This window comes from Ferrovibrio sp., assembly GCF_029255545.1.
In the GTDB taxonomy this organism is placed as follows: Bacteria; Pseudomonadota; Alphaproteobacteria; order Ferrovibrionales; family Ferrovibrionaceae; genus Ferrovibrio.
In genome coordinates this window covers 1-111,869 of the sequence record NZ_JANLJJ010000094.1, presented here as the reverse complement: position 1 = coordinate 111,869, position 111,869 = coordinate 1, and the positions used below count along the sequence as shown (strand labels likewise).

General features: G+C 60.3%; 115 protein-coding genes, 1 tRNA gene and 1 pseudogene (1 of these 117 running past the window's edge). 78 read left to right on the top strand and 39 right to left on the bottom strand.

The features are described from left to right. From Q1J79_RS18830 to Q1J79_RS18805, 6 genes are all read left to right on the top strand, one after another. A protein-coding gene (locus tag Q1J79_RS18830) for a sugar ABC transporter substrate-binding protein (RefSeq protein ID WP_300303489.1) crosses the window boundary here: on the top strand, positions 1-431 show its end. The gene continues 706 nt to the left of window position 1, outside the view; the window shows 431 of its 1,137 coding nt (coding positions 707-1,137); its start codon lies off the left edge, out of view; its stop codon occupies positions 429-431. A gap of 113 nt (positions 432-544) precedes the next feature. Continuing rightward, a complete protein-coding gene (locus Q1J79_RS18825; protein WP_300303486.1) occupies positions 545-2,068 on the top strand; it encodes a sugar ABC transporter ATP-binding protein in 1,524 nt (507 codons plus the stop codon). Beyond that, a complete protein-coding gene (locus Q1J79_RS18820; protein WP_300303483.1) occupies positions 2,068-3,114 on the top strand; it encodes an ABC transporter permease in 1,047 nt (348 codons plus the stop codon). Before Q1J79_RS18825 ends, Q1J79_RS18820 begins: the two co-directional genes overlap by 1 nt. Before the next feature lie 4 nt (positions 3,115-3,118). Further along, the gene (locus tag Q1J79_RS18815) at positions 3,119-4,069 is read left to right on the top strand and encodes an ABC transporter permease (RefSeq protein ID WP_300303480.1); all 951 of its coding nucleotides are present in this window, start codon (positions 3,119-3,121) and stop codon (positions 4,067-4,069) included. A gap of 27 nt (positions 4,070-4,096) precedes the next feature. After that, the gene (locus tag Q1J79_RS18810) at positions 4,097-5,005 is read left to right on the top strand and encodes an SMP-30/gluconolactonase/LRE family protein (RefSeq protein ID WP_300303477.1); all 909 of its coding nucleotides are present in this window, start codon (positions 4,097-4,099) and stop codon (positions 5,003-5,005) included. Positions 5,006-5,631: 626 nt separating this feature from the next. After that, positions 5,632-6,342, top strand: coding sequence for a GntR family transcriptional regulator (locus tag Q1J79_RS18805; protein ID WP_300303474.1), 711 nt, complete (start codon positions 5,632-5,634; stop codon positions 6,340-6,342). On the opposite strand, the gene Q1J79_RS18800 is transcribed toward Q1J79_RS18805, so the two are convergent. Next, positions 6,332-7,045, bottom strand: coding sequence for an aspartate/glutamate racemase family protein (locus Q1J79_RS18800; RefSeq protein WP_300303471.1), 714 nt, complete (start codon positions 7,043-7,045; stop codon positions 6,332-6,334). The genes Q1J79_RS18805 and Q1J79_RS18800 overlap by 11 nt on opposite strands. Continuing rightward, positions 7,042-8,415, bottom strand: a complete 1,374-nt coding sequence (locus Q1J79_RS18795) for an amidase (protein WP_300303468.1) — start codon at positions 8,413-8,415, stop codon at positions 7,042-7,044. Before Q1J79_RS18795 ends, Q1J79_RS18800 begins: the two co-directional genes overlap by 4 nt. Positions 8,416-8,625: 210 nt before the next feature. Between Q1J79_RS18795 and Q1J79_RS18790 the strand changes: the two genes are divergently transcribed. From Q1J79_RS18790 to Q1J79_RS18775, 4 genes are all read left to right on the top strand, one after another. Next, positions 8,626-9,747, top strand: coding sequence for an ABC transporter ATP-binding protein (locus tag Q1J79_RS18790; RefSeq protein WP_300303465.1), 1,122 nt, complete (start codon positions 8,626-8,628; stop codon positions 9,745-9,747). Between the two features lie 26 nt (positions 9,748-9,773). Then, positions 9,774-10,820 carry an ABC transporter substrate-binding protein gene (locus Q1J79_RS18785; RefSeq protein WP_300303462.1) on the top strand — a complete coding sequence of 349 codons (1,047 nt, stop codon included), beginning with the start codon at positions 9,774-9,776 and terminating at the stop codon, positions 10,818-10,820. Between the two features lie 68 nt (positions 10,821-10,888). Next, complete coding sequence (locus tag Q1J79_RS18780) at positions 10,889-11,689, top strand: ABC transporter permease (protein ID WP_300303459.1); 801 nt, start codon at positions 10,889-10,891, stop codon at positions 11,687-11,689. A gap of 10 nt (positions 11,690-11,699) precedes the next feature. Beyond that, on the top strand, positions 11,700-12,515 hold the full coding sequence (locus Q1J79_RS18775) for an ABC transporter permease (protein WP_300303456.1): 816 nt from the start codon (positions 11,700-11,702) through the stop codon (positions 12,513-12,515). Between the two features lie 3 nt (positions 12,516-12,518). On the opposite strand, the gene Q1J79_RS18770 is transcribed toward Q1J79_RS18775, so the two are convergent. Further along, complete coding sequence (locus Q1J79_RS18770; RefSeq protein WP_300303453.1) at positions 12,519-12,875, bottom strand: hydroxyisourate hydrolase; 357 nt, start codon at positions 12,873-12,875, stop codon at positions 12,519-12,521. Positions 12,876-12,909: 34 nt separating this feature from the next. Between Q1J79_RS18770 and Q1J79_RS18765 the strand changes: the two genes are divergently transcribed. From Q1J79_RS18765 to hydA, 4 genes are read left to right on the top strand one after another with little or no spacing between them, the layout of a single operon-like run. Beyond that, positions 12,910-14,070: an MFS transporter gene (locus Q1J79_RS18765; protein ID WP_300303450.1), complete on the top strand. Its 1,161-nt coding sequence runs from the start codon at positions 12,910-12,912 to the stop codon at positions 14,068-14,070. After that, positions 14,067-15,440, top strand: a complete 1,374-nt coding sequence (locus tag Q1J79_RS18760; RefSeq protein ID WP_300303447.1) for an amidase — start codon at positions 14,067-14,069, stop codon at positions 15,438-15,440. The genes Q1J79_RS18765 and Q1J79_RS18760 overlap by 4 nt, the downstream gene beginning before the upstream one ends. Next, entirely contained in the window at positions 15,437-16,198 is a 762-nt protein-coding gene (locus Q1J79_RS18755; protein WP_300303444.1) for an aspartate/glutamate racemase family protein, read from the top strand. The genes Q1J79_RS18760 and Q1J79_RS18755 overlap by 4 nt, the downstream gene beginning before the upstream one ends. Further along, on the top strand, positions 16,195-17,604 hold the full coding sequence (gene hydA / locus Q1J79_RS18750) for a dihydropyrimidinase (protein ID WP_300303441.1): 1,410 nt from the start codon (positions 16,195-16,197) through the stop codon (positions 17,602-17,604). The genes Q1J79_RS18755 and hydA overlap by 4 nt, the downstream gene beginning before the upstream one ends. A 257-nt stretch (positions 17,605-17,861) precedes the next feature. On the opposite strand, the gene Q1J79_RS18745 is transcribed toward hydA, so the two are convergent. Beyond that, positions 17,862-18,077, bottom strand: a complete 216-nt coding sequence (locus tag Q1J79_RS18745) for a SlyX family protein (RefSeq protein ID WP_300303438.1) — start codon at positions 18,075-18,077, stop codon at positions 17,862-17,864. A 51-nt stretch (positions 18,078-18,128) separates the two neighbouring features. After that, on the bottom strand, positions 18,129-19,145 hold the full coding sequence (locus tag Q1J79_RS18740) for an LLM class flavin-dependent oxidoreductase (RefSeq protein WP_300303435.1): 1,017 nt from the start codon (positions 19,143-19,145) through the stop codon (positions 18,129-18,131). A 1,170-nt stretch (positions 19,146-20,315) separates the two neighbouring features. Here Q1J79_RS18740 and Q1J79_RS18735 point away from each other — a divergent pair. Then, positions 20,316-21,047, top strand: a complete 732-nt coding sequence (locus Q1J79_RS18735) for an HAD domain-containing protein (RefSeq protein ID WP_300303432.1) — start codon at positions 20,316-20,318, stop codon at positions 21,045-21,047. A 382-nt stretch (positions 21,048-21,429) separates the two neighbouring features. Here Q1J79_RS18735 and Q1J79_RS21135 read toward each other — a convergent pair whose 3' ends face one another. The 3 genes from Q1J79_RS21135 to Q1J79_RS18725 form a co-directional block, all read right to left on the bottom strand. Next, positions 21,430-21,717 (bottom strand): helix-turn-helix domain-containing protein, encoded by a 288-nt coding sequence (locus tag Q1J79_RS21135; RefSeq protein ID WP_367183023.1) that lies wholly within the window; start codon positions 21,715-21,717, stop codon positions 21,430-21,432. Positions 21,718-22,194: 477 nt separating this feature from the next. Next, on the bottom strand, positions 22,195-23,049 hold the full coding sequence (locus tag Q1J79_RS18730) for an ImmA/IrrE family metallo-endopeptidase (RefSeq protein WP_300303429.1): 855 nt from the start codon (positions 23,047-23,049) through the stop codon (positions 22,195-22,197). Between the two features lie 58 nt (positions 23,050-23,107). Further along, complete coding sequence (locus Q1J79_RS18725) at positions 23,108-23,428, bottom strand: helix-turn-helix transcriptional regulator (protein WP_300303426.1); 321 nt, start codon at positions 23,426-23,428, stop codon at positions 23,108-23,110. A 457-nt stretch (positions 23,429-23,885) separates the two neighbouring features. Between Q1J79_RS18725 and Q1J79_RS18720 the strand changes: the two genes are divergently transcribed. From Q1J79_RS18720 to Q1J79_RS21130, 3 genes are read left to right on the top strand one after another with little or no spacing between them, the layout of a single operon-like run. Further along, positions 23,886-24,170: a multiubiquitin domain-containing protein gene (locus Q1J79_RS18720; RefSeq protein ID WP_300303423.1), complete on the top strand. Its 285-nt coding sequence runs from the start codon at positions 23,886-23,888 to the stop codon at positions 24,168-24,170. After that, a complete protein-coding gene (locus Q1J79_RS18715; RefSeq protein WP_300303420.1) occupies positions 24,145-25,329 on the top strand; it encodes a ThiF family adenylyltransferase in 1,185 nt (394 codons plus the stop codon). Before Q1J79_RS18720 ends, Q1J79_RS18715 begins: the two co-directional genes overlap by 26 nt. 19 nt (positions 25,330-25,348) lie before the next feature. Further along, a complete protein-coding gene (locus Q1J79_RS21130) occupies positions 25,349-25,702 on the top strand; it encodes a DUF6527 family protein (RefSeq protein WP_367183026.1) in 354 nt (117 codons plus the stop codon). A gap of 575 nt (positions 25,703-26,277) precedes the next feature. Here the strand turns inward: Q1J79_RS21130 and dctP are convergent. Next, complete coding sequence (gene dctP, locus Q1J79_RS18710; protein WP_300303417.1) at positions 26,278-27,324, bottom strand: TRAP transporter substrate-binding protein DctP; 1,047 nt, start codon at positions 27,322-27,324, stop codon at positions 26,278-26,280. Positions 27,325-27,443: 119 nt separating this feature from the next. Between dctP and Q1J79_RS18705 the strand changes: the two genes are divergently transcribed. The 15 genes and pseudogenes from Q1J79_RS18705 to Q1J79_RS18635 all read left to right on the top strand — a co-directional run bounded on the left by Q1J79_RS18705 (position 27,444) and on the right by Q1J79_RS18635 (position 43,973). Continuing rightward, positions 27,444-28,268, top strand: coding sequence for an IclR family transcriptional regulator (locus tag Q1J79_RS18705; RefSeq protein WP_300303414.1), 825 nt, complete (start codon positions 27,444-27,446; stop codon positions 28,266-28,268). A gap of 138 nt (positions 28,269-28,406) precedes the next feature. Next, positions 28,407-29,573 (top strand): acyl-CoA dehydrogenase family protein, encoded by a 1,167-nt coding sequence (locus Q1J79_RS18700; protein ID WP_300303411.1) that lies wholly within the window; start codon positions 28,407-28,409, stop codon positions 29,571-29,573. Between the two features lie 28 nt (positions 29,574-29,601). Continuing rightward, positions 29,602-30,615: pseudogene (locus Q1J79_RS18695) on the top strand (NAD(P)H-dependent flavin oxidoreductase); the annotation flags it as partial. Beyond that, positions 30,612-31,484, top strand: a complete 873-nt coding sequence (locus Q1J79_RS18690) for a CoA ester lyase (RefSeq protein WP_300303408.1) — start codon at positions 30,612-30,614, stop codon at positions 31,482-31,484. The pseudogene Q1J79_RS18695 and the gene Q1J79_RS18690, both read left to right, overlap by 4 nt. Positions 31,485-31,488: 4 nt before the next feature. Further along, positions 31,489-32,760: an acetyl-CoA hydrolase/transferase C-terminal domain-containing protein gene (locus Q1J79_RS18685; protein ID WP_300303405.1), complete on the top strand. Its 1,272-nt coding sequence runs from the start codon at positions 31,489-31,491 to the stop codon at positions 32,758-32,760. Then, complete coding sequence (locus Q1J79_RS18680; protein WP_300303402.1) at positions 32,757-33,995, top strand: CoA transferase; 1,239 nt, start codon at positions 32,757-32,759, stop codon at positions 33,993-33,995. The genes Q1J79_RS18685 and Q1J79_RS18680 overlap by 4 nt, the downstream gene beginning before the upstream one ends. After that, a complete protein-coding gene (locus Q1J79_RS18675; RefSeq protein WP_300303399.1) occupies positions 33,992-34,756 on the top strand; it encodes an enoyl-CoA hydratase-related protein in 765 nt (254 codons plus the stop codon). Before Q1J79_RS18680 ends, Q1J79_RS18675 begins: the two co-directional genes overlap by 4 nt. 28 nt (positions 34,757-34,784) lie before the next feature. Next, positions 34,785-35,330, top strand: coding sequence for a TRAP transporter small permease subunit (locus Q1J79_RS18670; RefSeq protein WP_300303396.1), 546 nt, complete (start codon positions 34,785-34,787; stop codon positions 35,328-35,330). Beyond that, positions 35,327-36,616 carry a TRAP transporter large permease subunit gene (locus Q1J79_RS18665; protein WP_300303393.1) on the top strand — a complete coding sequence of 430 codons (1,290 nt, stop codon included), beginning with the start codon at positions 35,327-35,329 and terminating at the stop codon, positions 36,614-36,616. The genes Q1J79_RS18670 and Q1J79_RS18665 overlap by 4 nt, the downstream gene beginning before the upstream one ends. A gap of 7 nt (positions 36,617-36,623) precedes the next feature. Then, complete coding sequence (locus Q1J79_RS18660; protein ID WP_300303390.1) at positions 36,624-37,910, top strand: MFS transporter; 1,287 nt, start codon at positions 36,624-36,626, stop codon at positions 37,908-37,910. Next, complete coding sequence (locus Q1J79_RS18655; protein WP_300303387.1) at positions 37,910-38,626, top strand: NUDIX domain-containing protein; 717 nt, start codon at positions 37,910-37,912, stop codon at positions 38,624-38,626. Before Q1J79_RS18660 ends, Q1J79_RS18655 begins: the two co-directional genes overlap by 1 nt. 123 nt (positions 38,627-38,749) lie before the next feature. Then, positions 38,750-39,712: a trypsin-like serine protease gene (locus tag Q1J79_RS18650; RefSeq protein ID WP_300303384.1), complete on the top strand. Its 963-nt coding sequence runs from the start codon at positions 38,750-38,752 to the stop codon at positions 39,710-39,712. A gap of 385 nt (positions 39,713-40,097) precedes the next feature. Then, positions 40,098-41,651, top strand: a complete 1,554-nt coding sequence (locus Q1J79_RS18645) for an OmpA family protein (RefSeq protein ID WP_300303380.1) — start codon at positions 40,098-40,100, stop codon at positions 41,649-41,651. 11 nt (positions 41,652-41,662) lie between these two features. Next, positions 41,663-43,129: a hypothetical protein gene (locus Q1J79_RS18640; protein WP_300303377.1), complete on the top strand. Its 1,467-nt coding sequence runs from the start codon at positions 41,663-41,665 to the stop codon at positions 43,127-43,129. Positions 43,130-43,139: 10 nt separating this feature from the next. Beyond that, a complete protein-coding gene (locus tag Q1J79_RS18635; protein ID WP_300303374.1) occupies positions 43,140-43,973 on the top strand; it encodes a hypothetical protein in 834 nt (277 codons plus the stop codon). Between the two features lie 354 nt (positions 43,974-44,327). On the opposite strand, the gene Q1J79_RS18630 is transcribed toward Q1J79_RS18635, so the two are convergent. The 4 genes from Q1J79_RS18630 to Q1J79_RS18615 all read right to left on the bottom strand — a co-directional run bounded on the left by Q1J79_RS18630 (position 44,328) and on the right by Q1J79_RS18615 (position 47,969). Further along, positions 44,328-44,675 carry a transcriptional regulator gene (locus Q1J79_RS18630; protein WP_300303372.1) on the bottom strand — a complete coding sequence of 116 codons (348 nt, stop codon included), beginning with the start codon at positions 44,673-44,675 and terminating at the stop codon, positions 44,328-44,330. Positions 44,676-44,698: 23 nt separating this feature from the next. Continuing rightward, on the bottom strand, positions 44,699-45,034 hold the full coding sequence (locus tag Q1J79_RS18625; protein WP_300303370.1) for a type II toxin-antitoxin system RelE/ParE family toxin: 336 nt from the start codon (positions 45,032-45,034) through the stop codon (positions 44,699-44,701). Positions 45,035-45,744: 710 nt separating this feature from the next. Next, entirely contained in the window at positions 45,745-45,960 is a 216-nt protein-coding gene (locus Q1J79_RS18620; protein ID WP_300303367.1) for a hypothetical protein, read from the bottom strand. 284 nt (positions 45,961-46,244) lie between these two features. After that, complete coding sequence (locus Q1J79_RS18615; protein ID WP_300303364.1) at positions 46,245-47,969, bottom strand: PAS domain-containing sensor histidine kinase; 1,725 nt, start codon at positions 47,967-47,969, stop codon at positions 46,245-46,247. Between the two features lie 441 nt (positions 47,970-48,410). On the opposite strand from Q1J79_RS18615, the gene Q1J79_RS21125 reads away from it, so the two are divergent. The 4 genes from Q1J79_RS21125 to Q1J79_RS18600 all read left to right on the top strand — a co-directional run bounded on the left by Q1J79_RS21125 (position 48,411) and on the right by Q1J79_RS18600 (position 50,837). Next, on the top strand, positions 48,411-48,557 hold the full coding sequence (locus Q1J79_RS21125; RefSeq protein WP_367183025.1) for an integrase core domain-containing protein: 147 nt from the start codon (positions 48,411-48,413) through the stop codon (positions 48,555-48,557). Positions 48,558-48,801: 244 nt separating this feature from the next. Continuing rightward, positions 48,802-49,392 (top strand): TetR/AcrR family transcriptional regulator, encoded by a 591-nt coding sequence (locus Q1J79_RS18610; protein ID WP_300303361.1) that lies wholly within the window; start codon positions 48,802-48,804, stop codon positions 49,390-49,392. A gap of 210 nt (positions 49,393-49,602) precedes the next feature. Continuing rightward, positions 49,603-49,911, top strand: coding sequence for a nitroreductase family protein (locus Q1J79_RS18605; RefSeq protein WP_300303358.1), 309 nt, complete (start codon positions 49,603-49,605; stop codon positions 49,909-49,911). After that, on the top strand, positions 49,908-50,837 hold the full coding sequence (locus tag Q1J79_RS18600; protein ID WP_300303355.1) for an EamA family transporter: 930 nt from the start codon (positions 49,908-49,910) through the stop codon (positions 50,835-50,837). The genes Q1J79_RS18605 and Q1J79_RS18600 overlap by 4 nt, the downstream gene beginning before the upstream one ends. A 415-nt stretch (positions 50,838-51,252) precedes the next feature. On the opposite strand, the gene Q1J79_RS18595 is transcribed toward Q1J79_RS18600, so the two are convergent. Beyond that, positions 51,253-51,657 carry an SgcJ/EcaC family oxidoreductase gene (locus Q1J79_RS18595; RefSeq protein WP_300303352.1) on the bottom strand — a complete coding sequence of 135 codons (405 nt, stop codon included), beginning with the start codon at positions 51,655-51,657 and terminating at the stop codon, positions 51,253-51,255. A 194-nt stretch (positions 51,658-51,851) separates the two neighbouring features. Next, a complete protein-coding gene (locus tag Q1J79_RS18590; RefSeq protein ID WP_300303349.1) occupies positions 51,852-52,157 on the bottom strand; it encodes a hypothetical protein in 306 nt (101 codons plus the stop codon). A gap of 635 nt (positions 52,158-52,792) precedes the next feature. On the opposite strand from Q1J79_RS18590, the gene Q1J79_RS18585 reads away from it, so the two are divergent. Continuing rightward, complete coding sequence (locus Q1J79_RS18585; protein ID WP_300303346.1) at positions 52,793-53,173, top strand: hypothetical protein; 381 nt, start codon at positions 52,793-52,795, stop codon at positions 53,171-53,173. Positions 53,174-53,542: 369 nt separating this feature from the next. Here Q1J79_RS18585 and Q1J79_RS18580 read toward each other — a convergent pair whose 3' ends face one another. After that, positions 53,543-54,331 carry an IS5 family transposase gene (locus Q1J79_RS18580; RefSeq protein WP_300303343.1) on the bottom strand — a complete coding sequence of 263 codons (789 nt, stop codon included), beginning with the start codon at positions 54,329-54,331 and terminating at the stop codon, positions 53,543-53,545. A 470-nt stretch (positions 54,332-54,801) separates the two neighbouring features. On the opposite strand from Q1J79_RS18580, the gene Q1J79_RS18575 reads away from it, so the two are divergent. Both Q1J79_RS18575 and Q1J79_RS18570 read left to right on the top strand, forming a co-directional pair. Then, complete coding sequence (locus Q1J79_RS18575; protein WP_300303340.1) at positions 54,802-55,209, top strand: hypothetical protein; 408 nt, start codon at positions 54,802-54,804, stop codon at positions 55,207-55,209. Between the two features lie 92 nt (positions 55,210-55,301). Beyond that, positions 55,302-55,466 carry a hypothetical protein gene (locus Q1J79_RS18570; RefSeq protein ID WP_300303337.1) on the top strand — a complete coding sequence of 55 codons (165 nt, stop codon included), beginning with the start codon at positions 55,302-55,304 and terminating at the stop codon, positions 55,464-55,466. A gap of 231 nt (positions 55,467-55,697) precedes the next feature. On the opposite strand, the gene Q1J79_RS18565 is transcribed toward Q1J79_RS18570, so the two are convergent. Next, a complete protein-coding gene (locus tag Q1J79_RS18565; protein ID WP_300303334.1) occupies positions 55,698-56,633 on the bottom strand; it encodes a LysR family transcriptional regulator in 936 nt (311 codons plus the stop codon). 110 nt (positions 56,634-56,743) lie between these two features. Here Q1J79_RS18565 and Q1J79_RS18560 point away from each other — a divergent pair, with 110 nt between their 5' ends. Together Q1J79_RS18560 and Q1J79_RS18555 are read left to right on the top strand one after the other, a co-directional pair. Then, positions 56,744-57,697, top strand: a complete 954-nt coding sequence (locus Q1J79_RS18560) for a cupin domain-containing protein (protein ID WP_300303331.1) — start codon at positions 56,744-56,746, stop codon at positions 57,695-57,697. Further along, positions 57,694-58,506 carry an alpha/beta fold hydrolase gene (locus Q1J79_RS18555; protein WP_300303328.1) on the top strand — a complete coding sequence of 271 codons (813 nt, stop codon included), beginning with the start codon at positions 57,694-57,696 and terminating at the stop codon, positions 58,504-58,506. Before Q1J79_RS18560 ends, Q1J79_RS18555 begins: the two co-directional genes overlap by 4 nt. A 5-nt stretch (positions 58,507-58,511) precedes the next feature. On the opposite strand, the gene Q1J79_RS18550 is transcribed toward Q1J79_RS18555, so the two are convergent. Further along, on the bottom strand, positions 58,512-59,291 hold the full coding sequence (locus Q1J79_RS18550) for an SDR family oxidoreductase (protein ID WP_300303325.1): 780 nt from the start codon (positions 59,289-59,291) through the stop codon (positions 58,512-58,514). 29 nt (positions 59,292-59,320) lie between these two features. Continuing rightward, entirely contained in the window at positions 59,321-60,787 is a 1,467-nt protein-coding gene (locus tag Q1J79_RS18545) for an aldehyde dehydrogenase (RefSeq protein WP_300303323.1), read from the bottom strand. 193 nt (positions 60,788-60,980) lie between these two features. Here Q1J79_RS18545 and Q1J79_RS18540 point away from each other — a divergent pair, with 193 nt between their 5' ends. From Q1J79_RS18540 to Q1J79_RS18465, 16 genes are all read left to right on the top strand, one after another. After that, complete coding sequence (locus Q1J79_RS18540; RefSeq protein WP_300303321.1) at positions 60,981-61,307, top strand: hypothetical protein; 327 nt, start codon at positions 60,981-60,983, stop codon at positions 61,305-61,307. Further along, a complete protein-coding gene (locus Q1J79_RS18535; protein WP_300303319.1) occupies positions 61,304-61,537 on the top strand; it encodes a recombinase-like helix-turn-helix domain-containing protein in 234 nt (77 codons plus the stop codon). Before Q1J79_RS18540 ends, Q1J79_RS18535 begins: the two co-directional genes overlap by 4 nt. A 39-nt stretch (positions 61,538-61,576) precedes the next feature. After that, positions 61,577-62,623 carry an aromatic ring-hydroxylating dioxygenase subunit alpha gene (locus tag Q1J79_RS18530; RefSeq protein ID WP_300303316.1) on the top strand — a complete coding sequence of 349 codons (1,047 nt, stop codon included), beginning with the start codon at positions 61,577-61,579 and terminating at the stop codon, positions 62,621-62,623. Between the two features lie 6 nt (positions 62,624-62,629). Further along, positions 62,630-63,040 (top strand): RidA family protein, encoded by a 411-nt coding sequence (locus Q1J79_RS18525; protein ID WP_300303312.1) that lies wholly within the window; start codon positions 62,630-62,632, stop codon positions 63,038-63,040. Positions 63,041-63,064: 24 nt separating this feature from the next. Next, positions 63,065-64,039 (top strand): PDR/VanB family oxidoreductase, encoded by a 975-nt coding sequence (locus Q1J79_RS18520; protein WP_300303309.1) that lies wholly within the window; start codon positions 63,065-63,067, stop codon positions 64,037-64,039. Between the two features lie 7 nt (positions 64,040-64,046). Continuing rightward, positions 64,047-65,006: a VOC family protein gene (locus tag Q1J79_RS18515; RefSeq protein WP_300303306.1), complete on the top strand. Its 960-nt coding sequence runs from the start codon at positions 64,047-64,049 to the stop codon at positions 65,004-65,006. Continuing rightward, positions 65,006-65,791, top strand: a complete 786-nt coding sequence (locus tag Q1J79_RS18510; RefSeq protein ID WP_300303303.1) for an ABC transporter ATP-binding protein — start codon at positions 65,006-65,008, stop codon at positions 65,789-65,791. Before Q1J79_RS18515 ends, Q1J79_RS18510 begins: the two co-directional genes overlap by 1 nt. A gap of 36 nt (positions 65,792-65,827) precedes the next feature. Continuing rightward, positions 65,828-66,802, top strand: a complete 975-nt coding sequence (locus Q1J79_RS18505) for an ABC transporter substrate-binding protein (protein ID WP_300303300.1) — start codon at positions 65,828-65,830, stop codon at positions 66,800-66,802. Between the two features lie 32 nt (positions 66,803-66,834). Further along, a complete protein-coding gene (locus Q1J79_RS18500) occupies positions 66,835-67,629 on the top strand; it encodes an ABC transporter permease (protein ID WP_300303297.1) in 795 nt (264 codons plus the stop codon). Beyond that, positions 67,626-68,384, top strand: a complete 759-nt coding sequence (locus Q1J79_RS18495) for an SDR family oxidoreductase (RefSeq protein WP_300303294.1) — start codon at positions 67,626-67,628, stop codon at positions 68,382-68,384. Before Q1J79_RS18500 ends, Q1J79_RS18495 begins: the two co-directional genes overlap by 4 nt. A gap of 20 nt (positions 68,385-68,404) precedes the next feature. Further along, positions 68,405-69,274 carry an IclR family transcriptional regulator gene (locus Q1J79_RS18490; RefSeq protein ID WP_300303291.1) on the top strand — a complete coding sequence of 290 codons (870 nt, stop codon included), beginning with the start codon at positions 68,405-68,407 and terminating at the stop codon, positions 69,272-69,274. Then, on the top strand, positions 69,267-70,913 hold the full coding sequence (locus Q1J79_RS18485) for a thiamine pyrophosphate-binding protein (protein ID WP_300303288.1): 1,647 nt from the start codon (positions 69,267-69,269) through the stop codon (positions 70,911-70,913). The genes Q1J79_RS18490 and Q1J79_RS18485 overlap by 8 nt, the downstream gene beginning before the upstream one ends. Then, positions 70,910-71,707 carry an aspartate dehydrogenase gene (locus Q1J79_RS18480; RefSeq protein WP_300303285.1) on the top strand — a complete coding sequence of 266 codons (798 nt, stop codon included), beginning with the start codon at positions 70,910-70,912 and terminating at the stop codon, positions 71,705-71,707. Before Q1J79_RS18485 ends, Q1J79_RS18480 begins: the two co-directional genes overlap by 4 nt. 594 nt (positions 71,708-72,301) lie before the next feature. Then, the gene (locus Q1J79_RS18475) at positions 72,302-72,511 is read left to right on the top strand and encodes a hypothetical protein (protein ID WP_300303283.1); all 210 of its coding nucleotides are present in this window, start codon (positions 72,302-72,304) and stop codon (positions 72,509-72,511) included. A gap of 133 nt (positions 72,512-72,644) precedes the next feature. After that, entirely contained in the window at positions 72,645-72,839 is a 195-nt protein-coding gene (locus tag Q1J79_RS18470) for a hypothetical protein (RefSeq protein ID WP_300303281.1), read from the top strand. A gap of 74 nt (positions 72,840-72,913) precedes the next feature. Beyond that, complete coding sequence (locus Q1J79_RS18465; protein WP_300303279.1) at positions 72,914-73,357, top strand: hypothetical protein; 444 nt, start codon at positions 72,914-72,916, stop codon at positions 73,355-73,357. 55 nt (positions 73,358-73,412) lie between these two features. Here the strand turns inward: Q1J79_RS18465 and Q1J79_RS18460 are convergent, their stop codons facing one another. The 9 genes from Q1J79_RS18460 to Q1J79_RS18420 all read right to left on the bottom strand — a co-directional run bounded on the left by Q1J79_RS18460 (position 73,413) and on the right by Q1J79_RS18420 (position 84,789). Then, positions 73,413-74,576: an NAD(P)/FAD-dependent oxidoreductase gene (locus Q1J79_RS18460; RefSeq protein ID WP_300303277.1), complete on the bottom strand. Its 1,164-nt coding sequence runs from the start codon at positions 74,574-74,576 to the stop codon at positions 73,413-73,415. A gap of 17 nt (positions 74,577-74,593) precedes the next feature. After that, complete coding sequence (locus Q1J79_RS18455; protein WP_300303275.1) at positions 74,594-75,433, bottom strand: phytanoyl-CoA dioxygenase family protein; 840 nt, start codon at positions 75,431-75,433, stop codon at positions 74,594-74,596. A 239-nt stretch (positions 75,434-75,672) separates the two neighbouring features. Further along, positions 75,673-76,110, bottom strand: coding sequence for a RidA family protein (locus Q1J79_RS18450; protein WP_300303273.1), 438 nt, complete (start codon positions 76,108-76,110; stop codon positions 75,673-75,675). A 49-nt stretch (positions 76,111-76,159) separates the two neighbouring features. Next, a complete protein-coding gene (locus Q1J79_RS18445) occupies positions 76,160-76,918 on the bottom strand; it encodes an SDR family NAD(P)-dependent oxidoreductase (protein WP_300303271.1) in 759 nt (252 codons plus the stop codon). A 7-nt stretch (positions 76,919-76,925) separates the two neighbouring features. Then, a complete protein-coding gene (locus Q1J79_RS18440) occupies positions 76,926-79,238 on the bottom strand; it encodes a bifunctional salicylyl-CoA 5-hydroxylase/oxidoreductase (RefSeq protein ID WP_300303269.1) in 2,313 nt (770 codons plus the stop codon). Beyond that, positions 79,235-80,398: an NAD(P)/FAD-dependent oxidoreductase gene (locus Q1J79_RS18435; RefSeq protein ID WP_300303267.1), complete on the bottom strand. Its 1,164-nt coding sequence runs from the start codon at positions 80,396-80,398 to the stop codon at positions 79,235-79,237. Before Q1J79_RS18435 ends, Q1J79_RS18440 begins: the two co-directional genes overlap by 4 nt. Positions 80,399-80,441: 43 nt before the next feature. Further along, positions 80,442-81,989 (bottom strand): indolepyruvate oxidoreductase subunit beta family protein, encoded by a 1,548-nt coding sequence (locus Q1J79_RS18430; RefSeq protein WP_300303265.1) that lies wholly within the window; start codon positions 81,987-81,989, stop codon positions 80,442-80,444. A 14-nt stretch (positions 81,990-82,003) separates the two neighbouring features. After that, positions 82,004-84,154, bottom strand: coding sequence for an indolepyruvate ferredoxin oxidoreductase subunit alpha (locus tag Q1J79_RS18425; protein WP_300303263.1), 2,151 nt, complete (start codon positions 84,152-84,154; stop codon positions 82,004-82,006). 26 nt (positions 84,155-84,180) lie between these two features. Beyond that, positions 84,181-84,789, bottom strand: coding sequence for a MarR family winged helix-turn-helix transcriptional regulator (locus tag Q1J79_RS18420; protein ID WP_300303261.1), 609 nt, complete (start codon positions 84,787-84,789; stop codon positions 84,181-84,183). A gap of 340 nt (positions 84,790-85,129) precedes the next feature. Here Q1J79_RS18420 and Q1J79_RS18415 point away from each other — a divergent pair, with 340 nt between their 5' ends. The 8 genes from Q1J79_RS18415 (at position 85,130) to Q1J79_RS18380 (ending at position 93,831) form a co-directional block, all read left to right on the top strand. Next, positions 85,130-86,134 (top strand): hypothetical protein, encoded by a 1,005-nt coding sequence (locus tag Q1J79_RS18415; RefSeq protein ID WP_300303259.1) that lies wholly within the window; start codon positions 85,130-85,132, stop codon positions 86,132-86,134. Between the two features lie 39 nt (positions 86,135-86,173). After that, positions 86,174-87,322, top strand: coding sequence for an NAD(P)/FAD-dependent oxidoreductase (locus tag Q1J79_RS18410; RefSeq protein WP_300303257.1), 1,149 nt, complete (start codon positions 86,174-86,176; stop codon positions 87,320-87,322). Next, positions 87,309-88,178 (top strand): alpha/beta hydrolase, encoded by an 870-nt coding sequence (locus Q1J79_RS18405; RefSeq protein ID WP_300303255.1) that lies wholly within the window; start codon positions 87,309-87,311, stop codon positions 88,176-88,178. Before Q1J79_RS18410 ends, Q1J79_RS18405 begins: the two co-directional genes overlap by 14 nt. Positions 88,179-88,419: 241 nt before the next feature. After that, positions 88,420-90,015: an ABC transporter substrate-binding protein gene (locus Q1J79_RS18400; protein ID WP_300303253.1), complete on the top strand. Its 1,596-nt coding sequence runs from the start codon at positions 88,420-88,422 to the stop codon at positions 90,013-90,015. 11 nt (positions 90,016-90,026) lie between these two features. Further along, the gene (locus Q1J79_RS18395) at positions 90,027-90,968 is read left to right on the top strand and encodes an ABC transporter permease (RefSeq protein WP_300303251.1); all 942 of its coding nucleotides are present in this window, start codon (positions 90,027-90,029) and stop codon (positions 90,966-90,968) included. 87 nt (positions 90,969-91,055) lie between these two features. After that, complete coding sequence (locus Q1J79_RS18390; protein WP_300303249.1) at positions 91,056-91,844, top strand: ABC transporter permease; 789 nt, start codon at positions 91,056-91,058, stop codon at positions 91,842-91,844. Positions 91,845-91,849: 5 nt separating this feature from the next. After that, positions 91,850-92,848, top strand: a complete 999-nt coding sequence (locus tag Q1J79_RS18385) for an ABC transporter ATP-binding protein (RefSeq protein ID WP_300303247.1) — start codon at positions 91,850-91,852, stop codon at positions 92,846-92,848. Next, positions 92,845-93,831, top strand: coding sequence for an ABC transporter ATP-binding protein (locus Q1J79_RS18380; RefSeq protein WP_300303246.1), 987 nt, complete (start codon positions 92,845-92,847; stop codon positions 93,829-93,831). Before Q1J79_RS18385 ends, Q1J79_RS18380 begins: the two co-directional genes overlap by 4 nt. A gap of 3 nt (positions 93,832-93,834) precedes the next feature. On the opposite strand, the gene Q1J79_RS18375 is transcribed toward Q1J79_RS18380, so the two are convergent. Then, the gene (locus Q1J79_RS18375; protein WP_300303244.1) at positions 93,835-94,635 is read right to left on the bottom strand and encodes a TetR/AcrR family transcriptional regulator; all 801 of its coding nucleotides are present in this window, start codon (positions 94,633-94,635) and stop codon (positions 93,835-93,837) included. Between the two features lie 4 nt (positions 94,636-94,639). On the opposite strand from Q1J79_RS18375, the gene Q1J79_RS18370 reads away from it, so the two are divergent. Together Q1J79_RS18370 and Q1J79_RS18365 are read left to right on the top strand one after the other, a co-directional pair. Further along, the gene (locus Q1J79_RS18370; protein ID WP_300303242.1) at positions 94,640-95,395 is read left to right on the top strand and encodes a hypothetical protein; all 756 of its coding nucleotides are present in this window, start codon (positions 94,640-94,642) and stop codon (positions 95,393-95,395) included. Positions 95,396-95,407: 12 nt separating this feature from the next. Continuing rightward, positions 95,408-96,208, top strand: a complete 801-nt coding sequence (locus Q1J79_RS18365; protein ID WP_300303240.1) for a hypothetical protein — start codon at positions 95,408-95,410, stop codon at positions 96,206-96,208. 803 nt (positions 96,209-97,011) lie between these two features. Here the strand turns inward: Q1J79_RS18365 and Q1J79_RS18360 are convergent. Then, a complete protein-coding gene (locus tag Q1J79_RS18360) occupies positions 97,012-97,404 on the bottom strand; it encodes a hypothetical protein (protein WP_300303238.1) in 393 nt (130 codons plus the stop codon). 367 nt (positions 97,405-97,771) lie between these two features. On the opposite strand from Q1J79_RS18360, the gene mobF reads away from it, so the two are divergent. Beyond that, entirely contained in the window at positions 97,772-99,577 is a 1,806-nt protein-coding gene (mobF, locus tag Q1J79_RS18355) for a MobF family relaxase (protein ID WP_300303236.1), read from the top strand. Here the strand turns inward: mobF and Q1J79_RS18350 are convergent. The 5 genes from Q1J79_RS18350 to Q1J79_RS18330 form a co-directional block, all read right to left on the bottom strand. Further along, positions 99,561-100,694, bottom strand: a complete 1,134-nt coding sequence (locus Q1J79_RS18350; protein ID WP_300303234.1) for a site-specific integrase — start codon at positions 100,692-100,694, stop codon at positions 99,561-99,563. The genes mobF and Q1J79_RS18350 overlap by 17 nt on opposite strands. Before the next feature lie 76 nt (positions 100,695-100,770). Continuing rightward, positions 100,771-100,844, bottom strand: a tRNA-Gly gene (locus Q1J79_RS18345). 118 nt (positions 100,845-100,962) lie between these two features. After that, positions 100,963-101,277 carry a hypothetical protein gene (locus Q1J79_RS18340; RefSeq protein ID WP_300303232.1) on the bottom strand — a complete coding sequence of 105 codons (315 nt, stop codon included), beginning with the start codon at positions 101,275-101,277 and terminating at the stop codon, positions 100,963-100,965. 93 nt (positions 101,278-101,370) lie between these two features. Beyond that, positions 101,371-102,354: a haloalkane dehalogenase gene (locus tag Q1J79_RS18335; RefSeq protein ID WP_300303230.1), complete on the bottom strand. Its 984-nt coding sequence runs from the start codon at positions 102,352-102,354 to the stop codon at positions 101,371-101,373. A gap of 84 nt (positions 102,355-102,438) precedes the next feature. Beyond that, complete coding sequence (locus Q1J79_RS18330; RefSeq protein WP_300303228.1) at positions 102,439-102,726, bottom strand: DUF1330 domain-containing protein; 288 nt, start codon at positions 102,724-102,726, stop codon at positions 102,439-102,441. A 106-nt stretch (positions 102,727-102,832) separates the two neighbouring features. Between Q1J79_RS18330 and Q1J79_RS18325 the strand changes: the two genes are divergently transcribed. The 6 genes from Q1J79_RS18325 (at position 102,833) to Q1J79_RS18300 (ending at position 106,205) form a co-directional block, all read left to right on the top strand. After that, positions 102,833-103,444 (top strand): TetR/AcrR family transcriptional regulator, encoded by a 612-nt coding sequence (locus Q1J79_RS18325; RefSeq protein ID WP_300303227.1) that lies wholly within the window; start codon positions 102,833-102,835, stop codon positions 103,442-103,444. After that, a complete protein-coding gene (locus Q1J79_RS18320) occupies positions 103,431-104,096 on the top strand; it encodes a DNA-3-methyladenine glycosylase I (RefSeq protein WP_300303225.1) in 666 nt (221 codons plus the stop codon). The genes Q1J79_RS18325 and Q1J79_RS18320 overlap by 14 nt, the downstream gene beginning before the upstream one ends. 269 nt (positions 104,097-104,365) lie before the next feature. After that, positions 104,366-104,692, top strand: a complete 327-nt coding sequence (locus Q1J79_RS18315) for a TfoX/Sxy family protein (protein ID WP_300303223.1) — start codon at positions 104,366-104,368, stop codon at positions 104,690-104,692. Between the two features lie 114 nt (positions 104,693-104,806). Beyond that, on the top strand, positions 104,807-105,178 hold the full coding sequence (locus Q1J79_RS18310) for a helix-turn-helix transcriptional regulator (protein WP_300303221.1): 372 nt from the start codon (positions 104,807-104,809) through the stop codon (positions 105,176-105,178). Then, entirely contained in the window at positions 105,171-105,665 is a 495-nt protein-coding gene (locus Q1J79_RS18305) for an SRPBCC domain-containing protein (protein ID WP_300303219.1), read from the top strand. The genes Q1J79_RS18310 and Q1J79_RS18305 overlap by 8 nt, the downstream gene beginning before the upstream one ends. Before the next feature lie 114 nt (positions 105,666-105,779). After that, on the top strand, positions 105,780-106,205 hold the full coding sequence (locus Q1J79_RS18300; protein WP_300303217.1) for a hypothetical protein: 426 nt from the start codon (positions 105,780-105,782) through the stop codon (positions 106,203-106,205). A 66-nt stretch (positions 106,206-106,271) separates the two neighbouring features. Here Q1J79_RS18300 and Q1J79_RS18295 read toward each other — a convergent pair whose 3' ends face one another. From Q1J79_RS18295 to Q1J79_RS18285, 3 genes are all read right to left on the bottom strand, one after another. Next, positions 106,272-106,802, bottom strand: a complete 531-nt coding sequence (locus tag Q1J79_RS18295) for a hypothetical protein (protein ID WP_300303215.1) — start codon at positions 106,800-106,802, stop codon at positions 106,272-106,274. A gap of 171 nt (positions 106,803-106,973) precedes the next feature. Beyond that, complete coding sequence (locus tag Q1J79_RS18290; protein ID WP_300303213.1) at positions 106,974-108,020, bottom strand: GlxA family transcriptional regulator; 1,047 nt, start codon at positions 108,018-108,020, stop codon at positions 106,974-106,976. A 92-nt stretch (positions 108,021-108,112) separates the two neighbouring features. Then, complete coding sequence (locus Q1J79_RS18285; RefSeq protein ID WP_300303211.1) at positions 108,113-108,856, bottom strand: helix-turn-helix transcriptional regulator; 744 nt, start codon at positions 108,854-108,856, stop codon at positions 108,113-108,115. A 132-nt stretch (positions 108,857-108,988) separates the two neighbouring features. On the opposite strand from Q1J79_RS18285, the gene Q1J79_RS18280 reads away from it, so the two are divergent. After that, positions 108,989-109,252 carry a DUF1127 domain-containing protein gene (locus tag Q1J79_RS18280; protein WP_300303209.1) on the top strand — a complete coding sequence of 88 codons (264 nt, stop codon included), beginning with the start codon at positions 108,989-108,991 and terminating at the stop codon, positions 109,250-109,252. A gap of 20 nt (positions 109,253-109,272) precedes the next feature. On the opposite strand, the gene Q1J79_RS18275 is transcribed toward Q1J79_RS18280, so the two are convergent. Next, positions 109,273-109,761, bottom strand: coding sequence for a PaaI family thioesterase (locus Q1J79_RS18275; RefSeq protein ID WP_300303207.1), 489 nt, complete (start codon positions 109,759-109,761; stop codon positions 109,273-109,275). A 150-nt stretch (positions 109,762-109,911) separates the two neighbouring features. On the opposite strand from Q1J79_RS18275, the gene Q1J79_RS18270 reads away from it, so the two are divergent. Together Q1J79_RS18270 and Q1J79_RS18265 are read left to right on the top strand one after the other, a co-directional pair. Next, positions 109,912-110,406 carry a MarR family winged helix-turn-helix transcriptional regulator gene (locus Q1J79_RS18270; protein ID WP_300303205.1) on the top strand — a complete coding sequence of 165 codons (495 nt, stop codon included), beginning with the start codon at positions 109,912-109,914 and terminating at the stop codon, positions 110,404-110,406. A gap of 200 nt (positions 110,407-110,606) precedes the next feature. Next, positions 110,607-111,869 (top strand): acetate--CoA ligase (locus Q1J79_RS18265; protein WP_300303203.1); only part of this gene is annotated, 1,263 nt, incomplete at its 3' end.

Genomic DNA, 111,869 nt, shown 5'->3' with positions numbered 1-111,869 from the left:
TAACGGCCGACGCCATCGCCGTGCACGGCAGGTTCGATGCGATCGCGGCGCAGGGCGGCACCACCGGCGTGGTCCGGGCGATGCTGGATGCCAAGCATCCCATGGTCCCGATTGCCGGCGAGTCCGAAAACGGTTTCCGCAAGCTCGTCGCCAAGCATGCGGGCGAGGGCCTGAAGGGCATCTCGATCGGCCAGTCACCCGGCCTGGTCGCGATCGCCATGAAGGCGGCGGTCACCGCGCTGGAAGGCAAGGCCATGCCGCAGCTCATCTCGGTGCCGCTGCCGGTGGCCGATTACACGCAGTTGAAGGACGGCGTGAACTTCTGGACCAGCCTTCCGGACAACTTCTTCACGGTCAACGAGTTCCCGCCCTGCGGCGTGAACGTCTCCGGCCCGGCGATCATGTCGAAGACCGAAGCTGACGTGAAATAACCGTCCTCCCGGATCGAACAGGGCCCCGGGTTCAACATCCGGGGCCCTGTCTTCGCGGAAACTGTCCTCCCCTATGCAGGGGCGACCAGCTTTTAGCCGGATGCAGCACAGGCATGACCGACGTCATCATCGAATATCGCGGCATATCGAAACATTTCTCGGGCATCCGGGCGCTGGAAGATGTCGATTTCGCCTGCTCGGCTGGGTCCATCCACGGCATCCTTGGGGAAAACGGGGCAGGCAAGTCGACCCTGATCAAGATCATGTCCGGCGTACTGCAGCCCGATGCCGGGGAAATCCGCCTTGAGGGCAGGCCGGTTGCCTTCGCATCGCCGCGCGCCGCCGGCGATACGGGCATCATCTGCATGTTCCAGGAACTTTCGCTGATCCCCGACCTGACGGTCGCCGACAACCTGTCGATATCAGATCCGCCGCGCCGCCTGGGGCTGATCGATCGCCGCGCCCAGAAGGCGCGCGCGGAAAAGCTTCTCGCCAGGGTGCGCTGCGAGGATGTCGATCCGAATGCCCTGGTGCGCGAGCTGTCGCTGTCGCGCCGTCAGATGATCGAGATCGCCAAGGCGCTCGGTCGCGATCCGAAGGTGCTGATCCTGGACGAGGCCACATCGGCGCTCACCGCCCGCGACGTGCAGACGGTCTATGACCTTCTCGCCGATCTCAAATCCAAAGGCGTGGCCAGCCTGTTCATCTCGCATCGCATGCACGAGGTGGATGCGCTGTGCGACACCCTGTCGGTCTTCCGCAACGGCCGGCATATCGAGACATTTGCCAAAGGTGAAAAGAACGGCCGCGAGATCGTGAAGTTGATGATCGGGCGCGATGTCGAGGCGCAGTTTCCGCCCCGGCCGCCAGCGCGCCAGCAGGCGCAGGAAGACCAGCCCCTGTTGCAGGTGAGCGGCCTGACATGGGAAGACCGGTTGAACGGCATCGACCTGTCCGTCGCTCGCGGCGAGATCGTCGGCCTCGGCGGCCTCGATGGGCAAGGGCAGAAGGAACTGCTGCTCGCGCTGTTCGGCGTGCTGGAGCATGTCGGGGGCGAGATCGCGATTGCCGGGCAGCGCGGCGGGCCGGCCTCGCCGGCGGCGGCGAAATCGGGGTCCACCCGCATGGCCCTGGTGCCGGAAGACCGCAAGACCGAAGGCCTGATGCTGGGCATGTCGATTGCCGACAACCTTCTGGCCGCCTGTCAGGCCAGGATATCGCGCGGCCCCTTCATCGATCCCCAGCGCGCCCGCCAGGCCGTGGCGGATGGCATCGCCAAGCTGCAGATCAAGGCCGGCTCTCCCCGGGATGCCGTGATGACGCTCTCGGGTGGCAACCAGCAGAAGGTGGTGATCGCCAAATGGCTGATGATCGACCCTGACATCATCCTGCTGAACGATCCGACCCGCGGCATCGATGTCGGCACCAAGCAGGAAATCTACCGGCTGATGCGCGACCTTGCCGATGCCGGCAAGGCCATCCTGTTCTATTCCTCGGATTATGCGGAACTGATTGGCTGCTGCGACCGTGTCGCGGTGCTGTATGGCGGGCGGGTGGTCAGCGAACAATCCGGCGATGGCATCACCGAGGAAAGCCTGGTCGCCGCCTCGCTCAACATCGACCCGCGGGCCGCCTGATGCTTGCCAAGTCCCTGACGCGATGGCTGCAGCAGAATCTGGGCTTTGCCGCCGCCATCCTGCTGCTGGTCGTGCTGTGCCTGGTCTACAACATCCTGCATCCGCGCGGTTTCTCGTCGGCCGTGGCGATCCAGAATTCCAACGAGGCCGTCGCCATCGTCTTTGTCGCCATGGCGCAGACCCTGCCCGTTTTGCTCGGCGGGCTCGACCTCTCGGTCGGCGCGGTGATGACGCTGACCAACTGCATCGCCTCCGAACTGCTGCACGGCTCGCCGGCGCAGATCCTGCTGGGCGTGGTGGTGACGCTGCTGTCCGGCACGGCGTTTGGGCTGATGAATGGCATCATCGTGGTCTACGGCCGGATCCAGCCGATCATCGCCACGCTGGCCACCGGGGCGATTGCCATTGGCCTCGCCCTGCTGGTCAGGCCGAAGCCGGGCGGGGACGTGGACGAGGACCTGAGCTGGGCGCTGACCAACTCCGTGGCCGATTTCGCCGAAACCTATGGCATCGCCGATGGCGGCCAGGCCTGGTGGCTTTCGCCCTTCGCCGATATCCCGGTGCCCGTCATCCTGGTCATCGTGGTGGCGGCTTTGGTCTGGATACCCTTCCGCCGCTCGGTCACCGGGCGCACCGTCTATGCCATCGGCTCGGCCGAGGGATCGGCCTATATGTCGGGCCTGCCGATCAATCGGGCCAAGATCGCGGCCTTCACCTTGGGGGGCTTCCTGGCGGCCTGCGGCGGACTCTATCTCGCCATCCAGACCTCCTCGGGCAATGCCGACATCCAGCAGGCCGGCGCCTATACCCTGAATTCCATCGCGGCGGTGGTGCTGGGCGGCACCTCCCTGCTGGGCGGCAGCGGCGGCGCCATCGGCAGCCTGGTCGGCGCGCTGATCCTGCGGGTGATCTCGTTCTATTTCCGCATCCTCGATATTGATCCCCTGCTGCAGCCGCTGATCGAGGGCGTGGTGCTGCTCACCGCCGTGTCGTTCGGCGCCTTCCGCACCCTGCGGGTGAAGAACAAACTCGATCTGTTCAGGTGACGCCATGCGCAGACTTGTCTCGGCCGAAAACAAACCGATCGCCATCGCCCTGGGCTTCATCCTGGTGATCCTGCTGATCGGCACCGGCTACACGCTGTCCACCACCGGCACCGCGCCGCTGCTGTCGCCGAACTACCTGCTGCAGCAGCTGCAGATCGGCGCTTTCTTAGGCATCTGCGCGGCCGGCATCATGATGGTGATCCTGCTCGGCCATATCGACCTCTCGATCCCCTGGACCCTGACGGCGGCGGCCATGACCGCCACCGCCATCGGCGGGGACATGGCCGTGCCCACCGCGCTGGCCGTCGGCGTGGCGGTCGGCCTGGTGAACGGCATCGGGGTTGCCTGGCTGCGCATCCCGTCGATGATCTTCACGCTCGGCGTCGATACCGTGCTGCGCGGCCTGATGGTGGCGCAGACCGGCGGCTTCGCGCCGCAGGACACCGCCACGCCGCTGATGGTGTTTCTCGCCAAGGAACGCCTGCTCGGCATTCCCGCGGCGATCTTCGTCTGGGCGGCGGTATCGCTGGCCATCGTCGTCATCCTCACCCGCACCGGCTTTGGCCGCGCGATCTATGCCACCGGCTCGCGCGAGGCCGCGGCCTATCTCTCGGGCATCCACACGCGCTGGGTGATCCTCGGCGCCTTCGTGGTGTCGGGGGTCTGCGCCGCCATCGCCGGCATCCTGCTGGCCGGCTATTCGGCCAAGGCCTACCAGGGCATGGGCAATGTCTACCTGCTGCCGGCGATTGCCGCCGTGGTGCTGGGCGGCACGCATATCCTCGGCGGGCGCGGGCGGTATATCGGCACGCTGATCGGCGTGATTCTGATCGTGCTGCTCAATTCCGTTTTGTCTATCATGCAGATGCCCGAGGCGGGCCGCCAGATCATCTATGGCGCGGTGATCATCGCCATGCTGCTGGTCTATGGCCGGAACCAGCGCGTGCTGTCGTAAAGGACCAATGTAATAAAGGATCGAGCCATGGCGGGAGGACATTACGACATCCGCGACGAGCGTTTCCGCCGCCTCATTCATGGCAATGCGCGGATCGACACGCTGTGGAGCGGCGGGCGCTGGGCCGAGGGGCCGGCCTATTTCGCCGCCGGGCGTTACCTGGTCTGGTCGGATATCCCGAACGACCGCCTGCTGCGCTGGGACGAAATGAGCGGCGCCGTCGCCGTCTTCGAGCAGCCCTGCCGCAACCAGAACGGCCACACCGTGGATCGCGAAGGGCGCATGATCGCCTGCGAGCATCGCGGCCGCTGCGTCAGCCGCTACGAGATCGACGGCAGCCGCACCATCCTGGCCGACAGCTATGATGGCAAGCGCCTGAACTCGCCCAACGACGTGGTGGTGAAATCCGACGGTTCGATCTGGTTCACCGATCCGTCCTACGGCATCGACAGCGATTACGAGGGCGACGCCGCGCCGATGGAACAGGATGGCCGGCATGTCTATCGCATCGCCCCGTCATCGGGCGCCATCACCCGCGTGGTCGACGACATGAAACAGCCCAACGGCCTGGCCTTTTCGCCCGATGAATCCATGCTGTTCGTGGCCGATACCGGCCGCACGCATTTCCCCGACTGCCACCCGAAAATCCGCCGCTATCCGCTCGGGCCCGACGGCCGCAGCCTGGGCGCGGGCGAGGATTTCATCTTCTGCGATACCGGGCTTTTCGATGGCTTCCGCCTCGACACCGAGGGCAACATCTGGGCTTCGGCCGGCGACGGCGTGCATTGCTACGCGCCCGACGGCACGCTGCTGGGCAAGATTCTGCTGGATGAAGTGGTGGCCAACCTGTGTTTCGGTGGCCCGAAGCGCAACCGGCTGTTCATCTGCGCCACCACCACGCTGCGCGCGATTTATGTGAAGGCGCGCGGCGCGTGAGGGGGTGGAGAAGCTGGAGCGGGTGAGGGGAATCGAACCCCCGTCGTAAGCTTGGGAAGCCCATGGATGGGGATTCCGGCTGTCAAAAAATGATGGAAAACGGCAGTTTGATTTTCGGGACTTTAGCTATTCTTGTCATGCTTTAGCAGCGGTTTGTCCCAAAGTGTCCCGCGGTTTTTTTGCCGGTTCGGTTGATGCCGGACAATAAATGGCCGGCCTGATTGCGCGGGCCGGCCACTCCGAGGGGGCATGATGCAGTGCTTATTGGAGTGATGGCAGGCTGGCTATGGGAGCAGCTGGGGATGCGTTTCCAGGCAACCAAAGACTGGAGCCAGGGCTGGAACCTTCAGACGATGCCGAAACCGAGATCCGCGACGCAGCGACGGAGTAGTGCGAATCGGTCCGGCAGTGCACGCGGATATAGTGCGGTCCATGCAGATTTGTTGAATGCGGCCGACGCGGTAAAACCTGGAACGGCGAAGATATCGGCCACGCCAGAGATGCCGTTGAAGACCGTTTAATCGCTCGGCATTATCTACCGCATCAACCCGGCCTGCTGATCTGCTGTAGAAAATCATCTGCGGCGATGGTATATTGCATCCAATTTCAGTATATCATGCATACAAATGCTGACCACCGATTCAGCCGCTGACGCCGCGATCCGACACCGCATCCTTCAGGCCATCTTCGAGCGGCGTCTGCCGCCCGGCGAGAAGTTGACGGAGGAGCGGCTTGCTGAGCTGTTCAGCGTCAGCCGTACGATCGTGCGCCATGCGCTGGTCCGCCTGGCCCAGGACGGGATCGTGGCCCAGCGCCGCAATCACGGCGCGACCGTGGCGGCGCCGACCCGTTCGGAAACGCGCCAGTTCCTGGCTGTGCGCCGTATGGTCGAGCCCGCCATCGTGACGCAGCTCGCCGGGATGCTGAATGCGCAGGATGCTAGTCGCCTGCGGGATCATCTGGCGGCCGAGAATGCCGCCCGCAAGTCCGGCGACCGGCCGACGCTGGTGCGGCTGACCGGCGAATTTCATCTACTGCTGGCCGAACTGACGCAGAATAATGTGCTGGTCCGGCTGCTCACCGAGTTGCAGGCGCTGACCTGCCTGGCGATCCTGCTTTATGCCAGGGGCGAACATGAAGCCTGCCCGCCCGACGAACACAGCCAGATCGTCGCCGCCATCATTGCCGGTGAGGGTAAGCAGGCTGCCGCTTTGATGCTGAAGCATCTTGATCATGTCGAGGCGGAGATGGATCTCAGTGAGCCGGCGGCGCGCAGTGTCGACCTGGCCGAGGCCCTGGGTATCCGGCCCCGCAAAATCCGCACCGCTAAAGGCTGAACAACCGGCCGCTGTCGCGGAGCGGTGCCTTGTCGATGCGCAGCAGGTCCAGCATGCCCCACAGCGTGCAGGCAATGGAATCGAGGACCGGAATGCCGGTGCGCGCTTCGATGACCGGCGCCAGACGGGTGGCATCCATATTCGTGCAGATCACTGCGATCGCATCCGGTTTGTCGGCGGCGACAGAGAGTAGAAAATCCTCCAGTGTCTCTGCCGGCAACGCCGCAAAGGAGAAGTTGTCGCGCAGGCCTGCATGGCGTTCGGCGATACAGTCGAGGCCCCGGCTGCGGTAATTTCCGATGATCCGTGCCTGCACGTCGCCGGTATAGGGAGTCACGATGGCGATACGCCGGGCCTGCAGCCGCTGCAGCAGCGTATTCAGCGCCAGGATCGCTGTGGTGGCAGGGATTCCGGTGCGCCGCCGGATCTCGGCGGCCAGGGTTTCGTCGCGATCAAAGCCGAGCCAGCTCGCCGATGTGCCATTCCAGGCGATGGCATCCACGCGGGCATGCGCCAGCAGGTCTGCCGCCTGCAGGATCGGCCCGGCATCGAACTGGCCCAGCGCGGAATCGGACAGGGCGATCTCGGTGACCGGAAAGCGCGAGAAATGCGCCGTGACGCCCGGCAGTTGCGCCGTCAGGGCCGCAGTGGCCGGCTCCAGCGCCGTATTCGAGGACGGCGTCAGCATGCCGAGACGGATCATTGGAAATTCTCCATGAAAAGCGGCGGTGGCCGGAAGCCGAAATCCGCGTGGCTTTCGAGTTCGGCGGCGAAAGCGAAAAGGCTGCGGTCGCAGCCTGGCGCAGCGATCAGTTGCAGGCCGATGGGCAGGGCCTCGCCCGGCGGCCAGTAGGGCAGGGAGAGGGCCGGACAGCCGGTCAGCGTGATGATGGCGGTGATGGCCAGATAATCGATCAGGCTGTCCAGCGGGCGGCCGTCGATCTCGCAGACTTCGCCGCCATCGACCGCGAAGGGCAGGATGGCGGCGCTGGGCGTGATCAGGATGTCGAAATCGTCGAAGAATGCGATGAAGCGCCGGTAGAGGACAGTACGGTCGGCTTCCGCCTGCAGATAGGCGGCGGCGGTCAGGCTGTCGCCGCGGCCGATATTCCAGCGTACGGTCGGCGAGAGCAGATCGCCATGGCGCTCGCGCAGCGGTGACAGGTTGCTGTGGATATGCGCCGCGCGCAGCGTGGCGAAGCTGGCCATTGCGCCGGTGCAGTCGGGATGCGCCGGCAGCGGGATTCGGCCGGTTCGTTGCAGCGCCGCGATGGCGGCGGCGAAACGTTCGGCCATCGCCTGCGATATCGGCGCGGCGCCCAGATCGCTCGAGCAGGCAATGCGCCGCATGGATGCCGCCTTGCCTGGTGGAAGCCGCAACGAGGCCGGATCGCGGACATCCGGTCCGGCCAGGCTGTCATACAGCAGGGCGGCATCGCGCACGCTGCGGGTCAGAAAACCAATCGTCGGCATCGCATCCCAGGCCAGCCGGCGTGTCGTCGAGGGGAGATGGCCGGCGCTGGGCCGGAAACCGACCACGCCGCAGAAGGCGGCCGGCGTGCGCACCGATCCGCCGAAATCGGTGCCGAATGCAGCAGGCACCAAACCGGCGGCGACGGCCGCAGCCGATCCGCCGCTTGAACCCCCGGAACTCAGCGACAGGTCATAGGGATTGGCGGTGGATGGGCAGAGTGCATTGGCGCAGAGCGCGCCGAAACCGAATTCCGGCGTGTTGGTTTTGCCGAGGATGACCGCGCCGGCGACACGCGCCCGCGTCACCACGATATCATCCTGTACGGGAACGTGGTCGCGATGGATGAGCGAGCCGTGGGTGGTGCGCAGCCCGGCCGTGTCGGTCAGGTCCTTGACCGCCAGCGGCAGGCCGAACAGCGGGCGGCTCTGCCGGCCTTCGGCATCCAGTTGCCTCGCCTCCGGGCCGGCAGACTCCGACAGCGTGATGAAGGCGTGCAGCATTGGATCGCTGGCTGTCGCGCGGCGCAGGCTATCGGCCGTGGCGCTGCCGGCACTTTGCCGCCCTTCGGCGACGTCCGTTAACAGGGTGATTGCATCCAATCGTCTCTCCGATCTGCCGCGAAATGCATCGCGACCTGCGCACATTGCCTAAAAAGTCGCCGGCGGGCCCCCGCGCCCGGTAAGTGGTGAAAACCGCACAAAATTGATTCTTACAGGTAAAACAAGCCCCTGTTCTGCTGCCCGGGAGATGGTATGCATCTTGCTAGAGCTTGTAAACAATAAGACGCAACATTGGATACAATGCCCGATATGGCGGTCCAAGACTCTGATACCAGCCCTGCGTTTCAAAAAGCGGGCCAATCGCTGACCCTGGATGCGATCACGCATCGCTTCGGCAGCGCGACGGCCGTGGATGATGTGACGCTGGATATCCGGGCCGGCGAGCTGGTGTCGCTGCTGGGCCCCTCGGGCTGCGGCAAGACCACGCTGCTGCGTATCGTCGCCGGCTTCATCAACCAGACCATGGGGCGCGTGATCGTCGGCGGCACGCCCATCGACGACCTGCCGCCGAACCGGCGTTCTGTCGGCATCGTGTTCCAGAACTACGCCTTGTTCCCCCATCTCACCGTTGCCGACAACATCGCCTATGGTCTGGCCGCCCGCGGCACCGACAGGGCGGCGCAGCGCGTGCGTGTGGAAGAGATGCTGGCTCTGGTGCAGATGCAGCTTTTCGCCGACCGCTATCCGCGCCAGCTTTCCGGTGGCCAGCAGCAGCGCATCGCGTTGGCACGCGCGCTGGCCGTGCAGCCGCGTATCCTGCTGCTCGACGAGCCCTTCGCGGCGCTGGACAAGAACCTGCGCCTCGACATGCAGATCGAGATCAAGCGCATCCAGAAGATGTCCGGCATCACCGCCGTCATGGTGACCCATGACCAGGAGGAAGCCCTCAGCATGTCGGACCGCATCGCGGTGCTGTCGCAGGGCCGGCTGGAGCAGTTCGGTACGCCGTCGCAGATTTACGACCGGCCGGAGACGCTGTTCGTCAACACCTTTGTCGGCACGTCGAATCTGCTGCCGGGCCATCTGGAAAGCAGCGATGCGACCTCCTGCGCCGTCCGGCTTGATGACGGCCTGCGGCTGGTCCTGCCGCGGCCGGCGGAAAAAATGGCTGCGGGAACCGCCGTCGTGGTGTCGGTGCGGCCCGACAATCTGGCTTTTGTCGAGGACGGCGAAGGATTGGCCGGCAAGGTCGAGCTCGGCATGCCGCTGGGTACCACCATCGTGCATGAAATCGTCACCGCATCCGGACGGGCGCTGAAGGTCTCATCCGCCCGTTCTGCTGGCGCCCAGCCATTCACCAGCGGCACGCCGGTCCGTGTCGCCCCGGTATCGCTCGATGCAGTGCAGATTTTTCCAGCACCGAAACAGTAAAACAACGCAACGAGGAGGCATATGTGATGGAATTCAATCGTCGTGAGGCGCTGCTCACCGCCCTGGGTACGGCCGCGCTCTCGCTCTTTCCCGGCATGGGCATGGCGCAGGCGCGCAAGCTGGTCTTCGCCACCTTCACCGGCAGCTGGGAGGAGGCGCACCGGGACGTGCTGGTGCCGTATTTCCGCAAGACCAACGGCAATGCCGAGATCGCGCTTGACCCGATGCTCTCGGTCGACCAGATCGCCAAGGTCACGGCCGCCCGCAGCAACCCGCCGATCGACGTGATGCTGCACGATCCCGGCCCGGCGCTGGTCGCCATCGGCCAGGATCTGGTCGAGCCCTTCCCCACGGCGCAGAGCAAGCATTATGCCGATCTGCTGCCCGAGGCGCAGGATCCGTTCGGCCCGGCGATCTTCTTCCAGGTGGTCGGCATCACCTACAATCCGGAGAAGATCAAGACGCCGCCGAAATCCTGGAACGACCTGTGGAAGCCCGAATACAAGGGCCGCGTCGGCATCACCAACCTGAATTCCACGCTGGGCACCGGCTTCATGGTTGAACTGGCCAAGATGAAGGGCGGCGGCGAAGCGAATATCGAACCGGCCTTCGCGGCGCTCAAGGCGTTGCAGCCGAACCTGGCCGCGGTGGCCGCCAATCCGGGCGCGCTGGCGACCCTGTTCCAGCAGGGCCAGATCGATATCGGTCCGGGTAATTTCAATGCCATCCAGCTGCTGCGCGCGCGTGGCGTGCCGGTCGAATTCGTCAAGCCCGAGACCGGCGCCATCGCCTTCAAGACCAGCATCCATATCGTCAAGAATTCGCCCAATGCCAAGCTGGCGGCGGCGCTGATCGATGCCGCCATGAGCCCCGAGGTGCAGGCGGTGCTGATGAAGAGCCCCTATCTGATCGTACCGACCAACAAGAAGGTCAAGATGGAGGGCGAGATCTCCAAGGTTCTGGCCAAGGACCAGGCCGAGCTGCAGAAGACCTTCATCTTCCAGGATTGGAAAAAGATCAACGAAAACCGCTCCGCCTGGATCGACCGCTTCAACCGCGAGATCAAGGTCTGAGCATGGCCTCGGGGCGCACGACGACTGGTGCCTCCGAACGGGGGGAGGGCTTCCTGGCCCTCCCGCTCATGCTGTTCTATCTACTGTTCTTCATTGCCCCGCTGCTCCTGCTGTTCGCGGTCAGCCTGCATGCCGACAAGGACATGGCCGCCTGGGGCCTCGCCCAGTATGCCAAGGCGCTGTCGGACGGCTTCGGCCTCGGCGTCCTGTTCGACACGCTGCGGCTTGGCGTCGAGACGACGCTGCTCTGCCTGCTGCTCGGTTTTCCGCTGGCCTGGCTGCACCGCAATGCCGGCCCGCGCTGGCAGGGTGTCATCATCCTGGTTACCGTTCTGCCGCTGCTCACCAGCGTTATCGTGCGTACCTTCGCCTGGATCGTCATCCTGGGTCGGCAGGGCATCGTCAACACGCTGCTGCTCGAACTCGGCTTGACGGAAACGCCGCTGCGCCTGCTCTATACCCATGGCGGCCTGGTCATCGCATTGGCGCAGGTTCAGCTGCCGCTGATGGTGCTGCCGCTGATCGACGCGCTGCAGAAACTCGATCCCAATCTTGAATCCGCCTCCGCGGCGCTCGGCGCCGGCCGCTGGCGCAGCTTTTTCCGCATCGTGCTGCCGCTCAGCCTGCCCGGCATCATCGCCGGCTCGGTGCTGACCTTCTCGGCCGCCGTCACCGCCTTCATCACCCAGAGCCTGGTCGGTGGCGGGCAGCAGCTCTACATGCCGATGTATATCTACCAGCAGGCGCTCACGCTGCAGAACTGGCCTTTCGCCGCCACGATCTCGGTGATCTTCATGGTGGCGGTGCTGTTCTGCATTGCACTGTTCAACCTGCTCGGCCGCTATACGCGGCGCTATTCCGCGATGTGAGGAGGGCACCATGGCCGTCGGGCGTCGCCAGGACCTGGATTCGATCAGCTTCCATGCCGCCATGGGTATCCTGAGCGCGGCTGCCGTTTTGCTCATCACCGCGCCCACGGCTATTGTGCTGATCGTCTCCTTCACCGACGGCTATTCGCTGAAATTTCCGCCGCCGGGCTATTCGGTGCGCTGGTATGTGGCGCTAGCCGATGCCTGGCAGATTCAGGATGCGGCCTGGAACAGCCTGCAGGCCGCCGTTCTCTCCACGCTGGTCTCGATCCTGTTCACCGTGCCAGCCGCCTTTGCGGTGGCGCGCTCGAAATCCGCCGCCGCACGTAAGCTCGAAAGTCTGTTCATGTCGCCGCTGGTGCTGCCGGCGCTGGCTTTCGGCCTGTCGGCGCTGATGTATTTCAGCCTGATCGGCATTCCGCTGTCGCTCACCACCGTGGTGATCGGCCATGTCGTCGTCTGCGCGCCCTATGTGTTCCGCACCACCCTGGCCAGCCTGTCGCAGCTCGATCCCTCGCTGCTCGAATGCTCGGCCAGCCTGGGCGCCAGCCGGATCTATACCTATCGCCGGGTGGTGCTGCCGCTGATCGGCGGCGGCATCATGGCGGGCGGCTTCATCGCCTTCATGTCGTCTTTCGACAACGTGCCGGTTTCGCTGTTCCTGTCGGATGCGCGCAACGAGATGTTGCCGATCCGCATGTGGCAGACGATGGAAAACACGCTGGATGTCCGCGTCGCGGCGGTGTCCGGCGTGCTGATCCTGTTCAGCCTGGCGCTGATGCTGCTGATGGAGCGCTTCGCCGGCTTGTCGCGCCGCATGCGCTGAACATCAACTGCCGCGGAACAGCGAGAACCCCCAGGGGGTGAATTTAAAGGGGAGATGGAAATGCTGGCGCGCATCGTCGACCGCGAAACGGAAGGGCACGATGTCGAGGAATCTGCCATCGCGACCCTGCCCGGCCAGCCATTCGCCGACATGGAACAGCACTTCGTAACGGCCAACAGTAATGCCCTCGCCGCGCGCGGTGGCATGGTCGAAGGCGCCAGAGGCAGCGAGCCGGCCTTCCGCCAGCTTCTCCGGGTGCGGTTCCAGGCGATGCAGCTCGACGCGCATGCCATTAGCCGGCCGTCCCGCCGCCACATCCACGGCATGAATCGAAATTCCGCCAGCCTTGGTCATGGACATCGCACGTCTCCCTATGTCTGTTGAGCAGAATATCATGCCGCGTTGGCGCCGTCTTGGTTCGCCCCTGGCGGCGATGACGGCCTTGCAGGCCTGCGTCGCGCTCGCCGTCTTCGCCGTGCCGGTGCTGGCGCCGCAGCTGGGCGGCGGACTCTCGCCAGCGATGCTCGGTCTGTATGGCGTGATTGTCTTCGGCCTTGGCGCCGTCACCTCGCTGTTCGGCGGCATCCTGTGCAACCGCATCGGTCCGATCCGCCTGGCCCAGGCCGTGCTGGGACTCGTCATGCTGGCGATGCTGCTGCTGGCGGCGGGCCAGCCGATCGGCTTTCTGCTGGCGGCCATTCTGCTGGGATTCGCCTTCGGACCGGAAACCCCGGCCAGCTCGGCCGTGCTGGCGCAGGCCACCCAGCCGCAGGAACGCAACCTGGTGTTCTCGCTGCGCCAGACCGGCAACCAGATCGGCGCCATGACCGGATCGCTGCTGCTGCCTGTCCTGGCGGCCGGCGACTGGCGCCAGGGTCCCTGGCTGGTGGCCGTCGCGGCGACCCTGCTGGCCATCGCCTGCCAGCCGTTGGCGGGTCGCTTCGCGGCGACGCAGGCCCGAACGCTGCGCTGGCAGGAGGCGCTGGCGCTGCTGCGGCGGAATGCCGGGTTGGGACGGCTGGCTGCGGCCTCGCTCGGCTATTCCGCCCTGCAGATGAGTCTCAACACCTTCCTGATCAGTTTTCTCACGCTGGAACTGTCCCTCGACCTTGTCGCCGCCGGCATTCTGCTGGCGGTCGCCCAGGGCGGCGGCCTGCTCGGCCGTCTCGGCTGGGGCTGGATGACGCCATTTCTCGGCGGCCCCCCGGCCGTGATCGCGGGACTGGGTTTGGCCATGGCCATCTGTGCGATCCTGGTCGGCCTTGCCACGCCTTATCTGCATGGCAGCAGTCTGTTCATTCTGGTTTTCCTTTTCGGCCTGACCGCCAGCGGCTGGAACGGCGTCTTCCTCGCCGAGGTGGCGCAGCAGGCGCCGCCCGATCAGGTCGCGGCCGCGACCGGCGCCGTGCTGCTGGCCAGTTACAGCGGGCTGGTGCTGGCGCCACTGCTGGTCGGCCTGCTTGCCTCCGGCCTCGGCTACGGTGCGGCCTTCATCGCCCTCGGCCTGCTCTGCCTCGCCGGCACTTGGCCCCTGCGCCGGATGGTGTGGCCATGACGTCCGCGGCCATCCGGCACGAGGCCGGTCCGCCCGATATTGCTGCCATTGCCGAGCAGGCGATCGCCCGGATCGCGCAACGCAATCCGGCGCTCAATGCCGTGATTCGCCACGATCCGGACGCCGTGCGCGCCGAGGCCGTGCGGCTGCAGCGCGCGCATGCGGCGGGCCGGCCGATGCCGCTCTATGGGCAGGCTTTTACGGTGAAGGACAATCTCTGGGTCGCGGGCGAGACAATCAGCCAGGGCTCGCGGCTGTTCCGCGATTTCACCGCACCTGAAGACGCCTGGGCCGTGGCGCGGCTGCGGCAGGCTGGTGCGCTGTATCTCGGCATCACCAACTGCTCGGAATTCGCCTGCAAGGGTGTGACCGTGAATCTGCTGCACGGCATGACACGGCATCCGCAGGATGCGGACCTGACGCCGGGCGGATCCTCCGGCGGTGCCGCGGCCGCGCTGGCGGCCGGGATCGGCGACCTGGCGCTGGCGACCGATGCCGGCGGCTCGGCTCGGCGTCCGGCGGCGCATTGCGGCCTGGTCGGCTTCAAACCCTCCGCCGGGCGTATCCCGCTTGGCCCCGGCTTCGCCGAGCCGGTTTTCGGCAATGGCGTCATCGCGCCGATGGCGCGCGACATGGCTGCGCTGCGGCAGGCTTTCGTCGTCCTGGCGGCTTTCGATCCACGCGATCCGGCCAGTTGTCCGCCGCCGCCGGCTTTGACGAGTGGACAAATGCGTATCGCCTTCAGCCCCACCTTCGGCCTTGATGCCGCAATGGACGGCAGCGTGCGTGACGGCATCGCGGCCGCCGTCGATGCGCTGCGTGCCGCCGGGTTCTCCATCGCGGCGGCAACGCCGGCCTGGCCGGACGGACTCGGCGAGGCCGGCTTCATGCCGCTGCAGCATGCTGGGCTCGCGGCACTTTATGGCGAGCGCCATCGCCGCGAGCCGGAGTTGTTCGATCCCGATCTCAGCCGGCAGATCGAGGCTGGCTTGGCGCTGCAGGGTTCGGATGTCGCGGCGGTTTTACTGCTGCGCGAGGCCACGGCCCAGGCTCTGGCGCGTTTTTTCGGCGATTTCGATCTGCTGCTCGGCCCCACCGTGCCCTGCATCGCCTGGCCGGCGACGCAACTCGGTCCGGCGCGGATCGGCGGTCGGCCGGCCGCGCCGCGCGACCATGCCGTCTTCACGCCGATGTTCAACCATGCGGGCGTGCCGGCGATTTCCGTGCCCTGCGGGCGCGATGCTGCCGGCCTGCCCTTCGGACTGCAGATTGTTGCGCGGCGCTTTGCCGACGATCTCCTGCTCGATTTCGCCGCCCGGGCGGAAACCATTTTTGCCGAGCGCGGCCTGTGGACCGGAGTGACCTCATGACACGCATATTGCTGATCAACCCGAATACCTCGCAATCGGTGACCGACCGCATCGCCACCGCTGCGCGGGCCGCCGCCGGCGCGGAGACGGCGCTGAGCTTCGCCACGGCCTCCTACGGCGTGCCCTATATCGCCACCCGGGCCGAGGCCGTGATCGGTGGCCGCGTCGCGCTGGAAATGCTGGCCGAGCGAGTCGGGCAGTTCGATGCGGCGGTGATTGCCGCCTTCGGCGATCCGGGCCTGGGCGGGGCGCGCGAGTTGATGCCGGTGCCGGTGATCGGCCTGGCGGAGGCTGCGATGCTGACCGCCTGCATGCTGGGCCGGCGCTTCGCCATCGTGTCTTTCGCCACGGCGCTCGGGCCATGGTATCGCGAATGCGTGGAGTATCACGGCCTGACCGGACGTCTGGCCGGCATCCGCCTGCTGGATGGGCCGTTCCGCGATATTGGCGACGTGCAGGCGGAGAAGGAAACCCTGCTCGTCGATCTGGCGCGCCGCGCCATCGAGCAGGACGGGGCTGACGTCATCATCCTCGCCGGTGCGCCACTGGCCGGCCTGGCGCAGGTCGTGGCCGACCGCATCCCGGTGCCCGTCATCGATGGCGTGGCGGCGGCGGTGAAGCAGGCCGAACTGCTGGCGCAACTGGGCCCGCGCAAGGCCACTGCCGGCAGCTTCCGCCGGCCCGATCCCAAGGATGTGACGGGCGTGGCGCCGGCCCTGACAGCCTTGATCAGCGGCAAGGACACGGCATCGTCATGAGTGGCCGTTTTGATCTCGTCATCCGTAATGCGCGTGTCGCCACGGCCGCCGATACGATGGTCTGCGACCTTGGTATCCGGAATGGTCTGATCGCCGCGCTGGGACAGGAGCTTTCCGCCGGATATCGCGAGATTGATGCGGCCGGCCGCCTGGTGCTGCCAGGCGGTATCGACGCCCATTGCCATCTCGACCAGCCGATGAGCGATGGTTCGGTGATGGCCGACGATTTTGCGTCCGGCACGCTGTCGGCAGCCTGCGGCGGCACCACGACTGTGATTCCCTTCGCCTGCCAGATGAAGGGGCAGTCTCTGCGTGCGGCGGTCACCGATTATCACGCGCGCGCGGAGGGCAAGGCGCTGATTGACTATGCCTTCCATCTGATCGTCAGCGACCCGACCGCTTCGGTGCTGGGCCAGGAGCTGCCGGCCCTGATCGGCGAAGGCTATACGTCGTTCAAGATCTATATGACTTACGATGACCTGAAGCTGAACGACCGCCAGATCCTGGAGACGCTGGATGTGGCGCGCCGCGAGGGCGCCATGGCGATGATCCATGCCGAGAACACCGATGCTATCGCCTGGCTGACCGAGCGGCTGGAGCTGGCGGGGCGGATCGCGCCGAAGTATCACGCGGTGGCCCGGCCGCTGCTGGTCGAGCGCGAGGCCACCCATCGCGCCATCAGCTTTGCCGAACTGGTCGATGTGCCGATCCTGATCGTGCATGTTTCGGGCCGGGAGGCCGTCGAGCAGATCCGCTGGGCGCAGTCGCGCGGCCTGCGCATCCATGCCGAAACCTGCCCGCAGTATCTCTTCCTCAGTGCCGAGGATCTCGACCGGCCGGGACATGACGGCGCCATGTGCATCTGTTCGCCGCCGCCCCGCGACAAGGCGAACCAGGAGGTGATCTGGTCCAGCCTGCGCAATGGCACCTTTGATATTGTCTCTTCGGATCATGCGCCTTTCAGGCTGCATGGGCCGACCGGCAAGAAAGTGGCCGGCGAGGGGGCATCCTTCTCGAAGATCCCAAACGGCATTCCCGGCCTTGAGACCCGCATGGCGCTGCTGCTGTCGGAAGGGGTGCTGAAGGGGCGAATCACGCTGCAGCAATTCGTCGCGCTCACGGCCACCAATGCGGCGAAGCTCTACGGGCTTTACCCGCGCAAGGGTTCGATCGCCATCGGCGCCGATGCCGACATTGTTCTGTGGGATACCGGTGCGCCGCGCAGCATTCGTAACGCCATGCTGCACCACAATGTAGACTACACGCCTTATGAGGGGATGGAGATATCGGCCTGGCCGGACACGGTGCTCTCACGTGGCGAAATCGTCATCGAGCAGGGCAGGCCGGTCGGTCGGGCCGGCCGCGGCCAATTCCTGCCCTGCGCCCGGCCGCAATATCGCGACTGAAATATGTGTGATAGGGCAAAACTTCGAACAGAGTTTTGATTTGAAGCGCCTGCCCCAGGGAAACCCCAGATATTGCCTGGCGGGAAATAAGGCTGATTGTTCATTTTGAGCAGGTAGAGAAATGCCTTTTGTATGTGGCTGGAGCGCAGGTTCTACCTGCGCAGATCACTCGTCATTGGATTTTCCACTTTGATCGCGGTGGAATTAAATCCTGCCAGTAGGATCTGGCCCAGCAGATATTCCAGGGTCTCTATTGATCAGTAATGGGGCGGGCGCTCGGTGACCGGACCTTGGGCTGCTTTGGCTTCGGCTTCGCGCAATCGATCGGTCAGCGCGTCGACCAGTCGCGTCAGCTTGTCGATTTGGGCCCATTGTTTCGTCACGGCCTGATTCAGAGCATCGATTGTCTCATCTTGGTATGCGACGCGCTCTTCAAGTGCAGTGACGCGCATTGAGACATTGTCGTCAGCCATGGTTCCCCTTTATTCCGTAGCCCGGATGTTTCGTTGGCGCTGGTCGTCGGTTCATCGCCAGCCGAGTGCCGGCGCAATCTGGGTGAGAATGGTCTCGATGACATGGGCGTTGTAGGCAACGCCCAGCTGATTGGGCACGGTCAGCAACAGCGTATCAGCTTCGGCGATTGCTTCGTCGCCTTTGAGGGCATCGATCAGCCGGTCTGGTTCGGCGGCGTAGCTGCGGCCGAATATCGCCCGCATATTGTCGATGACGCCGACCTGGTCGCTGCTGGTGTCGCGGCCGAAATAGGCGCGGTCGAGGTCATTGACCAGCGCAAAGATGGAGCGCGAGACAGAAATACGTGGCGTACGCTTATGCCCTGCCGCCTTCCACGCCTCGCGATAGCGGCGAATCTGTTTGGCTTGCTGGATGTGAAAGGGTTCGCCAGTCTCGTCGGCCTTTAAGGTCGAGCTTTGCAGGTTCATGCCCTGCTGGGCCGCCCAGACGGCGGTCGCATCAGAGGCGGAGCCCCACCAGATACGATCACGCAATCCTTCCGAGTGGGGTTCAAGGCGCAGCAACCCGGGTGGGTTGGGGAACATCGGGTTGGGATTTGGCCGGGCAAAGCCTTTGCCCGTCAACAGCGAGAGGAAAACCTCGCCATGCCGGCGTCCCATGTCGGCATCGCTTTCGCCTTCGGCAGGCGCGTAACCAAAATGGCGCCAGCCGTCGATCACCTGTTCAGGTGAGCCACGGCTAATGCCAAGCTGCAGGCGGCCACCGGCGATCAGATCCGCGGCGCCGGCAGTCTCGACCATGTAGAGGGGATTCTCATACCGCATGTCGATGACGGCGGTGCCGATCTCGATCCGGCGTGTCCTGGCCCCGATTGCAGCGAGCAGAGGGAAGGGGGAGGCGAGCTGGCGGGCAAAGTGATGGACACGGAAATATGCCCCATCGGCGCCAAGCTCTTCGGCCGCGACGGCCAGGTCAATGGATTGTAAAAGAACGTCTTGGGCCGATCGGGCTGCTGATTGCGGTGATTCCGACCAGTGTCCAAAGGATAGAAAGCCGATCTTCTTCATGGGGCGCGTATCTCGCATGCGACGAAGATTGATAAGGGTGGTTTGGATCGGGCGCCACGGGTTTCATTCAGATAGGCGCAACACCAGGACGGCCTCTATCAAAAAAGATCGCTGTAGCCGGTGCCGCGGCCGAAGGCATGCGCGCTTGCCAGGAATAGTCGGCGCCGGGCGAATTGAATCATGCCGTCGCCAGGTCGCGTCAGTGCTTGATGTGATTTGGAGCGGGTGAGGGGAATCGAACCCCCGTCGTAAGCTTGGGAAGCTGACTTGCTCCCTCCAGACGCCTGGGAAAATAGCGGAAAACTGCAGATGGGTTATCTGCCCAAGTAGCTATCGATAGCATGCTTTAGCAGCGGTGTGTCCCAAATTGTCCCATGCAGACTGGAATTGCAAGCGCAACCAGTGTGCCGATCGCCGCAGAGCAGTGTTGCTCAATCTCCTGCCATCGATCCCAACAAAGCAGAAAATGGCTGATGATTTTCAATTAATATTGGTGGTATACCACCAATATAAGACCCTTACGTGAGGACGTGACCGATGGACACTGACATTCCGATTGCAGGTGCCATGCTATTCGAACTGAAAGGCTCCGTGATCTTGGTCGGTCGAACTCCTTCTGGCAGCTGGCTTTCGTCAGGGAGCCTAACCTCAGTCAACTTTAGCAAAGGCACCGCCAGTGATTTCGAGGGCCGCAAGTATCTTGCCGTCTGGGCAGGTCCAGAAGTTGAGCCGCCAGCCGATGCGGAGGCAGAATTTCTGAAAAGAGAAGAGTGGCGTCGAATATTCCGCTACGAGGCAAACGAGTGGCAGCGGAGGTGGGGCTGGTCGCCGCCTCCGCTGGCCACTGCTGCACAGGCCGAGTTGTGGGAGGTCATCGTCGTCGGATCCAGGTTTCGGCTTGCCGGGCTTTTGTCGGGTCATCCTGAGCGACGAGACGGATGGGGGGGTGACGCCAGCGCTGAGCCATCTTGCTTTGGGCTTAAACTTTGCTGTTACACAAGCAGATCGGCCGCGGTGGCATTTGGGTACTCGGCAGGGCGGGAAGTCGTCCCGGACCATTGATCAACTCCTTGCAAAAGTGCAAAGCGAGAATCCAAAGGAAGAAGAGATCTACATTTTGTCTCAGCACGAACTGAACGAATTCGATGGAAAACTTCACGTGTGGAATACATGAAGGTGATCTTCCTGGACTTTGATGGTCCGATGATTTCGCACCGAGCAAGATCTCTGCCCTTGATCTGGGGTGGAGATCTTGCTGATCTGCCCGAGCCTTTTGATGCAACGGAAATTCGGAAGTTTAATCGCGAGACGCGTGTTCCGAAGTTCGACCCGGTTGCCGTGTCGCTTGTGGGGGAATTAGTACTCGGACACGATGCCCGGCTTGTCATCACGTCGAGTTGGAGGAAGCTCGGAAGAAGGAATGTCGAGCACATTCTCGACATCAACGGACTCTCTTCCACTTGGCTGCATGCCAGTTGGTGTACTGAGCCTGAAGGAAAAGGCGCAACGAGATCAGACGAGATTTATCAGTGGCTGAACAGAGTGCAGCATGCGGGCGGGGAGATTGAGAGCTATGCGGCTTTTGACGACGATCCAAGCATCCTAAGTCTGCCGGGCGGAGTGTTGGTGCCATACGCCGATGGCATTCGGTGGGCGGACTTCTGTTCGGCGTCAGCAGCGCTGGGGAAGGGATTTAGGATCTCCGATTTCGCGATGCTTGATGGAGACCTTATCGCGGATGTCGCTGTCGGAAATTTGGGTGAGATCCCGGTGGATCGTTTCGGTCATACATTGCACAAATACAATTTTGGACCAATCGAGATGTCAAAGGGGGCCGCGCCACACGGCTGTGTCCGCTGCACGCATAGTCCCTATCAGATTCTGAGGGTCCTGCGCGCGTGAGGGGAACAGCAAGGTGTATTCCAGTGGTCTCACTAGTCGATCTGCGGCAGAAATTCGCAAAATTAACTGCCGACAAGAAGGTTGGCGACTTCTCGTTTGAGGCAGGATGGATTCCGTTGCTTTGGGATCTCGCCGAGAAGATCGAACACCTAGACACGGAGTGCCGTCAGGGGTTCGTGGTTTGGCAGGTGAAAGAGAAATATGGCCTATTGAGAATTGCGGCAGTTGCAGGTCACGAAATCGAGGAACTGATTGAGTCAGCAGTGCAAACTAGCGCACGCACATGCGGGGTCTGCAGTCAGCCTGGAGAGTTGATTGCGAAGGGATGGTATCGTGTCCGGTGTTCCGCCCATCACAAGCACTAAACTTGAATGGCTATAGCTTAACGACTACGAGCTTTTGGTGAGTTGCGTGAAGGGCGCCGGCCAGGCTTTAGCGGCTTTGGAATCGCCGAACCCGGGGCCGGCTCAACGAAAAGGTCAGCTACCTTAACTTTCAGCACTTTTGCGTACCGGGCAAGCTGATCAACTCCAACGTTGACCAAGCCTCGTTCGATCCTGGCAGTCCACGAGGGTTCTGCATCAGCATCTCCGGCAAGGTCGTCTATTGTCATTCCTCGCTCAACCCGCAATTTGCGCAGATTTCGCCCAACGATTTTTCGAATGTCCATGGCCGCAAACGAACAGGCCGAGGGGACTAAATACAGGTGGTATAACACCAATAAATGGAAAAATCTCGAACTTGTGCTTTTACATCTAAGACACATACGGTGCGGGACCAATCTTCCAGCCAGTAGGCCGGAAGATCGATTGGCTCAGATGTGTCTGATGGGAGACGTGGATGGGCCTTCCCGGAAGTTCATCGTGGGGAACGCGCTGAGCGTGATTTGGTTGTTTCGGTGGATTTACTGTTCAGTCCAGCAATAAATGAGAATCGCAAATCAATAAGTGAGAATTTGTCTAACAGTGTTTTTTGGCGGTAAAAGGGCGGCGGCTCTGTCAATCACCCAAGATTGTCGTCCTTGTAGAGTGATTTGAAGAAAAATCTACTGAGCGTGAAACTACACAGTTAAGCAGGCGAGAATGACGGGTTGTTCTAATGGTCGTAACGACCGTAGGGATACAACCGCGGCTCGGGTTGGCGCCCGTTATCTGTTGGAACGCGAAACGCGGTCGGCCAGCCGCTGTTTCGCGGTTCGGTCATCGTCTGGATCGTATTCATCGTCCTGCTCCTCCATTTCGGCCCAGAGCATAATTAGAGCGTAGCCGCCAGCCTGGAACTGCACTTGTTCTGAGAGGGCGGGCATCGGCTTGCCCCAATCAGACTCCAGCCACTCTTCTGCGCGGGCTTCAACTAGGTCGGTAACTTTCCCAGAGATGTTTTTGGCTCGATGGAAGACCGACCCGACTGGAATTGGCATGCCATGGGTGACGCAGAGTTTCGGAAACTTGCTGATGTTGCGGTACACCCGCTCGAACTTGCCGTCTTTCACCACAACCATCGCTATCGGCAGCTCGTGATAGGACGCAAAAGTCCGCGCCGCAGCTTCTTTGCTAACCGCGAAGCGCTGGGCCATCTCCGTCACTTGACCGATTTCTGGTCGGCGGAAGCCTGCCATCTCCCTGCGCCACAGCTGAGGGGGCATCAATAGCAGCGATGAGAATTCGTTCGCCTCGACCTCCCATCGCATGGCAGGTGTTAGTTCTCCCACCCGCTGGTTACGGCGCATATCGACCGCCGTGCAGCGGAAGCCTTCTGCAGCGCCTTTATGATGCCGCATTAGAAAATGGCCGAGTTCATGCCCGACGGTGAATCGGCGACGCTCTTCCATGAGGCCGCGTCGAACAAGGATGGAGCCAGCACTGCGACTGGTGTCGGTAATCAGGCCACCCACGAAGCCTTCTGCCTCGATTTCGACAATATCTGTGATGTCGAGCTGTCGGGCGATTGCTTCGATTGGAATCGGCAGCGTGAGGCTTGGTTCGGATTTGAGAATCTTCATGACCAGGGCAGTGGGAGACGTAGGACCGTCTAGATCCATCCTGGTCACCGACAGCATGTCAGTCCTTGCGCTTTCGGAAGTGCGAGATCATCTCCTGGATCACTTTCCGGTCGCCTTCGGAGAGGCCTTTAAGGTCTCGGTACATAGCGACAATCTCGGGGGCTTCGTCTGGATCGCGAGGATTCTCACCGACCAGTTCTGCGACACTCACGCCGAGTACGCTTGATATTTTCGTCAGTAAATCAATCGACGGATTCTTCGCACGGTTCGTCTCGATTTCCCAGATGTGCGCCTTCGACGCACCTGTCGCATCTGCAAGTTCCTGCAACGACTTTCGCGCGCGCTCACGATGCTTCCGAATATTGTCTGATAGCGCCACTCGCCCTCCGCTGCATAAAAATCTGCCCCTACGGGGACTGCTAATATCCTGACGAAACCGTAACAGATTAGTTGACAGAATAGAAGTCGTATGGTTTAATCCATACGGTTTCGTGCCAGATTGGCTGGTGAAGATCTTGGAAAGGTTGATGAAAATGAGCAAGGGAAAAGCTAGCGGCCCCTATAGGAGCGCCATCTCCGGCCGCTATGTGACGACGGCGCATGGCAAGGCGAGCCCCGGGACGACCGTGCACGAAAGCCGGGGTAAGAGCGGCTCTTCGGGCGATCACTACCGCAGTGCAATCAGCGGGCGGTACGTGACGACCGATCACGGCAAACGGAGCCCGAATACGACGGTTAAAGAGAAATAGCCGGCCACAACCGGTTCCCGGTCTGCGACCGGGTTGATGCAACGAGCTGCGATCTTGCAGCGTATAGAGAGAAAAGGAGTCAGGCCCATGGCCGACCACAAGGATAAAGGCCACGGTGGAGGTGGCAACGACAAGACGGCCACCATCATCGTGGAGGCGACACCCCACGAATGGCCGAAAAACGAGGATATCACCTACGCCCAGGTGGTCACCCTTGAGTTTCCTGACTACCCCCAGCATCCAGAGCGCACCTACTCCGTGACCTATAAGAAGGGCCATGGGAACAAGCCCGAAGGCGTTCTCTCGCCGGGCGGCTCGGTGAAGGTGAAGGATGGGATGGAGTTCAATGTTACAGACACTGGTCAGTCGTAACGACGACATCCGGCGCCTCGCCGAGAGGGGATATGCCATCTCGTTCGACAACAATTATCTGGTCGTGCGGGATATCCCCTATCTCGGTCCCGAGCGAGCGCTGAAGTGGGGAGCAATCGCCACCCTATTAGTGTTCGAGGACAAAGAGAAAGTTAGGCAACAGAACCACCAAGTCTCATTCGCAGGATCAGCACCGCATGGGCTGGACGGCAAGCCGATCCCGAACCTCGGTGATACGCCGCACCAGATCCAGTTGAGTAATGTCGAGCCGCGCGTGGTCGTCGAGCGCCAATTCTCCAACAAACCAGCCGCAGGCTATGTCGATTTCTTCGACAAGATAGAGCGGTACGTTACGATCATCAGTGGTCCGGCAATGGATTTGCACAATGTCACCCCCCTGACGTTCAACTCCTATGGCAGCAGTCCAGACGAATCCGTCTTCAAGATCAGGGACACGTTGACTACGCGCGCGGAGATCAGTGATCTGGCTGCGGCATTCAAAAATGAAATCGTCGCAATCATTGGGCTGGGTGGCACAGGCGGATATGTCCTCGACTTCATGGTCAAGACACCAGTCAAGGCAATCAAGGCATTCGATGCCGATGCCTATCATGTCCACAATGCATACCGATCTCCAGGGCGGCTACTTGATGATGGTGAGCTGCGTAAGACCAAGGCCGAAGTTTATGCCGGCCGCTACAACAATTTCCGCCATGGCCTGCATTTTGATGCGAAGTACATTGATGAGACGTCCTCCGGCGATCTGGAGGGTGTGACATTCGCTTTTGTGTGCGTGGACAAAGGATCCGCGCGAGAAAAAATTATCGACCTACTAATCTCGCTCGGCATTCCTTTCATCGATGTCGGCATGGGTCTGAACCGCAAGCACGGCTCGATTTCTGGCGGCGTTAGAACCACGCTGTTTTCGGCCGAGGACGCGCAAGCGGTCCGTGATGCCCAGCTCGTCCCGACCCACGACAACCCGGACGATATCTACAAAACGAACATTCAGATTGCGGAGCTCAACTCGCTAAATGCGTCGCTTGCTGTGCTACTGTATAAAAAGAAACTCGGTCTCTATGTCGATGATGACCCGTTCTTTAACTTGATCTTCCAGGTCGGCGATATGCGCCTAGTGAGGCAGTCCGTTGAAATTTGAGCGCCGCCAAGTCGATTTCATGCCGAAGGTGCTGGAGCCTGGGGTGCTCTATGTCTCCGAAAAGTACAGTACGGCAGCTCACCTCTGTGCCTGCGGGTGTGGTGAAAAGATCAGGACGCCACTTGGTCCGACTGAGTGGTCTGTGCGCGACGGCTCGCGGGGGCCGTCGCTATGGCCATCGGTTGGAAGCTGGCAGCGTCCCTGCCGATCTCACTACATTATAGACAATGGGGACGTACACTGGTCCACTCAATGGAGTGATGCTGAGGTGCAGGCTGGACGAGCATCTGAACAAGCACGTCGAGAGGCATATTTCGAAAGCTGTCGGCCGCACTTCTCGTTCTGGCGTTGGCTCAGAAATCTATTTCGGTAGCAGATAACTTCCAGTTTCGGTCGAGGCGCCCGTGATTCGTGGCAATTAATTTATCAGTAGAAGTCACTATACCGACCTACTAGTAGATTTCTGACGATTCACCCTCAATGCCGTACTGAGTGCATTTTACATCTTTGATTGCCGCCGAGATGAAAGTCGCCCTTGATCAAGTGGAAGGCTGACGCGCTGAGTCTGTTAAAAATCGGTGATGCATTGCCGACGCACCTATCATGCGGGGCAGGGAGGAGCGACCCCATCATAAGCAGAGGAAGCTAACTTTCCCTCTCCGGCCAACTTGGAGAATATCGGAAAACTGCAGGCGGATTGGCTATTCTTAGCGTGCTTTAGCAGCGGGATGTCGCAAATTGTCCCAAGTACAAATTTATCAGAACGAGTCTGCTCATCTCGGTTGGTACTGACCGAAATGGCAATGCGAGTGTGCGGTAAGGCTATTCAAGGTCTGGAGTCGAATAGTTGAATCTGCTTGTTCGAGCGGGCGCCGAGGCAATCTCGGTGAATGAAAAAGCCCTGGCAGAGTTGCCAGGGCTTTCGTCAGATGTTTGGGCCCTGTCGGTTCAGGGCTTGGCCGTGGCAAGGGCGGCACGGAATTCCTTCAGCACCTGGCTGCCCGGCTTGCCGCGCTTGTCGAGACCGTCGGCCCATTCGTTCGCGACTTCACTGGAGATCGCGTCGAAAGGCTTACGCTCCTCCGGCGTCAGCGTGTGGTATTTGACGCCGGCGGCCGCCAACCTGTCCTGCACCGCGCCGATATTGGTATCGATCACCTTGCAGATGTTGAAGGTCACGGTTTCGCCGACCTCGGTCATCACCATCTGCACGTCCTTCGGCATTTTCTTCCACACCGCGTCGCTGACCACATAGGCGGCCACGAAGCTGCCGAAATTGCCGCCCTTGGTGCCGAATTTCGTGAAGCTCTGTAGGTCGTAGGACATCACGCTTTCATTCGGGAAGATCAGCCCGTCCAGCGTGCCGCGCGACAGCGATTCACGCGCCTCCGGCGCCGCCATGCGCACCGGGATCGCCCCGATCTTGCGCGCAAAGATGTCCATGGCACCGCCGGTGCTGCGCAGCTTCAGGCCCTTGACGTCGTCCGGCGTCCGCACCTGCTTGCTGGTGGTGTAGAACTGGTAGGGTTCCAGCACGATGGCGAACAGCGGCCGCACCTTGTTGGCGCCGAATTCATGCTTGGTCATCGTCTCGCCCTTGGCGAGTTTCCAGTAGGCATGCGTGCCTTCGCAGGCGGTGGTGAAAGCGCCGGGCAACTGCGCGACGCTGGACAGCGGCATCTTGTCGGAGACATACGACATGCCGACATAGCCGATATCGGCCACGCCGGTCTGGGTCAGGTTGAGCAGATCCGCCGCCTTGCCGAGCTGCTGGGCCGGGAAATATTCGAATTTGACACGGCCGTTGGTCTTCTTGGTCACCCCTTCCATCCAGGGAATGGTGGCGGTGGCGGGAATGAAATGGCCGGCCGGAAATGAATCGGCGACGCGCAGGTTGATCGTCTTGCCATCCTGCGCGGTGGCGGTGCCGGCGAGCAGGGCAGGGCCGGCGACCGTGACGGCAGCTGCGACCAGCATGGGTATGAATTTCGGCATGTTTCCTCCGGTTATCCGCTTCTGAATCGGTTGTGTTTGGCCTTTGCCTTGCGGCATATTCGGCGTCGTCGCTCAGAAAGTAGTATCTACGTTCCGATATTGGAATTATATTCGAAAATATGAACAACACAACTCCCAATTCTGATGGCGAGCCGCGCCCGGAGGGCCCGCGCTCTCCGCTGCGCGTGATGCAGGCGCTCGAGGAACTGGCCGGCAGCAAGGACGGGCTGACCCTGACCCGGCTGAGCGAAAAGCTGCAGACGCCGAAAACCAGCCTGCTCAACCTGCTGCGGTCGCTCGAGGCCGGCAGCTATGTCACCCAGGTCAACGGGCATTACCAGCTGGGGGCGAATGCGCTGCGGCTCGGCGCAATGATCGGCACGCGGCTGACCCCGGAATCCTCGCTGTCGGCCAGCTTGCATCCGCTGCTGGCCGAGATGATGGAGCAGGGCGGCGAAACCACGCTGCTCGGCGTAATGGGCGACGACCGCCGACACGGCGTCTATGTCGACATCATCGAAAGCCGCGGCGCGATCCGCTTCAGTTCGCTGATCGGCACGCGGCGGCCGCTGTTTTGCTCGGCTTTCGGCAAGACCCTGCTGGCGTTTCAGCCGGCAGAACAGATCGATGCTTACCTGCGCGACACCGACCTCGTGTTGCCGAATGGCGGCCGGCGCCTGCATCCCGAAGAGGTGCGCGGCAGCCTGGCTGCGATCCGCGCCACCGGCGTCAGCGCATCCTACGAGGAAATCGTCGAAGGTGCGGGCGGTGTGTCGTCACCGGTTTACGACCGCAACGGCACCGTCGTCGCGGTGTTCGCCATCGCCGCACCGATTGCCAGGCTGAAAGCGCGGCACGACCGGCTCGCCGCGCTGGTGCATGCTTTCGGCGAACGGGCCTCCCGCCTGCTCGGCTTCACCGGACCCTATCCCGGCAGCGTTTAAGTCGCGCCGACTCCAGGCCTGTCACCCTTTTTCCGATCCGTGACGTATTCGGCTTGACAGGTGCGCCGTCGCTTCTCTACGTTGTTCCGATATAAGTATTCAGTTCCTATATAGGAACAAAACAATGGGAGAAACGCCATGCCCGGCAGCCTGACCGCTGACCAGCAGACTATTCGTGACGCCATTTTGCGGGTCTGTGCCGAATTCGGCGACGATTACTGGCTGGCGCGCGACCGTGACGGCGAATTCCCCGAAGCCTTCAAGCAGGCGATGGTCGATGGCGGCTGGCTTGGCCTGACCATGCCGACGGAATACGGCGGTGCCGGGCTGGGTATCACCGAAGGCGCCGTGATGATGCAGGCGATTGCCGAATCCGGTGCCGGCATGAGCGGCGCCTCGGCGATCCACCTGAATGTCTTCGCGCCGAAAGTGATCGCGAAATTCGGCACCGACGAGCAGAAGCAGCGCATGCTGCCGCCGATCATCCGCGGCGAAATCATGGCGTCCTTTGCCGTCACCGAGCCCGATGCCGGCCTCGACACCACCAATATCAAGACCAAGGCCGTGCTGCAGGGCGACCGCTACATCGTAAATGGACGCAAGGTCTGGACCACGCTGGCGCAGCGCGCCACCAAGCTATTCCTGCTCACCCGCACCACGCCGCGCGAACAGTGCAAGCGGCCCACCGATGGCATCACGCTGTTCTACACCGATCTCGACCGCAGCCGCTGCGAGGCGCGCGAAATCGAGAAAATGGGCCGCAAATGCATCGATTCGAACCAGTTCTTCATCGATAACCTCGAGATCCCGGTCGGAGACCGCATCGGCGAGGAAGGCCGCGGTTTCGAATACATCCTGATGGGCCTCAATCCGGAGCGGATCCTGCTGGCAGCGGAAGCGATCGGGCTAGGCCGCGTCGCGCTGCAGCGCGCCGCGCGCTATGCCAACGAACGCGTCGTCTTCGGCCGGCCGATCGGCCAGAACCAGGCGATCCAGCATCCGCTGGCGCAGAACTGGATGGAACTGGAAGCCGCCAACCTGATGATGCTGCGCGCCGCCGAACTCTACGATTCGAACCAGCCCTGCGGCGCCGAGGCCAATGCGGCGAAATACCTGGCCGCCGAAGCCGGTTTCAAGGCCTGCACCCAGTCGGTCATGACGCATGGCGGCTATGGCTATTCCAAGGAATTCCATGTCGAGCGCTACATGCGCGAGGTGATGATTCCGCGCATCGCGCCGGTCAGCCGCGAAATGATCCTCAGCTTCATCGCCGAGAAAGTGCTCGGCCTGCCGAAATCCTACTGATCCGCCGCATCCGCGCGTACCGGGAGAAGCCATCGTGTCGATTGACTCCGTTCTCAAGAATTCCGTGCTGTGCCGCCGCCTCGGCATCGAATATCCGATCATGCAGGCCGGCATGGGCCAGGTGGCCTATGGCCGTCTCGCCGCTGCCGTCTCCGCCGCCGGCGGCCTCGGCGTGATCGGCGCCGGCTATCTCACTGCCGACGAGCTGCGCCGCGAAATCCGCGTCATCCGCGACACCACCGACAAGCCCTTCGGCGTCGATATCCTGTTCGCCAAGGTCTCGGGCGATGACGATGCTTCGGTGAAATATACCCGCCAGGTGCAGGACCAGATCGCGGTCAGCCTGGAAGAACGCGTGCCGGTGCTGATCTCGGGCCTCGGCAATCCGCTCGCCGTCGTCGAGGATGCCCATGCGCTCGGCATCACGGTGATGAGCGTGGTCGGCAATGTGCGGCAGGCCCGCATGCTGGAATCGCAGGGTGTCGACATGCTGATCGCCTCGGGCGGCGACGGTGGCGGCCATGTCGGCCGCGTCGGCACCGCCGCGCTGGTGCCGGCGGTGGCGGAAGCGGTGAAGATTCCGGTGATCGCCGGCGGCGGCCTGGCCGATGGCCGCGGCCTGCTGGCGGCGCTGGCGCTCGGCGCCGTCGGCGTCTGGATGGGCACGCGCTTCATCGCCAGCGACGAAGCCCGCGCGCATGACAACTACAAGAACGAACTGGTCGCGCGCGACGAGGAGGGCACGGTGATCAGCCGTGCCCATAGCGGCAAGACCGTGCGCATGCTGCGCAACAAGTTCACCAATTACTGGGAGCATAACCAGGACAAGATCCTGCCCTATCCGCGCCAGCTGCAGGAAATCGGCGCGCCGGCGACGATCCTCGGCCGCATCGAGGGCGATATCGAGAATGGCGTGCTGCCGGCGGGCCAGAGTGTCGGCCTGATCCATGCGGTCAAACCGGCCGGCCAGATCGTGCGCGACATCTTCGACGAGGCCTGCGCGGCCTACCGCAGGAATTTCACCCAGGAGTCCGTGGCATGATCCGCAGTCTATTTTTCGCGCCCGCCAACCGGCATGACCTGCTGGCGAAATTCCCGCGCTTCCGGGCCGATTGCTATGCCATCGACCTGGAAGACGGCACGCCGGAAGGTGACAAGGCCTCGGCGCGCGATCGTCTGAACGAGGCCGTCACCATGCTGCGCAGGGAGAAACTGCGCGGCAGCATCTATATCCGCGTCAATGAAGCGGCCTCGCAGCATTACATCCGTGATATCGAAGCCGCGGTGCTCTGCGATATCGACGGGCTGATCATTCCCAAGCTGGAAACGCGCGACCAGCTCTTCCCGGTCGACCATGCGATCACCCAGGCCGAAGCGGCGCAGCCGGGCCGGCGGCGCATCGAGATCATGGCCGGTATCGAATCGATGCGCGGCGTGATCGATGCCGTGCCGCTCTGTGCGGCGCATCCGCGCATCACCTCGGCCTTTTTCGGTGCCGAGGATTTCGCCGCCGATATCGGCGGGCGCCGCACCAAAAGCGGCGAGGAAGTGCTGTATGCCCGTTCGCAGGTGGTGCTGGCGGCCAAGGCGGCGCGCATCATCGCCCTCGACCAGGCCGTGGTGGAAATCCGCGACGACGAGCAGTTCCGCCGCGACGCCGAGAAGGGCCGCGATCTGGGCTATCAGGGCAAGATCTGCGTCGTGCCGCGCCAGGTCGAGCTCAGCAACGAGATCTATGCGCCCACCACCGATGAAGTGGCCCATGCGCGCGAGCTGATCGCGGTTTACGAGGATGCCAAGCGCTGCGGCATCGGCACCATCGACTTCAAGGGCCATATGATCGACGGGCCTTTGCTCAAGCGCGCCGAGGCGGTCGTCGCGATGGCGCAGCAGCTGCAGGCCAGGGGCTGACGCCATGCAGGTGATCGATGCCAAAGCGCTGGATCTGCGCAGCATTATCCGGCGCGGCGACACCATCATGTGGGGCCAGGCCTGCGGCGAGCCGCTGACCCTGACCGAAGCGCTGATCGCCCAGCGCGCCGATCTCGGCGGCGTCACGGCGTTTCTGGGTTCCGGTTTTTCCAGCACGCTGAAGCCCGAACATGCCGACCATATCCGTTTCGTCGGTGTCGGCGCCGCCGGCACGCATCGCCGGCTGACCAAGGCAGGCGTGCTGGATGTCGTGCCCTGCCATGTCTCCAAGTTGGAGGGTTACGTTGCCGATGGCGTGCTGCCCTGCGACGTCGCCTTCATCCAGCTGGCGCCGGCCGATGAGAACGGCCATTACAGCCTCGGCCTGATCAGCGACTATATCCGTGCCGCCGTACGCCGCGCCCGCGTGGTGATCGCCGAGATCAACGCGCAGGTGCCGCAGGTGCCCTGCGCCGAGCCGCTGACCGATGCCGATATCGACATTGCCATCCACACCGACCGGCCGCTGGTCGAACTGGCGCCGGCCGCGATCACCGATCTCGACCGCGCCATCGCCCGATACGCCGAGGCCTTCATCCCGGAGCGCGCCACGCTGCAGGTCGGCATCGGCGCGGTGCCGGAAGCGGTGATGGCCAATCTGCGCAGCCATCGCGATCTCAGCATCCATTCCGGCATGCTGGGCGACAGTGCCGCCGACCTGGTCGAATGCGGCGCGGTGACCAATGTTTACAAGGAAGTCGATCCCGGCGTGATGGTGACCGGTGCACTGATCGGCACGCGCCGGCTCTACGATTTCTGCCATCGCAACAAGGGCGTGCGCATGCATCCGCTGTCGCATACCCACGGCATCGGTACATTGTCGCGCCTGTCGCGCTTCATCTCGCTGAATTCCGCCATCGAAGTCGATCTCAGCGGCCAGGTGAATGCCGAAATCGCCGGCGGCTGGTATCTCGGTGCCGTCGGCGGCCAGGTCGATTACGTACGTGCCGCCGGTGCGTCGCCGGGCGGCCGCTCCATGATCGCGCTGCCCAGCACGGCCCAGGAGGGCAAGGTCACGCGCATCGTCGCCCACCTGTCCGGCCCGGTCACCACCGCGCGCAGCGATTCGGATGTGATCGTCACCGAATATGGTGCCGCCGACCTGCGTGGCAAGTCGCTGCAGCAGCGCGCCCGGGCGATGATCGCCATCGCCCATCCGGATCATCGTGAATCCCTCGATCGCGCCCTGCATGCGGCGCAAAAGGCCGTGGCATGAGTCAATCCGCTGCGAAGAAGCCCGGCCCGCTCGAAGGCATCCGCGTCCTCGACCTCACCTCGGTTCTGATGGGGCCCTACTGCACGCAGATCATGGCCGATCTGGGCGCCGATGTGATCAAGCTGGAAAGCCCCGACGGCGACACCTCGCGCTATGTCGGGCCGAGCCGCACCAAAGGCCGCGCGGGCATGTTCGTCAATCTCAACCGCGGCAAGCGCGGCATCGTGCTCGATCTGCGGCAGGAGAAGGGCCGTGACCTCTGCTTGAAGCTGGCGGCGAAGGCCGATGTGGTGCTGCATTCGATGCGCAAGCCGGCGATCGAAAAGCTGGGCCTTGACTATGCCGCGATTGCGGCAATCAATCCCGGCGTCATCTATGCCAGCCTCTACGGCTACGGCCGCGACGGCCGCTATTCCGGCCGCCCGGCCTATGACGATACGATCCAGGCGGTCAGCGGCCTGGCCATGCTGCAGGCCGAGATCAATTCGGAGCCGCAATATGTCACCACCGTGGTCGGCGACAAGGTTTCCGCGCTGAGCGCCGCCTATGCCATCATGGCGGCGCTGTTCCACCGCCAGCGCGGTGGCGGCGGCCAGGAAATCGAAGTGCCGATGTTCGAGATCATGGCCTCCTTCCTGCTGATCGAGCATATCGCCGGCGCGATCTACGACCCGCCGATGGGGCCACCGGTCTACACCCGTGCCGTCACCCCGTTCCGCCGCCCCTACAAGACGCAGGACGGTTATGTGTCGGTGCTGGTCTATAACGACAAGCAGTGGCGCCGCTTCACCGAACTGGCGCAGCGGCCGGATCTCGCCGCCGACGAACGCTTCCGCAGCCAGGCCGACCGCAGCGCCAACATGGCCGATTTCTGCACCATCGTGGCGGAAATCCTGGCGCAGCGCAGCTCGGCGGAATGGCTCGAGCTGCTCGACAAGGCGGAAATCCCCTGCGCCAGGCTGAACAGCACGGCCGACCTCTACAGCGATCCGCATCTGGCCGATGTCGGCTTCTTCCGGACGCTGGACGACCCGCGCGACGGCAAGCTGCGCATGCCCAGCCATCCGGTGCGCTTCTCGGCCACGCCGGCGGGCTACAGCCGGGCGGCGCCCATGCTGGGCGAGCATACCGAGGAAGTGCTGCGCGAAATCGGGCTGGGCGCGACCGAACTCGACGAACTGGAAGCGGGCGGCGCGATCCGGCGCTGGCATGACAACGAAGAGGCGCAGCGATGAGCCAGGATATCCTCTACGAGAGCCGCGGTGCGGTGGTCGTCATCACCATCAACCGGCCCGAGCAGCGCAATGCGATCAGCAGCGGCGTGCGCAACGGACTGCGTGCGGCTTTCGAGCGATTCGAGGCCGACGAAGCCGCCCAGGTGGCGATCCTGACCGGCAGCGGCGACAAGGCCTTCTGCGCCGGCATGGATCTGAAAGAGGCTGCCGATACCATGCTGGGCGTGCCGCCGCGCGACTTCCTGCCGGTCATCGGCGACAGCGTCAATGTCACCAAGCCGGTGATCGCTGCCGTCAACGGCGTGGCCTACGCCGGCGGCTGGCTGCTGGTGCAGATGTGCGATCTCTGCGTGGCGGCCGAACATGCCACCTTCGCCATCACCGAAGGCAAGGTCGGGCGCGGCATGCCCTGGGCTGCGCCGCTCGGTCATATCATCCCGCAGCGCGTGATGATGGAACTGCTGCTGACCGGTGATCCGATCGATGCCCGCCGCGGCTACGAGATCGGCTTCGTCAACAAGGTGGTGCCGGCCGGCGAATTGATGTCAGCTGCAATGGCCATGGCGGAGAAGATCGCCGCCAATGCGCCATTGACGGTGCGCGCCGCGCGCGAGCTGGTGTATCTTTCGACCGAAATGGGGCGCTCGGCGGCCTTGCGCGCCGGCCACCACCTGTTTGATCGTGTCTATCGCAGCGAGGACGCGCAGGAAGGCCCGCGGGCCTTCAAGGAAAAGCGCAAGCCGCAATGGCGTGGCCGGTAACGGCCGATAAGGGGGAGGCGAAGCGGACATGCTGATACTGGACAGATTGACGGCGGCTGTCGAAAAGGCATTCCTGTATCTGACCGGCCTCGGACTGATGTTCATCATGCTGGTGATCGTCGTCGATGTGGTCATGCGCTATCTCTTCTCGGCGCCGCTCAGCTGGTCCTACGACCTGATCGGCATGTATCTCGTCACGCTGGTTTTCTTCCTTGCGCTGGCCGACACCTTCCGGCGCGGCGGCCATATCAAGGTCGATCTGTTCGAGAGTCTGCGTGGCACGCGCCTGTTCGCAATCGGCGAAATTCTCGGCTACTGCACCGCCCTGGTTTTTTTTGCGCTGATCCTCAAGCAGATGCTCGAGAGCGGTGTCGAGGGCATGCAGGCCGGCGACGTGGTCGACGGCGCGATCCCCTGGCCGACCTGGCCGCCCTACCTGATCGCGGCGCTGGGTATCGCCCTGCTGATGATCCGCATCACGCTGAATGTGATCCGCCGCATCGCCGCGCTCGCCTCCGGTCGGGTGTATGAGCAGGAAGGCGGCAACCAGCATCATGTGGAGCATGTGGAATGATCGTCGCGGCTGGACTGATCGTCATGCTGCTGCTGCTGCTGTTCGGCATGCCGGTGGCATTCGCCCTGGGCGTCGCAGGTATTGTCGGCCTCTATCTGAAGGGCGGCCTCGACATGGTGCTCGGCGTCCTGAATACGGCGCCGATCTCGGGTACATCCTCGTATGAACTGATCACCGTGCCGATGTTCATGCTGATGGCGGAATTCATCATCGTCAGCCGCATCGCCGAAGAGCTGTTCGACAGCGCCAAGGTCTGGCTCGGGCGCACGCCGGCCGGCCTGGCGATCTCCACCGCGCTGGCCGGCGCCGGCTTCGGTGCGATCTCCGGCTCGTCCACCGCCTCGGCAGCCACGCTGTCGGGGACCAGCATCCCGGCGATGATCCGGCACAAATACGACCCGCGCCTGGCTTCCGGCGTGGTGGCGATTTCCGGCACGCTGGCGATGCTGATTCCGCCGTCCATCGCCATCGTGCTGTACGGTCTGATCGCCCAGGTCAGCATCAGCAAGCTGCTGATCGCCGGCATCATCCCCGGCCTGCTGGTGACGCTGGTGATTATCCTGACCGTGCTGGTGCTGGCCGCGATCAATCCCTTACATGCGCCGGCGGGATCCAGCTATACGATACGCCAGAAGCTGGCCTCGTTGCGCGTGGTCGGGCCGATGATTGCGTTGATCATGCTGGTCACCGGCTGCATCTATCTCGGCATCGCCACGCCCACCGAGGCGGCCAGCCTGGGCGCCTTCGGCGCCATGGTGATCGCGATGATCCGGCGGCGACTGAGCTGGGCGGAGCTGTGGCAGGCGCTGTTCAGCGCCTCGCGCACCACCTGCATGATCATCCTGATCATCATCTGCGCGCAGGTCTTCGGCTACTATTTCACCCTGACCGGCTTCACGCAGAGCCTGGTCGGCTTTGTCGGCGAACTGGATGTGTCGCGCTGGGTGATCTTCCTGCTCATCATCCTGATCTATCTGGCGCTCGGCTGCATCATGGACCAGATCGCCATCCTGTTCCTGACCGTGCCGGTGGTGCTGCCGGTCATCACGGCGCTGGGCTTCGATCCGATCTGGTTCGGCATCATCATCATCATCACGGCGGAAGTCGGCCTGGTGACGCCACCCGTGGGTCTGAATGTTTTCGTCGTCTCGGCCTATTCCAAGATCCCGGTCAAGGACATCTTCATCGGCGTCACGCCGCATGTGATTGCGCATATGCTGGTCATCCTGCTGCTGGCGATGTTCCCGGCGCTGGTGACCTGGCTGCCGTCAACCGTGCTGCAATAGGCGGATCGTGAGCGAAAGCGGGGTAGGCGGAGCAGGGCGGGAGAACCGCCGTCTGGCCCTGCTCGCGCTGATCGCGGCTTTCGGCTTCATCTTCATATCGCGCGGCATTGCCGACAGCTGGATGGTGTTCCTGTTGCCGGTCGAGCAGGATTTCGGCGCCACCCGCCAGCAGACCGCCGGCGTCTATTCGACCTACATGCTGACCACCGGCGTCAGTGCGCCGCTGGCGGGCCTGATCCTGCGCCAGTTCGGTGCGCGGGTGAACTATGCGCTTGGTGTGCTGCTGATCGGCTGCGCCCTGTTCCTCGCCGCCCGCAGCACCGCGATGGTCGAATTCTATCTGTATATCGGGATTCTCGCGAGCATGGGCATTTCCGCGATCGGCATCGTGCCCGCTTCGGCGCTGATCGGCCGCTGGTATCGCCATCGCATGTCGGTGGCGATGGGCGTGGCCTATTCCGGCCTCGGCATGGGGTCGCTGCTCGTGGTACCGCTGGCGCAGTGGTGGATCGAATGGCAGGGCTGGCGCAGCACCTACATGGCGATGGGATGGTGCGTCGCCGTTCTGCTGGTCGTGACCATGGCGCTGCCCTGGCATCGTCTGGCCGGCGCGGCTTCGCTGCCCGGGCAGCCGTCCGGCCGCGGCGGCGATCCGGCCGGCGGGGGCCTGACGCTGCGCCAGGCGCTGCGCCGGCCGGAATTCCTCGGGCTGGCGCTGTCTTTCACCTTCACCGGCTTCAGCATGTATATGGTCATCGTCCAGGTGGTGCCGTTTCTGGTCGAAAGCGGCTATGCGCCGCTGAAGGCCGCGACCGCCTTCGGCTTGGCTGGCATGCTGTCGGTCGGCGGCGTCATTTCCACCGGCTGGCTGTCGCACCGCTTCGGCCTGCGCCCGATTGCGCTGCTCAGTTTCGCCTGCACCTTCCTCGGCATCTTCTGCCTGCTGAGCCTCAGCTATTTCCGGTTCGAATGGCTGCTCGCCTGCTTCGTCGGCATCTTCGGCATCGCCCAGGGCGCGCCCGGGCCGATCGTCGCCACGCTGTCGAACCGGCTGTTCACCGGCGCATCGGCGCCGGCGATCTACGGCGTGATCTATGCCTGCAGCAATATCGGTGCCGGCATCGGCGCCTGGGGTGCCGGCTACCTGCATGATGCCAGCGCCAGCTACCGGCCGGCGCTGCTGGTGGCAGCCGCCGGCATCGTCGTCGCCGCCCTGCCATTCCTCCTGCAGCATGCCTTTCGCGCGCCGGTCGCGATCCGGCCTGCCAGCCCGTCCAACCCGGAGATGTCCTGATGACCGCCGCACCTGCCGCCCCCGTCACGCCGCGCCTTGCCGCCTCGCTGATCCTGCTGCGTGATGCGGCCGCCGGCCCGGAAGTGCTGATGGTCGAGCGCACCGGATCGGCCAGTTATGCTGCCGGCAAGTTCGTGTTTCCCGGCGGCACCGTCGATGCCGCCGATGCCGCGCTTTCGGGGCCCGAGGCCGCGCTACGCATCGCCGCCATCCGCGAAACCTACGAGGAATGCGGTCTGCTGCTGGCCGAGCCTGCACCGGTCCGGTCCGGTCCGGACCAGGATTTCGCAACGCTGGTGCAGCGCACGGGCTGCGCGCTTGCCACGCAAAGCCTGGTGCCGTTTGCGCACTGGATCACGCCGCCGCATCTGCCCAAGCGTTTCGACACGCATTTCTTCCTGGCGCCGGCGCCGGCGGACCAGACGGCAACGGCCGACCTGCGCGAAGTGGTGTCGGCGGCCTGGCTGCCGCCCCAGGCGGTGGTCGCGGCCGCCGAGGCCGCCGAGCTCAATCTGATGTTCGCCACCTATATGAATCTGCGCTGGCTGGCGCGTCACGACAGCGTGGCGTCCGCACTGGCGGCGGCGCAAGTGCGGCCGATCGTGACGGTGATCCCGGAACCGGCCGACAGCCCGCAGGGCCGGGTATTCCGGATACCGGAAGCCGCCGCTTACGGCGAGACCGACGTGCTGGAACACCGCTTCCGCCGCAGCTGATGGCTGTCGGCGTTACATACAATACTAGAAGCTGCCTTTGAGAAGCTGTCGCGCAAGATTAACCCCCGGGTTCTGCTTCAAAAGCCAGATTCGAGCTTAGAGCGCGAATTCTTGAATGACTTGATGGTGCGTGCCGGTTTGCTGGCTATGGCCGATGGCAAGTTTCTGATGCGGCCAGCCGATAAGGCCAAGGCTGAACAGTATCGTTTCGAGGCCACAACGCCTTATGGCTCAGACTTTGGCCTGCCGCTTGATATCGCCAAAGAGCTGTCGATTAACGATCATGTCGTACCGATGATTATGCACCATAAATGTATAGGCGAATCGGGCGGCATGAATGATGGCTGCATCACTATCTCAGATCTGCCAGCTCAACGCTTTGGCCTGGTCGTTCCAGTCTTTGTGTCTGGCAAAATGGTCTGTACGGGCACTTACATTGCTAAAGATCGCATCATCACAGCCAAGCACTGCCTACTTGATGGCAACGGCCGACGCGTCGACAAGTCGCTTGTTGCAATCAGGCGGCCTAAAGAAACAGCAGTCTCGACCATTCGCGACTATGCAGCGGCTGAGCCCAATAGCAGTGATCCAAGCGTGGTGGCTGTCAATCTTGATATCGCAGTGCTCATGGTCGACCAGATTGAGGCGAACAGCCTTGATATGCCAGTGCTCTCAACGCCTAATGCCAAAGGGCGCCAGCGGTTCGCCTTGGCAGGTTACGGCGCCAATACGGCGGTCAAAGACACGCCGAAAGAGGCGTTACTTGGGGTTTCAGAGACTGAACCGCCGCAGAATGGTGGTCTGTTTAAATTTATCTATGACGAGACCCTGAGCCAGGGCAGTAGTGGCAGTTGCTGGCGGGACAGCGGCGGGCCGGTGATTTTGATGCCGATCAATGACAATGAGCCGATGCGACTGGTCGGTCTGCTACATTACCTAAAATCAAACAAAGACGAAGACCCCAATGACCCATTGGCACTTTGCCGATCGTCTGAGTTTGTCGCGGTCAACTTTATCGATACCAGAGTGCGGCGCCATCTATGCCGCATCATCAATACACAGGCGGAGTTCTGCCAGGGCTTATAGGGCGGAGTACAGTGGGGTTGGCAGGTCCAATGCCGAAAATCTCCTGGTAGGGACCTGCCGGCGAAAATCTATCAAGGCCCGCTTGTCTCCTTGTTCGGATCGAAAATGACAAATCTACTGAATAATATTCTACTGAATTGCCTTAGACGAAAGGTCACTCCCTGAGAGTTTCAAGGCGGCGCACGATCTTCAGCATGCAAGCAGTGTCGAATACATATGTATTCAAAGACGCCCCGCATGCAAGGCTGCATACGATTGCAATCTATCTGCCACCCCGTGAACCATGGTGTGCGCTTGAAATTGCACCGCACGTCAGCGTGGCCGTATAGTTTCCCTCGGCAGGTACATGTGATGGCGTTCAAAAATGGCGTCACGAGGGGGAATAATGAAGCCGGTTTCAAGAATCGCGACAACATGCGTTGCGGCGACAGCTCTTAGCCTGGCCGGATGCGCGAGCCGAAATGGTGCAGTGTCAGAGGCGCCAGAATGCAGTGTCGGCGAACCTGCCTATATTGTTGGAGCCACGATTCTTGGCGCGCTCGCTGGTGCCATGCTTGCTGGGAAGAACAATCGCGGCCAGGGGGCTGTTATTGGTGCGGCGGCTGGCGGTGCCATCGGCGCGACGGCTAGCCATTTCATCAAGCAGCGCTGTCAAAAGATCGAAGAGGCGAAAAAGCGCCTTTATGGGGTCGATTTGGCAGCGAAAGAGATTGAGGTCAAGTCGGCTGGGATTGACTGGAGAACGCAGCCCGATCAGACGACATCTGACAAGAAGATCGATGAGGGCATCGCAACGATCATTCACTCAAAGTCAATGTTTGACGTCGGCAGCGCCGAGATGAGTCGAGCGACAGAGAATGATATGCGCACAATCGCCGGCGCCTATGCCGGCACAAATAACAAAGTCCTAATCGTCGGCCATACCGACAATTCTGGCGGTGCTGAGCAGAACCTGGCGCTTTCAGAGCGACGCGCCAAGGCCGTTGCCAATGTCTTCGCTAATGCGGGCATTCCGCGGAGCAATATCTACTATAAAGGCGCCGGTGAGACGCGGCCGATTGGCGACAATACGACGGAAGAGGGCCGGGCGCTGAATCGGCGTGTCGAAGTCGTCGAGCTCCAGACTGAAAGCGGCGTCATAGCCTACGAGGCGAAGCAAGACGCTAATATCAATTACATGCAGCGCGCAGCAAAGAGTCAAATCGCACGTACGACTGTCACTGTGGCGCCTCTGCCATCGCCGACCGCGGCAAATGTTAAGTCGGCACCATCATCGCAGCCACAGCACCAAAAGCCCGCCGAAGCCAACGTCGAATACGCCGTTGCGTTGAAGCCAGGCACTGGCATTGACTTTGGGGGGCAGCCTGTCAATGGCAAGGGTGTCGCGGTGGCCTCAGCGGTTGGCGATAGAGCCAGATCGAGTTCAACCTTTAGTTTTGTCAGTCGCGCGTTCGCATCAAGCGAGACGGCATATACAGAAACCTCCTGTCTGTCAGACCCGAACCAAAAAGTAGGAATCATGCGCTCGCTTGCCACGGGCGAAGAGGTCTCGCGGCGCACGAGTGCGTATATGCCAGGCCTCTACGGCACGTCATGGACACAGAATTTGAATGGCCATTTGGCCGGTCTTTCTGGCGTCAAAGTTTTGCGTGATGGAGCCAGAGTTGAAGAGCCACCGCAAATGATCGTTTTCAAGGATTACAAGCCAGGTGACCAGGTGCCGACCATCAAGACACCGGCAAATGCGCGCGGCTTTGAGGGAGAGTCTGGAATTCTGTATCGCGTCTTCATGGCAGAAGACGCCTGGCCAGTCCGATGTATGGACCTAGTATTTGATACAAGCGCACCCGGCAAGACCAAGTTTGGCCGCCTTTACTACGATAAGGGCGGCATTGTGCATGTGGCCGATTTTGCTCCAACAATTCCAAGTGACAAGTAACGAGGCACACCATGGATGAAATCTACGATTTCCTGAGCGCTTATCGGGCGATCATCGGCGCCATTTTACTGACAATGGCGTTTATTCTGTCCCTCAAAGTCTGGTGGGAAGAGGTCTGCCTTTTTGTGAAAAGCGCTTGGTATAGTTTGCCGATTATCGGCAAGGCAGCGAGACTTTCACGCAAGACGCGGCGGGCTGATAAGGGCTGGTTCCAGTCTGAAATCGAGCTATGCACGGATTTTTACAAGAATTATCGAGAAGTCCGCTCGCATCCACAAGCTTATAGAAAATCAGCCAGCTATCTCTCGAAGGTCAACGAGATCGGCCGATCGCCGCTGAGCACGGGCGGCTGGATTGCGATTAGCGTTCTCGTCTTTATTGAGGCACTTGGATTTTCGTATGTCCTAGCTGGCTGGACTATCCCAGGTGCATCTGAGGCGACACAGATGGCTGGCGCCTTCGGCATATCCATAGTCATTTCAATTTTGCTTGTCATGCTCACCCATTTCACAGGGCATGAGTTGTATGTCAGGGGAATGGTAAGTGCGGTTCGCTCGCAATGGGCGGCCCATAGGAATGCGAAGAACATCACTTCGCGCGCAATCCGCATTGATAATAACAATGAAGACGATAACGAACCTCATTATGTGCAAACCGGTAATCGCCTCAATGTGCGCGCCGATATGCGTGTTAGGCCGCCAATTGTTACCATTCTGACCATTATTATGGTCGTTCTTGTTGCCGCTGGCGCGGCCTATGTTCGGCAACAAAAGCTCGAACAGATGCTTATCGAAGAGACGACGTTGAGCCCAACGAGCGGCCCGTCATTTGGCTTTCCATCTCTCAATAAAGCTCCCGACGTTTTTTCCAGCCCTCAAAAAGCAGCTGAGCATAAGGCTGCCGAAGAGGTTGCGACGACAAAGCGCAAAGGTGGTCTGGTCACTTTTGGCGTTCTCGCCGTTCTATTTGTGTTTATTCAGATCGTCGGCGTCTTGCTCGGCTTTAAAACTGGCTTTGCCGGAAAAGAGTCCAAGAAGGCATGGCGCATTAGCCACAACTTCACAACCGAGGACGAATACATCGACTACCATCGTGCCAAGATGGATGTGGTCGCGAATGTTGCTCAAGGCCATCTTTCTAGGCTGCAGGCGAGAATGGACGATCGTATAGTTGCTACCGGCATCGAGGGCGATGCCATGAAGATGGCCGGTCAAGCCGAGGATCGCAACTTCAATAGCTTTGTAGTTATGAAAGAGAAGGATGATTCGCGGCGCCATACATCATCTGTGGAAGAGGTGCCTGCTGCCCAAGCCAAGACCTTGCCAGTTGATACGACGGATGAAAGGCGTTCTGAGACGCGGGAAGAAATGGAGGCCCGGATCCGGGCCGAACTCTTACAGGAGCATGCACAACGCGAAGAGACAGAAGATGAGATGCGCGCTCGTTTGCGTCGTGAGTTGTCAGTACGACCAACATAACGAGGCCTTTATGTGTGCTATAGCGCTTATCTTTCGAGTAGCAGTTATCTGTATTTTATCTTTGTCAGCTGCCTATGCGGCAACAGTAGAGGTTCCTAGCTGCTACACCATCGTCGAAGCAGGACAGGCTGCGTCGAAGGCGAAGCGTGAACTTGTCGTCGTCGTTGATCAGACGGCAAAGTTCGACGCGGGACTGCAGGAAACAGCCAATAAAAAGATTCAGAAATTCATAAAGCCTGGCGATCGCGTAGTTCTCGTGAGCTTCTCAGCCTTTGTGAAAGAGCGGTATAGTGAGGTCGTTCTAGAAGCGATTTTAGATCAGGACATTCCTGAAAATAAGAAATTTACGACAGGAAAAGTTGCATTGGCGAAAATGGCAAAATGTCTGCAAGAGCAGGAATCTGCCACGCGGAATCTTGTTGCCGGCCATCTGAAAAAGATCTTCGACGAGTCGTCGACCAATCTGCCAAACACGGAGATCCTAGGCACGCTAACTATGCTCTCACGCGAGTTCCTTTCCACCAAGAAAGCGGAGCGCCAATACCTCTTTATACTCTCTGATATGCTGGAGAACTCAGCCACAACGAGCTTTTACGCGAATAACAAAGTGCGGAGGATCGAGCCGGACAAGGAGATCGATAAAGCGCGTTTAGCCAACATGATTGGTCAGTTAAATGGCGTTGAAGTGTACATCCACGGCGCTGGATATACGGACGATGGGAAGTACAAATCCTCGGTCGAGATGAAGGCGATTGAAGATTTTTGGGGTAAGTGGATTCGGGCAAGTGGCGGGGTATTGCGTGGTTATGGCGCGCCGTCACTCTTTCCAGAAATAGGGCAGTAAGCAGTTTCCAACGCCAATGACGGGCGAAGTGAGATGCCAAAGGCTACGGGGGTTAGGGGCAACGCTGGGAAATCTATCTACCAGGATCAAATGTGAGTTTTCTACTGAGTGAGAATCTACTGAGACGGCATTTTGACGATGTGACTGTCTCGAATACGATCGCGTAGGCTATCGAAATAGTTATGGTCGATAGGTGTGGTTTGAGCAGAATTGGCGCCGGCCAGAAGACAGGCTCGCAAGTTTATCTGGCATTGTGTTGGTTTGGTCGATTGATCCGTCGTCATGCGGCTTTCGCGCTGAAAATTAATATCTAGATGACCCGCCATAGAGGTCATTTGAGGGTTTAAGGCGCTGTTATCGATTGGGCCGTTTCGGGCGGCTGCGTGATGGCTGTGAATGCACGACGAGCCTGGCATTTTCATTCGAGAGGAGTGGGGACAAAAGGCAAAAGAAGTTCTCGATGGTTGGATTGCCTTTTGGGCCTAGCATTCTCATTAAGCTTTTTTCTGGCGTCTTTGTAAGCACAGAAAGCTTCTTATATCCCGCAGTTGCATTCACATAATCTGCAAGAAGCTGTTTCGCGACATCGAGTTCATTATCCTGCAGTGCAGAAATCGCCTCTTGTAGAAGGCCAAGGCGGAATTCGGGATCTTTCTTCGCCCGAGCCGCAACAGTCTCTTGAAAGTCCTTAGTCAAAGCCATAGTCGGCCTCCACGCGATAGCTTTTATTTTCTGCGCTTGTAGTCTTGCCAATTGGCTTTGGCGACGTTGATATCGTCACTCTGCCTTCGCTTGTCTCCGCCGCCAAGTAGGATAATCAGCGTGCCGTTCTCGTCTTCACCGAAGTAAATCCGATAGCCAGGGCCATAATCGATACGACGTTCAAGTACGCCGCTGCCGACGGACTTGACCTCTGACCGGTTACCTACTTCGAGGCGCACAAGCGCGGCGCGGATTTTAATAGCCGCGGCCGCCGGCAATCGGTCGAACCAGCGGCTGAAGGGAGAGCGACTTGCCGAATCGAGATATTCGAGAATCTTTGTCGGCTTCGACGCTTTCATGTTGATGATAGTAACTTATATGTTACTAATGTCAAGTGCTCTAAGGGTGATCTCGCATAACAGCTGTGGCTAATGATGTCGCGGGTCAGTTGCGTGACCCAAGGTCCGCAGACGGCGTCATCGGGCGTAGACGCAAGAGGCGTTGCACAAATATCAAGTTGCATCTGGTTTGAGCGTGGCGGGCCATCTCAATGCATCGATTGCTAAGTCGCTCAAGTGTGCGGTGATGGCCTAGAAAACGGCTCTGAGGTGCAAGCAGGGAAAATCTACTGAGAGTTTTTGGTAATATATTTCGTGACTATAGGCTTGAGTCAACAATCGCGAAGGCGCCCCGCATCGTTCTAGGGCGGCGGCGCTATCGGCGGAAAATTAGTACGCAGCATGAAGTCTGGTATACTTATAAAAGTAGCCGACTCCTATGCGATCGCGATGGGGTTTGGTTCTTAAACATATTTTGTGAGTTAGGTATCTTCAGCCGTCAGGGCGGGATGATAGAGAATCATTTGTTGTATCAACGCGGCACAGTGATTAGGGAAGCAATCCAGGCTCAAAGCGACAGTACTGTTGGTCAGCCAGATGTCTATGAAAAGCTCGGCTGGCTTGCGTCGTATTGGAATCGAGAAGTAGGGCAGGGCATGGCTAAATTTATTCAGCCAATGCTGCCTGGGTCAGATTGGCGGGTGATGAACTTCGCCAGAGACCTTTGCCGTTCAGGGCCGGTTTCTCACCGAAGACAGACGGATCGGACGGATGAGAAGCAATGGCCTGGTGGGAACCACTTCTGGGCTGTTCGGGATGCTGACCTCCCTGATCGATACTCGCAATTCATCAACTGAGACTCGATTGACATCGAAGCTGGCTTCGTCGGCCGTGTGACTTAAGTTAGTTAACATGGCTGCGTAGTCTTCGATTTTGTCGATGATCATGTGGATCGTCAGACCTTAGCTCTGGGCTTTGAGATTGATGCGCATGGTCTGGAGATGAGAACGGACGGGCTGATGGTATTGCTGGTGCTGACGCCATAAAAGGTTAAACGAAGTGTGAATGCACGGATTTTATGCCGGGGCATCCAGCCTTTCGCGTCATCTGCACCGGATCGCAAGCGCACTGATGGCGCTACCTGCAGCTCAGGAGGTGATCCGATAGATGGTAGCGACCAGGGCCGCCCTGCGGACCACTGATATCGCCGGTTGGCGTCTGGAAGAAGCGGCTATGACGAGGGCAGGAATATCTCAACAATTGTGCCACCCTCCACCCTATTCCTGATCCGCATGCGCCCATTCTGTCGTTCAACCAGAACCCGGCTGATTGGAAGGCCAAGCCCCGCCCCCGCATTGGCCTGCTTTCGGTATGCCTCATCCTGGGACGGCATCGATGTATCGGAAAATGCCCTCTTAGTCGCCATTCCGATGCCCGTATCCTCGACCGTGATTTTTACGCGGTCATCAATCCGCTCGGCCGAGAGCCAGACGTAGCCGTCTTTCCTGTTGAACTTCACCGCATTGATCAAGAGGTTTATCAGAACCTGGGTCAGGGCCTGCCTGTCTGCTTGAACCTGAAGGCCGGACTCGGCGAGTACCAGAGATACACCATTAGGTTTCGCCTGCGGCGCAACCATTTCAATCGCCATATGGCCGATTTCGTCCAGCGAAACGCTGGTGATCTCAAATTCGAAGCGACCGCTTTCAACTCTCGAAAGATCGAGGATATCATTCACGATTTTCAGAAGATGCGTTCCTGACTCATAAATGTGCTTTGCGTATTCTTGCTGCCTGTCATTCATTGGCCCGATGTAACCGCCGCTCATCATCTCGGCAAAGCCAATAATCGCATTCAATGGTGTTCTGAGTTCATGGCTCATGTTGGCCAGAAAAACGCTTTTTGCCTTGTTTGCCGATTCCGCGGCAACATATTGCCGCGAAAGCTCAGCCTCAGTTTCCTTCAATTCAGTGATATCGATTCCACAGGATACCACCCCCTCGATTCCGCCGCGTTCGTTCCTCAAGGGTATCTTTCTTGCGAGGATCATCATGGCCTTTCCATCAGGCAGAACCCAATGCTGCTCGGTCGCAACGGTATTCCCGCTTTCGATGACTTGTCGATCAATATCCTCGACAAATGGCCTTCGCCCGCCGGCCGTGAGTTCTTCCCAAGTCTGCCCGATGGGATTGCCGTAATACGGTGCGAGGAGATTCCGCATCTCCCGGTTAACCACCCGGTAGCGGAGATCGCGGTCTTTATGACTGATAATTGCCGGTATTATATCCAGAATGGCTTCCAAGAAGGCCTTCGTGCTTCGCTCCTCATACCTCGCGGTGCGCTCCCGATGCCTGGCGTTATCAAATTCCATGAGCACAAAACCCATGCCCGTGAGAAGGTTCGCGGATGTGAATGCAAAAAGCAGGGTCGTGTAGTTATCCGGCGTGCCCGGCAGAAGATAATACAGCAGGGTCAGACATATACGGATGACCAGCAAAATACCTATAACAACATACAGGGCCGACTGCCGCTTGATGAATAACAGTGCGGCTGCATATGCCACAAGGATGCTCTGAAGATACGGCGATATCTGGCTTGGTCGCGCGATCATCCATTCGATCAGAATGACAGAAACACTGATCGCCGCGGTTCCAAGGATTGCGAAGGCAAGATCATCTCGGAGTCCGACAAGCGATCGGACACCGAACACCATGGCTACCGCAAAAGCCTGCACTCCAATCGTGTAAGCACAAAATATCGGGAGGACCTTAAGATCGGAGGGCATGTTTCCGAAACTTGCGAGCGCAAACGGAACGATGATCGCGATGTGGCTGGCACTCCAATACAGAAGATGCCTTCCGCCCCTCACCTTCAAGTAGGCGAACAGGCATGCGATGGCGACGATGGCTGGCGCTGCCGTAACGATGGTCGCTGCACCCGGAGTCAGATAATTCAAAGGTAGCCTCGCGCAGTGGTCCGAAAATATTGCTATCGGCACTGATGTTCTTTCAATAAGAACATCAATGTCCTTACGCCAATCTTATCGCGCACAAAAAATCGGAAACGTTTGAAAAACCTTCACGCGCTCAATCTGGGCACAACCTCTATTTGGTACGAAGTACTCTAGCGTGAAGATGCACAATCTTCAGTATTGATGCACCATAGGGAACCAAATGTGTTGATCGATGGTTGCTGTTTCCGCATCCTGCTGTTTCAGCCGAGAATACCTAGGCTTGGAGGCCGATACCTCGCTGTTCGGCCCACGGGCCGTCCGCGAACTGGATCGGATCTCCAGCCGCTGGGGCTTCCGCTGCTGGTGGTCAGCCACAACGGTAGCGAACTGACCTCCAACGCCATCCCCCGCAGGCAGCAGGAGCGCGGCGTCGAATGACATTACATCGCTCCGGGCAAGCCTATGCGGAATGGCTTTGTCTTGAGCTTCAGTGGCTGCCTGGGTGGCGAGCTGCTCAACGATACTTTGTTTAGGTCCCTGGCCCGGGCTAGGGACCTGCTAGGGCATGGCAGTGCGACTACAACATCGTAAGGCCGCACTCCGCACTCCGCGACCTGCCGCCGGAGACTTATGCTAAACTCAGCGCCGTCGCTATGCGACGGGGTCGGGCGCTTGAGCCGTCGGCGGGGTTTGCGCCCAACTCCGCAGCCTAACCGGCCCAGATCGGCTCAACATGATGACAGGACTTGAATTAATCCTTGGATGAGGCATCGGGTTTAAGCCGGTCGAATTCAACATGATTGACAATTAATACGGACGCCCGCATTTTGCTGCTATGGGACGCAAGTCACTTCGAGAAGAAATTTTAGAGGCAGGACTTCGCGTCATGCTACGAAAGGGATACTCCGGCTCCAGCGTCCGCGACGTGGTAGCGGAAGCGGACGTATCCCAGGGCTCGTTCACGAATCATTTCCGGTCAAAGGAAGTGTTCAGCCGTGACGTTCTGGATCGATATTTCGAGCATGTGCGAGACCTTGTTTCCTTGGCGCTTGACGACGAGAGCCTGACGCCGCGCCAGCGTTTGCAGCGTTACCTTGACATTATTACTGCGCGGCTCAAAGCCGACAGCTTCGAGCGCGGATGCTTGATTGGCGATTTTAGCCTTGAGGCAGCCCCGGTCAGCGAGATGCTGCGCGTTCGACTGTCGGAGATCTTCCTTGAATGGCGGGGCCGTTTCGCGGACTGCATTCGGGAGGCGCAGTTGATTGGCGAAATTGACACGGCATTTGCACCGGAAGAACTCGCCGATTTCATGCTTGCATCTTGGGAAGGCGCAATTCTCCGCATGAAAGTGGAGCGGAGTGCAGCACCGCTCGAACGCTTTAAGAAAATCGCCTTCGCCACAATATTCAGGCAATTTGCGTGAGTCGGCAGAATATGCGCGAACTCTCTAATGATGCCATGATTAGCGTCGCGCGCTCGGCGCTGTGTAAATAAACTTACTGATGCGCCAATTTGATTACTGGCCGTAAATCTCAAACGCTTGGCACATGATCCGTGTGCGAAATCATGCGGGACTGCTTATGAGCAGCCGACTTCCGCAGATAGGCTCCGCGACTTCGTTGATACCGGCTTTATGTCGGCTGATACAGCGACGCAATGGATTAACGGGGCGGATGCGCTTTATTCACATGATCCTCGAATGCAGCGAGATGAAGCTGTTCGCTCCGCGACATTCGGCGCTGCAACGTTAATGTTTGCAGCAGCGGCTTATGGCCTATCAACAGGAGCAATGATTGGATTTGATCCAGATGCAGTCGCACAAGGATTCGGCCTCAGCGGAAATGAGATTCCTGTGCTGCTCATGACTGTCGGTAGACCAGCATCTGGAAATTGGCCGCAAAAGCCTCGACGACCGCTCGATCAAGTCCTGGAGTTTGTATGAAAATCGATTCCTCAAGAACTGGTGGTTTGTCAGTACCACAAACATCGCCGGTGCATGCGCTCGACGTTTTGTCGACCGCCGCTGCGCCAGCTATATGGGGGAGCACATACATCGTCACCACTGAGTTTATGCCAGCCGGGATACCTCTGACAGTTGCCATGCTAAGAGCGTTGCCCGCGGGAATTTTATTACTTGTCATCGTCAGAACATTGCCTCGTGGTGTTTGGTTGTGGCGCAGTTTTCTGCTTGGAGCATTTAACTTTTCGATCTTCTGGTGGCTATTGTTCGTCTCGGCGTACCGCTTGCCAGGTGGAGTCGCAGCGACAGTAGGTGCGATTCAGCCGTTAATAGTGATTGGTCTTGCCCGGCTGGTTCTTGGCAGGGCAATACAATCTGCAGCTATTGCGTCGGCTGTTGCAGGGGTTGTGGGTGTAGCACTTCTGGTCTTGACCCCGGCAGCAAAGCTGGATGCGATCGGGATCGCAGCCGGTCTTGGGGGCGCAATGTCGATGGCCTGTGGAACAGTTCTTAGCAGGAAATGGCAGCCGCCAGTATCGGCGCTCACATTTACCGCATGGCAGTTGACGGCCGGAGGAGTACTGCTTCTGCCCGTAGCCCTATCGCTAGAGCCGGTTCCATCTAACCTGACTGCGAATAATGCACTAGGTATTGTATGGCTAGGTCTGGTCGGCGCCGCGGGAACTTACTTTCTTTGGCTTCGTGGGATAAGACGTCTGGAGCCGACTATGGTATCTTTTCTTCTCTTTTTGAGTCCTTTGACGGCTGTAACGCTAGGCTGGATTTTACTTGATCAGACACTCACACTTTCTCAAATCGCAGGTGTCGCTTTGATAGTCGGTGGCATCTGGTTTGGCCAACAAACGCAGAAGATTAGCGTTGCTAAAGCTCGTGCGTCTATGTCCTGAAGTGCTGCCTCAGGTCATTTCTGACGGGTTCAGCGCAGAACCCATATCAATTACATTGAGTGATGCTTTGAATCTGGAGGCGTATGCTACCAATCTGAGCGACGATTTAGATTTCGTAGCCGTGTGATGACAAAAAAATCTAAATGCGGCGGGATTAACCCGACGGTGCATTCTTTGCTTCTGACTTTCGGTATTTGGATTTCAAAAACGCCAAGCTGGTCAATTGCAGAATACAATAAGGCGCGTGCATCATCCGCTAATCCTGGTGATCAAGATAAACCCAATATAAAATTTTAATCCGCAATCTGGTCGATCAGAAAAGTATCATATGCTTTATTATGTGAATGATGTCGTTTTACTTGAGCGCCAGATTGATATGGTAGAATGCCCGTTCAATGACGCGACAATGTCATAGTTACCTATTCGACGGCGTGATAGGTGTTAGAAGATTTGCATCTCTGGCTAACCGCCATTTACCGCTTTCCCGCCGCAGAACGGAAAGGGTATAGCCCGCACGTTTCATTGAATGGGTTCCTCCAGGCGAAGTCACTGCAATTGAGAGTTTCGTCCAAACAAAAGCGAGATCACCAGAAACCTGGATTTCCTGAATCTCCGAATCGGCCTCGAATGTGGGGCGATGGCACTTCGTTTGGGTTTGGGATAGAGCCGCAAATTCCCGTTTCCGCATCGGCAATTGACCGGGAACGAGAAAAACGACATCGTCGGTCATGAGATCGAGTATTGTATCAATATCTCCTGCCTTGGTGGCGGATAGCCACGTTCGGACAAGCGTGCGAATCTGATCTTCATCGTTCGGCATGTTATGTGTTTCTCTTAATATTGTTGGCATGTACTAGGCGGATTGAGTCTATCGGCTCGGAGACATTTCAAATTCCATATCAGTTTTGGCCAACGTTGAATTACTATATCTACCGACTTTCATTGACGCTTGGGTAGTCTGCCTCGAGCACCCTTCAGTAAGTCTTGGCAATACGACTCGGCGCCAGCCCGGACTCATAACTGTGACTGAATCTGGCTGAAATTGAAGTGATTACCAATATTTCCTGCGCTCAGAGACGTCATTAGCTGCCCTGAATTATCCTCAACAAAATATTTTGACTGTTGAGAATTCATCAATGCATTCAATAGTCGCATATCAAGAACAGGGGAAGTATTGGGTTGTCCGCTATTAGCTTGCGCCAACATTTGCTGAAACGAATTGACGGTCTCATCCCCTTTGGCATTTGGCGTGGCTTTGGCAATCGGTGACGAGCTTATAAAGGTTCCCATTGGCGTAAATGAAATACGCGAATTTGGCATGGCATTTCCTTCTTCGAATTGATTGCGGTCGGTAATATCGTATTCCTAGACGATTATTGTTGTCGCACTTGATAACCATGAGAGCAAAATACATGCCAAAACAGTGGCGGCGCAAAAGTGCGAAATACTAGAGTAGCGGGTGATTGCTATTTTATGTGTGCGGCAATTATTGCCGCCGCAATACGAGAATGCTGCTGGATGAGCGGCAAATCTTGCCACTTATTTTCGACTTTCGTGCAGCTGGGCGAAGACTTTTTGGCAATTAAAGTGAATGCCTACTGGGTACATTCGGCAATGTATACTGCGCGTCGATTATCGGTGCCTATTCCTCTTCTTGCGGCTTCGGCGGTTGAGCCTGTCCCGCATTAGACCGATCCTCCGCCTTTGAAGTGATCCAGATTGATATATTGTTTTTGGCATCAAGGAGGACCGTATGCCGCGCAAAAGATACAAGCCGGAAGAGATAGTTGCGAAGCTGCGCCAGCGACGCCACTCTGCGTGTGGTGGCCATCCGCGAAACGTTCGAAGAATCCGGTCTGCTGTTGGTCGAGCCCGAAGCGGCAACGGTCGATCCGACCAACGATTTATCCGCCACCCTCTAGACCGGCGGCTTTCGGCCCGCCACGCGGGCCCTGGTGCCGTTTGCCCACTGGATTCCGCCGCCACATCTGCCCAAGCGGTTCGATACGCATTTCTTTCTGGCGCCGGCGCCGCGGCATCAGGTCGCCGCTGCCGATCTGCGGGAGGTAGTTTCGGCGGCCTGGTTGCGACCCCGCACCGTGGTCGCGGCGGCCGAGGCGGCCGAACTCAACTTGATGTTTGCCACGTATATGAATCTGCGGTGGCTGGCGCAGTTTACTGCGGTGGGGGTAGCACTGGCTGCGGCGCAGGCCCGGACCGTCGTGACAGTTATTTCGGAACCTATAGACAGCACGAATGGCCGAGTATTCAGGATTCCCGATGCAGCCGGTTATGGCGAAACCGACATTCTTGAGCACCGCTTACGCCGCAATTGAGATGGGTATCAAGTTGAATATGGGTAAGGGGAATAGTGTTCTATGCTCACACATGTTGGGAAGTTGAAGAAAAATTCTCGCAAGGTCCATTGCTGATTTCCATGCTCAGATAGAATTTCACCGCCGACGGGCAGGGAATTCTATCGGCATTGCAGTTAGTGAATGCGCCGTTCTAGCCGCTTCAGCGGGGCGCTTGGAACTCTCATTATCTAAGTGACTGTTTGATAAATGCTGGATTTAGGCATCAGCAATAGCCCGATTTGCTGCTGTTGACAGCCGAAATTTACCAGATGTGCGAAAAACGGCCATGCAGGGTTCTTCCCCGGCACGGCCGTTGGCGATCCAATCATATTGGGCAGGACGACCGCGTTATTCGTTCATTCGGCCGAGCAAAATCCTGATCGCGGCGATATGCAGCATGGCCCGGCTGCTTTGCAGCGTTCGCTCGTAGTCGATGGTCAAGCGACGGCAATCGTAGAACCACGCGAATGTTCGCTCGATGACCCAGCGTTTCGGGACTGGTTCAAACCGTTTGGTCACTTGTGCCAGATTACCGGCGACCGTCACTGTGGATCGTATAGTCTTTCGTACAAATTGCCGAAAAGGTTGCCCGCCATAGGCGCCATCGGCGTAGAGCTTCCGAATGGCCGGATGAATAACGAAATCGGCAGCGCGCTCCACCGATTTCATTCCACCTTTGCTGTCATGGACGTTTGCGGAGGTGACGGTGATGGCAAGTGGGAGGCCAAGCGTATCCGTTACGACATGGCGCTTGCGGCCTTTGACACGCTTGCCACCATCGTAGCCGCGCTGACCGCCCATCTTCCCGGTACGAACGCTCTGGCTGTCGATCACAATGGCACTGGGGCTCGGATTGCGCCCCTCTAGCCGCCGAACCTTCACGTAGAGCCGCCGGTGAATCTCCAGCCAGAGGCTGCTGTTGCGCCACGCGATGAAATAACCATAGACGGTGCGCCAGTGCGGGAACTCGATGGGCAACATGCGCCAATGGCAGCCGGTTTTCAGTACATAGAGAACCGCATCGACCACTCGGCGTAGGCTTGTCTGCCGGGGCCTACCGAGAGCAGCCGGCTGCGGCAACAGGGGCTTGATGAGGCCCCATTGCGCGTCCGTCAGATCTGTCGGATAGGCTCCCATAAGCGCAGAAATTAAGCCATTGATTTTGCTAGTATTTTCAAGGCAAAATCTAGCAGAAATGGGCTAAAAATACAACTTGGCCATGGCTATTATATCAATAAAATCAATATGTTATGATGAAAATATATCTGCTTTTTACGTTCGGACGAATCTCCCTAACTCGGACAAATTTTGCCGAAAAGAATAAACTTATCAAATACTTGATCGTCCGATTGCCTCTTTGTTAACCGCCCGATATGCTTCAATCAGCGTGTGATAGCGCTCCAAAGCTAGGCACGACCCCCCTATGTCGGGTGGCCTGCCCTATACAAGACCCGGCTCCGGCCAGAGGTACATGGTGACGTGTGCCTTATGGGGAAATGGCAGGGCGTGTTCGCCTAGCTTTCACGCTATTACCCGCCCGACGCCAGAGTGCGTCGCGGAGAGGCGCGTGATGCGAGGGGCACACAATGCGGAGAAAATTGTTAGCGTTGGCTGTGCTGTTGATGCTGCCAACATTGGCACAGGCGCAGACACCAGAGATTGAGGCGTTCAAGAATAGTGTCGTGCATATCCGTCCAGGCATCCCAGATTTCGGTCCACTTTGGACTATCCGTAGACTGGGCGAGTGTATGCGAAAGTTTGAAGACCCAATTAAAGACGAAGGCCCATTCAAGAAACTGCAATATAAAAAGGGCGGCGGAAGATCGTTCGAGTTAGTTTTTCCATCTGAGGATCGGTCACTACCAGACGAAGCGATTATTTTCGTTCTAGATAGCAAGAGCAACACGTCGCTTTTCTATGGGATTCGCGTCAAAAACAAAGTCGAGCAATTCAATTGGGACGAGAGCTATTCACTATTGAACCCATTTTATGCTCTCTGCGAGAAGCCCGGTTGACGATTCTTTACGGTGCGCCATGTTGAAGGTGTGGTGCGGCTGTTCGTAGCAGCCGCACCACGATCAGCAGCCAACACACATGGAGAGCCCATATGGCCGCCGACTACTTGAAACAGATCGAAATGGAAAAGCTGCGCTTGCAGCGTGAGCACGACCGCAGTCATCCTGGAAAGATGCCGTCGAACTCAGACATCTACCGCTTCGCACAGTTGACCCGCGAGGAAAGTCTAGAGCGCGTCTATCGGGTTATTCGCTAGTCCGGCTTAACGTCCAACCAAAAAGATCGCTGCCCGGGTAACGCCGAGCGGCTGGCGGACGCATCTGCATCCGCCTCAGCGGCGCCAAAGCAAAAACAACAATAAACTTTGGCGCGCAATTAAATTACATTTTCAAACAGTCACTAAGTAAGAGATCCATGTGCTTCATGAGACTGAGGGAGTGTCAAGTCGAGTCTTTATGCCAAATAGGGTGGCCAGATTCAGTCAAATTCACCCAGCGCTTTTTTGAAGTGAAATGACGGCCTGCCGGAGGCTGTCCCTCATCCTTAATACAGGCGCGGTCGGTTGATGGAGTTTTGAATAATAAATGCATGTGCGCAGTTTTATGCGCGGACGGAATGGAATTGAGTGCACGCCAGGGAATATGCCATTTGCCAGGACAAGCGGGTTAAGCAAGCCAACGCCGATTCCCTGCTGCACCAGACTGCATACGCCGACTGCGTTTGCAGCTACAATTTTGGAATCTACCGATACACCCGCCTGTTGAAATATAGCGTGGATCAGATTGGTTGTGGCTGACTCAATCGGCAAGCCGATCAATGTTTCTTCGATCAGATCCTGCGGGCGGATTGTTGGCTGCCTTGTCAGGTGATGCCCCTGAGGAAAGACGGCAACAAGCCAGTCTTCGCAAAGATCCTCCACCTGTAAAAGCTGCATGATCCGGGCATCAATATCGCGGACCAGAGGTGTCCCGATGCCGATATCGACTTCATTGCCGGCCACCTTTTCAAGTAGGCGGCTGGTACTGTCGATCTGCAGCTCGATCCTGATATCCGGCCAGCTCTTGTGAAAGTGTCCGATTGCGCTTGGCAGCAGCGAAGTCATGGCCGGGCCGGCAGTGCCGATCACGATCTGGCCGGCGTTGCCGCCGCGCAAGGCTGTTGCCATCTCTCTCGCGCGCTCAAGATGATCCAGCGCCCGTTGGGCATAGGGCAGTAATCGTTCAGCTTCCGTCGTCGGCGTTAACCGGCCATTGACGTGACGGAACAGCGTCAGGCCGGTTTCGCGCTCCAACGTCTTCAGGCTTTTCGACACCGCCGGCAGGGAGATACCCAGCTTGTCGGCCGCTTCCGCCATACCGCGGCTGAGCACCATGGTCAGGAAAATCTCGAAGTGGCGGGTTGAGATGGCGTCTGGCGAGGGCATTGAAGGATTCCAGGGGAACGGACTTAACTTAAAGTTAAGTCCTTTTTTATTGAGGTTGCAAGCGGCTTGGCCTTTGATGGGGACATCGCCGCGCTGTCAGAGGAATCCAGATGTCTGCCAATCTCGCAACGCCATCCGAACCGGATCTGGCCGAGGCCATGACGGCCCTAGTCGGCCGCCATACCGAAAAGACCTTCGACTGGGATGCCTTTCCCGGCAACCGCGGCTTCGCCGAGCTGGAGCGCGCGCAGATGCGTTATGTTGGCGGCGGCGGCTCGCCCAAGGCCAGTGGCCCGGACACGCTGAAAGCCCAGGCTTTCACGTTCAGCCTGGTGCACAAACCGCCAGGCAAGTTCGCCGCCGCCCATTCCCATGAGGTGGTCGAGCATTTCCTGATCCTGCAGGGTGTGCTGACCGTCGGCTGGGTCTGGGGCGACGAGGTGATCGAGACCAAGCTCGGCCCCAGAGACATGGTGCTGAACAAGACTGGCCGCCCACATGGGTTCCGCAATGACGGCGTCGAGCCGGTGCTGATGCAGATCACGGTGGGCAGCGGCAAGCCGGAGCCGCCGGTCTATACCTGCCATCCGAAGAACAAGCCGCTGGAACTGGCGCGTGTGTTCGGTGCCGGCGAGGGCAAGGTCGCGCCGCTGGAGATCGACAGCAGCGATCCGCGTCACCAGGAATTCGCCCGCCATGTGGTGCGCTACCGTGATCGGCAGCCGGTCTGGGATCCGGCCGGTTTCGCCCGCATGGTCTATATCGGCGAAAACGGCGCGCCACCGCAGCGCTATCGCATGGATATGATCCATCTGCCGCGCGGCGCCGGCGTGAAGACCTATGCCCGCGATGTCGAGGATGTCTATTTCGTGCTGGAAGGCACGCTCACGGTGGGCTGGGAAGAGAATGGCAAGGTGGTTGAGCAGAAGATCGGCACCCGCGACCTGATCTTCAATCCGGCCGGCCGCGCGCATTACTTCCGCAATGACGGCGTCGGCGACGTGCAGTTCGCCATGGTGGTGGGCAGCCCGGACCGCGAGACGATCGCATTCCGCGCGGCATGACGGCTACTGATGTCCTGGCGTCCCGCCGCATTCGTGCGGGTGACCAGATCATATCATATCTGGAAGCCGGTAACGGCCCGCCGCTTGTGCTGCTGCATGGCATCGGCTCGGCGGGCCGCTCCTTCCGGCACCAGCTGTCAGGGCTTTCGACCAGGCACCGAGTGATCGCCTGGGACGCGCCAGGGTACGGCGAGTCCTCGCCGCTGCCGCAGGTGCACCCTTCCGCAAGCGATTATGCTGGCGCGCTTGCTGTCTTCCTTGATGCACTTGGTATCGAGCGCTGCCATCTGGTGGGCCATTCGCTGGGCTGCCTGATGGCGGCGCGCTTTGCCGTTTTGCATCCCGCGCGGGTGCTGAGGCTGGCGCTCAGCAGCATCGCCGCCGGCCATGCCGCTCTGGCGGCGAAAGAACGCGAACGCCTGTTGGCGCAGCGTCTGGAGGATGTCGCCGTGCTGGGGGCGCGCGGCATGGCGGAAAAGCGCGGGCCCCGGCTGCTGGGGCCCGAGGCGGTGCCACAGATGGTGCGTGCCGTGGTTGATACGATGGCAGCGATCCGTTCCGATGGTTACGCACAGGCGGCGCGCATGCTGTCTATCGGCGATATCCGGGCCGACATTGCTACCCTGCCTGCCGCCCTGCCGGTGCAGGTGATCTACGGTGATGCCGACGTGATCACGCCGCCGGCCCGCAACCTTGAGATCGCGTCTTTGCGGCCTGACATGCCTGTGCATGTCATCGCCGGCGCGGGACATGCGCTGTATCTGGAAAAACCCGACGCCTTCAACGCCGCGATAGCAGCACAGTTCTAGAGGCCCTAGAGAATCTGCGGGTGGGCTCCGCCATCGATCAGGATGCTCTGGCCCGAGATGTAGCCGGCATGGGCGCTGCACAGGAAGGCGCAGAGCCGGCCCAGTTCGCCAGGTTCGCCAAAACGGCCGGCCGGTAGTTCGGCCCGGCGCGCGGCCAGGGCCTCGTCCGGCGAAACGCCCTGCTGCTTTGCGCGAAAGGCAAAGTTGCTGATCAGCCGGTCGGTGGCGAACGGGCCGGGCAGGATGTTGTTCAGCGTGACATTGTGGCCGACATGCCCGCGCACCAGCGTGCTGACCAGGCCATGCAGGCCGGCGCGCGCCGCGGCGCTCAGGCCCTGGATGTCGATCGGATGGCGCACCACGCTGGAGGTGATGTTGACGATGCGGCCAAAGCCACGTTCGGCCATGCCATCAATCATCGCCGCGATCATCGCCGCCGGCGCGCGCAGGTTGCCGCTCAGGGCCTGTGACCAGTCGTCATCGCTCCAACTGTTCAGTCTGCCCGGCGGCGGACCGCCGGCATTGTTGACCAGGATATCGGGAGCGGGGCAGGCAGCCAGCAATGCGGCGCGGCCTTCGGGCGTTGCGATGTCACCGGTGATCGACGTGACCTGCACGCCATGGGCCGCGGCAATCTCGGTGGCAGTTTTCTGCAATGCCTCAGCGCCACGCGCATTCAGAACGAGGTTGACGCCTTCGGCAGCCAAAGCCTCGGCGCAGGCGCGGCCCAGGCCGCGACTGGCGGCGCAGACGATGGCAGTGCGACCCCTGATGCCCAGATCCATGACGTGTCTTCCCCTTGATCAGCCCAGTCTCAGTCAGCCCAGGGCAGCGGCCGGCCGCTCATATCCCAATACAGGCTTTTCTGGCGCATATAGGCGCGTAATCCGTCCAGCGCCTTCTCGCGGCCCAATCCGCTATCCTTATTGCCGCCGAACGGTGTGGCGATGCTGAACAGCTTGTAGGTATTGATCCACACTGTGCCGGCGTCAACCGCGCGGGCGATGCGCCAGGCGCGCCGGTAATCGATGGTCCAGATGCCGCAGGCGAGGCCGTAGGCACTGTCATTGGCCTGCCTGACCAGATCGTCTTCGCCATCAAAAGGCAGCAGAACGCCGACCGGACCAAAGATTTCCTCGCGCGCCGTGCGGCAGGCATTGCTCAGGCCATCGACCAGCGCAGGCTGGAAATAGTTGCCGGCCGCCAGCGCGGCATCGGTGGGTCGGCTGCCGCCGCACAGGATGCGACCACCTTCCTCGCGCGCCAGCCGCACGTAGCCATTCACCTTGTCGAGATGTTCCGGCGAGATCAGCGGACCGATCTGAGTCGAGGGTTCGGCCGGGTTGCCGATGCGCAGCGCCTGCGTGCGGCGCGTGAGTTCAGTCACGAAGCGGTCGTAAATGCCGCGGGCCACGAAGATGCGTGAGCCGGCGATGCAGGACTGGCCCTGGCTGGAAAAGATGCCGAACAGCACGCCATTGATCGCCTGCGCGATATCGGCATCCTCGAACACGATGTTGGGCGACTTACCGCCCAGTTCGAGCGAAACCGGCATGACCTTGTCGGCGGCGACGCGGCCGATGGCGCGGCCGGTGACGGTGCCGCCGGTGAAGCTGACCTTGCGGATGCCCGGATGTGCCACCAGGGCGGCTCCGGTGATCGCGCCGGTGCCGGGCAGCACGCTCAGCAGGCCCTCCGGCAGGCCCGCTTCGGTGGCCAGTTTCGCCAGTTCCAGCGCCAGCAAGGGCGTGAGTTCCGATGGCTTGACGATCACCGCGTTGCCGGCAGCCAGTGCCGGCGCGATTTTCTGCGCCTCGCTGGCGATCGGCGAATTCCACGGCGTGATCGCCGCCACGACGCCGAGCGGCTCATAGAGACTCATCGATAGGTAGTCGCCGCGCGCCGGCGTGACATCGCCATCCAGGGTTTCGCAGGCGGCGGCGAAATAGCGGAAAGTGCCGATGGCGCTCGCCACCAGGGCACGCGTCTCATGGATCGGCTTGCCGTTATCCTGCCGTTGCAATTGTGCCAGGCGTTCGGCATCACGTTCGATCAATGCGGCAATGCGCTGCAGGATCAGCGCGCGCTGATGCGGCAGCATGGTGCGCCAGCCTGGCGCCGCCATTGCCTGCTGCGCGCGGGCAACGGCCTCGCCGACATCAGAGGCATCGGCGGTGGAGACCTCGGCCAGCGCGGCATTGTCATGCGGATTGCGCGTAAGGATCGGCGCTCCGCGGCCCATGCGCCATTCGCCGCCGAGATAAAGGGGAAGGGAAGACATCGCTGCTCGCTGCTGGCTGGAGAATCCACTTTACAAAAGCGTAACGAATCTCTAGCGTGTTTTAAATAAGAAATGATGTTTCTCTAATGAAACAAATATTGCAGGTGAGCAGGGCCTAATGACGCCAGTGACCAATTTCACCCCCCGGTGTTGCCAGCACCGTCGGATCGTCTGACCGCAGGACGTGCCACGCATGACCGACGCTCCAGAAAGCATGCTCCTCACCGTGTTCCTGCGGCACGACCAGTCGAACAATCTGGATGCGATCCAGACCAAGCTGAAGGATGCCGAATGGTGGGACCGCTTTCCGCCGACCGGCGTCGAGGTCGTGTCCTGGTATGTCGCGATGGGCTTCGGGCAGATCGTCACGCTGCGCCTGCCGCCGTCCAAGCTTGCCGAAGTGAATGTCGAGCTGGAACGCTCCGCCTGGGGCGTTTTCCGCACCGAATGCATGCCGAGCTACGATTTCGTGCCGGTGCGCGAAAAGATCATCGAACGCGTAAGGAATGGAGGGAAATGATGCAGTCCCATCAGCAATACCTGAATCCGCACCAATCGCGCCGCCGCGAGCCGGACACCTACGAGAACCTGCTCGGCGATGCCATTGAGCGCTGCTACGCCGCTGGCGTGCATGATCTGGAGGGCATTGCGCGCCGCCTCAACGAGGATTGTGTTCCGGCGCCGGGCGGCAAGCCGTGGACCCCGGAGAGCTTCGCCCAGGAAGTGAAGCGCCTGAGCGAAATCGCCTGATCCAGACCCAGCCCGATCCTGACTTCCCGGAGAAGCCCCATGTCCAGCACTGTCAGCACCAGTTCCGAGGATAAAGCCATCGACGCCCTTCTGGCCAAGGGCCTGCGCAATCGCTGGTATGCGATCTGCCCATCCAGTTTCGTGGCCGACAAGCCGGTCTCGCTGCGCCGCTGCGGTTACAAGATGGTGCTGTGGCGGGATCTCCAGGGCCAGCTGCATGCGCTGGAGGACCATTGCCCGCATCGCGGTGCGCCGCTTTCGGTCGGCATCGTGATGGATGATCGCATCGCCTGCGGCTATCACGGCGTGCAGGTGGACAAGGCCGGCGTTGCCGTCGCGGTGCCAGGCAGCCCGGGCTGCAAGCTGGAAGGCATGCAATGCGTCAAGGTGTTCCCGACGCAGGAGCGCAATGAGATGATCTTCGCCTATGTCGGCGACGAGAAGCATCCGACGCCGCCCAAGCTGGAGCTGCCGGAAGAACTGAGTTCGCCGGAATTCAGCTCCTTCGTCTGCTATGCCGAATGGAAGGGCGATTATCGCTATGTGATCGACAACGTGATGGACCCGATGCATGGCACCTACCTGCATCGCCAATCGCATTCAATGTCGTTCGGCGACACCAGGGCCAAGTTCCAGATTCGCGATACCGAAACCGGCTTCGTGTTCGAGAAGACCGACCAGCGCAACGTGAATTTCGACTGGACCGAATTCGGCGATACCGGCGCGCATTGGCTGCGGCTGGAGATTCCCTATCCTGTCACCGGCGGTCCGGGCGGAAATTTCCATATCGTCGGCATGTACACCCCGATCACCGAGGGCGTGGCGGCGGTGACGCACTGGCGCTGCCGCAGGGTCAGCGGCTGGCAGCGCGACGCCTGGCGCTTCCTGTATAAAAACCGCCTGGAGGCACGTCACTGGCATGTGCTGGAACAGGACCGCACGGTGCTGGAGGTGATGGAACCCGACGCCAACCAGCGCGAAATTCTCTACCAGCACGATATGGGGCTGGTGCGCCTGCGTCGCCTGCTGCGCCAACAGGCTGTCGAGCAGCTTGCGACTCTGGCGCCGGCTGGATCGGCGGAATAAGCCCCGATGACGTCCGCCTGCCGCAAGATCGCCGCGCCCAACCTGGCCGAGCCGCCGAATGCCACCTGGTCGAATGGCTTGGTGATCGGCAACGAGGTGGTGCTGTCAGGCATGACTGCGCGCGGCGGCGACGGCAGGGCGATGGGCGGCGCCAGCGTCGAGGGACAGATGCTGGCGGTCCTGGATAAAATCCAGGGACTGGTCGAGGCGGCCGGCGGTGGCGCGCACAATATCTACAAGTTGGTGGTCTATGTCACCGATATCGGCCGCAAGGACGAAGTTAATGCCGCGCGCGCCGCGTTCTTCCGGCCGCATTATCCCTGCTCGACCCTGGTTGAGGTGAGCGGCTTGGTCTTCCCCGATCTGCTGGTCGAGGTCGATGCCTTTGCCAACCTTGCCGCCGACCTGCGGGCTTGACCTGTTATCCGGAGCCGAAGCGTAATGTCCGATGCCGCCATCATCACCGAGCCGTTCCCGATGCGGGTGCACCGCATCGCCTGGGAGGCCGATGGCGTCATCAGTATTGAACTGCGCCGCCCCGATGGCAACGATCTGCCGGCCTTTGCACCGGGCGCCCATATCGACCTGCATCTGCCCAATGGCATCACCCGCAGCTATTCGCTGTGCGGCGATCCGGAAGACCGGCGCTGCTATGTGGTTGGAGTCGGCCTCGATCCGGCCAGCCGCGGCGGCTCGCTGTATATCCACAACCAGCTCCGCGTCGGCCAGGTCATCAAGATTTCGTCGCTGCGCAACCATTTCCCGTTGGTCGAGGATGCCGTCCGCGTGGTTTTCATCGCCGGCGGCATTGGCATCACGCCGCTCTATTGCATGATGCGCCGTTTAAGCCGCCTCGGGCACGGGTTCGAACTGCATTACGCGATGCGCAACCGCCAGCGCGCCGCTTTTCTGGCCGAACTGCAGGCTCTTGGCCAGCCGGTGCATGTGCATTGCGACGAAGAGCATGGCGGAAAGCCAATCGATGTCGCCGCGATCATCGCCGCCCAGCCGGCCGGCACGCATTTCTACTGCTGCGGCCCGAGTGGCATGCTGGCGGCCTATGAAAAGGCCACCGCTTCGCTGCCAGAGCAATTCGTCCATGTCGAATATTTCTCGCCCAAACAGATCGAGACGGCCGGCGCCGATGCCCACTTCACCGTAGTACTGGGGCGCAGCGGCCGCGAGTTGAATGTGCCGGCCGATCGTAGCCTGCTGGATGTGCTGACCAGCAACGGCGTAAAGATCGACAGCTCTTGCCAGGACGGCATCTGCGGCACCTGCGAGGTGCGCGTGCTGGAAGGCGTTCCCGATCATCGCGATTCGGTGCTGACCAAGGCCGAGCAGGCGGCGAACAAATCGATGATGGTCTGCGTCTCGCGCTGCAAGGGCGAGCGTCTGGTCCTGGATCTTGCGTGAGGGCATGATGAGCATTCTGGGAATCGACCGCATCACCTATGGCGTGGAGGATCTGGCGGCCTGCCGCAGGTTCTTTCTCGACTGGGGCCTGAAACTGGTGCGCGAGGACGGCGCCGGCCAGGATTTCGAGACGCTGAATGGCTGCGAAGTCTGGGTGCGGCTGGCGGATGATCCGGCCCTGCCGCCGGCCTTCGAGGACGGCCCGACCCTACGCCAGGTGATCTGGGGCGTGGACGATATCGCCGATCTGACCGCCTTGCGCGCGCCGATGCAGAAGGCCGGGAGCTTTTATGAGGCCGATGGCGCGCTGTTTGCCATCGATCCGAATGGCATGGGCGTGGGCCTGCGCGTATCGCGCAAGCGGCCGTTGCAGGTGAAGGGCGCCGGCACCAATGCCTGGGGCCATGTCGGTCGCCTGGATACGCCGGGCCCGGTCTACGACCGCGCCGAACCGGTCGAGGTTGGGCATGTGGTGTTCTTCACCAACGCGCTGGAGGCCGCGACGGCGTTTTACCAGTCGATTGGGTTCCATCTCTCCGACCGTTACCCCGGCCGCGGCCATTTCATGCGCTGCGCGGCGCGTGGCGGGCATCACGACCTGTTCCTGCTGCAGACGCCGGAGGCGCGCCGGGGCCTCAACCACATCGCGTTCACCGTGCGCGACATTCATGAGGTATTCGGCGGTGGCCTGCATATCTCGCGCTGCGGCTGGGAAACCCAGCTTGGGCCGGGCCGGCATCCGATCTCTTCAGCCTATTTCTGGTACTTCAAGAACCCCGCCGGCGCGCTGGTGGAATACTACGCCGACGAGGATGAGCTGACCGAGAACTGGCGGCCGCGCGATTTCGAGCCAGGTCCCACGGTGTTCGCCGAATGGGCGGTGGCCGGCGGCATCGATGGCAATACCCGGCGCCAGAAAAGCGGCCCGCCCGCCACCGATGGCCGCTTCCTCACGGAGAAACGCTGATGACGCGCATCCGGCTTGAATTCCATAATGTCACCAAGCGTTTCCCGGCGCGCAAACGCATCGATCCACCGGTGGTTGCCGTGCAGGATGTCAGCTTCACGGTTGCCGATGGCGAGGTGGTCTCGATCATCGGCCCGTCAGGCTGCGGCAAGAGCACCTTGCTGAACATGGGGTCTGGCCTCGATCCGGCCTCGGTCGGCGAGGTCTTCGTCGACGGTGAGCTGGTGACGAGGCCGAACGAGCATGTCGCCTTCATGCTGCAGAAGGACCTTCTGCTGCCCTGGCGCACGATCCGCGAGAATGTCGAGCTCGGCCTGGAAATCCAAGGCCGGCCGACCCAGGACCGGCACCGCATTGCCGAGGAGCTGCTGGTGAAATGTCGGTTGCAGGATTTCATCCACCATTATCCGCACCAGCTGTCGGGCGGCATGCGCCAGCGCGCCGCCATGGCGCGCACTCTGGCGGTCGACCCGGCCGTGCTGCTGATGGACGAGCCGTTCTCGGCACTGGACGCGCAGACCAAGATGGTGCTGCAGCAGGATCTCGGCCGCACCCTGGCCGAGACGCAGAAAACAGCGCTGTTCATCACCCACGATCTGGCCGAGGCGATCGCGCTATCCGACCGCGTTCTGGTGATGAGCCAACGCCCTGGCACCATCATCGAGGAAATCCGCGTCGATATTCCCGGTCGCGACAACCCAATGGAGCGCCGCAAGAGTCCGAAGGTGGGGCCGTATGTCTCGGCCCTGATGGAGCTGCTGCATATCGATCAAGCCGTGGCCTAGGCCGCGGGTTATTTCAACAGGAAGAGGGGGTGCGTTATGGCGATTATGCGTAAGATGATGCTAGGTGGTCTGGCCTGTCTGGGTCTTACCGCCGCCCTGCCGGCACAGGCGCAGGATGTCACCTATCTGCTGCCGGCGCCGCAGCTGCTGCCGGCCTTCAGCCCGTGGATGGTCGCCAAGCAGCGCGACTACTTCAAGGCCGAAGGATTGAACGTCACCTTCCAGGTTGCCAAGGGCGGCGTCGATGTCGCTAAGCAGGTCGGTGCCGGCAACGCGGTGGTCGGCGGCGCCATCGGCGATACCCCGATCCTGGTACGTCCCAACGGCGTGCCGGTCAAGTCGGTGGCCGTGCTGGGTGGCCGTTCGCTGATGCAGCTGGTGATCAACAAAGACAAGGGCATCAACTCGATCAAGGATCTAAAGGGCAAGGTGATCACCACCATGGCCTACCAGGACACCACCTTTTTCGCGCTGCTCGGCATGCTGGCGACCCAAGGCATGACCAAGAATGACGTGAACGCCCAGGCCGTTGGCCCGCTGAACGTCTGGAAGCTGTTCGCCGCTGGCGAGGCCGATGCCATGGCCTCGACCCCAGACTGGACCTACAACGTGATGACCACCAGCAAGATCAACCTGGAGATCATCCCGTCCGACACGCATTTCCGCAGCATGGCCCAGGCCATCCTGGCCTCGGACGAGACGATCCAGAAGAACCCGGAGCTGATCCGCAAGCTGGTGCGCGCCACGCTGAAGGGCATGAAGGCGATCATGGACGATCCAGCTGCCGCTGCCGCCGATTATGTCAAGGCGGTGCCCGAGCATGCCGGCAAGGAAGCGGCCATGACCGAGATTTTCAAGATGTACATCAAGTATGTCTATGAGGGTCAGAAGGTGCTTGGCGCGATGGACGAGCAGCGGCTGTCGGCCCTGCAGGACTTCTACATCAAGGAAGGCATCGTCCGCGATAAGACCCCGCTCAAGGACCTCTATACCAACCAGTTCGTGCAGTAACGCCCCGGACCCGGAGGCCGACGGAGAGATCGATGAACGCCATTTTGCCGCAAGCCTCGACGCAGCGCATGATGATCGGCAGCGTCCTGCTGCTCATCCTGTTCCTGGCGGCGTGGCAATGGCTGCCGGGACTGCTCGGCATTCCTGCTTTCATCATTCCGCCGGCCTCCAAGGTCTGGAGTGAATTCCTGCACATGCTGGCCAATGACCGGCTGGTCTATCACGCCGTCGTCACCGCGCTGCAGGTGCTGGCCGGCTTTGTGCTTGGCGTCATCCTCGGCATGGTGGTCGGTTTCGTGCTCGGCATGTCGCCGACGGCGGAGTTCATGCTGTCGCCCTATATTCTGGCCCTGCAGATCGCGCCGAAGGTGGCCTTCGCACCGCTCTTCGTGATCTGGTTCGGTTATACCGTCTACCCCAAGATTCTCGTCGCTGTGCTGATCGTGTTCTTCCCGGTGATGATCAACGTGCTGGGCGCGGTGCGCGCCATCGACCCCGACATTGTCCGCCTGGCGCGCTCGTTTACCGCCAGCCGCCTGCAGGTATTCTGGAAGATCGAATTTCCCGCCGCCATGCCGCCCTTCTTCGCGGGACTGCGTATCGCCGCCACGCTTGCGGTGATCGGCGTCGTAGTGGGTGAGCTGGTCGGCGGCAATACCGGCCTGGGCTATCTGCTCACCTTCGGTGAAGGGGCCGGCAACACCGCCATGGTCTTTGTCGCCATCATCTTGCTGACCCTGATCGGCATCGTGCTGTATGGCGTAATTGTCTTCATCGAGGGCCGCGTGCTGCATTACCTGCCGGCGCGGGCGCGGAAAACCGCATGAACCTCAAGGATCGCATCATCGTGATCACCGGCGCCGGGCGCGGCCTCGGCCGTGCCTTCGCCGAAGGCTGCGCCGCTGCCGATGCGAAGGCCATCGTGGTGGCTGATATCAACCCCGATTGGGGCGAGGCGACCGCCGACCTGCTGCGTCGCTCCGGCGCGGAGGCGGCGTTCCTGCCGGTCGATCTCGGTGATCCGGCCTCCATCGAGAGCTTTGCCGCCGCAGTGAAGACGCGCTACGACCATGTCGACGGTCTGGTCAACAATGGCGCCATCGCCACCGGCATCGGCGGCAAGACCTTCGAAGACATAGACATCGAGACCTGGGACCGAGTCATGCGTGTGAATGTGCGTGGCACCTGGCTGATGGTGAAAGCCCTGGCGCCGCTGCTGCGGGCCTCGCCGCGGGGCGGGCGCATCGTCAACCTCGCCTCCGATACCGCGTTGTGGGGTGCGCCGCGCCTGCTGCATTACGTGAGCAGCAAGGGCGCCGTGATCGCAATGACGCGTTCGCTGGCGCGTGAACTGGGGCCTGACAGCATCACGGTGAATGCCATAGCTCCCGGGCTAGTCGAAGTGGAGGCCACGGAATACGTGCCCGAGGAGCGGCGCCAGCACTACGTATCCGGTCGCGCCATGTCTCGGCTGCAATATGCGGAAGACGTGGTTGGCCCGGTGGTGTTCCTGCTGGGCGATGGCGCCGGTTTTGTCACCGGCCAGCTGGTTCCCGTCAATGGCGGCTTTGTCTTTAACTGATCGGGCATTCATGGAGGCGCATGATGACTGCCAATGAAACCGCGCCACAGGGCAAATATGTGGTACCGGCACTTGCCCAGGGCCTCAGCATTCTGTCGTTGTTCAGCCGCGACCAGCTCAGCCTGACCGCGCCGGAGATCGCCCAGAAGCTGTCGCTGTCGCGCACCACGGTCTTCCGCCTGTTGTATACGCTGCAGCTCATGGGCTATGTCCGGCGCGAGGATGACGAACGGCATTACAGCCTGGGCCCGGCTCTGCTCAGCCGCGGTTTCGAATACCTGGCCTCGCTTGACCTGGTCGAGGTGGCGCAGCCGGTCCTGCAGCGCCTGCGCGATGAAACTGGCCTTTCGGCCCATATGGCGGTACGCGATGGCCGCGAGATCGTCTATGTCCTGCGCTTCCCCGCCCGCACCACGATCGCCAGCAGCGTCAATATCGGCACGCGTTTTCCCGTGCATGGCACGGTGATGGGCCGCATGATGATCTGTGAGTTCAGCGACGAGGATATGAACCAGCTTTTCCCCGACGAACCGCTGCCGCGTTTCACCGAGCAGACGCCGACCACGCTGAAGGCATTGAAGGCGATCCTCGTCGAAGACCGGGCGCGTGGTTATGCCGTCAGCCAGTCCTTCTTCGAACATGGCGTCAGCTCGATTGCCGCGCCGGTGCGTGACGGCGCCGGCCATATCGTGGCGGCCATCAACATCACTGCGGTCGATGCCTATATCGACCTGCCGGCCATGCATGGCGCGCTAAAGGACAAAGTGCTTGAGGCCGCCGCCGAGGTCACCCGCTGGCTCTGCCGCGACATGTCGCGCGAAGTGAAAACCACTGTCTCCCCGCCACCCCCTGCCAAGAAGACAAAGAAAAGCGAGCGCATTCATGCCTGAGCAGATTACCGTCGGCGAACTCACCGCCCGCTTCCTGGAAGCCTGTGGGGTCGATACCGCTTTCGGCGTGATTTCGATCCACAACATGCCGATCCTCGACGCCTTCGGGCGCCGCAATACGGTGCGCTTCGTGCCCAGTCGCGGCGAAGCCGGCGCAGTGAACATGGCCGATGCCTTCGCCCGCGTGCGCGGCAGCCTCGGTGTCGCCATCACCAGCACGGGCACGGCGGCCGGCAATGCGGGAGGCGCCCTGGTCGAGGCGCAGACGGCCGGCACACCGCTGCTGCATCTGACCGGCCAGATCGAACTGCCCTATCTGGATCGCCGCTGGAGCTATATCCACGAGGCGCATGACCAGCCGGGCATGCTGAAGGCCGTGTCCAAGGCGTTCTTCCGGATATGGACGCCGGACAGCGCGCTGGGCGTGCTGCAGGAAGCGGTGCGCTGCGCCCTGACCGCGCCGACCGGCCCGGTCAGCGTGGAGATTCCGATCGATGTGCAGGAGGCCATGGTGCCTTTGCCGGCCAATCTGGCGCCGCTATCGGTTCCGGTGGCGCAGCCCGACGCCATCGCGCTGGACGAACTGGCTGATCAGTTGGCCCGCGCCAGGCGCCCGTTGGTCTGGCTTGGCGGTGGCGCGCGTCATGCCGGTGCCGAGGTGAAGGCTCTAGCCGATCTGGGCTGCATTGTCGTGACCAGCGTGCAGGGTCGCGGTATCCTGTCTGAACAGGATCCACGCAGCCTCGGTGCCTTCAACGTGTCGCCGCCGGTGGAGGATTTCTACAAAAGCTGCGACGCGCTGCTGGTGGTGGGTTCGCGGCTGCGCGGTAACGAAACGCTGAAATATAATCTCAAGCTTCCGCGCCCGCTCTATCAGGTCGATGCCGATGCCCAGGCCCATGGCCGCGGCTATACCGCCGATTATTTCCTGGCCGGCGATGCGAAGGTGGTTCTTGCCGGACTGGTCGAGCGCCTGCGCGGCCGGCTCAAGGTCGATCCGGCTTTCGCCAGCGACGCCTTGAAGGCGCGGACGGCGGCCGAGCGCCAGCTGCGTGATGGCCTCGGTCCCTATGACGGCCTGGTGAACGCGCTGCAGAAGGGCGTGCCATCGGATTTCGTCTGGGTGCGCGACGTTACCGTGTCGAACAGCACCTGGGGCAACCGCCTGCTGCGCATCGACGGACCACGCAATGGCGTGCATGCGCTGGGCGGCGGTATCGGCATGGGCGCGGCGATGGGCGTGGGCGCGGCGCTGGCGGCACAGGGCCGCAAGACCGTGGCGCTGTCGGGCGATGGCGGCCTGATGCTCAATCTGGGCGAACTGGCCACGGCCGTGCAGGAAAATGCCGACCTCATGCTCGTCATCATGAATGACAAGGGTTATGGCGTGATCCGCAACATCCAGGATGCCAAATTCGGCGGCCGCCGTTATTATGTCGACCTGCATACGCCAAGCTTCCCCGATCTCGCCCGGGCGCTGGGTTGGAAGCATTACCGGCTCAGCCGTATCGAGGATGCCGAAAGCCTGGTTACCAGAGTGGCTGGCGAAACCGGGCCGCGCATGCTGGAAGTCGACATGATCGCCATTGGTCCGTTCGCCAGCGCTTTCGCCGGCCCGCCGGTGCGCAAGGCATCATGACTCCCCAGATCCTACTGATTGGTCACGGCGCCATTGCTGCCGAGGTGCGCCATCATGCGGCGCAGAGCGGCCTATATGGCATTGGCGCTGTGCTGGTGCGGCCGGAACGCCAGGCCATGGTGCAGCGCGAACTGGACCCAGTGCCGGTGCTCGGCAGCCTGCAGCAACTTGGTTTTCAGCCGGCCCTAGCCGCTGAATGCGCCAGCCATTCGGCGGTGCGTGCCCATGGCCCGGCCTTGCTGCGCAAGGGTATCGACCTGGTGGTCGCCTCGATCGGCGCGCTGGCCGATGATGCCTTGTATCGCGATCTGAAGGCTGCCGCGCGTGAAGGCCGGGCCCAGCTGATCCTGCCAGCTGGCGCGGTGCCGGGTATCGACGCGCTGAATGCCGCCATGATCGGCGGGCTTGAGCAGGCCTCCTACACCTCGCGCAAACCACCATCGGCCTGGCGCGGCACGCCAGCCGAGCAGGTGGTCAGGCTGGATGACCTGCGCAAGCCGACGGTGCATTACACCGGTTCGGCGCGGGCGGCGGCGCGGGATTATCCCAAGAATGCCAATGTTGCCGCGACGGTGGCGCTGGCCGGTCTGGGGTTTGACCGCACCGAAGTGCGCATGATCGCCGATCCCACGGTGACTGAGAATATCCACGAAATCTCGGCTAGTGGGGCTTTCGGCACGATGCATCTGACGGTCAGGGGGAAACCGCTGGCTAGCAATCCAAAGACCTCGTCTCTGGCGGCCTACAGCGTGATCAGGGCGATTTTGAACCGAATAGCGCCTCTGGTGATTTAGTTTTACTTTTACTCCCCCCATTTTAAGGAACGCGACAGCGCAGCGTGGTGCACGGATCGTGGAGTCGTAATTCTCTGGGCGTGAGTGAAAATCACCTCCCCAAGAGCAAAGCTGATTTATCTACTGAGTAAGATTCTACTGAGTTGAGTGGTGTAGGCGGGCTGCGGGTTAGTCGTCGCCAGATGACTGCAGCCGGGCCGAAATATCGCGCTGTGCATGGCCGAGTTCTGGCTCAAGCAGGTCGCTTAGTATCTAAAAGGGGTAATCTACTGGCCGGGTGTTTGGACCGGTCGTCAACCGGCGAGTATCGTAGATCAAATTTCACTCGCTGGGTCGAACAAGAAAAATACCGGCTGGGGATCAAGTTCAAAGATCTATTGGCGGGGAACGGAAGAGAGGGTGTGATGCGGTATATTCTCACTCTTTTTGCTGTTGCTGTTCTTTGGGCTATTCCGGTCTCCGCACAGGATCTGCAAAGGGGATTGGCAAATTACCGTGCAATCATTTCGGGGCAGAAGACCTTTCAGTCATTGAGTCCAACAGAACAGTACGAAGTGCAATACGTCATTAATTTATTGCAGTCACGAGATGATAGTGGGTCATCTGACCGCAGAGACGCCAAAGACCGGGCGCGGAACTCATCAAGTGAGTTGGCGAATTATGCGAACAGACTTAAAAGATGCGCTGAAGCAAATAACTTTAATGACGACTGCTATTCAGAGTTTCGTCGGACAAGAAGTGCGCACGGGGATTATGAAAGCGCAGTATCAAGCGTCAGGAGTTACTGCAATTAAGTTCGCCTGAATGCACCTTTATCTTCGGATCATGCGGTCATCAGATACCTGCAAGATGGGCACATCCGGAAAGGCTGGGGGATGGCTAGGAGGCTGAAAGGTCTTAACAGTCTAACGAAAGGCATGGCAACCAGGAGATCCACATGGCTATCGCGAGCGCACTCAGAATCTTCCTTCCCACCTTTATGGGCTTCGGTTCAAGCCTGACGTCATACACGCTTATGCCATTCGGCATCGTCACCTCCTGGTGGACGGTCTTTGGAGTCGGGTTGCTCGCAACCTCCGGCATGTTCGTCGTCTGGCGATACCTGGAGATGCGGTATGGCCCGTTCGACTGAGCGGCTCAAGCTGCACTAGACGCAGGCGGGTCCGATGGTGAACCATTCGATGGCAGGCAGGTATCTGACGTCGAATGGTAAAACTTGGGGAATGGGCAGGCGAACCGCCGTCTGAAGCTCGGCGTGACCTTCACGAAGGTCCGGGTGACGGCCGTGTCGAAATCATCTTCGGGGTGCTTCCCGACGGCACGGTAGTTCATGTCGAAAACGTAGAGCGCGGTAAGAAGTGCAACTGTGTTTGCGCTGCCTGCAGGCGGCCGCTTGTCGCCTACAAGCGGCCGCCGATGGCTCTGCATTTCAAGCATGCCGCTGAAGAGAAGAAAGGGTGCAAGAATGCGCCCGAGACCAACATGCATTTCTACGCCAAGCAACTCGTGTATCTAAAGAAACGACTCTTGCCCGATACGCCGACGATTGATGACAGCGGTTATCCCAATCCGCGGTTCCTCTTCGGCAAAGAAATCACCGAACTTAACGCTCTTAAAAACGCGCTGCATCCGATGGCCACCGAGTTCTGACTTTTGGTTAAAGTACTCGCGAGGTTGATTCCATACGGCTCGCTTTTCTTCGTCGCTAGACAGTATTTGATCGAGAGGCGGCAGAAGGCTCCATGCCTTCTGTCCCCATGGGAATATGTAGAGCGGTCTTCAGATGCTGGCCGCGTAGCCACTTGATTTTAGGGATTAACGAGAATGCCAGGGACCTCATGTGATCCGGCCATAATGTCAGCATGCTGTAGAAAGACGAGTAGCGCTGAGTATGGTCGGTGAGCGGGCGCTCTCGCTTTTCCCATTCGATAAGGCGAGTTGGGATGTCCTTGGCGTCTTCAAGCATCACGGCCATGCTCAGGCTGTTCATCATTGCGCATGCACCAGCTTGGCCAAGATTCGGAGCCATAGCATGGGCGGCATCGCCAATAATAACAGTCCGGCCAGTAGACCAGTGTTTCATTTTCACGACCTCAAACCGATCCCATCTAGCGTCTTTGTCCATTCTAGCAAAGAGAGAAGTCAAAGCGGGGAATGCTTGAGACCAAAGCTCTTTGTCGATGGGAATTGATCTTCCTTTTACATCGGAATTCAAGGTCGTCAGGGCTACATATAGATCGCTATCGCTGCAAGGGGCAATCAGTACACGTTTATTTCCGGACCAGTATTCGATATTCTTCTTCGCATCCGGATTGATAAGTTCCTCGGGAAGTCTCGGTAGCATCATACGTATCGCACCGTCCTTCAGTGGATATCGGCGGTACGGCACTCTTAGAACGTCGCGAAGGCGGGAATGGATTCCATCGGCGACGATCACCAGATCAGCCTTCATTCGCTGACCCTTCTGATTTACGATCTCGCCATCTGAATTGGCATTCACAATGGTCGAGTCTGTAACGATCTCGGCTCCGGACCTTCTTGCGGCCTTCTCCAGCGCGGCAACAACCTGCTCGCGGGAGATTTCAAACATACGTGTAGCATATTGTAAGGACGAGGTCGTTCTTCCAAAGGCATCACGGGTCTCTCGCTCTATACCTTCGCGAGCGCCGTTCGTAGCGTCTTCCTCAGCCCCGATAGCGCGCAAGACACGTAAAGCATTTTCAAAGATCGATAAGCCAGATCCCACCACTCGCACTTCCGAGACACGCTCGTGCACGCGAACAGACCATCCGCGTTGGGCAAAGGCCGCTGCCGCTGTTAGCCCGGCCATGCCTGCTCCAACGATCTCCAGATGCCGACGAGTCGTCATAGCTTTTTCTCTTGACCCTAGTTTTCCCAAAAGCGCCTTAGCAGGCCGGTTCTAGGCCAGACTTGTGGAAAGAGATCCGTGCCGAATTTATCTCCGTCCTTTAGTCCGCTGGGGAAAATTGGCTTCGGGCCAAACTTGCGCTCAACGTAAGTTGCGTCATCGCCAGAGTATCGAAAGGCGATCGCCCGCCTTCTTGTGCTGGACGTGTCGTTTCCAGGAGCGCCATGAAGGATGAGCAGGTGATGGATTAGGAGATCACCCGGCTCCATGTCGAAATGGAAGATATCGTACTTGTCGCGGTTTTTCTCGATTTCCGGCATTGGCTGGAATTCCACTGCATTTGCTTCTTCGCCGGTCGCGAATCCGACGGGGCGGTACCAGACATTGTCGCGGAAGCTGCCGCGAACATACTCCAAGGCACCGCTCGAAAGGTCGACGGGATCGAGTGGTAGCCAGCAGGAGATAGTTTGGCTGCCGTTGTACCAGCCATAAGGTTGGTCCTGATGCCAAGGTGTCGGCACCGGAGTGTTCGGCTCCTTTGCAAACAGGACGTCTGCAAGAAGATGGGAGACGCTTGACCTCATGAGCTTTGCGGTCACTGCAGGCAATGGCGACTCACACTGAAGCTGCCAAAACGTTTCGTTCCGGGTCCACATAAAAGTGTCGTACAGATTTCGACCACCCTTGCTCTCGTCAGCGCGGGCCTGCGGACCGGGATTGGCTAAAACTTCCTCTACCGCATCTTGGAGTTGCTTGATCCAGTCGTGGTTGAGGACCCCGCGAAGGCAAACGACGCCCTCTCGATAATAAGTTTCGATATCTTCATCACGCAGGTTGTATTTGGTATTACGCGCCATCTTGTCCTCCACTACGAGATATTCTCGTTGCATTGTTCGAGGGAACCATACGCACGCTAAGACAGCTGAAGTACTAATGTTTGTTTCATTCGCCAGCGTCTTTAAGCGAAAACATATGAAATTACATACATCATTACAAGTATATTTTTTAATGATTCAATGATTAGCCGTCTTCGGATGAGGTTGGCCTTTACGACCCGGCGGCCTTAAAACCGCATAAATACAGATTGCGTCGCTGTTCAATAAATCGCGTGCTCAAACAAAAGCCGAGCGCCCATTCGTTCTACAGGGGGTTCTAGGACAGCCGTTGTCTCAATCTCAATAAGTGCTGCGTCTTCCATCAAAGAGGAGACCGCAACGACTGCCATTGCCGGAAAATGCCGACCCATGATTTCACGGTAAACACGGCCAACTTCTTTGGCTTGGCTCAGATAAGTGGCTTTGTCGGTAATATACCAAGTCATACGGGCAATATGTTGAGGGCCAGCGCCGGATTCTGCTAGCACAGCTAGGGTATTGCGGAGTGTCTGAGCGAACTGGCCGACAAACGACTTATCTTGGAACTTCTGGTTCTCATCCCATCCGATCTGACCGGCGACAAAGACCACGCCGCGCGCTTCAATGCCGTTGCTATATCCCCTTGGCGACGTCCAGTTCGCCGGTTGAAGCACTCTCATAATTTTCCTCTCAATGCCGGCTATTGAATCTCCGAGACGTCGTCCGACATCACATGACCTCGCCGCCTGCGATAGCAATAGCTTGGCCGGTTATGGAGCGCGAGTCCGGTCGAACTAGCCATCTGACCGCACCCGCGATCTCCTCTGGTTCTATCAACCGATCCTGAGGATTTGCGGCTGTGAAGGCGGCGCGCGCCTCCTTTAGTGTCTTGCCAGTTTTCCTTATGATCGTATTGACCGCAGTGCGGATGATGTCAGTATCAGTGCAGCCGGGACAGACTGCGTTGACGGTGACTCTTGTTGCGGCTAGCTCAATGTCCAGAGAGCGTGTCAAGCCGAGCAGAGCATGTTTGGTAGCCACATAGGCAGAGGAGTAATCGTAGGCCTTTAGCGCGGCAGTACTGGCAATATTGATTATACCCCCGTCGCCATGGCTGCGCATACTGTCGATAACCTGCCGGATGGTATTTACCGCACCGAGAACGTTGGTTTGCCACATGCCATTCCAATCGGCATCCGTCTGTTTCAGAAAAGGTGCCGTTCTCACAATCCCGGCGTTGTTGACTAGCACACCGATAGGACCATGGTTGGCGGTGGCCTGATTAAACGCTGCCGACACGCTTTCGGTGTCGGTCACGTTGCAGGCGACTACCTTGGCATTGCCTATATCGCTGGCGGCTCGTTCTAGGCGGGATCTATCTCGTCTCAACAAGCTTAAGGCGAAGCCATCATGGGCTAGGCCTCGGGCAATAGACAGACCAATTCCAATACCGCCGCCGGTAATGACGGCATGCCGTATGACGCTCATGATGTTTCTATCGTTTCGTCTGAGCAGCGCGGGTCATGTTGACTTCAAGTTGACGGTAGCCGGAAAGGTATTGCTTCGGTACCGGTGCCTCGTCATATCCGTGCATCGCAGCCGCCCTAAGTACCCAGCTCGGGTCTATCTGATGCGGTCGCGCTATGGCACAAAGGTCAGCGCGTCCGGCCGCAATGATTGAGTTGACATGGTCGGGTTCGAAAATGTTCCCAACAGAAATTGTAGGAATCCCCACTTCGTTTCGGATTTTATCTGAGAACGGGGTCTGGAACATACGGCCATAGACCGGCTGCTCTGCCTTGGTGACCTGACCGGACGAGACGTCAATGATGTCCACGCCCGCCTCGACGAAGGCCTTGCTGATTTCGACGGCTTCAGTGGGCGTGACACCAGCATCCCCGACCCAGTCGTGGGCAGAAATACGCACCGACATCGGCTTGTCCGCAGGCCAAATGGCACGCATCGCCCGGAAGACCTCCAGGGGATACCGCAGCCGGTTCTCCAGCGACCCGCCGTATTTGTCGGTCCGCTTGTTCTGCATCGGGCTGATGAATCCGGACAGCAGGTAGCCGTGGGCGCAATGAAGCTCAATCATATCGAAGCCCGCCCGGTGAGCCCGGGTGGTTGCCGAGACGAACTGCTGAAGAACCAGATCCATGTCGGCGCGGGTCATTGGCAGAGGGGCCTGGTTATCCGGGGTCCATGCGACACCAGAAGGCCCCATTACATGCCAGTTGCCGTCCACGAGTGGCTTGTCGATGCCATCCCAGGCATTGCGGGTCGACCCCTTGGAGCCACTATGGCCAATCTGGATACACATCTTGGCGCCAGTCTGGTCGTGGACGAAATCCACGATGCGACGCCAGGCTGATTCTTGTCCGTCGTTCCAGATGCCTGGGCAGCCTGGCGTGATGCGGGCTTCCGGAGAAACGCAGGTCATCTCGGTATAGACCAGCGATGCCCCGCCGAGTGCCCGGGCACCGTAGTGGACAAGGTGAAAGTCGGTCGGCATGCCATCGACCGCCGAATACATGGCCATCGGTGAGACGACCACGCGGTTCCGCAGCTCCATGCTCCGGAGTTTGACTGGGGTGAACATCGGAGGCGCCGGAGCGCGGTTGTCGCGGTTTACGCCCTGGCGGTCTGCGAACCAGCGCTCATAGCCCTCCAGCCAGCCCTTGTCGCGCAGGCGCAGGTTTTCGTGGCTGATGCGCTGGCTACGGGTCAGCATGGAATACATGAACTGCTCGGGCTCAAGGCGGTCACAGTAGCGGTCGCCGCAAACCTCGAACCATTCCATGGCGTTCCAGGCAGCATTCTGGATGCGCAGGGTCTCGACCCGGCGGAGTTCTTGGTACTTGCTCAGGACTTCGCCAAGGTCATGGTCGCCATGTGTCTTGATCTGCCGGACCAGTTCGATGGCGTCTTCCAGGGCAAGCTTGGTGCCCGAGCCGATTGCGAAGTGGGCTGTATGGACTGCGTCGCCCATCAGGACGACATGGCTGCCGTTCTTGTTCTTCAGCCACCACTGGTCGCAAACCACGCGCTGGAAGTTCAGCCAGGCCGACCCGCGCAGGTGACGGGCGTTGGTCATCAGCTTGTCGCCTTCGAGCGTATCGGCGAACAGCTTTTCGCAGAAGGCGATGGACTGCTCCTGGTCAGCCTTGTCCAGACCGTGCGCCAGGAATGTGTGTTCCGGACACTCTACGATGAAGGTCGAGGTCTTTTCATCGAACTTGTAGATGTGGGCCTGAAACCAGCCGTGCTCCGTCTTCTGGAAGTCGAACGTAAAGGCGTCAAACAGCTTGTTGGTGCCCAGCCAGATAAATCGGTTGGGGCGAACCACGATATCGGGCTTGAAGACTTCCTGGTACTTGGTGCGGACTTTGGACGAGATGCCGTCGCAGGCGATAACCAGGTCTGCATCCGGGTAGTCCTCATCGGAGTCGACTTCGCATTCAAAGACCAGCTTTACGCCGATGTCTTCGCAGCGCTTCTGCAGGATATTGAGGAGCTTCTTGCGACCGATGCCGACAAAGCCGTGGCCACCGCTGCGGATGGAACGGCCCTTGAAGCGCAGCTCAATGTCATCCCAGTGCGCGAAAGCCTGCTCGATCTGTCTGGCGCTCTCCGCATCCCATTCGCGCAGGCTTTCCATCGTGGCGTCCGAGAAGACGACACCCCAGCCGAAGGTGTCGTAGGGCCGGTTCCGCTCGACGACCGTGATGTCGTGGGCGGAGTTCAGCTTCTTCATTAGCAGGCCGAAATACAGGCCCGCCGGACCACCTCCGATGCAAACAATCTTCATTTCCTGGCTCCTTGGACATTGGGCACCCAGTCGGTCTTGGTGATCGGCACCGATGCGGCGCCGGTCGCAAGCTTCGAAAGCACCCAGGGATGGCCTAGGAAAGCTTTGGTGATGTCCGGGCGGTATTCATCAGGGACGTTGGCGATTTCGTTGAAGAGGCTTGCCCAATGCTGGCAGGTCTCCACCGTCGGCCGCATGGCCTTTTCCCATTCGGCCAGGCCTTCCGGAATGTCGCGCGGGTCAGTGACATTCGCCATATAGGCGGCCAGCGCGAGACCATTCTGCATCGCCATGCCGCCGCCCTGGCCGAGGTTCGGCGTAGTCGCGTGTGCAGAATCGCCTAACACGCAGGTGCGCCCGGCTGACCAGGTCTTGCAATGAATAATTGTATAGACCCCCCAGCTGACGGCATCGTTGATGCGGTCGAGCAGGAACGACCATGCTGGGAAGCTTTCGCGCCAGCATGGGCGGATGCTGACATCGCGGGCTTCCTTGTCGTCTTCCCGGCAAGTCAGTGCCAGGTAGACTTCCTGCTCGTTAATGGGCGTGATGAGCAGGCGCCGGGTGCCGTTCCAGCATTCAATGAAGTTGCCACGCACTTCTTCCGGCATCTCGGCCTGAGTGGCCTTGACGATGGTGCGAAGCGCGCCTTCATAGCTGCGGACCCGGCTTTGTTCGACACCGATACCGCGGCGGACGGCGGACCAGATGCCGTCGCAACCGATGGCAAGGTCAGCCTGCAGCTCATCGCTGTTGGCGAAGACGAGTGTGCCGTTGGCTTTCGCGTCCACAACTTCCTTACCGGTGACGATTTTGACTCCGGCATCGCGGGCGGCTTGTTCCAGGCCTGCCAGCAGATCCGCCCGGGGAACCGCTACGATACGGCGGCCAGGTGGCAGCCTCGCGGGATGGACCAGGTTGTTCAGGCGGTCGCGCTGTTCGACGCCGCGGCCCAGGAACGGGTTGCGCATGACGCGGTCATAGGCACCCAGTTCGGAAAGGACGTTCAGGCCATTGTCGCGCAGGTAGATGCCCGAGCCGGAGACACGCAGTTCAGGACGGCTCTCAAAAACAGTTACCTTCCAGCCGCGCTGGGCAAGTGCTGCTGCTGTTGCCAGGCCGCCGATGCCGCCACCACTGATAATCGCTTCCAGACCCATCCCTAAATCCCCTCGATGCGGGTTGTCGTTCGTTATTGAGCTGTTACGCCCCTTGAGGCGCTTCGAATGCTGTTCGTACTGTCAGAATGGAGCCGTCGAGCGCCTTGCCGTCTTCATCAGCCAGGGCCGCCGTACGCAGGCGCCGCAGCCAGCCACTGGCATCCGGCTTGCCCACAAGGAACGGGACAATGGCCATCAGCTTGTCGAACTTGGAGTTGCCCCTGGCATGAGTGTCGGAATAGCCCTTCACCAGTTGCCGGGTCGCGAGGACTTCGACGGCCAGGTCGTAGTCCGTCCAGACGACGTCATGGGCGACCTGCAGCCAGTTGGCGATATGGAGCTGTTCGTTTCGGTGACGCAGCAGTCGGCGACGGATCGGCTTCAGGGCTGACACCAGATAGAGCGTCATGAACCAGAAGACCGTGCCGGTCTGCACGCGACGGCCGCGGTTCACCAGCTTGTCCAGCCACTGGAACAGCTTGGGCTTGCTCTCAATCCAGGCGCCCAGGGCAGCTGGCATCGTCCCGGCTATTTCTTCCATGCGGGGATGCATGAATTCAGTGAGGTACATGAGCTGGTCCGACTTCTTGCCGACCTCGCGGTCAATGCGGCCGACGCGGGTGGAGCGCGTCTTCAGGTCCGCCACCCGGATGACATCGTCATAGGACATGGCCACGGCGATGTACTTGGCCGCGGCGAAAGTCAGGGACTCCTGCTGCCACTCGCTCGCATGCGGGTCGAGTTCGCAGAGTTTTGCCACGCGGCTCAGGTATTCATGTGCGTAGGCAACATCCTGGTAGTCGGTAAGCCGCTTCACACCGGCATAGAGCATGGAATGAACGGCCTCAGGAAAATCCCGGCGGATGCGCTGGAGCAGGTCGTCCAGCACCGGGACACCAACGGACGCCGGTAGGGAGGCCATCGTCTTGACGTGGCCCTCGACCACATACGGGATGGGTTCCTTGGCCTGGCTGTAGCCGCCCTCAAAGGCATCCAGGTTGGCCTGGCTGGCGCGGTGATCGCCGCCAATCACATGCAGGAAGGCTTCCTTCGGGAAGGGCAGCAGGCCGCTACCGGCCAGCGCACCCAGCATGGTGGCCGAGATATGGCTGCCCGCACGCTCAGCCAGGGCCTGCATGTCGAACAGGATGGCCTTCTTGGCCGCGATGCCGGTCGCATCCAGGATGGTGTTGGAATCGATGACGCCATCGCCGGGAAGCTGCTTCTCCAGCACGGCAAAGACGCGATGGGTGGAGGCAATCAGTGCGGTGCGGTCAGGAGTGACCAGGCCCTGGAGCATCGAGCGGCCAGCTTCAACAAACTCGGCTGCCAGCACGATGTCGACGTCGCCGCGGGTCGGAATCAGGGAGAGGACGGGTGGCTTGCCATCACGGGCCGGTAGCATCTCGATGTAGTAGACGGTGGCGCCGGTACGCTGGGCCACACCGGGAACCGAGCTGCCTTGCGCATACCAGCCCTGTTCCTCGGCTACCTCGATGATCCAGTCAGCCAGCACGCCGCCGCCCTGGCCGCCCATGGCCAATACAGCGAGCGTAATCGGGCGCTCAAAGGTCTCGCCGTTGACCGTCATCTGACCAACCGAGCTCATGGGAACACCACGCGGTTGGCTTCACGGCGGTTCTGGAAGAAGGAAATAACGGCGCGGCGTACACCGGCAACCAGCTGGTCCCAGCGGGTCGGGTTGGAAATGATGTCGGCCCGGTAGAACGAGGGACACAGTACAGCGGCTTCCGAGACTTCGCCGCAATTGCCGCAGCCGACGCAGGAGTTGTCGATGGCGGCGACTGGGTGGTCCTTCAGCGGGTCATCGGTGTGCTTCACCGACAGTGACGGGCAGCCAGAGAGCCGGATGCAGGCGTGGTCGCCCGTGCAGACATCTTCGTCGACGCCGAAACGCCGGCGCACCATGCGCTTGCCAGCCTTGACGGCCTTGTTGAAGAGCGGCTTCTCACGGCGCTGCCGGTTCAGCATGCATTCCGAGGAGGCCACGATAACCTTCGGGCCGGTCTCTTCCGTGGTCAGGGCTTCCTTCAGAGTATCCCGGACCTTGGCAACGTCGTAGGTGCGGTCGATATGGCGCACCCATTTGACGCCTATGCCCTTAACGGCATCGACAATCGAATTGTTGGTCGAGCGCCGGTCGTTTTCCGCGCGGGAAGACGGGATGTCCTGACCACCCGTCGCCGACGAATAAAAATTGTCGACAACAATGATGACCTGGTCCTGCTTGTTGAACACAGCATTGCCGACGCTGGTCGACAGGCCGTTGTGCCAGAAGCCGCCGTCGCCCATGACGGAGATGGCACGCTTGGACGACGGCACATTGAAGGCTGACGCCGAGGCCGGTCCCAACCCGTAGCCCATCGTGGTCGCGCCGATATAGAAGGGCGGCAGGATAGAGAACAGGTGGCAGCCGATATCGGCGGAGACGTGATGCTGGCCGAGTTCCTTTTCGACAAGCTTCATGCCCGCGAAAATGGGCCGCTCCGGGCAACCCGTGCAGAAGCCGGGCGGCCGTGGCGGCAGGGTCTTGGCGAGATCCGCAATCTTGGGCTCCGCCAGCACCTTGTCGGCGCTCGGCATTGGCGGGCGGTTGCGCAGCAGGTCCTTGGCTGAAGCCTCCAGGAAGGCCTCGATGCCCTTGGTTACCACGGCAGCGCCGTAGTCGCCGGAACGCGGCAAAACATCCTTGCCGAAAATCCGGGTGTTGATGTCGCGACGGCGCAGGATGGTGTTGATGATTTGCTCCAGGTATTCCGGGCTGCCTTCTTCCACCATCAGGACGGCACGCTTGGTGGCGCAGAACTTCGCCACTTCATCGTCGACCAGCGGATAGGTCACGTTCATCACGTAGATGGGAATCCGCGAGTTGCCGTAGGAGTCGGCGAGGCCAAGGAACTGAAGCGACCGGATGAGCGAGTTGTAGATGCCACCCTGGACCATGATGCCGACATCGACATCATCCGGACCAAAGAACTCGTTGAGCTTCCGGTCATGGATGAACTTGACGGCGGCGGGCCAGCGGAGCTCGTGCTTTTCCTTGTCCTGCAGCATGGACGCCGGGGGCAGGACGATGCGGCTCACATCGCGTTTCGGCTGCTCCAGGGCCTGGCGGAGCGTGAATTCCGGCCGCCGGTTTGCTTTGGTAGTGAACTGGCCATGCACATGGCAGGCACGGATGCGTACCTGGAGCATGACCGGCGTGCTGGAGGCTTCCGAGAGATCAAAGCCATCTTCGACAGCCTTCACGATGGACGGCAGGTTCGGCCTGGGGTCCAGAAGCCACATCTGGGACTTCATAGCGAATGCGTGGCTGCGCTCCTGGGCAATAGAAGAGCCTTCGCCGAAGTCCTCGCCGAGAATGATAAGGGAGCCGCCGACAACACCGCCCGAGGACAGATTGGTCAGGGCATCGGATGCTACATTGGTGCCTGCTGTCGACTTCCAGGTTACGGCGCCGCGGACCGGATACATCACCGAGGCGGACAGAGTGGCGGCTGCGGCAGCTTCGGAAGCAGAAGATTCGAAGTGGACGCCGAGTTCGTCGAGAATTTCCCGGGAGTCCGCGAGAACGTCCATCAAGTGGGAGATAGGGGAGCCCTGGTAGCCAGCGACATATCCGACGCCGGATTGCAGCAGAGCCTTGGTAATTGCGAGGATTCCTTCTCCGTGGAAAGTCTCGCCGTCGCCCAGTTTTAGTTTTTCAACCTCTCGTGCAAACGAACGCTCTGCCATGTCTGTCCTGGGGGCTGGTTATTTGGTCATTGTGATTTGACCAGCCTGCCCTGGGTGGTGGAGCGACGGGGCTTGCTGGTATTCGGTTTGGCCGCAGAATTGTCGGTCGCCAACTTCAGCCAGGGCTCTTGGGGTTGGCTGAGGTGGTCGAAAATCCGGCCGAGCATGCTTTCGAGGGATTTGTGCTCGCTCTTGGAGAGGACATGCAGGGCATCGGAGACGATGAGCTGCGCAGCCGGAAACAGGTCTTCGTAGGTCTTCTTGCCCTGAGGGGTCAGGTAAACGTCCACAATCCTGCTGTTGCTCTTGCGTTTCTCGCGGATGGCGTAGCCAAGTTCTTCCAGCTGGTTGACGATCCGGCTAACGACGGACTGCTCGATGACGGCATCTACAGCCAGTTCGCCAATGCTGGCGATACCACGAGAATCGAGGACCTGCATGATGCGGAATTGCGTCACCGTCATGCCGTACAGGCGGACTGACTGGAGCAGCCGCAAGTTCATGAAATTCATCACCCGGCTAATGTAATGCGGGAAATATCCCTGCATTTTTGCCGCAATCTTGGCGGTGTCGCGCGCAGGAGGACTGTTCTGTTCAGCCGTGCTGCGCTTCCGCTTCAGGTTCGACGTCGCCATCTATTCTCTCCGAGTATCTGAATTACCCACTGACCTATTCGACTGCGGTCAGCGATTCCCCTGTCTGGTGAATATATTCGAGTAATTCATTCTCGCACCTACAAATCTTGACGCCAAAGTCATGTGACTGCTGGCGAAACGGGATTTTGGACAACTGCACCAATCCCCCGAGAACTCTGGAAGAAGCGCGGGATATTGCGCTGCAACCGCTAAATCCGTGACTTCATCTCGTGTGGCTCTGCATAAAAACGCTTGCAGCAACACATGTAATTACATACTATCGATACCAAGCGAGTTGGCAAGCCAAACTTTCATAATCAGGTCGGGGACTGGAATCGGTATGACTCAACAGCATCAAATCCCGTCGCAGATTGTCGCAGCGCTCTCCATGACGCATACGCCGGGTCTTGGTGACCGAATGGGCGATGCGCCCAAGGAACAGGCAGAGACGATGCAGGCGGCGTTCGCTGAGGGGCGTGAGCTGCTGGCCAAGGCGAAGCCCGATGTCATCATCGCCTTCGTCAACGACCACTTCGATATGTATTCGCTGGAGAATATGCCGACATTCTCCGTCTGCGTGGCCGACACGCATTACGGTCCGCCTGAAGCTGCCGAAAAGTGGCTCCAGATGAAGCGGAGGTCCTTTAAGGGCCATGCGGACTATTCACTGGATATCCTGAAGCAGTCGATCGCCGACGGCTTCGATATGGCACGTTCAGGTTCAGCCGAGTTCGTCCATAATGTCCTGATCCCGGTGAAATACCTGATGCCGGACTGCGACATCCCGGTCGTACCCGTTTTCGTCAACTGCTTTGCGCCGCCGCTGCCAAGCTTTCGTCGCTGCTACGAACTGGGTGAACTGATTGGCAAAGTCATAGCCAAGCGGCCCGAGAAGGTGGCCCTGATTGCCAGTGGCGGCATTTCGCATTGGCCGCCTTTCGTGAAGGAAGACGAGCCGAATCCGGACGATCTAGCCCGCCGTATGCTCCGCGTGCAACAGCGCGGTGCCATCGGCCGTGTGGAAGACCCGGGCGTTCGCGTACTCATCCATGAAAAAGAACGTGAGCTGGCTGCGTCAGACCGCGAGATGATTAACATCCAGTGGGACAAGGACCTGCTCGATGGCTTCGCCCGCGGCGACAAAGAGTACTTTACCTCGATGACCTACGACGAGATCGAGCGCCTAGGCGGCAACGGGGGCCATGAAATGTGCCTTTGGGTCGCGTTGATGGCCGCGCTGGGCGGCGCCCCGAGCCGCACGCTGGTCTACGAGCCGGTCAAGGCCTGGATGGGTGGCGTTGGCGTCATCTCCTATGACCAGGCTATCAACGGAAAATCAGCCTAAGCACTGCATTCACCCAAGCTTTCAGCCCTCGGAAGCGACATGACCAGCAACCGTACCGCCGAGGTCGCAGGAGCAGGCATAGCAGGCCTGGCAGTCTCCATTGCACTCGCGCAGCGGGGATGGAAGGTGCGAGCGTACGAACGCAGCCCCTCACTTCGTCCGGATGGTGCTGGCATATACATCTGGGAAAACGGACTCCGGGTGCTGGCGAGCCTCGGCGCCCATGACGAGGCGGTCGAGGGCTGCCATCGCGGGTTCATGCGTGAGACCCGGGACGACCAGAACCGCACGGTCGCCGCGGCTCACTTTGCAAAAATGCCCAATCTTCGGGTGGTCTCAATCACCCGCATGAAGCTCCTGACGGCCCTGTCCAACCGGGCGCGTGAGCTGGGTGTTGAGGTGGTCTTTGGCACTGAGGCGGTGAGCGCCACGCCGGACGGCGAGATCCGCCTGTCGACCGGCGAGATCCGCAAGGCTGACCTGGTGGTCGGTGCCGACGGCATCAACTCCAAAATCCGGGATTCCGTGAACCTGTTGCGTAAGCGCACCCCACTGGCCGACGGCGCCATCCGGGTGATGATACCGCGCCGAATGGATGAGCGTGTTTCCGACGATGGCCGCAAATACATCGAATACTGGAACGGCATGCGGCGCATCCTGGTGACGCCGTGCAGCGACACCGATACCTATCTGGCCTTCACCACCCTGGATACCGACCGTCCGGGCAAGACGGTTCCCATCGATAAATCGCTCTGGAAGAAGTCCTTCCCGCATCTGCGCGACCATATCGACCGCGTTGGCGAGGGTGGCCGCTGGGATTTGTTCGAAACCATCCACCTGAAGCGCTGGCATGAAGGCAGGATCGCCATTATCGGCGACGCGGGCCACGCCCAGGCTCCCAATCTGGGCCAGGGTGGGGGCTGCGGAATGATGAACGCCCTGGCGCTGGCACACTACGTATCGACCTGTCCGACGATCGAGTCCGGCCTGGTCGATTGGGAGCAGCGTGAGCGCCCCCTGATTGAGCACACTCAGAGGGTTTCCTCCATCTACAGCCGTGTCGCTGCCTTGCCGCCGCGCATGCAGACGGTTGTCCTCACAATGGCTGGTAAATCGCGCTGGGTGCTGGACCAGCGCCTGAAAGCGGCCAGACACCTTCCGACAGGGGCTGAGCATGAGTTTCGATGACATTCCGCCGCTCCCTAAGCTGCTGCTGCCCGGCGCGCCTGAGCATGTCGAGCGGGTCATGGACTGGACCCGCAAGACCCAGGGTGAGACGCGAAACGTCATCGACTGCAAGTATGGCGCCGACTACTGGCAGAAGGTCGACCTGTACCTGTCGGAAGACAAGACCGCGAGTAACTTGCCGGTCATCATCTTCTTCCATGGCGGCGCCTGGAGTAACGGCACCAAGGAATGGATGGGCTATATGGCTCCGACATTCCTGGACTTGCCCGCGATTTTCGTCAGCGCCAACTATCGTCTGGCGCCTACAATCCGGTACCCCGAAATCGTCGAGGACTGCATCGACGCCATTGCCTGGGTGCATCGGAATATCGCGCAGTATGGCGGCGACCCGAAGAAGCTCTTCATCAGCGGGCACTCTGCTGGTGGCCATCTGGCCTCGCTTGCCGCGCTCGACACCGTACGTCAGCGGGCGCGGGGTATCCCGGATGGCGCCATTCGCGGTTGCCTGAGCGTTTCGGGCTCCTACGATTTCCGCAATCGCAATGCACCTCCGGGCGCTCCAGAGCGCCGCGTCTACGACGTCGTGCTGTCGCGTGACGAGGATGATACGGCTGCCAGCCCCATCACTTATGTGAACAGCGACACGGTTCCCTTCTTCATCGCCTGGGGCGCGCAGGACCTGCCGCGCCTGATAACGCAGGCAGATGCGATGACCAAATCGCTCAAAGCCGCGAAGGTGCGAGTCGAGACTTTGGAAATTGCGAATGCCGATCACTTCGGCGCGATTGAGGTTGCTGCCGACAAAGCGCATGCGTGGAGCCAAATCGCGCGTCGCTGGGTGAGTGGGGACGAGTAAGCCTGTCGATATCGATCGAAAGGCTTACTCCTGAGGAGCACAAAAGTAGCGGACTTGCATGCTTGCAACTCTCTGGGTTGCGGTGTGCCTTCGCAGTGATGTTGCTGCGCAAGAAATGCGCACAAACAGTATGCTTGCGAAATAGCGAGGCGCGATAATTCGGCTTGTCACTGTTTCGATATATGCAATAACATATGTCATAGTCGTTGTAGGAGACGACCAACCTAGCGGGGTGGACACAATGAAGAAGCGGTTCGTATCAGTTCTGAGTGGCGTTGCGCTTTGCGCATCAGCGTTCATGATGACAAGCACCCTGACCGTCGATGCCTTTGCTCAGGCGACGACCCTGAAAGCGGCGGTTCACTCGCCGCTGCGCATCATTGACCCGGTCAGCAATGTTGCCCGCATCACGCAGATGCACGGCTACATGGTCTACGACACTCTGTTCAGCCTGGACGCCAACGGCGTTCCGAAGCCGCAGATGGTGGGCGAATACTCCAGCTCGGCCGACGGCAAGGTCTGGACCTTCAAGCTGCGCGATGGCCTGGCTTTCCACGACGGCGCGCCGGTCACCAGCGAAGACGCCATCGTCTCCATTGAACGCTGGTCGAAGAAGGACCCGATGGGCGGCGCGCTGCTCGCCGGGGGTTCCTTCTCGAAGGTCGATGACAAGACTTTCAAGCTCGAACTTAGCAAGCCCTTCGGCCTCGTGCTGGAAGCGCTGGGCAAGCCGGGCACCTATGCCCCCTTCATCATGCCTGCGCGCATCGCCAAGACGCCGCATGACCAGCTCATCCAGGATGCGACAGGTTCGGGCCCCTACATCTTCAAGCGGGATGAATGGGTGCCGGGCTCCAAGACCGTTTACGTGAAGAATCCGAAGTGGGTTTCGCGTTCCGAGCCCACATCTTTCCTGTCGGGCAAGAAGGAAGCGAACATCGAGCGCGTGGAGTGGGTTTCGCTCCCCGATGCCAACGTCGCGATGTCGGCGCTTCAGGCTGGTGAAATCGACTACTACGAATACCCGCCGATGGACCTGCTCACCTCGCTGGAGAAGAGCAAGGACGTCAAGCTGGTCAAGGTCGACCCGGTTGGTGCGCAGGGCTGGATTCGCCCCAATCACCTGTACCCGCCTTTCAACAATGAAAAGGCTCGCCAGGCGCTGCTCCTGATCGTGAATCAGGAAGACTACATGCGTGCTCTGGGTGCGCCGACCGCCTACTACCATCCGTACTGCGGCGCCGTCTTCTTCTGCGGCACCCCGCTGGCATCGGAAGTTGGCACTGCGCCCTACAAGAAGGCTGACCTGAACAAGGCCAAGGCCTTGCTGAAGGAAGCCGGTTACAACGGTGAGAAGGTCGTCGTCTATCATCCGACCGACGTCCCCGACATGGATATGGGCGCCAAGGTTACGGTGTCGCTCATGCGCAAGGCCGGTATCAACGTCGAGACCATTCCGATGGACTGGGGCACCTTCCTGGGCAAGCGCCTGAACAAGGCGCCTCCGGCTGAAGGCGGTTGGAACGTCTACGCCTCGCTCGACTTCGGCAACAACATGATGACGCCGACAACGAACCTGTCTCTGATTACGGCCTGCGACAAGGCGACTGCTGGCTGGCCGTGCGACGAAGAGATGGAGAAGCTGCGTGCTGCCTGGCTGGCGGAACCCGATGCTGCAAAGCGTATGCAGATCGTCAACCAAATCCAGGAGCGCTTCTATAAGATTGTGCCGTACATCCCGACCGGTCAGTTCGTCCGTCCGGTCGCCGTGCGTACCAACATTAGCGATGTGAATGCCACCTTCATTCCGGTATTCTGGAATCTGAAGAAGAACTAAAGAGTACCGGGATGCTGCGTTACATATTGAAGCGCCTGTTTGCTGCTGTGCCTGTTATGGCAGTGGTTGCGCTTGCAGTCTTTTCAATGATGTACGCCGCCCCGGGGAATCCGGCGGCGATTATCGCGGGTGACACAGCGTCAGCCGCGGAAGTCGCCGCCATTACCGCCAAGCTTGGCCTCGATAGGCCATTCTTGGAGCGCCTTTGGGTCTGGGTTTTCCAGATGCTGATGGGTGATTTCGGAAGTTCGATTTTCTCAGGCCTGCCGGTAACGACCATGATTGGTCAAGCCATCGAGCCGACCATTGCGCTCACTATCTCGACCACTTTGCTTGCCATCGTCGTAGCTATCCCCATGGGGGTGATTGCCGCCTGGCGGGTGGGCACCTGGATTGACCGCTACATCATGCTAATGAGTGTTGCCGGTTTCTCGGTCCCGGTCTTCCTCGTGTCCTACATCCTGGTCTTTACGATTTCTAATGAACTGCAGTGGCTTCCCGTGCAGGGCTATAAGCCTATCGCAGACGGCTTCATTCCATTCCTGCGCCATATCACGCTGCCCACTATCAGCCTGGGCTTTGTCTACATCGCTCTGATTGCCCGCATGACCCGGGCCGCGATGCTGGATGTGTTGAGCGAGGACTATATCCGGACCGCCCGCGCCAAGGGCCTGGCCGAAGGACCGGTCCTGTTCATCCATGCGCTGAAGAACGCCGCCATTCCGATTGCCACCGTCATCGGTATCGGCATCGCCTTCCTGATTGGCGGCGTCGTGGTGACCGAGAGCGTGTTCGCCATCCCTGGCCTTGGTCGCCTGACGGTGGACTCCGTCCTGCGCCGCGACTACCCCGTCATCCAAGCCATGGTTTTGTTCTTCGCGGGCATCTACGTCATCATCAACCTTCTGATCGATTTGAGCTACGCCCTCTTCGATCCTCGCGTTCGGTACTGACCCGTGGCAGCACATTCCGATACCAACGTCGTGCCACGTCGGCCTTGGCTTGCAACCTGGGCTCGCAAGGTAGTTCCATCACCGACTGTGGGCGGCGTCCTGCTGGCCATCATCGTCGTCCTAATTGTTCTGGCGCCATGGATTGCGCCGTTCGACCCGATGGAAATCGACCCCATCATGCGCCTGCGGCCGCCGAGCACAGAGAACCTGTTCGGCACCGACGCCTTGGGACGCGATATTCTGAGCCGTGTGCTCTGGGGTGGCCGCGTGTCCTTGTTCGTGGGATTCACTGTCGCCGTCGCTGCCACTGGAATCGGCCTTTCAATCGGTCTGTTGGCGGGCTACCTGCGTCGCGGCGATGAAGTCATCATGCGCGTCATGGATGGCCTGATGGCTGTCCCGGGCATCCTGCTTGCCATCGTCCTGATGACCCTGACGCGCGGCAGCATCACGGCCGTCGTCATCGCCATCACGGTGCCGGAAGTGCCGCGCGTGGTCCGCTTGGCCCGTTCGCTCGTCCTGTCGGTCCGAAACCAGACCTACGTCGAGGCCGCGGTCGCGATGGGCACCTCTGAGCCGCGCATCCTGGTGCGGCATATCCTCCCCAATGTGGCTGCACCTCTCATCGTGCAGGCCACATTCGTCATGGCATCCGCCATCATGATCGAGGCTTATCTGGGCTTCTTAGGTATTGGCACCCCGCCGGAAATCCCGAGCTGGGGGAACATGATGGCCGAAGCGCGGTCGACAATTTCGATTGGTCTGTGGGCGATGCTGTTTCCCGGTATCATGCTGGCCTTGACCGTGCTGGCCATCAATCTGTGCGGCGATCGTCTGCGCGATATTCTCGACCCCCGCCTGGCGCGCAGGATTTAGCCCAGATGAGTGAAGCGAACCTTCTCGAAGTCCGAGACCTGGCGACCTATTTTCAGGCGGGGAGCCGCACCGTGCGCGCTGTCAACGGCGTGTCATTTGAGATGCGGCAGGGTGAGACACTGGCGCTCGTCGGAGAATCCGGCTGTGGCAAGAGTGTCACCTCGATGTCCTTGATGCGCCTGGTCGCAAAGCCCGCAGGCAGGATTGTTCGCGGCAGCATCATCTTCGAAGGCAAGGACCTGCTGTCGCTGTCGGAACGGCAGATGCAGCATATCCGCGGCAATGAGATATCGATGATATTTCAGGAGCCGATGACGTCGCTCAATCCAGTACTGACCATCGGCTATCAGATTTGTGAAGCCTTGAGGCTGCATGCTGGCCTGGACAAGGCAGCAGCCAGGGAACGTGGCACCGAGATGCTCCGCCAGGTGCATATCTCGGAGCCGCTGCGCCGCATGAGCGAGTACCCGCATCAACTTTCCGGCGGTATGCGGCAGCGCGTGATGATTGCGATGGCTCTGGCCTGCCATCCGAAGCTGCTGATTGCAGATGAACCCACCACCGCCCTGGACGTGACCGTTCAGGCTCAGATCCTGGATCTGATGCGCGAACTGCAGTCTGGGACCGGTACCGCCATCCTACTGATTACCCATGACCTGGGCGTTGTGGCCGAGACCGCCGACCGCGTCGTTGTAATGTATGCGGGCCGCAAGGTAGAGGAAGCTTCGACCAAGGAGCTCTTCGCCAATCCGCGCCATCCCTATACCAGGGGCCTGCTGGGCTCAGTCCCCAAGCTCGGGTCCAGCCTGCACCCTGGTGCCGCGCCCCGGCTTGCCGAAATCACCGGTGTCGTCCCAGACCTGAGCAAGCCGCTGTCGGGTTGCGCTTTCGCCCCGCGCTGTAAGATGGCCGACGACGGTTGCCGGGAAAACGAGCCGGTCCTGAAATCTGTCGCAGCCGACCATCTGAGCGCCTGCTTTAAGGCCGGGGAGCTTGAGCCATGACCGGTAACCTTCTCGAAGTCGTCGACCTGAAGAAGCACTACCCCCTGACCGGCGGGCTGCTTGGCAAGTCTGAAGGCGTGGTGCAGGCCGTCAACGGGGTATCATTCTCGATCGGACGTGGCGAAACGCTCGCCATCGTAGGCGAGTCTGGTTGTGGCAAAAGCACGGTAGCCCGCTCGGTCCTGGGCTTGATTGAGCCAACCGGCGGTGAGGTGTTCCTTGAGGGCACCAAAATCAGTGGGCTATCGGTTCGCCAGATGCGGGCTTACCGCCGCCACCTTCAGGTCGTGTTCCAAGACCCGTATTCGTCTTTGAACCCGCGTATGACGGCCGCCGAGATCGTCGCGGAGCCGATGCGCAACTATCGCATGGGGTCAGCAGCCAAGCGCCGGGAGCTGGTGGCGGGTCTGTTTGCAAAAGTTGGATTGCGGCCGGACCAGATGGACCGTTTCCCGCATGAATTCTCAGGTGGCCAGCGGCAGCGGCTTGGCATTGCCCGCGCGCTGTCCCTGTCGCCGAAAATCATTGTGCTGGATGAACCGGTTTCGGCGCTCGACGTGTCCGTCCAGGCCCAGATCGTCAACCTCCTGATCGACCTCCGGAATGAGATCGGTCTGTCCTATCTGTTTATCGCCCACGACCTTGCTGTCGTGGAGCACATCAGCGACCGGGTCGCCGTAATGTACCTAGGTCGGATGGTGGAATTGGCGGACAAGCGCAGCCTTTTCGCCAGGCCGCTGCATCCCTACACAAAGGCCTTGCTGTCCGCGGTGCCAATTCCCGAGCCCGGCGCTCACCGGGAACGCATCAAGATGACGGGCGATATCCCGAGCCCCATCCGTCCGCCGTCCGGCTGCCGGTTCCATCCCCGTTGCCCGCTCGCCCAGGACCGCTGCAAGGCTGAGCAGCCCGAATTGCGGACTCTGGCGACTGGGCATCAGGTCGCCTGCCATTTCGCTGAAACGGCGCTCGGTGCCGTTTGAGGGCTATTTAGGGGCTTTGGCCGCGTAGCTGCGCAGGAAGTGGTCAACGACAGCCTCGGCTTCAGCCTCGATTTCCTTCTTGGTCGGCTTGCTGTCTTGCCAGAGCGCCCGCTGATGCAGGCCGCCAGAGCATAGAGCGATGACCATTCCGGCAGCTTCCTGGGCATCACCCTTGCGCAATTCGCCCTCAGACATCCTGGCCTGAATGAACATGGCAAATGCGTCCTGGTTCGCCTTGGGACCACGCTCATAAAAGATGCGCCCAATCTCAGGGAAACGGCCGCCTTCACCGATGACCAGCCGGTAGAGTACAAGCGATGGCTCGGAAAGAATGCGCCGGAGCAGGTGGAGGACAGCCTTGCTCAGGTCCGCCCGTACATTGCCGGTGGACGCCAGGGTCTGCGAGACCTCTTCACGAAACAGGGAAATCCGGCCCTCGATGAACGCGGCGAACAGCTCCTCCTTGGAGGCGAAATGCTTCCAGAGCGTCGCCTTGGAGCCACCAAGCGCATCAGCCACGGCCGACATGCTGGTCGCGCCATAGCCCTTTTCAACGAACAGTTGGGCCGCGACCTCGATGATCGCGGCGCGCCGTTCCAGTCTCTGCTCTTCCCGTCGTGTCATCATGGCTAAAAAAGTGTACCAACCAGTACGCTTTTCTGTTGACCGAAAATCATCCGTGGTGCCAAAATTGCTTGAAGAGCTTGCCACCATGACTTTACGAAGTTGTAGGCTGGCGATAAAAACCAGTAGCTTCTGTGGTGAGAAATTCGTTGTCTCACGCCCCCGGCTGTGCTGGGGCACGAGAATGGTTTCCAGAGGCAGTGAACTGGCGCTCAGCGCTACAGCACCTTTTGATGTTGCTTGTCCAGAGGTGGCCGCCGAAATTGGCCGAGACTTCCTCGAAGCTCTGGAACGCTTCATTCATCTCTCTGGCCAGCCAAGGGAAGCCGTCTATAAAGCGTCGGGAAAAACCCGCGCAACCTTGGAAAAGTGGGGTACTTCAGGCCGCATCGACGTCCTTACCATCGAGCGCCTAGACCTATATTTCGCCAGCCTTGGAGTTCCAGGCTTCAAGTCCGCCATCATCTACGGGCTAGCTCCAGAAGTGCGGTGGTCTGGTGAGCCTTTGCCAGTCGAGCTTGTCGAAGAAGGTATCCTCGGTGACCTGCGGGCCGCCCGCTTGTTCAAGGCCTGGCGGACAGGCGAGAACCTCATCGACCTGATGTTCAAGCTGCAGCTCGAAGCCGAAACCACCTTGTTTCATGTGGATGCCGATAAGGTTGCACTTTTGCGGGTCGGTCAGCTGCTTCCGGTCGATGTCAGCCTTTTGAACAGGGATGCCGGTGACCGTAAGGATCGCACCTATGGCGCCATGATGCGGGGCCAAATACTCCGAACCGCGGAAGATGGAGTGACGCTGTTCCACAACCGCTGCAGATGGCAGAGCACGGCCAACGGCGGGCAGGAAGACCACTACTGGCGGCTCGGCGTCGCCCGCGATGGACAGGCGCTGCTTTTCCCATTCAAGCGTAAGCTCAGCCCGCGCTACTGGGTCGATTAAAGGCCGATCGTCATGACGGCTGCCTTCATCGGCAGGTACGGCCCGGACGTAGCAGACTGGCTGGATGGAACAGCCTTGCCACCATCCGAACGTAGTCAAGCGCGAGCGAATGCTCTGCACTTGCTAGAAGACCTGGAGAAGGTCGGCCTGCGTGTCTGTGTCTGGCACGACTTGGAGAGTTTCGCTGCACTTTATCAAAAGCAGGGCTGGAACCTCGCGAGGAACCTGAATCCCAGATGGTGGCCACACGACTCTGTGCCAGAGCGTAGCCTATTGGTCATTGCAGAGAGTTCCGACGGCATCGCCCAGATATCGGCCATGCGTTGGATTTGGCTGGACGGTTCACTCAAGGAAATGCATGAGAGCGGCCGCTTCTTTTACGGCGAATATGCCGGTCTGGTGACCGACCAGGTCATAGTGCGGGTCAATGCACCTCTTGCTGACACCATCGCGCACTGCGCCGCCGTGTACTCTTGTGGCTGGCGTAGCGAGGATATGCGGGGGAATACGTTCACAGCGCGCCGCTGTGTTCGACTGGCCCAGCTGCTGGCTGGCATCAACTGGCATTTCTCATGGCTGGTGGCCAGGACAGATCGCAGGAAGGCGCATGCCTTTGCCGAGGATGCGTTCGGCATGAGCACAGTCGAGGCCGGAATTCATGTGCGGCGCGCTGATATGAGCGTCGAAAAGGAATACCACCTGATTGCGGGCCGAATCGACCACATGAGGCGGCAGTTCCAGCGGCCGGAATATGGGGATGGATCGCAGTCTCTAGGCGGAGGATTACCGCTGTTTGGGTGGGGTGTAAGGTAAATTGGCTAGTAAACGCTGTGTATATATCGGCATTACCGGCCTCAATCTTGGCTGCCAAACACATTTCAGCGACGATATCATCGCGATAACGTTCCAAGGCGGCGCCAAGAACCCCTTCGAAACTGAAGTGCCGCGCAGTCCGGATTAAGCCATCAATTAAATTGAATAGGTGGTCCGGTAGTTGAATTGTCTGCAACCGCGTCAGACGGTTCCCCCAACTCTGCGTTAAAAGACAACAGTTTCAGTGGACTCGACTCGACCGTGAACTTCTCAGGGCTCATTCACGTCGACGCCTTCAGCTGGTTTCTCCAGAGCTCGGGGTGTTAAGCCGATTTCTCCTGCGGGAGACGCTTAAACCGCTCGATTTTTGCTGTTCGCGAGCGCCAGCTACCGGAAGATTGTTTTAAAGAGCGGGAGAATGAGGTGGACGCACTACCCGAATCCGTACGACGCGACCGCATCCACAAATCAAGATCCTGAACGTCATATCGAATTGGACTACCAGATAAATCACCCAACGAAATCCAGGATGGGCCCTCGCCCTTGGCTTTAGCTCTGTTCAACCAGCTTGGTGAAACACTGAGGTATTTAGCAGCGCCCTGGATAGTCAGATATCTCTGGAATTTCTGCGCTTCGGAACGCGCATACCTTGCGTGAACATCAGCAAGGGCATTCTTTAACTCCGTTATAATCCCCACAAAATCCAAGACGTCGGTCGGCCGAAGACCACCAACCGCATTCGCAGCACATTCTGCGTGCCGCTGTTGTTGGTTCGATTCTTCGGCCGTCCTAGTCATGGGGGATTACATCCGCTCGATGCGTACTTGCTTTTCGCCAGGCACAGTGGACTGAACCTGCGCTGAAGGGGGTGTTTGCTTCGGTTTTGCGCGACCTGATTTGGCTCGCGAAGGCTGCTTGGCCATCGGTGATTTCCTCACGCGCAAATCCACATAAATTTTCACCTGCCGTACCGATACCAGAATGCCCCGATCCTGCAGGCCTTTTGTAATTTCCTTTAGGGACGCGCCATTGCGAATGGCGCGCGAGATCGCGGGGCGGACAAGATCGAGAAGCCTAAAGAGAAGCGCGCGTGTTGGCTTCAAACCGGCAGTATATTCAGCAAACTCTGTCCCAAAATTCTCGACGTCGAATGACTGGGTGATGCGTACGCTAAGATGTCTGTGTTCGAGATCCATAGTGTCCCTCCTTCCGAGTTCCTGAACTCTAAGGTTGTCGAAAAACGTGCAACGAACAACAAGACTGTTTCGGATAAGAGAAGATAAAAAAGCTCTAGATGTATTGACTGTTGCATAACTAGACGCTGCCCCAATAAGTTTTAATCAATATAAATTCCTGTTTCTGATTGAGCTCTATTTGTCTCATCTGTTTGTGAAGTGCTGCGGCACAATGCAAGTCGCGGAATGCAGCGTCCTTGCGCGGCCTCGCACGCTGCTTTTCCCATTCAATCGCTTACACCAATGCACCAATGGCTAGTTTGTCTGGGAGGTGGGGCGATTGGTGTGTGATCTGGTTTGAGCGTTGCAGATTTTCTTAGTACGTTAAGTGAAGGCGGTGAGCGGTGGCGCGCACGAACTTTTTTGGATTTTCGTTTTTTTGAATCGAGGTTTTATGCTGACAATTTCAAAGACTCGATCTCCGCAATATCCGGAGGAAGAATATCGAAGTCAGGATGAATGGCTCATAAGAGGGCGCAGCGAGGGAGAGCCGTTTCCATTTTTAGGAGCGGAGCCAACGGCAACCTGGTTTTCCACGTCACCTGATGTGGAAAGGGATTTCGGAGTAAAGATCGGTACGACACTGGATTTCGAGATGGAATTTCGACCGGTATATGCCGGCATGCTGCCTGATGGACGGAAACTAAGGTGCCTTCCCGCTGTACGAGGGACGCGGACCGGAAAGCAATCCTTCCCGGTGCAGGCATTCGACCTGACGTTTTCTGCGCCGAAATGCCTATCCTTGCTGCTTGCCGCCGCTATGGTTCGGCGCGACCTTGCAAGTATAGAAAACATACGGCGGATGCAGGATTTAGCCGTCGAAAAGACGCTACACCGCTTCCGGGATCAGTTGGTTTCCAGTCGTTCGGGCCGTAGCGGAAAGGTAAAGCATAAGGGGGGTGAAATCTTGGCGGCTGCGTTCACCCACTTTGATGCGCGCCCGTTTGAGAACGTTGATGACATGCAGGAGGCGGGAGACCCGCAACTACACACCCATATCTATCTGATGAACACGGTGAAATGTGGGGATGGAAAATATCGGGCGCTCGATGCCAGCAAGTTTATTCGTCGCGCGAAAGACGCAGGGCTCTGGTTCCGCTCATATTTGGCAAAGTTAATGTGCGCCGCAGGTTTTTTAGTGGTGCCGTACCCGCGTATCAGCAAGCGGATGCCTGGCGCTGTAGTGATCGAAGACATTGCCCCGGTGGAGCTTGAGTTCTCGCGACGATCGAGGCGAATTCAGCAGTATTTAGATCGGCGTGGGTGGGATTCTACAAGTTCACGTCGGCGGCGCCTCGCAACATTATTCACCCGTCATGCGAAAATTCGTGATCGCGGCGGGCCGGTCAGATTTTGGCAGGCGCGCCTGGAAAAGTGGATGTATTTGCTTCCGCCAGTCCGAGGCATGAGCAATGATCGACGTGGCCAAATCGACCGGGAGATTGATGAAAAAGTCCGGTTAATCCTAAAAGACACGTACATAGGTGAGCTGGACGAATTCACCGATAAGGTTGAAGCAGCGGTTCTGGAGCGCACGATCGGCCAACTTGATCCTGATGACCTACAATCCTCGCTTCAGCGCTTGCAGACTGCGGGTGGTCAGGTCGCGGCTGCACCTGCTTCCGATCAGACGAGCGAAATGCCGGTTGAGCAGGTAAGGAATGAAGGAGTTGCAGTGCCACGGTTCTTGCTCAGGGTGACCAAGCGGAACACTACGCCCAAGGCAGAAGTGGTCGGGCCGCCCGTGACGGAAGTCATTCATCCCGGACGGAATTCGGGTATACCGGCGCTGGAACATTGGGATGCTGAGGATCTGGTCGATGCCATTCTGGCCCTTTCGTCTCTTCCCAACGCGGCAGATGAAACAAATGCCTCTGTAAAGAGGGCTGTGGAGACCGCTCTCGCCGGAATGCTACCGAAAGCAAATGCGGAACTACGACAGGTAGTACAGGAAGGCCGGGCAGGACTCGAACATCTTCATTCGGACGCCAGTGAAGGGGCGGCCCTCAGAGATCGTATCCGTCGTGGTCTCGAACACCTTAGGGCCTGTGGCCTTGTGCACAAGGAAGCGGCGTTATCAGAGATCCTAGAGGGAGCTGAGATTCGAAGTGTCAATCTCACGCGGCGTCCGTAATCTTCCGGTCGACCCTCGAAGTGTCCATCGTCTTCATACGTGTGGAGAGGCGGTTCGCCCTGAGGTGCTTGTAGCGGTCAAGCATTTCCAGTGAGCGGTGACCAGTAATCATGGCGATTTCGAGGTCGCGAAGGTCTGTGTGCTCGAAGAGTCTGGAGGTTGCCTCGTGGCGTAGGTCGTGGAAGTGGAGGTCTGTCAACTTGGCGGCCATGCAGGCTTTGGCAAAGGCATGTGTGACCCCACGCCCCGTTTTCGGTGGGAATACTGCTTGGTCGGTTAGTTCGGCGGGAATGAACGCTTTCTTAGTGCCGTGAGGAAGTTGGCGAGACAGCAAGTCGACCATTGACGGAAATAGCGGCACGGTTCTTTCTTCTCCATTCTTTGTCTGCGCCAGAAAAGCTGTTGCTTGGTCGAAGTTCACGTGGCGCCAGGTAAGCCTCAGAATTTCGCCTTGGCGCATGGCTGTGCCGAGGGCAAATTCAACCATTGGCCGGAGCCAGACGCTGCCGGAGGCACTGCAGGCTACGAAAAGACGCTGCTCTTCGTCGGGGAGTAAGCGCCGCGTACGGTGCTTAGGCATCCGTGGCCGGAGGCCTGGGCCAACGGGATTGACGATCTGCACCTTGTTCAGATCGGCCCAGACATTGTAGACGCGCGAAAGGAAGTTCAACCGGTGAATGGCCGTTTGAGGGCCGAACTCAGCATCGGGGCCAATGATCTCACCCGGATCCCGGCTGTCCTCATCGAGCGCAGCGCGTCGCCACTCGTCTAGATTTGCCTTTGAAATGGAATGTAGCGACTGTTCGGCGAAAATCGTACCGAGCCAATAATTGCCATGCACAATCTGATTGCGTGCATGCTGGGTCGGCCCGCGTCGCTTGAGCGGCTGGTCCGGATTACGAGGGGCGACGCGATCAAGGAACCACTCAATCGCCACTTCCAGCGTGGGCGTGTTTAGCCGCCGAGTCGGGGCCTCGCCGTTCAAGGCTCGCCCTTCAATCTGGTTTGCCCAATCCTCTGCCGCGCGGCGAGTTTTGAAGGTTCTGGTCTGGTTAATGCCGTACCGCCGCACCTTGGCGCGGTACTGGCCGTTTCTGCGTTTTTCGATCGTCGACATGGGACATTTCAACTGCGGTTTTTACCTGCAGTGTCCCATATAGTCCCAAGAGGCTCGATCGTCGGGGCCTAAGCGCTGGAGCGGGTGAGGGGAATCGAACCCCCGTCGTAAGCTTGGGAAGCTTCTGCTCTACCATTGAGCTACACCCGCGTTCCGGGGCCGACCATAGCGAAGCCGGCTGGCCGTTTCAACGGGCGGCTCACCCAGCGGGCGGGCGCGGATCGCCTGCGCCGCGCCCGCCTGCCTGCGGCGACTGGACGCGGGCCGTCTATGCGGCGTCGGTTTCCGCCCGCACGGCCGCGAGGGCGGTTTCGAGCATGGCGGCAAGGTCGCGCTGGCGCTTGGCGGCCAGCCGTTTTTCCCCGACCAGGCGCAGGGCCTCGCCGCCGAAATACTCCATGATGTCGGGCAGGGTCCGGATCACGCCGCGGCTGCCCCAGCCGCCATCGAAGATTTCGGTCGGGAAGACCCATACGCGGCCGCCCACCGCTTCGACCGGCGCGCCTTCCGCGCGGGCAACCGCCTCGGTCACCTGCCGGACCAGGCCCTGGCGCGCCGCGTCGGTATACTGCCCCTCGGGCACCGACGGGACGATCCGATAGATCGGCTGCGTGGTCGGCCTTGATGCAGACGTCCAAGGCCGACCACGCAGAGAGAGGTGGGGCGACGATAAGATTCAGTTCCGGCGTAGCCAGTCGGCGATCGCACGGCCGATAGCGACTGGTTGATCTTCCTGGATGAAGTGCAGCCCTCTGCCGACGTAGGCAGTTTCCAGATTTTCAACCAAACCTGTATAAAAAGGCACCGCCGCCGGGGGCACGAGCACGCCGGGTTCGGCATAGGCGAGGAGGACGGGCATCTTCGTCTCCCCCATGAAGGACCGAATGTGGTTCATCAGAGTCACCATCGCGGCCGGCTCGCCCCCGATCGGCACCTCGCGCGGCCAAGTCCAAGTGGGCAGACGGTCTTCGGCCTGGCGATAGGGCAGGCCATATTCCGTCCGAGCCGCGTCGCCCAGCGGCCGGTCGATCATCATCGGCAGTATCTGTTCGATGAACATGTTATTTTCCATGATCATTTGCCGACCTTGCTCCGGATCGCGCATGGCGCGAAACATGCCGCCCATTTCCTCCCCCATGGCCTCGTAGGACGGTTGCGGGAAAGCCGGTGGCAGAACACCCTCCATGAAAGCCAGCCGCAAAACCTTATCCGGATGGCGTCTGGCGAAATCCCAGGCCAGCGCTGCGCCCCAGTCGTGGCCGACCAACGTAAATCGTTCGAGCCCCATCGCCTCGACAAAGGCCTCCAGATAACGCGCGTGATCGGCGAAGCTGTAGGCGATGTCCGGCTTACCCGAACGACCCATGCCGATTAGATCGACGGCAATGGCGCGGTGATTTTCGGAGACGAACGGCATGACGTTTCGCCACAGATAGGCCGCGCTGGGGTTTCCGTGCAGAAACAATACGACCTCACCTTCGCCCTGTTCGAGATAGGACATGGCACTGTTGAGTACCGCGATGTCATACCGAGGGATCGTAAGTTGTTCGCTGATCGACGGCATTGGGAGCTTTCGGGCCATCTCCTGGGCGGCGGCAGGCAACGGCGTGGTCAACAATGTGATGGCGCCAAGCGCCGCCAGCGTCGGGATCTTAAGCATAATAATCTCCTGTCCGGTCCGCGCTTTGCGGCCGGTGGTTCGTCGGCTGAAAGTGAATGATTTAGAGTGGGGAGCCCGAGAAGCTTAAAACGCCTCGTAGACGAAGAATTCCATATCGCCAGCGGCTTCCCGCAGGCTGGTCAGCGCTTGGTATTCAGGCGAGGCAAACCAGGCGCTGGCAGCGGCGGGATCGGCAAACCGCATCACGCCTGTCAAATGGGGGGCGCCCGTACCCAGCAGCGCCTCGGCAAAGTTTCCGCGCACAAGTACTTCGCCGCCATGCGCCGCAACCGTCGACGCGGCGGCAGCACCATAGGCTTTCATCTGTTCGGGATCGCGTACTTTGATGCGCGATACGACGATTGCACTCATTCGGACTCTCCTTCTTGACGAGTGTTGTTTTGGACATGTAAGTATAAAACACGATCTGGCTGTTTTGTCCATATGTGTCTAAAACATTTTATGAAGGAATTCGCGCTTGGCCCGTCCCTCGAAATTCGACCGGAATACCGCTGTCGAGACGGTGATGCAGGAGCTCTGGCGCTCCGGCTATGAAGCGAACTCGGTGAAAGCGATTTCCGAGAAGCTCGGCATCACCAGATCGAGCTACTACAACGCCTTCGGTTCGCGCGAGAACCTGTTCAAAGAGGCGCTCGCGGCCTATTTCCCACAATCACCGGACCGCGCACTTTATGACGACGTCGGGGGCCGATCGATCAAGCGCTTGATCTCGGACACGTTTCACGAAGCCTGCGCGGCTCGCGCCGGTGACCCGGAAGCGCGCGGATGCATGGCGGTGAACAGCCTGTGCGAGCTTGCCGGCGGCCCGCATGCGGAACTCGGCGCCATGCTGGTGGACGCGGTGCTGGCGAGCGCCGCTCGATTCGAGACTCTGCTCAGACTCGCCGTCAGCCGCGGCGAACTCGGCGCAGATACCGATGTGCACGGCAAGGCCTTGGCGTTGCAATCGCTGCTGATCGGAATCAATACCCTGTCGAAGGCGGTACGCAGCGAGGATGAGCTTTGGCTGGCCGCGCGTACAGGTCTTCAGGCGCTTGGACTCTACGAGGGAGAAGATGCGCAGCTTTGAAAAAATCTATGCTATTGCTGCCAAACGCAAGGGTGGCGGCGCGGCGCTCGAAGCCCTCATTGAGAAGCCATTGCCGCGCAACAAGATTGCGGCAATTGCGGACGATCGCTGGCTGTCGTCGATGGCGCGCAGCCTCTTCGAGGCGGGTTTCAACTGGGCGGTCATCGACGCCAAATGGGATGGCTTTGAAGCCGCATTCCACCGATTTGATCCCAGCCGTATCGTCCGGTATGGCGATGAGCAAATCGATCGGCTTCTGAGTGACGACAGTATCGTGCGCAACGGTGCCAAGATTATGGCCGTCGTCGACAATGCCCACTTCATTCGTGAACTGACTGCGGAATACGGCTCAGCGGGTAGATTTTTCGCCGACTGGCCGGACACGAACTTCGTCGGCCTGCTTGAGGTCCTAACCAACCGCGGATCGCGACTTGGCGGGGTGACCGGCCAACGGATGCTGCGCCGCCTAGGACGCTCCAGTTTCATTCTGTCGCCGGACGTCATTGCTCGCCTCATTGCAGAAGGCGTCGTCGCAAAGGCACCCAGTGGCCGGCGCCACATGCAAGCCGTGCAAGACGCCTTTAATGAATGGATCCGTCAATCCGGTCGGAGCCTAACCGAAATTAGCCGCGTTCTGGCAATGAGCGTGTAGTGGCGAACTACGATCTACTTTCGTCATTCCGAAACAGGGAGAACGAAAAATCTATTCTCAGACTTTGCGCGCATCGCTTCTAGAGAAGAACGGCGGAATCGAGGGTGCAATCGAGGCGCTGGAGGCAGCGCAGTCTTGTGAGCCCGCCCGGCAAGAGCAGAGTATCTGAGGGGAAAGATTGCTTCGCTGAAGAAAAGCCCGAGCGCATGTCCGATTAACCGAGCCGAAAACGTCTTTGCGTTGCGTAGCTGCAAATAGGAAACCGACCGATGCCCCACGATCCTCACCTGGCCGAACTAATGCGCGACGCGCTGGCGCATCGCGCTGGCGTCACAGAAAAGAAGATGTTCGGCGGCTATTGCTGGATGCTCAACGGCAACATGCTATGCGGCGTCGAAGTCGGGCGGTTCATGTTCCGAGTGGGGAAGGAGCTTGAGCCTGAGGCGCTGAAGCGGCCGGGCGCAAGCCCAATGGATATAACGGGCAAACCCATGCGCGGGATCATCTGGGTGGATGCCGACGAAGCCATCGGGGCAGGGCTCGATGCCTGGATTGCCTACGCTGCCCGCTTTGTCGGTTCACTGCCGCCGAAATAGTCTGACTGGAAAGCGAGTGCGGCGCTGAAGCGATGCGTTGCGCACGCATCCCTCGATTCCGCCGGAACATGAAGGGGATTGACATAGTTCGCAAATATATCTAACCTTTTGGTTATGGAACGAATCGGTTCTATAAATCAATCGCAGAATCTGGATGCGATTTTCGCAGCGCTCGCCGACCCAACGCGGCGAGCGATCCTATCGCGATTGGCGGCCGGCGAGGCTTCGGTGAACGAGATCGCCGCGCCGTTTCGGATGAGTCAGCCGGCGGTGTCGAAGCATTTGAGGGTGCTGGAACGAGCGGGATTGATTGAGCGCGACATCGACAAACAGCGACGGCCAGCACGACTGAAGGCCCAACCCATGTTGGCGGCGGTCCACTGGCTCGAAGAGTTCAAACAATTCTGGTCGTCGAGTTTCGATCAACTCGACGGCCTGTTGGAAGAGTTGAAAAGAACGAAAGCAAAGGCCCCCGGAAATGAATGAATTGCCGACTTACGTGCTGGAGCGGATCTTTGACGCTCCACGCGATCTTGTGTGGAAGACCTGGACCGATCCGAAGCTGTTGGCGCGCTGGTACGGTCCGAATGTCGAGACGATCATTCATCGCCTTGATGTCGAGCCTGGTGGGCTTTGGCTCAACGAGATGAAATGGGGCGGCAAATCCAATTATCAGCGCGCCGAGTATACGCAGGTCGTTGCGCCGGAGCGACTAGTCTGCCTGATGTCCAATACCGATGAGAACTGGAATATTATCTCCAGCCCCATGATGCCGGATTGGCCACGCGTGCTCTTGACCGTCGTGACCTTCGAAGACCACGGCGGAAAAACCAAAATGCGACTGACCTGGACGCCCCACGAGGCGAGCGCTGCCGAGATCGCCTGTTTTGCCGCCGCGATGGACGGCATGGGCAAGGGCTGGGGCGCCGGCATGGAGGTGCTGGCAAGGCTGCTTGTCGAGTTGCAAGCCTGATCTCGCCAGCAACGAAGTTCTTCGGTCCTGGCGCCATCATTTTCTGTGCGAGGAGAACCCGCGGCGCGTCGCAGGATTGATTGGGGAAACCATCATGGAGAAGGGACTTACAGCATGATCCGATTTGTTCTTGCCATCCTCGTCTATATCGTCGCGACCTTCGCGACCCAAGCCGTCTCGCATTTCACGATCAACGCAGCCCATTACGCGGAGTTGCCGCATCTGCGGGCAGAGCCCATTTTTTCGCTCGGTTTCCTCTCCATGCTGATCCAAGGAACGGCACTCGCGTTTCTGCATGCGAACTCGGAATGGGCGCGTCGCTCGCTTCTCAACAGCGTGCTGTTTGCATGGATCGGCGGTAGCCTGATTGTGAGCTACATTGCTTTCGCCGAGGCCGCCAAATATTCGATCCCGTCCATTCCCGCATGGGTGTGGGTGGAGATCTCCGCCGGATTCGTTCAATTCACGCTATATGGAGTAGCGCTCGGATTGATCCGTCGAAAAGTGGACTTGACGCAGGTAGATGGGCGAGGCGCTTGAGGCTCACGACCCAGTGGCCGCGGTCGTCTTGTCTTCTAACGGCGCAGGCAGGCGGACGCGGGCCGTCTATGCGGCGTCGGTTTCCGCCCGCACGGCCGCGAGGGCGGTTTCGAGCATGGCGGCAAGGTCGCGCTGGCGCTTGGCGGCCAGCCGTTTTTCCCCGACCAGGCGCAGGGCCTCGCCGCCGAAATACTCCATGATGTCGGGCAGGGTCCGGATCACGCCGCGGCTGCCCCAGCCGCCATCGAAGATTTCGGTCGGGAAGACCCATACGCGGCCGCCCACCGCTTCGACCGGCGCGCCTTCCGCGCGGGCAACCGCCTCGGTCACCTGCCGGACCAGGCCCTGGCGCGCCGCGTCGGTATACTGCCCCTCGGGCACCGACGGGACGATCCGATAAATCGGCTGCGTGGTCGGGACGCCGGCGCGGAAAATCGTTGGCCGATGCAGGAAAAGCCAGGTGACGCCCCGAATCCGCTCATTGGCGGGGTCCATGCCCTCGTGACGGATCAGGATATCGGTCAGCTCTTCGAAAAGCCGCGCTTCGGCTTCCGGGGTGAGGGCGTTCTCGGGGATATAGGCATCGATCATCGGCATGGCAGCTTCCTTTTCCGGTTGGCGCCAAGGCGGCGGACCGCCGGCCTCGTTCGCGTCGGCCGAATCTAGAAGCCGGCGCCGTGGGCCGGGAGTGGCGGTATTGCCACACAACTGGCAAAAACGGACATCTGTGGCATAGCGTGGCGTGGCATAGCCTGGCGTGACGCGGCGCTAACGCGGCGTGGCGCGAGCGGTTCGGCGTTGCATGGATGCCGCGCGATGCCGCCGTGAAAAGCCGCGCTGATATTCGCGGGGCGACAATCCGGTTTCCCGCCTGAAAAGCCTGCGGAAGGTGCTGAGATCGCCGTAGCCGACGCGCTCGCTCACGGACTCGACATTGAGTCCGCTGGTTTCCAGCAGGCGTTTCGCAATCTCGATCCGCAGGATTTGCAGGTATTGCAGCGGAGCCTGCCCTACGGCCTGCTTGAAGCGGCGGCTCAGGGTTCGCTCGCTGACCGCAAGATGGTCCGCCAGCTCGGCGAGATGAAAGCCGCGATGCAGGTTCTTTTCCATCCAGCGCTGGCCGCGCTTCACCAACTGATCCGTATGGTGCTGCTGGTCTTGCAGGGTCAGGGTGGCGTAAGCCGCCTGCGAGATGCGGTTGGTGTCGATCAGCAGCATTTTTCCCGTCAGCATGGCGAGATTGGCGCCGGCGAGTTTCTCGACCAGCCGCAGGGCCAGGTTGAGATATGTCGTTACGGCGCCGCTGCACAGAATGCGGTCCTGCTCGGTCATGACCTCGGCCGGACGCAGATGCACTTTGGGGTAGCGCTGCCTGAAGGCCTTGGCCAAGGCCCAATGCGTGGTGGCGGCGCGCCCATCCAGCAATCCGGCCTCGGCCAGGATGAAGCTGCCGCTGCAGTATGACGCGATCAGCGCGCCCCGGTCATGCTGTCGGCGGAGAGCCGCCAGCATGGCCTGCAGGGCGCTCATGCGGTTCAGGAAGCGGGGGGTGTCGGAAACGAAGGGGCCCGGCATGATCACCGCATCGGCGGCGGTCCGGGAATTGATCGCGCCATCCACGGTCACGACCTGCCCCGAGGCGGTGCGCACGGGATTGCCATCCGGTGATTCGATGCGCCATTCGAACAGGGGGGGAAGGCGCATCCCGCGGTTGAGGTCCGCCCACATCGCGTTGGCCGTGGCGAAAACATCGACCGAGCCGGCCACGCCGGAAGCCAGCACGCCCTCGAAAACCCAGATCCTGATGTGATGCATGCCGCGTCCGTTTTTCCCCGTACAGGGGTGATCCTGCCATCGTGCCAGATTGACGGCAAGCCTGGTGGGGAGGCGCCCCGCGTCCGGCTCCGCTAATGCCGCGCCGCTTCCTCGGGCGCGCCGAGCTGGTCCGGCGGCAGGCCGAATATCCCGGCCAGCGCTGCCACGCCGGCGGGCGTGAGCGTCACGGCGCGGCTGTCCCTGCGCCGCTGCAGCCAGCCGCGCTGAAAGCAGCATGCGGCCAAAGCCGCGCCCAGGGCGCCGGCCAGGTGCGGGCTGCGTTCGCTCCAGTCCAGGCAGGCGCGGGCGAAGCGCCGCCGCTGGCCGGTTTTCGTCGCCAGCCCGTCGATGTCGATATTGAGTTGCGCGAACAGCCGCCGGCCTTCGGCGCTCACCACAAAATCGTCGCCGTCTCCCGTCGGCAGGATGCAGCCCGTCGCCAGCATCCGGTCGAACAGCAGCACGCCGAGCTTGCCGGCCAGGTGGTCGTAGCAGGTGCGCGCCGCGCGCAGGTCGGCGGCGATGCGGGCCTGGTGATGATGTTTTGGCACCGGCCGCTCGCCGGCCAGCGCCATCAGGCTTTCCAGCGCCCCGGCCACCAGGCCGTTGGCCAGGTGGAAATAGCGGTGCCGGCCCTGCTTCGCCACCGCCAGCAACCCGCCATCCACCAGCCTGGCCAGGTGGCCGCTGGTGGTCTGCGGCGACACGCCGGCGGCATGGGCCAGTTCCTTGGCGGTGCGGGCGCGGCCATCCATCAGGGCCTTCAGGATGTTGGCCCGCGCCGGATCGCCGATCAGGGCGGCGATTTTCGCCACATGCGGCTCGTTGCTGCTCATGGCCAGACTTTAGGCAGGCTGTCATGAGGCGGCAATGCCGGATGCTACGGTCGTGGCCGTAGCGATCGGTCACCGCTGCGTCATGTCGATGCGTTATGGCAAGGACATGAAAACCCCGGACGGAGTCCCGCCATGGCACAGACCATCATGATCGCATCTGCCAGCCTGGATTCGGCTGGCCCTGCCGAGCGCCTGGGGCAGCAGGCCGGCCGCGCCTGCGATGCCGCCCTGCGCCAGGTCGCGCGGGCCCTGTTCGCCCTGCTGGCGGCGCAGCGGCGCTGGCGCGAGCGCGAACAACTCGCCGAACTGAGCGACGCGATGCTGAAAGACATGGGCCTCAGCCGCGCCGATATCGACGCCGCGCTGCGCAAGCCCGCCTGGCAGCGCCCAAGATGAGTTTTCAGGCCTGACCGGCTTTAGATCGGAAACACCAGGCAGGTGGTGGTGCCGGTGGCGAGGATCTTTCCCTGGGCGTCGGTGATGCGGCCTTCCGCCGTGCCCACCCGGCCGCCGACCTGGATCGCCTTGCCCTCGGCATAGACGATGCCGGTCTGGTCGCTGATGCCGCGCACCAGGCTGACCTTGTATTCCAGCGTGGTGTAGCCCATGCCCTTGGGCAGCAGCGACTGCACCGCGCAGGACATGCAGCTGTCCAGCATGGTGCCGGCATAGCCGCCATGCACGCTGCCGATCGGGTTGTAATGCTGTTTCTCCGGCTTGCCGGCGAAGACCACGCGGCCCGGCTCGGCCTCATGGATCCACATGTTCATGATCTGCGCGATCGGCGCGCCGGGCAGCTCGCCCGCCATGATGCCCCGGAACAGCTCGATGCCCGACATCTCGCGCAGCGTCTCGACGGGCAGCACGCCGTAGACGGAATTCTTGGGAACTGGATCGGCCGACATCGGGTGCTCCTGAACATGTCTTGTCGTCAAAGCCTGGGGAGGCCTGGCAGGCAACCGGGAGGATGGCTTGTCCGGCCGGCCTGCATCGTGTATATACACGATATGCCGCAGGCTGTCGACTCCCACCCGGTTATCCCCTCCGCCGCGCCCGTGTACCCCCGGCCGGCGCCGGACGGCCGCGAGGACTGCATCTGCTTCCTGCTGCGCTCGGCCGCGCGGCGGGCCAGCGAGCATTACACCCGCCACCTGGCGAAAATCGGCCTCGGCCTGCCGCAGCACAGCCTGGTCGGCATGGCGGCGGCCTTCGAGAAGCAGAATGGCCGCCCGGCCAGCATCACCGAGCTGGCCAAAGCGCTGGATCTCGACCGCACGACACTGTCGCGCAACATCACGCCGCTGCTGGCCGAGGGCCTGCTGACCCTGGAAGCCGGGTCGCATGGCCGGGCCAAGGCCGTGCGGGCCACCCGCGAGGGCCGCGCCGCCTACCGCGCCGGCATCGCGCTGTGGCGCCAGGCACAGGACGAGATGATCGCAGGCCTCAGGGCCGACTACCCCGCCCTGATGGCCGGCCTGGCCGCCGCCCTCGATGCTCTCCCGGCCGGCATGCCGGCCGCAAATCCGCCCGCCGCCGATAGCGATTCCTGAATTTCCCCAATCAGGGCTATGCTTTGGTCGAAAGGGCCGGGTGCTTGTCGCAGGCCGGCCTTTCCGGGCATCATCGCCCCGATGATGCAGGCGGCCGCGACGTCAATGCCGCGCCGCGAGGGAACGCTGTTGGCCATGCAGGCCCGGGACACGACCCGGCGGACAGGCCGCGCATTTAAAAAGGGAAGGGAGAGCCGATCATGGCCGATAACGAGCTGTTTCCGGTTTCGGACGACTGGGCGAAGCGGGCCTGGGTGGATGCCGCGAAATACCAGGCCATGTACCAGCAGTCGGTGCAGGACCCCGAGGGCTTCTGGGCCGAGCATGGCAAGCGCGTCGACTGGATCAAGCCCTTCACCAAGGTCAAGGACGTCTCCTTCGACCGCAAGGATCTGCATATCCGCTGGTTCCATGACGGCACGCTGAACGTCTCGGCCAACTGCATCGACCGCCATCTGCCCAAGCGCGCGGCTCAGACCGCGATCATCTGGGAAGGCGACGATCCGTCGAAGGCGGAGAACATCACCTACCAGCAGCTGCATGACGAAGTCTGCCGCATGGCCAACGTGATGAAGGCCAACGGCGTGAAGAAGGGCGACCGCGTCACCATCTACCTGCCGATGATCCCGGCGGCGGCCTATGCCATGCTGGCCTGCGCCCGCATCGGCGCCATCCATTCCATCGTGTTCGGCGGCTTCTCGCCCGACAGCCTGGCCAACCGCATCCAGGATTGCGACAGCCAGTTCGTCATCACCGCCGACGAGGGCCTGCGCGGCGGCCGCGGCGTGCCGCTGAAGGGCAATACCGACGCGGCGCTGAAATCCTGCCCCGGCGTCAAGAAGGTGCTGGTGGTCAGGCATACCGGCGGCAAGATCGAGTGGCAGGCCGGCCGCGACATCTGGTTCCACGAGGAAGCCGCCAAGGTGCCGGCGACCTGCGCACCCGAGCCGATGAACGCCGAGGACCCGCTGTTCATCCTCTATACCTCGGGCTCGACCGGCAAGCCCAAGGGCGTGCTGCACACCACCGGCGGCTATCTCGTCTTCGCCGCGATGACGCACCAGTATGTGTTCGACTACCACGACGGCGACATCTACTGGTGCACCGCCGATGTGGGCTGGGTCACCGGCCACAGCTACATCGTCTATGGCCCGCTGGCCAACGGCGCCACCACGCTGATGTTCGAGGGCGTGCCGAACTACCCCGACGCCTCGCGCTTCTGGCAGGTGATCGACAAGCACAAGGTCAACATCTTCTACACTGCCCCCACCGCGATCCGCGCCCTGATGCGCGAGGGCGAGGCGCCGGTGAAGAAGACCAGCCGCGCCAGCCTGCGCCTGCTCGGCTCGGTGGGCGAGCCGATCAACCCGGAAGCCTGGCTGTGGTATCACCGGGTGGTGGGCGACGGCCGCTGCCCGATCGTCGACACCTGGTGGCAGACCGAGACCGGCGGCATCCTGATC

Excerpts from the sequence above, each read along its gene's own strand:
- Q1J79_RS18790 (WP_300303465.1), top strand. The coding sequence starts at position 8,626 with ATGGCGGTCCAAGACTCTGATACCAGCCCTGCGTTTCAAAAAGCGGGC.
- Q1J79_RS18310 (WP_300303221.1), top strand. The coding sequence starts at position 104,807 with ATGGAACGAATCGGTTCTATAAATCAATCGCAGAATCTGGATGCGATT.
- Q1J79_RS18495 (WP_300303294.1), top strand. The coding sequence starts at position 67,626 with ATGAACCTCAAGGATCGCATCATCGTGATCACCGGCGCCGGGCGCGGC.
- Q1J79_RS18445 (WP_300303271.1), bottom strand. The coding sequence starts at position 76,918 with ATGAGCGTCATACGGCATGCCGTCATTACCGGCGGCGGTATTGGAATT.
- Q1J79_RS18745 (WP_300303438.1), bottom strand. The coding sequence starts at position 18,077 with ATGGCTGACGACAATGTCTCAATGCGCGTCACTGCACTTGAAGAGCGC.
- Q1J79_RS18620 (WP_300303367.1), bottom strand. The coding sequence starts at position 45,960 with ATGATCATCGACAAAATCGAAGACTACGCAGCCATGTTAACTAACTTA.
- Q1J79_RS18565 (WP_300303334.1), bottom strand. The coding sequence starts at position 56,633 with ATGCCCTCGCCAGACGCCATCTCAACCCGCCACTTCGAGATTTTCCTG.
- Q1J79_RS18525 (WP_300303312.1), top strand. The coding sequence starts at position 62,630 with ATGACGTCCGCCTGCCGCAAGATCGCCGCGCCCAACCTGGCCGAGCCG.
- Q1J79_RS18635 (WP_300303374.1), top strand. The coding sequence starts at position 43,140 with ATGTGTGCTATAGCGCTTATCTTTCGAGTAGCAGTTATCTGTATTTTA.
- Q1J79_RS18485 (WP_300303288.1), top strand. The coding sequence starts at position 69,267 with ATGCCTGAGCAGATTACCGTCGGCGAACTCACCGCCCGCTTCCTGGAA.
- Q1J79_RS18370 (WP_300303242.1), top strand. The coding sequence starts at position 94,640 with ATGGTTTCCAGAGGCAGTGAACTGGCGCTCAGCGCTACAGCACCTTTT.
- Q1J79_RS18640 (WP_300303377.1), top strand. The coding sequence starts at position 41,663 with ATGGATGAAATCTACGATTTCCTGAGCGCTTATCGGGCGATCATCGGC.
- Q1J79_RS18515 (WP_300303306.1), top strand. The coding sequence starts at position 64,047 with ATGAGCATTCTGGGAATCGACCGCATCACCTATGGCGTGGAGGATCTG.
- Q1J79_RS18785 (WP_300303462.1), top strand. The coding sequence starts at position 9,774 with ATGGAATTCAATCGTCGTGAGGCGCTGCTCACCGCCCTGGGTACGGCC.
- Q1J79_RS18545 (WP_300303323.1), bottom strand. The coding sequence starts at position 60,787 with ATGTCTTCCCTTCCCCTTTATCTCGGCGGCGAATGGCGCATGGGCCGC.
- Q1J79_RS18735 (WP_300303432.1), top strand. The coding sequence starts at position 20,316 with ATGAAGGTGATCTTCCTGGACTTTGATGGTCCGATGATTTCGCACCGA.
- Q1J79_RS18730 (WP_300303429.1), bottom strand. The coding sequence starts at position 23,049 with ATGAAGATTCTCAAATCCGAACCAAGCCTCACGCTGCCGATTCCAATC.
- Q1J79_RS18290 (WP_300303213.1), bottom strand. The coding sequence starts at position 108,020 with ATGCATCACATCAGGATCTGGGTTTTCGAGGGCGTGCTGGCTTCCGGC.
- Q1J79_RS18540 (WP_300303321.1), top strand. The coding sequence starts at position 60,981 with ATGACCGACGCTCCAGAAAGCATGCTCCTCACCGTGTTCCTGCGGCAC.
- hydA (WP_300303441.1), top strand. The coding sequence starts at position 16,195 with ATGAGTGGCCGTTTTGATCTCGTCATCCGTAATGCGCGTGTCGCCACG.
- Q1J79_RS18285 (WP_300303211.1), bottom strand. The coding sequence starts at position 108,856 with ATGAGCAGCAACGAGCCGCATGTGGCGAAAATCGCCGCCCTGATCGGC.
- dctP (WP_300303417.1), bottom strand. The coding sequence starts at position 27,324 with ATGCCGAAATTCATACCCATGCTGGTCGCAGCTGCCGTCACGGTCGCC.
- Q1J79_RS18810 (WP_300303477.1), top strand. The coding sequence starts at position 4,097 with ATGGCGGGAGGACATTACGACATCCGCGACGAGCGTTTCCGCCGCCTC.
- Q1J79_RS18755 (WP_300303444.1), top strand. The coding sequence starts at position 15,437 with ATGACACGCATATTGCTGATCAACCCGAATACCTCGCAATCGGTGACC.
- Q1J79_RS18315 (WP_300303223.1), top strand. The coding sequence starts at position 104,366 with ATGCCCCACGATCCTCACCTGGCCGAACTAATGCGCGACGCGCTGGCG.
- Q1J79_RS18590 (WP_300303349.1), bottom strand. The coding sequence starts at position 52,157 with ATGCCAAATTCGCGTATTTCATTTACGCCAATGGGAACCTTTATAAGC.
- Q1J79_RS18705 (WP_300303414.1), top strand. The coding sequence starts at position 27,444 with ATGAACAACACAACTCCCAATTCTGATGGCGAGCCGCGCCCGGAGGGC.
- Q1J79_RS18570 (WP_300303337.1), top strand. The coding sequence starts at position 55,302 with ATGGCCGCCGACTACTTGAAACAGATCGAAATGGAAAAGCTGCGCTTG.
- Q1J79_RS18760 (WP_300303447.1), top strand. The coding sequence starts at position 14,067 with ATGACGTCCGCGGCCATCCGGCACGAGGCCGGTCCGCCCGATATTGCT.
- Q1J79_RS18275 (WP_300303207.1), bottom strand. The coding sequence starts at position 109,761 with ATGTCGGCCGATCCAGTTCCCAAGAATTCCGTCTACGGCGTGCTGCCC.
- Q1J79_RS18430 (WP_300303265.1), bottom strand. The coding sequence starts at position 81,989 with ATGACGGTCAACGGCGAGACCTTTGAGCGCCCGATTACGCTCGCTGTA.
- Q1J79_RS18330 (WP_300303228.1), bottom strand. The coding sequence starts at position 102,726 with ATGAGTGCAATCGTCGTATCGCGCATCAAAGTACGCGATCCCGAACAG.
- Q1J79_RS18630 (WP_300303372.1), bottom strand. The coding sequence starts at position 44,675 with ATGGCTTTGACTAAGGACTTTCAAGAGACTGTTGCGGCTCGGGCGAAG.
- Q1J79_RS18550 (WP_300303325.1), bottom strand. The coding sequence starts at position 59,291 with ATGGATCTGGGCATCAGGGGTCGCACTGCCATCGTCTGCGCCGCCAGT.
- Q1J79_RS18360 (WP_300303238.1), bottom strand. The coding sequence starts at position 97,404 with ATGGATCTCGAACACAGACATCTTAGCGTACGCATCACCCAGTCATTC.
- Q1J79_RS18480 (WP_300303285.1), top strand. The coding sequence starts at position 70,910 with ATGACTCCCCAGATCCTACTGATTGGTCACGGCGCCATTGCTGCCGAG.
- Q1J79_RS18650 (WP_300303384.1), top strand. The coding sequence starts at position 38,750 with ATGGTGCGTGCCGGTTTGCTGGCTATGGCCGATGGCAAGTTTCTGATG.
- Q1J79_RS18690 (WP_300303408.1), top strand. The coding sequence starts at position 30,612 with ATGATCCGCAGTCTATTTTTCGCGCCCGCCAACCGGCATGACCTGCTG.
- Q1J79_RS18305 (WP_300303219.1), top strand. The coding sequence starts at position 105,171 with ATGAATGAATTGCCGACTTACGTGCTGGAGCGGATCTTTGACGCTCCA.
- Q1J79_RS18805 (WP_300303474.1), top strand. The coding sequence starts at position 5,632 with ATGCTGACCACCGATTCAGCCGCTGACGCCGCGATCCGACACCGCATC.
- Q1J79_RS18740 (WP_300303435.1), bottom strand. The coding sequence starts at position 19,145 with ATGAAGAAGATCGGCTTTCTATCCTTTGGACACTGGTCGGAATCACCG.
- Q1J79_RS18300 (WP_300303217.1), top strand. The coding sequence starts at position 105,780 with ATGATCCGATTTGTTCTTGCCATCCTCGTCTATATCGTCGCGACCTTC.
- Q1J79_RS18800 (WP_300303471.1), bottom strand. The coding sequence starts at position 7,045 with ATGATCCGTCTCGGCATGCTGACGCCGTCCTCGAATACGGCGCTGGAG.
- Q1J79_RS18405 (WP_300303255.1), top strand. The coding sequence starts at position 87,309 with ATGAGTTTCGATGACATTCCGCCGCTCCCTAAGCTGCTGCTGCCCGGC.
- Q1J79_RS18460 (WP_300303277.1), bottom strand. The coding sequence starts at position 74,576 with ATGACGACTCGTCGGCATCTGGAGATCGTTGGAGCAGGCATGGCCGGG.
- Q1J79_RS18720 (WP_300303423.1), top strand. The coding sequence starts at position 23,886 with ATGGCCGACCACAAGGATAAAGGCCACGGTGGAGGTGGCAACGACAAG.
- Q1J79_RS18505 (WP_300303300.1), top strand. The coding sequence starts at position 65,828 with ATGGCGATTATGCGTAAGATGATGCTAGGTGGTCTGGCCTGTCTGGGT.
- Q1J79_RS18295 (WP_300303215.1), bottom strand. The coding sequence starts at position 106,802 with ATGCCGATGATCGATGCCTATATCCCCGAGAACGCCCTCACCCCGGAA.
- Q1J79_RS18765 (WP_300303450.1), top strand. The coding sequence starts at position 12,910 with ATGCCGCGTTGGCGCCGTCTTGGTTCGCCCCTGGCGGCGATGACGGCC.
- Q1J79_RS18425 (WP_300303263.1), bottom strand. The coding sequence starts at position 84,154 with ATGGCAGAGCGTTCGTTTGCACGAGAGGTTGAAAAACTAAAACTGGGC.
- Q1J79_RS18605 (WP_300303358.1), top strand. The coding sequence starts at position 49,603 with ATGTCGGCTGATACAGCGACGCAATGGATTAACGGGGCGGATGCGCTT.
- Q1J79_RS18535 (WP_300303319.1), top strand. The coding sequence starts at position 61,304 with ATGATGCAGTCCCATCAGCAATACCTGAATCCGCACCAATCGCGCCGC.
- Q1J79_RS18560 (WP_300303331.1), top strand. The coding sequence starts at position 56,744 with ATGTCTGCCAATCTCGCAACGCCATCCGAACCGGATCTGGCCGAGGCC.
- Q1J79_RS21135 (WP_367183023.1), bottom strand. The coding sequence starts at position 21,717 with ATGGACATTCGAAAAATCGTTGGGCGAAATCTGCGCAAATTGCGGGTT.
- Q1J79_RS18470 (WP_300303281.1), top strand. The coding sequence starts at position 72,645 with ATGGCTATCGCGAGCGCACTCAGAATCTTCCTTCCCACCTTTATGGGC.
- Q1J79_RS18685 (WP_300303405.1), top strand. The coding sequence starts at position 31,489 with ATGCAGGTGATCGATGCCAAAGCGCTGGATCTGCGCAGCATTATCCGG.
- Q1J79_RS18455 (WP_300303275.1), bottom strand. The coding sequence starts at position 75,433 with ATGGCGCGTAATACCAAATACAACCTGCGTGATGAAGATATCGAAACT.
- Q1J79_RS18450 (WP_300303273.1), bottom strand. The coding sequence starts at position 76,110 with ATGAGAGTGCTTCAACCGGCGAACTGGACGTCGCCAAGGGGATATAGC.
- Q1J79_RS18320 (WP_300303225.1), top strand. The coding sequence starts at position 103,431 with ATGCGCAGCTTTGAAAAAATCTATGCTATTGCTGCCAAACGCAAGGGT.
- Q1J79_RS18380 (WP_300303246.1), top strand. The coding sequence starts at position 92,845 with ATGACCGGTAACCTTCTCGAAGTCGTCGACCTGAAGAAGCACTACCCC.
- Q1J79_RS18435 (WP_300303267.1), bottom strand. The coding sequence starts at position 80,398 with ATGGGTCTGGAAGCGATTATCAGTGGTGGCGGCATCGGCGGCCTGGCA.
- Q1J79_RS18350 (WP_300303234.1), bottom strand. The coding sequence starts at position 100,694 with ATGTCGACGATCGAAAAACGCAGAAACGGCCAGTACCGCGCCAAGGTG.
- Q1J79_RS18395 (WP_300303251.1), top strand. The coding sequence starts at position 90,027 with ATGCTGCGTTACATATTGAAGCGCCTGTTTGCTGCTGTGCCTGTTATG.
- Q1J79_RS18825 (WP_300303486.1), top strand. The coding sequence starts at position 545 with ATGACCGACGTCATCATCGAATATCGCGGCATATCGAAACATTTCTCG.
- Q1J79_RS18500 (WP_300303297.1), top strand. The coding sequence starts at position 66,835 with ATGAACGCCATTTTGCCGCAAGCCTCGACGCAGCGCATGATGATCGGC.
- Q1J79_RS18410 (WP_300303257.1), top strand. The coding sequence starts at position 86,174 with ATGACCAGCAACCGTACCGCCGAGGTCGCAGGAGCAGGCATAGCAGGC.
- Q1J79_RS18665 (WP_300303393.1), top strand. The coding sequence starts at position 35,327 with ATGATCGTCGCGGCTGGACTGATCGTCATGCTGCTGCTGCTGCTGTTC.
- Q1J79_RS18280 (WP_300303209.1), top strand. The coding sequence starts at position 108,989 with ATGGCACAGACCATCATGATCGCATCTGCCAGCCTGGATTCGGCTGGC.
- Q1J79_RS18385 (WP_300303247.1), top strand. The coding sequence starts at position 91,850 with ATGAGTGAAGCGAACCTTCTCGAAGTCCGAGACCTGGCGACCTATTTT.
- Q1J79_RS18815 (WP_300303480.1), top strand. The coding sequence starts at position 3,119 with ATGCGCAGACTTGTCTCGGCCGAAAACAAACCGATCGCCATCGCCCTG.
- Q1J79_RS18530 (WP_300303316.1), top strand. The coding sequence starts at position 61,577 with ATGTCCAGCACTGTCAGCACCAGTTCCGAGGATAAAGCCATCGACGCC.
- Q1J79_RS18610 (WP_300303361.1), top strand. The coding sequence starts at position 48,802 with ATGGGACGCAAGTCACTTCGAGAAGAAATTTTAGAGGCAGGACTTCGC.
- Q1J79_RS18655 (WP_300303387.1), top strand. The coding sequence starts at position 37,910 with ATGACCGCCGCACCTGCCGCCCCCGTCACGCCGCGCCTTGCCGCCTCG.
- Q1J79_RS18670 (WP_300303396.1), top strand. The coding sequence starts at position 34,785 with ATGCTGATACTGGACAGATTGACGGCGGCTGTCGAAAAGGCATTCCTG.
- Q1J79_RS18600 (WP_300303355.1), top strand. The coding sequence starts at position 49,908 with ATGAAAATCGATTCCTCAAGAACTGGTGGTTTGTCAGTACCACAAACA.
- Q1J79_RS18680 (WP_300303402.1), top strand. The coding sequence starts at position 32,757 with ATGAGTCAATCCGCTGCGAAGAAGCCCGGCCCGCTCGAAGGCATCCGC.
- Q1J79_RS18510 (WP_300303303.1), top strand. The coding sequence starts at position 65,006 with ATGACGCGCATCCGGCTTGAATTCCATAATGTCACCAAGCGTTTCCCG.
- Q1J79_RS18365 (WP_300303240.1), top strand. The coding sequence starts at position 95,408 with ATGACGGCTGCCTTCATCGGCAGGTACGGCCCGGACGTAGCAGACTGG.
- Q1J79_RS18490 (WP_300303291.1), top strand. The coding sequence starts at position 68,405 with ATGATGACTGCCAATGAAACCGCGCCACAGGGCAAATATGTGGTACCG.
- Q1J79_RS18400 (WP_300303253.1), top strand. The coding sequence starts at position 88,420 with ATGAAGAAGCGGTTCGTATCAGTTCTGAGTGGCGTTGCGCTTTGCGCA.
- Q1J79_RS18780 (WP_300303459.1), top strand. The coding sequence starts at position 10,889 with ATGCTGTTCTATCTACTGTTCTTCATTGCCCCGCTGCTCCTGCTGTTC.
- Q1J79_RS18580 (WP_300303343.1), bottom strand. The coding sequence starts at position 54,331 with ATGGGAGCCTATCCGACAGATCTGACGGACGCGCAATGGGGCCTCATC.
- Q1J79_RS18770 (WP_300303453.1), bottom strand. The coding sequence starts at position 12,875 with ATGTCCATGACCAAGGCTGGCGGAATTTCGATTCATGCCGTGGATGTG.
- Q1J79_RS18715 (WP_300303420.1), top strand. The coding sequence starts at position 24,145 with ATGTTACAGACACTGGTCAGTCGTAACGACGACATCCGGCGCCTCGCC.
- Q1J79_RS18465 (WP_300303279.1), top strand. The coding sequence starts at position 72,914 with ATGGTAAAACTTGGGGAATGGGCAGGCGAACCGCCGTCTGAAGCTCGG.
- Q1J79_RS21130 (WP_367183026.1), top strand. The coding sequence starts at position 25,349 with ATGCCGAAGGTGCTGGAGCCTGGGGTGCTCTATGTCTCCGAAAAGTAC.
- Q1J79_RS18675 (WP_300303399.1), top strand. The coding sequence starts at position 33,992 with ATGAGCCAGGATATCCTCTACGAGAGCCGCGGTGCGGTGGTCGTCATC.
- Q1J79_RS18820 (WP_300303483.1), top strand. The coding sequence starts at position 2,068 with ATGCTTGCCAAGTCCCTGACGCGATGGCTGCAGCAGAATCTGGGCTTT.
- Q1J79_RS18625 (WP_300303370.1), bottom strand. The coding sequence starts at position 45,034 with ATGAAAGCGTCGAAGCCGACAAAGATTCTCGAATATCTCGATTCGGCA.
- Q1J79_RS18700 (WP_300303411.1), top strand. The coding sequence starts at position 28,407 with ATGCCCGGCAGCCTGACCGCTGACCAGCAGACTATTCGTGACGCCATT.
- Q1J79_RS18555 (WP_300303328.1), top strand. The coding sequence starts at position 57,694 with ATGACGGCTACTGATGTCCTGGCGTCCCGCCGCATTCGTGCGGGTGAC.
- Q1J79_RS18520 (WP_300303309.1), top strand. The coding sequence starts at position 63,065 with ATGTCCGATGCCGCCATCATCACCGAGCCGTTCCCGATGCGGGTGCAC.
- Q1J79_RS18775 (WP_300303456.1), top strand. The coding sequence starts at position 11,700 with ATGGCCGTCGGGCGTCGCCAGGACCTGGATTCGATCAGCTTCCATGCC.
- Q1J79_RS18645 (WP_300303380.1), top strand. The coding sequence starts at position 40,098 with ATGAAGCCGGTTTCAAGAATCGCGACAACATGCGTTGCGGCGACAGCT.
- Q1J79_RS18335 (WP_300303230.1), bottom strand. The coding sequence starts at position 102,354 with ATGCTTAAGATCCCGACGCTGGCGGCGCTTGGCGCCATCACATTGTTG.
- Q1J79_RS18595 (WP_300303352.1), bottom strand. The coding sequence starts at position 51,657 with ATGCCGAACGATGAAGATCAGATTCGCACGCTTGTCCGAACGTGGCTA.
- Q1J79_RS18440 (WP_300303269.1), bottom strand. The coding sequence starts at position 79,238 with ATGAAGATTGTTTGCATCGGAGGTGGTCCGGCGGGCCTGTATTTCGGC.
- Q1J79_RS18415 (WP_300303259.1), top strand. The coding sequence starts at position 85,130 with ATGACTCAACAGCATCAAATCCCGTCGCAGATTGTCGCAGCGCTCTCC.
- Q1J79_RS18420 (WP_300303261.1), bottom strand. The coding sequence starts at position 84,789 with ATGGCGACGTCGAACCTGAAGCGGAAGCGCAGCACGGCTGAACAGAAC.